We start from the raw sequence: 110,542 nt of genomic DNA on the forward strand, positions 1-110,542 counted from the left end.
GGCCGTGCCCGTGTTCCGCGACGACCGCGGCGCCCTGCTCGACGCCCCCTTCACCGCCGCCTTCCTCACCTCCCCCGCGCCCAACGCGGGCGTGATCCGCTCCAGGACGCCCGAGCGGCTGGGGGAGGTGCCCGGCGCGCTGGTGCGCCGCGCGGGCCGCGTGCTGGAGACGGCGGCCCACCACGGCCACCGGCGGCTGGTGCTCGGCGCCTGGGGCTGCGGCGTGTTCCGCAACGACCCCGCCCAGGTCGCGGAGGCGTTCCGCACGCACCTGGGGCGCGGCGGACGCTTCGAGGGCGCCTTCGACCACGTGGTGTTCGGCATCCTGGACCGCACCCGTGACGGCGCGACCCGCACCGCGTTCGAGCGGACCTTCGCGGACCTGGTGGACGCGCCGGAGGCGGTCATTCCCAGCCGTACCGCTCCCTGAGCCGCTGCCGCACGGAATTGAACCGCATCCGGTCCAGCGCGCACGCCTCCCTGCGCATGCCCTGCTCGTGCAGCCGCAGCACCCGGTCGACGGCCACCCACGAGTCGCGCCCCGACCGGTCCCACGGCCCGCTGCCGATCGGCACCCACTCCCGGTCCCCGGCATGCCCCTTGCTGGACAGCCGCACGGCGAGGAAGGTGCCCGCCGCCTCGCGGGCCACGACCAGCACCGGCCGGTCCTTGCCCCGGCCGTCGTTCTCCTCGAACGGCACCCACGTCCAGACGATCTCCCCGGGGTCCGGGTCGCCGTCGTGCGCGGGCGAGTACTCGGTGCGCACCCGGCCGACCGAGCGTGCCTCGGTCTCGACGGTGGCGTACGGGCCGTAACGGCCCGGGGTGTCTTCAGGGGTGTAGGCGGTCACAGGCCGTACCGTACGTCACCCGTCCGGCGGTACCGCCCAAGGGGGTTGCCCCCCCGGGGCGCTACGAGCCGCCCCCGGTCCCCGTGAGCTCCCGCCCCGTCACCATCCCGCTCTCGATCCGCACGAACACGCCGTCCCGCAGCGGCATCCACGACCGGGGGCCGGTGCGCAGCAGCCGCTCGTGCTCGGCCGGGTCGGTCACCACCGCCGCCCGGCCGGTCACCACCACGCTCCAGCCGGACCGGCGCCCGGCGTGGAAGTCGTCCGCCTCGAACGCCACCACCACCCCGTCGACGGCCCGCACCAGGTCGGAGCCCGCGGAGGTGCACAGCACCACCGACCCGTCCGGGTCCAGGGTGAAGTTCACCGGCAGCACCGCGGGAAGCGCGTGCCGCGTGTACACGACGCGGCCGACCGGCACCTTGCCCAGCAGGCGCAGGCACTCCTGCCGGCCGAGCGCCCGGAAGCCATCGCTGTGGATCATCACCCCATCGTCGGCGGCGCGGCGGGCCCCGACTAGGGCCGGACGGCCCCGGCCGCCGTGCGGATGCCTGATCCCGCACCCCGGTGGAACCCTGGACGCATGGGCAAGACCGCGCTGACCGTCATCGACATGATCAACACCTATGACCACCCGGACGCCGACCAGCTGCTTCCGTCCGCCGATCGGGTGGTCCCGGTGATCTCCCGGCTGCTGGAGCGGGCGCGACGGCGGAACGCGCCGGTGATCTACGTCAACGACAACTTCGGCGAGTGGCGCTCCCACCACGGCGAACTGCTCGACAAGGCGCTGGCGGGGCCGCACGCGCACCTCGTCGAGCCGCTGGTGCCGGACGAGTCGTCGCTCTTCGTGGTCAAGGCCCGGCACTCCATCTTCTTCGAGACCCCGCTCAGCTATCTGCTCACCCAGCAGGGCATCGACCAGCTGGTGCTGTGCGGGCAGGTGACCGAGCAGTGCGTGCTCTACTCCTCGCTCGACGCGCACATCCGGCACTTCGAGGTGACCGTCCCCCGGGACGCCGTGGCGCACATCCACGAGGACCTGGCGGACGCCGCCCTGCGGATGATGGAACGCAACATGGGCGCACGGGTGTGCGCCAGCGACGACCTGTGGGCGTGACCCGGCCCGGATCCACGGGCGGGGCGGGGTGACACTGGGGGCATGAGCCGTCCCTCCCTCCCGCCGCCGGAACTGCGCCCGTACCTGGAGGAGCTGGTCCGCCGCACCTCCGCCGTCTGCGGCGACCGCCTGGTGAGCGTCCTCGCCGTCGGCTCGCTCGCCCTCGGCGACTACCGCCACGGGCGCAGCGACGTCGACGTGACGGTCGTGGTCGACCCCGCGCTGCCGCGCGCGGACCTGTCCGCGCTGGCCGGGACGCTCGCCCACTCCGAGCTGCCCTGCCCCGCCGCCGGCCTGGAACTGGTCGTCTACGCGGCCGACTTCGCCGCCCGCCCGTCCGGTGACGCGGGCTACCTGCTCGACCTCAACACCGGGCCGTCCCTGCCCGAACGCGCCGCGTACGACCCCTTGGAGGGGCCGGCGTTCTGGTACGTCATCGACCGGTCCGTCGCCCACCAGGCGGGCCTGCCGCTGTACGGCGCGCCTGCGCGGGACGTGATCGCCGCCCCGGACCGGCCCACGGTGCTCGCCGCGCTCCGCGCCTCCGTGCGGGAACACGCCGACGGGGAAGGCCATCTGGCCGACAACCGGGTGCTCAACGGCTGCCGCGCCACCGTCCACTGCCGTACCGGGCACTGGTTCGCCAAGCGCAGGGCGGGGGAGATCGTCGCCGCGTCCGAGCCGGCCTTCGCGCCCCTCGTCACCCGGGCGCTGGACAGCTTCGAACGCCCCCGCGCGGAGGCGGCGGTGCTGCCCGCCGACGAGGTGCGGGCGTTTCTGGTGTGGGTGGCCGCTCGCGTGGAGGAGGCGGCCGCGGCGGCCGGGGTCTGAGCGGGCCGGACGGGGTTGGTCCAGGGCGGGCGGGGCCTGGCGAGGGCGGGATGTGGCCGGTAGGAGCCGGACGGGGCTTGGCGAGGGCGCCCGCGGAAGCGGAACCGCCGCCTACAATTCCGGTGGCCGACCGGGGGACGGGGGAGCGGGAGCCACCATGGAAACGATCATCGTGCAGTTACCCGGACCCGAGGGACCCGTGGGTCCCGAGGGGAACGCGGCGGGCAGGCCGCGGCTGCTGCATCTCGCCCCCGGCGACGTGGCCGACTTCGGTCGCGGGCTGCCCGGCGGCGAGGACGTGGCGATCGAGCTGGCCGACCCGGGGATCTCCCGCCGCGCCGGACGGCTGGAGGCGGCCGGGGACTACTGGCGGCTGTCCAACTTCAGCCGCACCGTGTCCTACGCGGTGGAGAACCTGGAGGGCGCGGGCGAGTACCTCACCGTCGCCCCGGGGCGGCTCGGCGCGCCCGTGCCGTTCGAGTTCTCCCGCGTGGTGCTGCCCGCCCTGCACCACCCCGTCACCTTCAAGGTGTTCGCGCCGCAACACGCCTACCTGGGTGAGCGGTCCGCCGACGGTCTCGGCGAACAGACCGTGCACCCGTTCGCCCTGGACCCGACCGCGAAGTACTTCCTCGTCCTGGTCGCCCTGTGCGAACCCCGGCTGCGGGACCCCTCGGACACGGCCCTGCCCGGCGTCGGCGAGATCGTCGACCGGCTGCGCCCGCTGGAGTCCTGCCGGGGCCTGACCCGCTCCGCGGTCAACTACCACATCGACTACCTCGCCCACACCAAGCTGCGCCTGGACCCGGGCGAGGACGGCGCCGCCCCCGACGGCAGCCGCACCGGCGCCAAACGCGCCCGCCTCGCCTCCGTCGCCCTGCGCTTCGGGCTGGTACGCGAGGACCACCTCGCCCTGCTGCCGCGCACGCGCCCCTGACAACTGTCAGGTACCGGCGTCGCCCTGACGGCCCGTACGGTCACGGCGAGTGGCCGGCGCCCCCTGACCGAGGGCGCCGGCCGTGAACGCCGTACGACACCAGGAAACAACGGGAAAGAGGAAGTATGAGCCGCCGATCGCTCACAACTCTGCTGGCCGCGGGGGGCGCAGCCGCGGTGATGGCGCTCCTGCCCATGTCCGCCGTCCACGCCGCGTCGTTCTCGGGCGGCAACTACGGTGCCTACGCCAGAGAGGGGCAGTACCCCACCGTCTCCGGCTGCGCCGGGACCTTCCGCCAGGTCGGAGCCACCAAGACCTTCGAGGGCATGGCGCTGAAGTACTACTACTCCGACGCGTGCGGCTCCTTCGCGCGCATCGAGAACGCGCGCACCAACTGCGCGGCGGTGCTGGAGCGCTCCAACAGCGGGGCGGGCCGCGCCGACGGCTGGGTGTCCGAGACCGTGGACCCCGGCCTCACCTACGCCTTCACGAAGATCGGGAACAACCTCGACGGCCGGGTCTCCCGCGCCATCCTCGCCTGCGACGGGCACGCGCTGGTGAACACGGGCTGGTACTGAGCCGTCGCGGCTCTCGCCGCACACCCCGAGGGGCGGGCCGGATCACCGGCCCGCCCCTTCCCCCGTGACGCGCGGGCGTCAGCAGTCGGGCACGCCCTCGATCTTCTGCCCGCCCCGCAGATACAGGTTGTTCACCCAGGCGAGGTCGCTGCCGGAGAACTCCTGCACGGCGGTCCACCAGTTGTTGGTGCCCACGTCCGGGTCGGTGACCGTGTCGCCCTGCGTCTGGCAGACGGCGTCCAGCCAGTACTGCGAGCGGACGGCCAGGCGCGGGGCGGACACCGACGGCTGCTGGCGGAGGTTGACGTCCGTGGCCCAGATGTAGACGTCGGTGAGCGTCGGGTCCCCGCCGGACGGAGCCGCGGGCGCGGCCTGCGCGGTGGCGGTGAGCCCGCCGAACGCCAGGGCGGCCGCGGCGAGGAGGGTGACGTGACGGCGCGTGAAGTTCTTCATGGTCATTCATCCCCGTGGAGTAGGTGCTGTGCTGCTGTGCCACTGTAGGGAGACGACGGACACGGGTGTCCCTGACAACTGTCAGGGCACGGACCGGACTTCGGCGCCGGCGTCCTCGTGCCGGAAATCCGCTCGACGCGCGCGGCGGTGGTGCCCTAACGTGCCGTCCGCGGCATCGCGTGCCGGTCACCGGCCGGGTGAGGCATGGAGGCGCCGCGGATGCCTGTGGAGGCATTGACCTTGTCCGTCGAGTTCAACCACACGATCGTTCTCACTCCCGACCGGGAGACGTCCGCCCGCTTCGTCGCGGAGATCCTGGGCCTCGAGCCCGGACCGCCCGCCGGGATGTTCCTCCCGGTGACCACCGCCAACGGCGTCACCCTCGACTTCGCCACCGTCGACATCGACATTCCCGTGCAGCACTACGCGTTCCTCGTCTCCGAGGACGAGTTCGACGCGATCCTCGCCCGGCTCGTCGCCGCCCGGGTCCCCCTCCAGGCCGACCCGCACGGCCGGCACCCGCGCCGCATCAACCGCAACGACGGCGGACGCGGCGTGTACTTCCGCGACCCGGCGGGCCACGGCCTCGAGGTCCTCACCCGCCCCTACGGCACCGACCCGGACTCGCCCCTGAACGGCGTGACCGAGGAGATCCCCGGCGCGGTCTGACGCGGCACGACAGCCCCCGTAGCCCACCTGAAGGAGTCACCCGCCCGTGGAACGGAACAGACTCGGCAGGAGCGACGTGCACGTCACGGAACTGGGCTTCGGGGGCGGTCCGCTCGGCGGGCTGTTCGAGCCGGTCGACGACGACACCGCCGCGCGGGCGCTGGAGGCGGCCTGGGACAGCGGTGTCCGTTACTTCGACACCTCGCCCCACTACGGGATCGGGCAGTCCGAACGCCGTGTCGGCGCACTGCTGCGGGGGAAGCCGCGTGACGCGTGGACGCTGTCCACGAAGGTCGGCAGGGTGCTGGTGCCGCAGGATCCCGGCGGCCGGACCGACGAGGCCTTCGAGGTGCCCGCCACCCACCGCCGGGTGTGGGACTTCACCCGGGACGGGGTGCTGCGCAGCGTGGAGGACTCGCTGACGCGCATGGGCGTCGACCGGATCGACGTGCTGTACCTGCACGACGCGGAGCAGCACTTCGAGGACGCGCTCCGCGACGGCTACCCGGCTCTCGCCGAGCTGCGCGCCCAGGGGACGGTGGGAGCCGTCGGCGCGGGGATGTACCACACGGGCAAGCTGACCCGGCTGGTCCAGGAGACCGACGTCGACGCGGTGATGCTGTCCGGCCGCTACACGCTGCTCGACCACAGGGAGCCGTCGATGACCGTCCGCCGTGTCGTGCCGAACCTCCACTCCGAGGCCGTAGGGGAGAACCGGGAGTTCTACGGCCTCCTGGGCTTCGAGGAGGTCATGAACCACGGCTGGATCATGACGCTCGCCTCGCCGTCCAGCCCGACGGCGCAGGTGAGCGTGATGACCGCCGACAGGACGGCGCCGGTCGACCCCGACCTGAGCGTCGAGGTGGACGACGTCGACGCGGTGTACGAGACCGTCCGCGACAGCGGCGCGGAGATCGTCCACCCGCTGCGGGACGAGGAGTGGGGCGTACGCCGCTTCTTCGTCCGCGACCCGGACGGCCGCGTGGTGAACGTCCTCAGCCACCGCTGAGCTGACTTCCGGCCTCCGCCTCCTCTTCCCGGCGCGCCTCGTCGAGGCGGCGGGGAAGCAGCAGCGGGGTGGCCAGGAGCAGGGCGCCCGCGAGGGCGATGGCGGTGCGGGGGCCGGTGAGGCTCGCCAGCAGGCCCCAGAACGCGGTCAGCGCGGCGATCGACGCCTTGCCGGTCGCCGACCACGCCGACAGCGTGCGCACGACCCGGTCCGCCGGGGTCCCCTCCAGCCGGCGCGTCGCGAGGACCGGGTTGAACACGCCGATGCTCGTGATCAGCCCGAACTCGACCCCCATCACCAGAACCAGCCCCGCCACACCCGGTCCCACGAACGCCAGACCGATCGGCCAGCACGCCCGCAGCGTCCCCGCGACCTGCAGCACCCGCCGCGGCCCGAACCGCGCCACCAGCCGCCGCGACAGCCGCGCGCCGACCAGCCCGCCCAGACACGGCACCGCGAAGGCCAGCCCGTACTGCCACGGGGCGAAGCCCAGCGGGCCCACCATCAGCACGATCAGCAGCGGCGACGACGCCATGATCAGGCCGTTGACCAGCACCGTGTTGAGGAACAGCGGACGCAGCTCACGGCTGCGCAGGATGTACCGCCACCCGTCGAGCAGGTCGCCGGCCCGCAGCCGGGGCCGCGGGTCCGGCCGCTCGGGACGCCGGTCGCCACCACCCGCCGCGCCCAGCGCACCGGCCGACAGCAGATAGCTCACGGCGTCGGCGACCACCGTCGTCACCGGCCCGAACACTCCCATCGCCGCCCCGCCCAGCGGCGGACCGAGCATGGTCGCGGTCCAGTTCGTCGACTCCAGCCGCCCGTTCGCGCGCAGCAGCTCCTCGCGCGGCACGACGTCCTTCACGTACGCGCCGACCGCCGCCTGGAACGTGATGTCGGCCGCCGCCACCGTCACGGACACCACCAGCAGCTGCGCCACGGTGAGCGCGTCCACGGCGTAGGCGAGGGGCACGCTGAGCAGCACCGCGCACCGGAGCAGATCCGTCGCGATCATCACCGGGCGTTTGCGGCGGTACTCCACCCAGGGCCCGAGCGGCACCGACAGCACCGCCCCGACCGCGGGACCCACCGCCGCCAGCAGCGACACCTCCGCCGGACCGGCGTCCAGCACCAGCAGGGCGATCAGCGCGAACGCGTCGAACGCGAACCGCGTACCAAAGGTGGACACCCCGTACGCCGCCCACAACCACCCGAACCGCCACCCCGGCGACCGCCGCCCGTCCACCCGCCGCCCCCGCTCACACCCGGCCCCACCCCCGGCGGCCACCGGGGACCGGCCCATCCAAGCGACCGCGACGGCTCCGGGCAAACCGAGCCGGTCGCCGTATGCTGGCCGCGGTTTCTACCGGAGGCGGGGGATATGCGCGATGATTCCGAGCGCGGGAAGCTGCAGATCTATGCGGTGGAGAGCGCAGGGCCTGAGGCAGCCACCTGCGTCGTTCGCTGTACAGGCGGCATCGCGCGCACCGGGCAGCGGTACTCCTCCGGCGAGATAGCTCCTCTCACGCTCGAACACATCACCCGTTATGGCAGGGCGGTTGATTTCGTGGATCCGCCTCACAACGCGAAGGTTCGCTTTTCCGGAGAGGGCGCGCGTGGTCTGGTGCGAAATGTGGTCCTCGTCGAGGAGGAGCATCAGCCGCCGTGCGGGGTATGAGGGTGACGATGTGAAAAGCGGACGGGGTGTCCGTCGGTGGCGCCCCGTGTTCGCGACCTCGCACCGGGAGGTGTCCTCATGACCACCCGCATACGCGACGTGATGTCCGCGCACACCACCTCTGTCGAGCCGATGACCTCCGTGACGCAGGCGGCGCGGCTGATGCGGGAGCAGGACGTCGGGGATGTGCTCGTCGCCTACGACTGCGACCTGTTCGGTGTGCTCACCGACCGCGACATCGTGCTGCGGGGCGTCGCCGAGGGGCACGATCCCGAGGCCACGACCGTCGGGTCGCTGTGCACCCGCCCGCCGCTGGTGACGCTCGACCCGGACGACACCACCGACCACGCCGTCGAGCTGATGCGGGAACACGCCGTGCGGCGGCTCCCCGTGGTGGAGCACGGCGGCTGCCCCGTGGGCGTGGTCAGCCTCGGCGACCTCGCCGCCGAGGAGGACCCGCACTCCGCGCTCGCCGACATCAGCCGCGCGACGCCGACCCACTGAGCGTGGTCACCCGTCGACGGTCACCGCGCACGACCAGCCGTACGGTCCCGGCGACAGCCGCAGATCCTCCCAGCCGACGTCCGTCGGCACCTCCCCGGTGACCCGCACGTCCGCCAGGCCCACGACCGCCAGCCGCACATCCAGCCCGCCCTCGGCCTCGTCGGCCTCCACGTCCACCGGCACCTGGCCGTACGCCTCCAGCCGGTACAGGATCTCGTCGAGCAGCGCGGCCAGCAGGTCGTCGTCGCTCGTCTCGGCGAGCCGGATGCGGTCCACCCCGGTCGGTCTCACACCGGACACGTCGGCGAAGCACTCCACCATCGCCACCACGGCCTCGGCCAGGCAGTGCTCGCGGCTCGCCGCCCAGGCCTCGATGCGTACGTCGTCCTCCTGCGCCACCGAACGGTGCCCGCTGCGGTCCCGTCGCGGCGCCTGCCCGGGGTCACTCGTGTCACCGACCATGCACCACGACTGCCCGAGCGCGCCGCCCCCATGCCCCGCGCCGGTGCTTCGCGCACCCGGGGAAGGGGTACGCGGGTGCCGACCGAGGTCGTGACCGCTCGGAGGGAGGGCACCGTCATGCGGTTCCGTGATCGCCGGCAGGCCGGACGCGAACTGGCCGCGCGGCTGCGGGAGAGGCAGGACGCGGGCGCCCTGCCCGACCCCCTCGTCCTGGCGCTGCCCCGCGGCGGCGTCGCCGTCGCAGCCGAGGTCGCCGAGGCCCTCGGCGCGCCCCTCGACGTCCTCGTCGTCCGCAAGGTCGGCGCCCCCCGCCACGAGGAGTACGGCGTCGGCGCCATGGCCGGCGACGGCGTCCCCGTGTACGACGAGGAGGCCCTGCGCGGTCTCGGCCTGACACAGGCCGACCTCGCGCCCGTCGTCGCACGGGAACGCGCCGAACTGCTCCGGCGCGAACAGCTCTACCGGCAGGGCAGGCCCGCGCCCGACCCGCAGGGCCGCACGGTGGTCGTCGTCGACGACGGCCTGGCCACCGGCTCCACGGCCCGCGCCGCCCTGCGCGCCCTCCGCGCCCGCGGTCCCGCCCGCCTGGTCCTGGCCGTCCCGGTCGCCTCCCCGGAGGGCGCCGCCGCCCTCCGCTCCGAGACCGACGAGCTGATCAGCCTCCACGAACCGGCCGCCTTCATGGCCGTCGGCCAGTGGTACGACGAGTTCGACCAGACGACGGACGAGGAGGTGCTGGAGGCGCTGCGCCGGCATCAGCAGCGGAGTCAGCACCAGCGGCAGCCGTAGCCGGCACCGGCAGCGGCCATGATCGCGGCCCGGACCGGTCAGATCACCTCGTCCGCCCGCAGCGCCGCGATGTCCTCCGGCGTGCGGCCCAGTTCGCGCAGGATCCTCTCCGTGTGCTCGCCCACCGCCGGCACCGGGTCCATGCGGGCGGGGAGGCCCGCGAGGTCGGCGGGCGGGAGCAGCGCCTGAGCCATGCCGCCCGGCACCCCGATCTCGCGCCACCGGCCGCGCGCCGCCAGCACCGGGTGGTCGAGGAACGCAGCGACGTCGTTGACCCCGGTGCAGGCGATGCCCATCTCCTCGAGGCTCTTGAGCAGGTCCGCCGCGTCGTCGCGGGCGCAGCGGTCCGCCACGATCGCGTTCAGTTCGTCCCGGTGCGCCACGCGGAGGGAACCGGTGGCGAACCGCGGGTCGCCGGTGAGTTCCGGCCGGCCGAGGAACTCTCGGCACAGCGCCGCCCACTCGCGTTCGTTCTGGACGGAGAACAGCACCTCGCGCCCGTCCGCCGCCCGGAACGTGCCGTACGGCGCGATCGTCGCGTGCTGCGTGCCCATCCGGGGCGGCTGGGCGCCGCCGTACCGCGTGTAGTACGCGGGCTGCCCCATCCACTCCGCCAGCGCCTCGAACAGGGACACCTCCACCGGGTGCACCTCGCCGGTGGTGGCGCGGGTGTAGAGGGCGGTGAGGACACCGCTGTAGGCGTACATCCCGGCGGCGATGTCGGCGACGGAGATTCCCGTACGGGCGGTCTCCTCTGGGGTGCCGGTGAGCGACACCAGACCCGTCTGGCACTGCACGAGCAGGTCGTACGCCTTGCGGTCGGCCCACGGCCCCGTGGTGCCCCAGCCGGAGACGGCGCAGGGGATCAGGCGCGGATGGCGGCGGGCCAGGTCCTCGGCGCCCAGCCCGAGGCGGCCGGCCGCGCCCGGCGCGAGGTTTTGCACGAACACGTCGGCGTCCGCCAGCAGTTCGTGCAGGATGTCCAGGCCGCGCGGGTCCTTCAGGTCGAGCGTGAGGGACTCCTTCGAGCGGTTGATCCACACGAAGTAGCTGGACGTGCCGTGCACGGTGGTGTCGTAGCGCCGGGCGAAGTCACCCCCGCCCGGCCGCTCCACCTTGACGACCCGGGCGCCGAGGTCGGCCAGCTGCCGGGTGGCGTAGGGCGCGGCCACCGCCTGCTCCACGGTCACCACCGTCACCCCGGACAAGGGGAGTCTCCGCACGTCCACGCCTCCTCGCCCGCACCCGGGTCCCCGGTCACCGGCCGCCTCCGGCCGGTACGCGATCACTACGCCATGAGTACGGCCGGGGCGACCGCCTGTCAACGCCCGCCCCTCCGCGGCGCCTGCCCGTCAACCCGCCCGTCCGTGCCGGTACGTCAGCGTCCGCCCGGCGCCGGTACGTCGGCGGGGCGGCTGCGCGACATGATGCGCATGCCCCGCGCGTCCACCGCGCGGACCTGGAGCGACCCGCAGCCGCAGCGCGTCCACACCGTGCTGCCCGCCGCGGTGGCGTGCCGCGAGACGACCTGGAACGGCTCGGCGTGGTCCGGCCACCCGCAGTAGGGGCAGGCGGTGCCGGTCGTACCCGTGACGCCGGTGGTGCTGGTCATGGCGACTCCTTGGATTCTCACGTGCTGCACGTGACGTGTGTGCCTGCCGCCGTGCGCGGCACCTCAAGGATGAGCCGTCGATTATGTTCACGTCCAGGTTGACTTTGTGCACGCCACCGTGAAGCCTCGACTTCATGATTGACCTGCGCCGGCTTCACGTCCTGCGAGCGGTCGCCCACTACGGCACGGTCACCGCGGCCGCCCGCGCCCTGCACTTCACGCCCTCCGCCGCCTCCCAGCAGATCCGCCAGCTCGCCCGCGACCTCGACGTCGACCTGCTCGAGCCCCAGGGCCGCGGGGTACGGCTCACCCCGGCCGCCGAGAGCCTGCTGGCGCACGCCGACGCCATCCAGGCCCGCTGGGACCTGGCCGAGCTGGACCTGCGCGCCGACCACGGCGACCCGGCCGGGGTGCTGCGGGTGACCGGGTTCCCGGTGGCCGTCTCGGTGCTGCTCGCGCCGATGGCGGCCCGGCTCGGCGAGCGGCACCCACGGTTGTCGGTACGGATCACGGAGGCGGTCGTTCCGGCCATTTTCGACCTGCTCTTCGAGGGCGCCGCCGATCTGGCCGTGGTGGAGTCCACCCCGCACAACCCGCCGATGAGCGACACGCGGTTCGACCAGCAGCCGTTGCTCGACGACCCGTTCGACCTGGTGGTGCCGGACGCCCACGCGCTGGCCGGGCGGGACCGCGCCGACCTGGCCGAGGCGGCGCACGAGCCGTGGATCGCCCCGGTCCCGGAGAGCCCGTGCCGGCTCCAGGTGATGGCCGCGTGCGGCGCGGCCGGCTTCACCCCGGAGGTCGTCCACCACGCCGGCGACTGGAACGCCACGGCGCATCTCGTGGCCCACGGTCTCGGCGTGGCGCTGATCCCGCGCCTGGCCCACGTGACCCCGCACCTGCCGATCACCCGCGTCCGCTGCGCGGGCGACCCCCACCGCAGGCTCCTCACGGCCACCCGCGCCGGCGGCCACGCCCGCCCGGCCGTCGCGGCGGCCCTCCGCGAACTGCGCGAACTCGCCCCGACGGCTCTCGCCTGACCCCCCCGGCCGACAGCGCGCCGTCCGTCAGGCGTCCGGCGTCTTCCGCCCCGGCGCCCCCACCCGCAGCCCGTCCATGACCAGGTCCAGCAGGCGGGCGGCCCGCTCCTGCCAGGCGCTCGCGGGGTCGAGCTGCCAGAGTCCGCCGATCGCGAGGAGCAGGTCGTCGGAGGTCACGCCGGGGCGGATCACCCCGGCCTCCTCGCACGCCCGGAGCAGCCGGTCCGCCGCCTGGAGCAGCGTGTCGGGTCCCGGCTTCGCCGGGCCGTCCGGGGAGCTGGTGGCCTGCCGGATCGCGTCCGCGAGACCCGCCTTGGTCATGCTGAACCGGGCCAGCCGGTCCATCCACTCCCGCAGCGCCCGGTCGGGCTCCCGGCAGCACAGCAGCTGGTCCGCGCTGTCGGCGACCTGCCGCATCTCGTGCCGGTAGATCTCCATCACCAGCGCCTCGCGGCTGGGGAAGTTCCGGTAGAACGTGCCCTGTCCGACGCCCGCCTTCTTGGCGATCACGCTCAGAGGGGTGTCCGCCGACCGCGTCAGCTCGGTGACCGCGACGGCCAGGATGCGCTCGCGGTTGCGCTGAGCGTCCGCCCGCTGGGGTGTCTCCGCGCTCCGGGACGCGTCCTTGTGCTCGCCCACCGGTCCTCCTTCCGGGCCGTGACCGAAACCCGTCCTTGATAAGCGGACAGCTGTCCACTACGTTCTCGGTAACGGACAGCTGTCCGCTTCCGGTCCATCGTATCGGCGGACCCGGGCGGCACGGGACGGCCCCTCGGCATGCCCGCGCCACCGCCGCGCCCGCACGACGTCGCACGTCACACCATCCCGCACACCGCACGTTCCGCACAGCGCCCCGACCCCTCCGCTGCAGATTTTCGTGACTCCTGAGATATCCGTGAAAGAAGGCCGTCCATGACGCCCCCCACGTCGTCCAGCACCGTCACCCTGAACGTCAACGGCGAGAAACACACGCTCACCGTCGACCACCGCACCACCCTGCTCGACGCCCTGCGCGACCGCCTCGACCTGACCGGCACCAAGAAGGGCTGCGACCACGGCCAGTGCGGCGCCTGCACCGTCCTCGTCGACGGCCGGCGCACCGTCTCCTGTCTTCAGCTGGCCGTCGCCTCCGAGGACCGCGAGATCACCACCGTGGAGGGCGTCGCCGAGGGGGACCGGCTGCACCCGGTGCAGCAGGCCTTCCTCGACCTCGACGGCTACCAGTGCGGCTACTGCACCCCCGGACAGATCTGTTCGGCGGTCGCCGTCATCGAGGAGCACGCCGCCGGCTGGCCCAGCGCCGTCACCGCGGACGTGCGGTCCGAGGCCGGCCCGCCGCCCCTGACCACCGAGGAGATCAAGGAACGTATGAGCGGCAACCTCTGCCGTTGCGCCGCCTACGGCCAGATGGCGGAAGCGGTCGCCCGCGCCGCCGCCGAGGCCTCCGCCGACACCGCCGTCACCGAGGAGACCGCCGCATGAGGGAGTTCGACTACCGGCGCGCCGACGACGTCGCCACCGCGGTCGCCCTGCTGGACGCGGACCCGGACGCCCGCTTCCTCGGCGGCGGCACCAACCTCGTCGACCTGATGAAGAACGGCGTCGAAACCCCCGCCCGGCTCGTCGACGTCCGCTCCCTCCCGCTCGACCGGATCGAGACCGACGACGACGGCGCGGTACGCATCGGCGCGACCGTCACCAACAGCGACCTCGCCGCGCACCCGCTGATCCGCGACCGCTACCCGGCGCTCACCCAGGCCGTCCTGGCCGGCGCCTCCGGCCAGCTGCGCAACATGGCCACCGTCGGCGGCAACCTGCTCCAGCGCACCCGCTGCGGCTACTTCACCGACATCACCCGGCCCTGCAACAAGCGCGCACCCGGCAGCGGCTGCTCCGCCCTCGAAGGGGAGCACCACAACCACGCGATCCTCGGCGCCTCCGAGCACTGCGTGGCCGTCCACCCCTCCGACATGGGCGTCGCGCTCACCGCGTTCGACGCCGTCGTCTCCTGGCGGACCGCCGACGGCGCCGGCGAGGCCCCGCTGACCGACTTCTACCTGCCGGTCGGCGACACCCCGCAGCGCGAGACCGTGCTGCCGCCCGGTGCGCTCATCACCCATGTCACCCTGCCGCCCGCGCACGTCGCCGCCCGCTCGCGCTACCGCAAGGTCCGCGAACGCGCCTCGTACGCCTTCGCGATCGGCTCGGTCGCCGCCGCGCTGGACGTGTCCGGCGGCGTCGTCCGCGACGCCCGCCTCGCCCTCGGCGCGGTCGCCTCCCGGCCCTGGCGGGCCCGCCTCGCCGAACGCATCCTCGTCGGCGCGCCCGCCACCGCCGAGTACTTCGCCGCGGCAGCCGACGCCGAACTCGCGGCGGCCCGCCCCCTGCCCCACAACGGCTACAAGGTGACCCTCCAGCGCAACCTCGTCGTGGCCGTGCTGACCGAACTCGCCGAGGAGACCTCCCGATGACCGTCGCCCCCCAACGCCCCGCCGCACCGGGCGTCGTCGGCACCGCGCACACCCGCGTCGAGGGCCGCGACAAGGTCACCGGCGCCGCCCGCTACGGCGGTGACATCCCGTTCGCCGGGCTCGTCCACGGCACGTTCGTGCTGTCCACGGTGGCCCGCGGCCGGATCCGGTCCCTCGACACCGCCCCGGTGCTCGCCATGCCCGGTGTCCTGGCCGTCCTCCACCACGGCAACGCCCCCCGCCTGGCCGGCGACTACGTCGGCATGCTGGGCGTCCGGCCGGACCCGACCGCCCTCGTCTTCCAGCACGACCGCGTCCCGCACGCCGGCTGGCCCGTCGCCCTCGTCGTCGCCGAGACGCCCGAGCAGGCGCGGGCGGCCGCCGACGCCCTCGCCGTCTCGTACGAGGAGGAGCCCCACGACGTCGCCCTCTCCGCGGACCGGCCCGACGCCTACCCCGCCGAGGGGCACATGCCCGGCGTCACCGAGAAGGGCGACCTGGAGGCCGAACTCGCCGCCTCCGCGCATGTGGTGGACGCGGAGTACACCACGCCCGAGGAGCACCACGCCATGATGGAGCCGCACGTGGCGACGGCGTGGTGGGACGGCGGCCGGCTGGACCTCGTCGACTCCGACCAGGGCATCACCTGGGTCGCCGACGAATTCGCCCGGATGTTCTCCCTCGACCCGTCCGCGGTACGGGTCCGCTCCGAGCACGTCGGCGGCGGCTTCGGCAGCAAGGGCGTCCGCGCACCGCAGGTCGCCGCGGCGATGGCCGCGGCCCAACTGGACCGCCCGGTGCGGGTGACGCTGACCCGGCGCCAGATGTTCTCCGTCACCGGCTACCGCAGCCCCACCGTCCAGCGGGTCCGGCTGGGCGCAGGACCCGACGGACGGCTGCGCGCCCTGGAGCACGTCTCGCTCAACCAGACCTCCACGGTCTACGAGTTCGTCGAACCCGGCGCCGGCGTGGCCCGCACCATGTACGACGCCACCGCCCACCGCACGGAGAACCGCGTCGTACGGCTGGACGTGCCGTCCCCGACGTGGGTGCGGGCGCCCGGCGAGGCGCCGGGGTCGTTCGCCCTGGAGTGCGCCCTCGACGAACTGGCCGAGAAGTGCGGCGTCGACCCGATCGACCTGCGGCTGCGCAACGAGCCGGAGACCGGCCCGGTCAGCGGACTGCCGTTCGCGAGCCGCAACGTCGCCGCCTGCTTCCGCGAGGGCGCCCGCCGCTTCGGCTGGGACGCCCGCGACCCGCGCCCCGGCGTGCGCCGCGACGGACGGTGGCTGCTCGGCACCGGCACGGCCGCCGCGTCCTTCCCCGCGGGCGCCCTGCCGTCCACGGCGGCGGTGACCGCGGACGCCGACGGCACCTTCACCGTCCGGATCTCCGCCTCGGACATCGGCACCGGGGCGCGTACGGCGCTCACCCTGATCGCCGCCGACGCCCTGCGTGTACCGGCGGAGCGGGTCCGGGTGCACCTCGGCGACAGCGACTTCGGGCCCTCCGGCATCGCCGCCGGCTCCATGGGCACGCGCTCCTGGGGCTGGGCGGTCGCGGCGGCCGCCGGGGAACTGCGCGAACGCCTCGTGCCGGGCGGTGAACTGCCCCCGGAGGGCATCACCGTGCGGTCCGACACCACGCAGGCGATCGCCGCGCTCGCGGCGAAGGAACGGCACACCTGGGGCGCCCAGTTCGCCGAGGTCGCCGTCGACGTCAGCACGGGCGAGGTCCGGGTGCGGCGGATGCTCGGCGTCTTCGCCGCCGGCCGCATCGTCAACCCGCTGACCGCCCGCAACCAGCTCGTCGGCGGCATGACCTGGGGCATCTCCATGGCCCTGCACGAGGAGGCGGTGCGCGACGCGGCCTCCGGCGCGCTCTACGGCGCCGACCTGGCCGGCTACCACGTCGCCACCCACGCCGACGTGCCCGCGGACGTCGAGGCGGTCTGGGTCGACGACCACGACCCCGACGACCCGGTCGGCATCAAGGGCATCGGCGAGGTCGGCATCGTGGGCGCGGCGGCCGCCGTCGCCAACGCGGTGTGGCACGCCACCGGCGTACGCCACCGCGCCCTGCCGATCCGCCCGGACCGGGTGCTGCGGGCGGGAGGTCCGCATGCTTGACCTCGCCGACGACCTGCGCGGCTGGCTGGCCGAGGGCCGGGAGTTCGCCGTGGCCACGGTGATCTCCGTGGACGGCAGCGCGCCGCGCGGCCCCGGCGCCGCCCTCGCCGTCGACCGTGAGGGCACGGCGATCGGCTCGGTGTCCGGCGGGTGCGTCGAGGGCGCGGTGTACGACCTGTGCGCCGAGGCCCTCGCGGACGGGCGGGCCAGGACCGAGCGGTTCGGGTACAGCGACGAGGACGCCTTCGCGGTCGGCCTGACCTGCGGCGGCGTCATCGAGGTGCTGGTCACGCCGGTCGGCGCGGACAGCCCCGTCCGGCCGGTGCTGGAGTCCGCCCTGCCGGAGCTGTCCCGGGGCGGGCCGGGCGCGCTGGCGTGGGTGACGGACGGTCCGGCGGACCTGCTGGGCCGGGCGCTCCTCGTCCGGCCCGACGGCACGCACGCGGGCGGCCTCGGCGGCGCGGAGGAGCTGGACCGCGCCGCCGCCGGAGCGGCGCGTGACCTGCTGGACGCGGGGCGCACCGGGACGGTCACGGTCGGGCCGGGCGCGGACGCGTACTGCGCCGGGCGCCCGACCCTCTTCGTGCAGTCCTCCGTGCCCCCGCCCCGGATGATCGTCTTCGGCGCGATCGACTTCGCGGCGGCGCTGGTACGGGTGGGGAAGTTCCTCGGCTACCACGTCACCGTGTGCGACGCCCGGCCCGTGTTCACGACCCGGGCCCGCTTCCCGGAGGCGGACGAGGTGGTGGCCGACTGGCCGCACCGCTATCTGCGCGGCACGCCGACCGACGCCCGCACGGTGCTGTGCGTGCTGACGCACGACGCCAAGTTCGACGTGCCGCTGCTGGAGGTGGCGCTGGGGCTGCCGGTGGCGTACGTCGGCGCGATGGGCTCCCGCCGCACCCACACCGACCGCCTGCGCCGGCTGCGGGAGGCGGGCGTGGGGGAGCGGGCGCTGTCCCGCCTGCACTCCCCGATCGGCCTGGACCTCGGCGCCCGCACCCCGGAGGAGACGGCCCTGTCCATCGCGGCGGAGATCGTCGCGGCACGCCACGGCGGCACGGGCGCGCCGCTGACCACGACGACCGCCCCGATCCACCGGGAGGGCCGGCCGGCCCCGGCGGCGGCCTGAGCGGGCGTGCGCGAGCTGCCGCGTACGGCGAAGGGGCCGGAAGCCTGTTCCGGCTTCCGGCCCCTTCGGGCGTGCTCGGGGTGTGCGTCAGGCCGCGGCCTGCTCGCCGTCGACCAGGGCGTGCAGGCGGTTGACGACCTCCGTCAGCTGCTCGGCGACCTCGGTGTCGTCCGCCGGGTGGGTCTCGGCGAAGCGGGTCATGGAGCCGGGGATGGACAGCTTGATGTCCTCGACGACCTTGCCGCCGGCGATGCCCACGGCCTTGCGGGCCTCGTCCTGCGCCCAGACGCCGCCGTACTGGCCGAAGGCGGTGCCGACCACGACGACCGGCTTGCCGCTGATGGCACCGGCGCCGAACGGCCGGGACAGCCAGTCGATGGCGTTCTTCAGCACGGCCGGGATCGTGCCGTTGTACTCGGGGGTGAAGAGCAGCAGCGCGTCGGCGGCCGCGGCGGCCTCGCGCAGCTGGGCGGCGGCGGCCGGCACGCTGCCCTCGACGTCGATGTCCTCGTTGTAGAAGGGGATCTCCGCCAGGCCCTCGTGGAGCGCGATGTCGGCGCCTTCCGGGGTGAGCTTCACGGCGGTCTCGGCCAGCTGACGGTTGTGCGAACCGGCGCGAAGGCTTCCGACAAGGGCGAGGATGCGAACAGACATGGGAAAACTCCAGGGGGGATATGACCTGCGACACAAGACGGACCGTGGTCCGCTTTGCAGTTGTAGCACTCCAACCGGACCACGGTCCAGTTTCATTCCCGATGCTTTACGCTGGCTTCATGTCCGCCGCGCCCCCGTCCGTCCCGACGCCCCCGGAGCCCGTCGAGTCCCCGCAGCTGGTTCAGCTGGGTCTCGACGACGAGCCCTGCCTGCGCGCCGACGCCGCCCGCAACCGGGCCCGGCTGCTGGAGGCGGCCGCCGGACTCGTCGCGGCGCACGGCGCCGACGCCGTCACCATGGAAGAGGTCGCCGCGGCGGCCGGTGTCGGCAAGGGCACCGTCTTCCGCCGCTTCGGCGACCGCACCGGCCTGCTCATGGCCCTCCTCGACCACGGAGAGAAGAAGCTCCAGGCCGCCTTCCTCAGCGGCCCCCCGCCGCTGGGACCGGGTGCGCCCCCCGCCGAGCGGCTGCGCGCCTTCGGCCGCGCCGCCCTGCGCCGCACCGTGGAGGACCTGGAACTCCAGCTCGCGGCCGAACCGGACGCGGGCCGCCGCTTCACCGTCCCGCCCTACCGGGTGCGGCACCACCACGTCGCCCTGCTGCTGCGCCAGGCCGTCCCGGACGCCGACTGCGAGCTGCTCACCCACACGCTGCTGGCCCAGCTCGACCCCGCCCTGGTCCACCACCTGATCCACCAGTGCGGCATGCCGCCGCAGCGCCTGGAGGACGCGTGGACCGACCTCGTCGACCGGGTCACCGGCACCACCGGCTGACCTCCCCGGACGGCTCCTCGCGCACCCCGGCCCGCGCTCTCAACTCCCCCGAATGAAGGGCGCGTTACGGCTTCTGCAAGGATGCCGTACGTCATGGTGCAGATACCGAACCCGCCCGCGCCCCCGCTCCCCGCACCCACGCGCTCCGTGCCGACGAGCGCCGATGTGGCCCGCCTGGCCGGCGTCTCGCGCGCGACCGTCTCCTACGTGCTGAACAACGCCCGCGCCGTCCGGATCAGCGAGCCGACCCGCCGCCGCGTCCGCGAGGCCGCGCGCGAACTCGGGTACGTCCCGCACGCGGCCGCCCGCAGCCTGCGCGCCGGGCACAGCCGTATGGTCCTCATGCCCGCGCCCGCGTTCCCCGTGGGCCCGCTGTACAGCAGGTTCATCAACGAACTCCAGGCCGCGCTGTGCCTGCTCGACTACACGGTCGTCCAGTACGGCACCGTCGGCGCGCACGACGACGAGGCCGCCCGCGCCTGGGCGGAGCTGCGTCCGGTGGCCGTGCTGGTGCCGGGCTCGGGGCTCGGCCCGCAGGGGGTCGAGGTGCTCAAACGGTCCGGGGCGCGGGCGGTCGTCACGCTCGGCCCCGAGACCGTGGAGGGCGCGCACGCGCTGCTCATGGACCACGACGTCGTCGGGTACAGCGCGGGCGCGCACCTGTTCGACACGGGGCGCCGCCGGATCGGCGTGGTCGTGCCGGGGGAGCCGGGGCTGGACACGTTCTCCGCGCCGCGGCTGGCGGGGGTGCGGGCCGCCGTGCGCGGCACGGACGCGACGGTTGTCGAGCTGCCGCTCGCGCACGAGGAGGAGGCCGCGGCCGGGCTCGCCGCGCGTTGGCGGGAGCTGGGGCTCGATGGGGTGTTCACGTACAACGACGAGTACGCGATGCTGCTGATGCGGGCGCTTCAGGACGCGGGGATCCGCATTCCGGAGGAGACGGCCGTGGTCGGCGCGGACGATCTCATGCTGGGGCGGCTGTTGCGGCCGCGGCTGAGTACGGTGCAGCTCGAACTGCCGTCCGGGCAGGAGCTGGCCGATCTTGTCGACCGGGCCGTCCGTGATCCGGGGGCGGCGCCGGAGGCGCACAAGGTGTTGGGGGCGTCGGTGATTCGACGGGAGTCGAGCTGACGCTCACTGTCTTGCCGGGGTTGTCCGACCCGGACCCGGGGCCCGTGGTCTACGGGGGTGTCGGCATGGAACCCCGTGGCCGGTGGCCGGGGGTGGTGCGCGGCCCGGCGTTGGCGGGGTGCCGCCCGCGCCCACCCGTGCCGCCTTTGGCGGCACGAATGCCCGCGGGCTGCGGGCGCCGGTGCCGGCCGTGCCCACCTGTGCCGGCCCTGGCGGCACGAATGCCTGCGGGCTGCGGGCGTCAGGGCCGGCCGCGCCCACCTGTGCCGGTCTTCGCCGCACGATTGGCTGCGGGCTGCGGGCTGCGGGCTGCGGGCTGCGGGCTGCGGGCGCCCGGCGGCCCGCCTCCCGGCCTTGGCGGCAGGATGGCCCGCGGGCTCAGGGCGGTGCTCAGGCGTCCTGAGCGCCGTCCTGCTGGGTCTGCTGTTCCGCGATCTGCCGGCGGACCTGGTCCATGTCCAGCTTGCGGGCCTGGCCGATGACGTCCGTCAGTGCGGCCTGCGGCAGCGCGCCGGGCTGGGCGAACACCGCGACCTGGTCGCGGACGATCATCAGCGTCGGGATCGACTGGATGCCGAAAGCAGCCGCCAGCTCGGGCTGCGCCTCCGTGTCCACCTTGCCGAACACCAGGTCCGGGTTGTCCTCGGCCGCCTTCTCGTACACCGGTGCGAACTGCTTGCAGGGGCCGCACCACTCCGCCCAGAAGTCGATCAGCACGAACTCGTTGTCCGTGACGGTCTGGTCGAAGTTCTCCTTGGTGAGTTCGACGGTGGCGCTCATGGTCTGGTCCCTCTTCCTGCTGTCGGCTCGGGCGTCGGCACAACACGGCCGACCGGTGACGTATTCCGCGCCCCTACCCATGTGGCCACCCGGCACACCACCCACCAGACTGACGCCATGACGGAAACGCAATCGACGCACACGCAAGTGACCGACTACGACGTCGTGGTGATCGGCGCCGGGCCGGTCGGGGAGAACGTCGCCGACCGCACCCGCGCGGCCGGGCTGTCCACCGCGGTGGTGGAGAGCGAACTGGTCGGCGGCGAGTGCTCCTACTGGGCCTGCATGCCCAGCAAGGCGCTGCTGCGCCCGGTCCTCGCCCAGGCCGACGCCCGCCGCCTGCCCGGCCTGAGCGCGTCGGTGCAGGGCCCCCTGGACACCACCGCGGTGCTCGCCCGCCGCGACTCCTTCACCTCCGGCTGGAAGGACGACGGCCAGGTCCAGTGGCTGGAGGGCACCGGCGCCGACCTGTACCGGGGCCAGGGACGCCTCAGCGGCCCGCGCACCGTCACGGTCACCGGCCCCGACGGCCGCCGCAGCGTCCTCACCGCCCGGCACGCCGTCGCCGTCTGCACCGGCAGCCGCGCCCAGCTGCCCGACCTGCCCGGACTCGACGAGGTCCGCCCCTGGACCAGCCGCGAGGCCACCAGCGCCCGCTCCGCGCCCGGCCGGCTCGTCGTGGTGGGCGGCGGAGTCGTCGCCGTCGAGATGGCCTGCGCCTGGCAGGCGCTCGGCTCACGCGTCACCGTCCTGGTGCGCGGTGACGGCCTGCTCGGCCGGATGGAGCCCTTCGCGGGCGAGCTGGTCGCCGAGGCCCTCACCGAGGCCGGCGCCGACGTCCGTACGGGCACCTCAGTGAAGGCCGTGACCAGGGAGAACGGCACCGTCGTCGTCCTCACCGACACCGGCGACCGGATCGAGGCCGACGAGATCCTCTTCGCCACCGGCCGCGCTCCCCGCACCGACGACATCGGCCTGGACACGATCGGCCTGGAGCCCGGCTCCTGGCTGGACGTCGACGACAGCCTCCGGGTGACCGGCCACGACTGGCTGTACGCCGTCGGCGACGTCAACCACCGCGCCCTGCTCACCCATCAGGGCAAGTACCAGGCGCGCATCGCGGGCGCCGCCATCGTCACGCGGGCCGCGGGCGAGCCGGTGCAGGCCGAGCAGTGGGGCGCGCACACCGCCACCGCGGACCACGCCGCCGTCCCGCAGGTCGTCTTCACCGACCCGGAGGCGGCCTCCGTCGGCCTCACCCTCGCCGAGGCCGAACAGGCCGGCCACCGGGTGCGGGCCGTGGACGTCGACCTGTCGTCGGTGGCGGGCGCGAGCCTGTACGGCGACGACTACCGGGGCCGGGCCCGTATGGTGGTCGACCTCGAGGAAGAGATCGTGCGCGGCGTCACCCTCGTCGGTCCCGGCGTCGGCGAGCTGATCCACGCGGCGACCGTCGCGGTGGCCGGCCGCGTCCCGGTCAGCCGGCTGTGGCACGCCGTCCCGTCCTACCCGACGATCAGCGAGGTGTGGCTGCGGCTGCTGGAGGCGTACCGCGACGCCTGATCCCCTTCGGCCCTCGTGGGCCTCCTCCTCGAGCGCCGGACGGGCTGCGAGCGGCCCCTCCGGCGCGCGAGGAGCGGGTGTGCCGCAGCTCACACCCCCCTCCCGGGAACTCGACGGTCCTCCGCCCCGACCCCTGCATCGGCACCACCCGTCGAACCCCGCTCCCCGGGAGACCACCGCCGATGACCACCACCCCCACGCCCACCACGGACGACGCCCCCTCACCCCCCGCCCCCGCTTCCCCGCAGGGCAGAAGCGCCTGGTCCACCCTCCGCCCGCTCGTCCTGCGCCTGCACTTCTACGCGGGCGTCCTGGTGGCGCCGTTCCTTCTCGTCGCCGCCCTCACCGGCCTGCTGTACGCCGCCGGCTTCCAGGCCGAGAAGATCGTCTACGAGCACGAGCTGACCGTCCCCGTCGGCGACCGCGAACTCCCCGTCTCCGAACAGGTCGCCGCCGCCCGCGCCGCCCACCCCGACGGCGAGATCACCGCCGTACGCCCCTCGCCCGAGCCCGGCGCCACCACCAGGGTGCTGCTCTCCGGCGTCCCGGGGGTGGTCCCCGACCACACGCTCGCCGTGTTCGTCGACCCGTACACCGCGAAGGTACGCGGCGAGCTCGAACAGTACGGCTCGACCGGCGCGTTGCCGCTGCGCACCTGGATCGACGAGTTCCACCGCGACCTGCACCTCGGCGAACCGGGGCGGCTCTACAGCGAGTTCGCGGCGAGCTGGCTGTGGGTCATCGCGTGCGGCGGGCTCGTGCTGTGGTTCTCGCGCCGCCGCGCGCAGCGCACCCTGCGCGGCGCCACCGGACGCCGCCGCACCCTCGGTCTGCACGGCGGGGTGGGCGCGTGGGTCGCGCTCGGCTTCGTGTTCCTGTCCGCCACGGGCCTGACCTGGTCCGCGTACGCCGGCGCGCACATCGGCGACCTGCGTACCGCGCTCGGCCAGGAGACCCCGGCGGTGTCCGCGACGGCCGGCGAGCACGCGGGCCACGGCACGGCCGGGGGAGCGGGCGGCGACGCGGCGCACGGCGTCGGCCTTGACCGGGTGCTCGCCGCCGCGCGCGCCGAGGGCCTCGACAACCCCGTGGAGATCGTCCCGCCCGCCGACGAGGGGTCCGCGTACGTCGTCCAGCAGATCCAGCGGAGCTGGCCGACGAAGCAGGACGCCGTGGCCGTCGACCCGGCCACCGGACAGGTCACCGACGTCCTGCGGTTCGCGGACTTCCCGGTCCTGGCCAAGCTCACCCGGTGGGGCATCGACCTGCACACCGGCTCGCTGTTCGGCCTGGTCAACCAGATCGCCCTGATGCTGCTCGCGCTCAGTCTGATTTTGCTGATCCTGTGGGGCTACCGCATGTGGTGGCAGCGGGGCCGCGGCTCCGCCTTCGGCCGGCCGATCCCGCGCGGGGCCTGGCAGCAGGTGCCCCCGCAGGTGCTCGTGCCGCTGCTCGTGCTGGTCGCCGTCCTCGGCTACTTCGTCCCGCTGCTCGGCATCCCGCTGGCGGTCTTCCTCGCCGTCGACATCGTGCTCGGCGAGATCGCCCACCGCCGCGGCCGCCGGACGTACGGCCCCACGTCCCGCTGACGCTGACACGCACGGTGCCCGGCTCCCCTCAGGGGGAGCCGGGCACCGTGCGTGTCTCAGGGGTTCAGGACTCGTCGAACTCCCCGCCCAGCGCGGCCGCGAGTCGCAGATGCGGCTGCGCCTCGGCGTCCCGCCCCTGCCGCTGAAGGGTGCGGCCGAGCATCAGCTGGGCGTAGTGCTCCACCGGGTCGCGGTCCACGATGATCCGCAGCTCGGCCTCCGCGCGACGCAGCTGGGCCGAGTGGTAGTAGGCGCGGGCCAGCAGCAGACGCGGCCCGGTCTGCTCCGGCACCTCCTCGACCAGGCTGCCCAGGACCCGCGCGGCGGCGGTGTAGTCCTTGGCGTCGAAGAACATCCCCGCGCGCTCCCAGCGCTCGGCGTGCGTTCCGTGGTCGTAGTACGTGATGTCCACTTCCGGCCTCCTTCGAGGCCGACAACGGACCGGGACGGTTCCGTATTCCACCCGCCTGGCGCACGGATGAAATGGATTTCTCAAGCCGGGGGAGCATCCGCGCCGCCCGATCCCTCCGCTCACACCCCGGGCGAAGCCGGATTCACCACGTAGCCGCTGTGACCTGCCGAGAAGTAGGAAGAGCGGAATCTCCGAGAGGCCCGTGCCCCGGCGACGGCGCGGCCGGATGATTGGTGCGCATCGGCCAAATCTCGTCGAACTTCCGCTCTGCGCACGCCAGTTGACGCCCCAGCGGCGCGCTAGTACCGTCCGCTGAAATCGATTTCGACGCTGGCCGGCCCGAGTCCCACCGGGAGCACAGTCAATGCGCAGATCCACCCCACCCTCCAGACCGGCAGGGCCCCTGGGCCGTGCCCTGGCCACGGCCCTGCTCGCCCTCGGCACGGTGCTGACGGTCGTGCCGCCGGGCTCGGCCGCGACCGGTCCCTCGCAGGACGCCGTACGGGCCGCGGAGCCCGGGGCGACGGCCGCCGCCGGCTCCCCGCCGGCGAGCGACTTCTTCGCGACCGTCGCCGTGGACCCGGCGGCCACCGTCGGCGCGCCCGCGGCCGGCGACAACCGGGACCACGGCGACCTCTGGCCCAACTGCTGGTCCGACGACGACAACGTGTACGCCGCCTACGGCGACGGAACCGGCTTCGGCGCCGCCTTCAGCGACATCGGGGTCGCGCGGATCTCCGGCATGCCCGGCGCGCTGACCGGATCACAGCTGTCCACCGACATCGGCCGCATCTGGACCGCGGGCCACAACCGCAAGCCCACCGGCATGGCCTGTGTGAACGGCGACCTCTACCTCGCGGTGCAGGACCTGGCGCACGACTTCAACGACGCCCCGGCCGCGACGATCGCCAGGTCCACCGACAAAGGCCGCACCTGGACCTGGGACCCCAACCGGCCGATGTTCGGCGGCGGCGTCTTCACCACGGTGATGTTCCTGGACTACGGCAAGAACTACGCCGACGCCCCCGACGACTACGTCTACGCCTACGGCCTGGACCACAACTGGCGGGACCCCTTCGACAACACCGTCCCCGACCCGGTCGACCTCTACCTGGCGCGCGTCCACAAGAACTCCGTCATGGACGAGAACGCCTGGCAGTACATGTCCGGCACGGACGCCTCCGGCGACCCCGTCTGGTCCACGGAGATCGCGCAGCGCAAGCCCGTCCTCCACGACGACCGGCGTGTCTACCAGAACGTCCTCACCCCCGGCCGGGCACGCGACATGACGGTCCTCGGCCAGGGCGGCATCGTCTACGACAAGCCGCTGAACCGCTACCTCTACACCTCCTGGACCGAGTACACCTTCGAGTTCTACGAGTCCCCGACCCCCTGGGGCCCCTGGAAACACTTCGCGACCAAGGACTTCGGCGGCTACCCCTGGACCCACTCCAAGCACGGCGGCTACGCGACCACGATCCCGTCGAAGTACATCAGCGCCGACGGAAAGTCGATGTGGCTCCAGTCCAACGTCTGCCCCTGCGGCGGCGGTTACCCGCCGGGCGACCACTACGCGTACACCTTCTCCCTGCGGAAGCTGAGCCTGGAGCCGCGCCGCGACACCACTCCGGGGAACACCGCCGACCCGAGCCGCAACCTCGCCCGCGAACCCGGCACCGTGCCCGTCCAGCGCGCCACCCACTTCGGCCGGGACGCCTTCTACGCCGACGGCAACCGCGACCAGAGCGAGGACGACTGGAACGACGAGCGCAAGGACGCCAGTTGGTGGGGCTACACCTGGCCGCGCCAGTACATGATGAACAAAGTCACCTACACCACGGGCGACATGTTCGCGGACGGCGGCTGGTTCGCCGGCGACCTTCGGGTGCAGGTGCGGCGCGACAACCGGTGGGTCGACGTGTCCGGGCAGCGCGTCGGGCCCGAGTACCCGTACAGCGACGCCGCGGGCGCGCACCGGACCTACACCTTCGCCTTCGACCCGACGGCGGGCGACGGCGTACGGATCATCGGCCGGCCCGGCGGGACGAAGACCTTCACCTCCCTGGCGGAGCTCGAGGTCCACTACGGCGACGCGGGCGGCCTGATGCTCGGCGATTCACCGACCGACGTGACCGGTGACGGCAAGGACGACATCGTCACGTTCACCCGCGGCACCGCCGCGGAGGTGTACGCGGTTCCCTCGGACGGCACTGCGTTCACCGGCGGGGGCAAGTGGAACGACCACTTCGCACCCGCCGGGGAGACGCCGCTCACCGGCGACTTCAACGGCGACACCAAGGACGACGCGATCACCTTCACCCAGGGATCGACGGCCGACGTCTACGTCGCGCCCTCCACCGGCACCTCGTTCGCCACCGGCCAGAAGTGGAGCGACCACTTCGCGCCCGCCGGCGAGGTCCCGGCCGTGGGTGACTTCGACGGTGACGGGACCGACGACATCGCCACCTTCACCCAGGGCGACACCTCCGACGTCTACGTCTCCCTCTCCGACGAGAAATCCTTCGCCACCGGCGAGAAGTGGCACGACCACTTCGCACCGCGCGGCGAGTTCCCGGCCGTGGGCGATGTCAACGGCGACAAGAAGGACGACATCATCACCTTCACCAAGGACGCCGAGGCCGCCGTCTACGTCGCCTTCTCCGACGGCGAGTCCTTCGGGCCGGCGCACAAGGTCCTCACCGGCTTCTCGCCCGGCGCCGAACTGCCGCGCGTGGGCGACTTCGACGGGGACGGCCTCGACGACATCGCCTCCTTCACCGCGGACGCGGCCGCCGAGGTCCGCGTCGCCCTGTCCGACGGCGAGGGCTTCGTCACCAAGGGCGTCTGGCACGACGCGTTCTCGGGCCCCGGCGCCTTCCCGTACGTCGGTGACTTCGACGAGGACGGCCGGGACGACGTGGTCTCCTTCGACCACACCCCCGAGGCCGATGTGCACGTGGCGCTCTCGTCCGGCAGCTCCTTCCGGGAGCCGAGCAAGTGGAACGACTTCTTCGGCCTCCCCGGCGAGACCTCCCTCTGAGCTCTCCGCCCCCTCCGTATCGGTGGTTCCCGGGCGCGCGCCCCGATCCGGCGCGCGTCCCGGGCAGCCCTGCGCCCACGACCGACCGATGGCGATTCCCGACCCCCATGGAAGGAAGACCGACGTGCGAAGACGGCACCTCAGCCTGGGCCTGATCGGCACCGTGCTGGCCTCCAGCGCCCTCCTGCTCCCCGCGCAACCGGCCTCGGCCGCCGGCCCCCGCCCCGACTTCCGCGCGCCCTGGCCCTGCGGAGAAGGCCGGGACTACTACCACCACTCCTCCGAGGTCTACAACGCGCTGGACTTCAACATCGCGGGCTCCGCCGACCTCGGCACCCCGGCCCTGGCCTCGGCGTCCGGCACCGTGATCGACGTGGTGCCCATGCCCAACTCCTCGGGGTACGGCAACCATGTCCTCGTCGACCACGGCGGCGGCTGGACCACGCTGGTCGCCCACCTGGACCGCATCACCGTCTCCGAGGGGCAGTACGTCCGCACCGGTGACGAACTGGGCAAGGTCGGCAGCACGGGCAAGTCCTCCGGACCGCACCTGCACTACGAGCAGAAGGCCGACGGCCGCAACCAGCCCATCGTGATCGACGGCGTGGCGCTGCGCTACAGCACCACCGCCGCCCGCCACACCAGCGGCAACTGCGGAACGCCACCGGCCATGATGGCCGGTTCGCCCACGGACTTCACGGGTGACGGTGTGGACGACATCGTGACGTTCACACAGAACGCGGAGGCGGACGTGTATGTCGCCGACTCGACCCGGGACGGGTTCGGTGAGGCGAGGGTGTGGCACGACTTCTTCGCGCCGGGCGGGGAGGCGCCGCTGAGCGGTGACTTCAACGGCGACCAGAAGGACGACGTGGTCACGTTCACCAAGGGTGCCGAGTCGGACGTGTACGTGGCTCTGTCCCAGGGGAACGGGTTCGGTCCGGCGACGGTGTGGCACGATCACTTCGCTCCGGGTGGTGAGGTTCCGGCGGTCGGTGATGTCAACGCGGACGGTTTCGACGACGTCGTGACGTTCACGCATGACGCGGACGCCAGGGTGTATGTGGCGTTGTCGAACGGCCGGGACGGCTTCGGTGTCGCGACGGTTTGGCACGACTTCTTCGCGCCGCCTGGTGAGTTCCCGGCGCTCGGTGACGTCGACGGTGACGGGGACGATGACCTGATCACGTTCACGCAGGGCAGCACGGCGGACGTGTATGTGGCGCTGTCGAACGGTAAGGACGGGTTCGGCGTGGGCCAGTTGGCGCACGAGCACTTCGCGCCGGCTGGTGAGCTGCCGCGGGTCGGTGACGTCGACGGTGACAAGAAGGACGACATCGTCGCCTTCACCCAGGGTGCCGAGTCGGACGTGTACGTGGCCCTGTCCAACGGCGCAACCTTCGGCCCCGGCGCCCGCTGGAACGAGTTTTTCTCCCCGTCCGGCGAGTTCCCGTACGTGGGTGACTACGACGGTGACGGCAAGGACGACATCGTCACCTTCACGCACAACGCCGAGGCGGACGTCTACGTCGCCACCTCCAACGGCACCGACGCCTTCGTCAACGGCCGCAAGTGGCACGACTTCTTCGGCACCCCCGGCGAGACCAGCCTCTAGCAGGAGAGGAACCTGTGATGCATCGCAGAACCGGGAGACTCCTCCCGGCCGCACTGTCGCTGGCCTCCCTGGTCATCGGCTCACTGTTCGCCGGCGCCTCGCCCACCGCCGCGGCCTCGGCGGCCACCGCCGGCGTCCAGGCCGCCGGTGTCGTCCAGGCAGCCGACGTCAAGGCCGCCGGTGTGGTCTCGCGCGCCGAGCGCGTCGCCAAGCTGACCGGACCCGGCTCCATTAGCGCCACCGACGCCCGCTGGCAGCTGAAGGCGACCGACCTCGGCATCATGTGGGACAACGGCAGGGGCGAGATCCTCACCGCCTTCGGCGACTCCTACGGCAACGGCTGGACGGGACCGGGGGCCGCCGTCGGCGACCCGGCCACGCTCGACTGGCGCTGCAACCTGGTGGCCCGCAGCGCCGACCGCAACCTGGCCGACGGCATGTCCATCGACAGCATGGCGACGGACCGTCCGGGCCACGCCAAGCAGGTCCTGCCGTGCAAGCGCGTCGACAACGACGAGCTGACCACCATCCCCACCGCCGGCATCTCGGTCGGTGGTCGGCAGTACATGCACTACATGTCGGTGCGCCGCTGGAGCCCGAAGGGCGGCGAGTGGTTCACCAACTATTCGGGCATCGCCTACTCGGACGACAACGGCGAGAACTGGGTGAAGGACGCCGACGCCCGCTGGCAGAACGACGCGGGCTTCGGCAACAAGTTCCAGATGGCGGCCATGCTCAAGCAGGGCGGCTACGTCTACCTGTACGGAACGAAGAACGGCCGCTTCGGCGACGTGTATCTGTCCCGCGTCCCCGAGGCGCAGCTCCTTGAGCCCGGTGCCTACCGGTACTGGACCGGCGGCGACTGGGTGACCGACTCCTACGCCGCGACGCCGGTCGCCGGCGCCCCGGTCGGCGAACTGTCCGTGCAGTACAGCCGCTATCTCGGCCGGTTCGTGATGATGTACCTGGACGATCCGGGCGGCTCGATCGTGATGCGGACCTCGGCGACGCCGTGGGGGCCGTGGAGCGGCAAGCAGGTGGTCGCGTCCGGTGCCGACTACCCGCAGCTGTACGGGTCGTTTATCCACCCGTGGTCGGCCGACTCCAACAGCCCGTACCTGTACTTCACGATGTCGCAGTGGCAGCCGTACAACGTGTTCCTGATGCGGGTGCGGCTCACCGGCGGCGGCGTGCTGGGCGGTTCCCCGGCCGACTTCGACGGCGACCTCAAGGACGACATCGTCACCTTCACCCAGGACGACCGGGCCGAGGTCTATGCCGCGAGGTCCACGGGCAGCGTGTTCGACGGCCGGGAGCTGAAGTGGAACGACCACTTCGCGCCGGGCGGGGAGACTCCGCTGACCGGTGACTTCAACGGCGACCACAAGGACGACATCGTCACCTTCACCCACGGCACGAACGCGGACGTGTATGTCGCGGCCTCCGACGGCACGTCCTTCGGCACGGGCCAGAAGTGGCACGATCATTTCGCCCCCGGCCGTGAGGTGCCCGCGGTGGGCGACTTCGACGGCGACGGCATCGACGACATCATCACGTTCAGCCGTGAGGACACGGCCGACGTGTACGTCGCCCTGTCGGACGGCGGCACCTTCGGCGAGGGCCGGAAATGGCACGACGACTTCGCGCCCTGGGCCCAGTTCCCGGCCGTCGGTGACGTCGACGGGGACGGCCTGGACGACATCATCGCCTTCACCCAGGACGCGAGCGACGACGTGTACGTGGCCCTGAACGAGGGCGGGAAGTTCGGCGCCCCGTACAAGGCGCACGACCACTTCGCCCCCGAGGGCGAGCGGCCGCGCGTCGGTGACGTGGACGGCGACGCGAAGGACGACGTCATCACCTTCACGGGCGGTGAGGCGAGTGACGTCTACGTCGCCCTGTCCGACGGCGCGGTCTTCGGCGGAGGCCGGAAGTGGGCGGACTTCTTCGCCCCGGACGGCGAGTTCCCGTACGTGGGCGACTACGACGGTGACGGCAGGGACGACATCGTCACCTTCACCCACAACGATCTGGCCGACGTCTACGTGAACGTGTCCAACGGCACGGACGGCTTCGTCGACGGCCGCAAGTGGCACGACTTCTTCGGCCTCGCCGGGGAGACGACCCTCTGACACCACCCGTGCCGAAACACCACCCGTTCTGACACCACCCGTTCCACCCTGACCGGCCCGGTCGGCCGCGACTCCCGTTTCCCCGTATGGGCCCGCGGCCGGCCGGGCCTTTCCCCTTCCCCCGCATTTGGACTGACAGTCCAACGCCTGGACGTGTAGTCTGACGACGCAGGACGGTGACGCCGACAGGAGGTGGGCTCATGGCGGCCGCACAGGACCGGGGTGCCGAACGGGAGGCGATCCTCGCCGCGCTGACGCCGGTCGTCGACGGGATCGCCGCGACGTTCGGTCCGGTGTGCGAGGTGGTGCTGCACGACTACCGGCGCCCGGAGGCGTCCGTGGTCGCCGTGGCCGGCTCCGTGACCGGGCGGACGGCCGGCGGGGCGATGAGCGAGATCGGCATGCGGATGCTCGCCCGCGGCGACGAGGCCGCCGACGAGCTCAACTACCTCACCCGGACCGGGACCGGCACCCTCGTGAAGTCCTCCACGATGCTGCTGCGGGACTCCACGGGAGCGGTGTTCGGCGCGCTGTGCGTCAACGTCGACGTCACCGCCGTGAGCCAGGCGCACACTGTGCTCGGTGCGCTCGCCGGCCTCGTCGGCGGCCCGGCCGAACCGCCGACGACCCCCTTCGGCAACGACATCGACTCCGTGGTCGAGGCCATCGTCGACGACCACCGGCAGCTGCGGCACCGGGGCTGGGCCCAGCTGGACCGCGAGGAACGGCTGCGGCTGTTCCGGGACCTGGACGCGAGGGGTGTCTTCGCCGTACGGCGCGCGGTCGAGCAGGTCGCCGGCCGGCTCGGCATCTCCCGCGCCTCCGCGTACAGCTACCTCTCCCAGTCCCGGACGACGACCGACCCGACCCCTGATGGAGGCACCTCGTGACGACCACCACCCCGCCGGTCACCCTCGACGACGTCCGCTCCGCCGCCGCACGCCTCAAGGGCGTCGCCCACCGCACGCCCGTCCTGCGCTCCCGCACCCTGGACGCGCTCGTCGGCGCCGAGGTGCACCTCAAGTGCGAGAACTTCCAGCGCGTGGGCGCCTTCAAGTTCCGCGGCGCCTACAACGCGGCCTCCCGGCTCACCCCCGACCAGCTGTCCCGGGGCATCGCCGCCTACTCCTCCGGCAACCACGCCCAGGCCGTCGCCCTCGCCGCCCGTGAACTCGGGACCACCGCCGTCATCGTCATGCCCGAGGACGCCCCGCCGTCGAAGCGGGCGGCCACCGAGGGGTACGGCGCCGAGATCGTCACCTACGACCGCTACAACGGCGACCGTGTCGCCGCCGCCGAGGCCCTCGCCGCCGAGCGGGGACTGACCCTCGTCCCGCCCTACGAGCACCCGCACGTCATCGCCGGACAGGGCACAGCCGCACTCGAACTCGTCGAGGAGACTGGGGAGCTGGACGTCCTGCTCACGCCGGTGGGCGGCGGCGGGCTGATCGCCGGCAGCGCCACCGCCGTCAAGGGGCTGCACCCCGCGACCCGGGTGATCGGTGTCGAACCGGAGGCCGGCGACGACACCAAGCGGTCCCTGGAGGCCGGCCGGCGTGTCAGCATCCCGGTCCCGCGCACCATCGCCGACGGGCAGGCGCTGCACACCCCCGGCGAGCTGACCTTCTCCCTCAACCGACGGCTCTTGGACGGGATCGTGCTGGTCGGGGACGACGAGATCAGGGACGCGATGCGGTTCGCCTTCGAGCGGCTGAAAATCGTCCTCGAACCGAGCGGGGCCACCCCGCTGGCCGCGCTGCTCACCGGACGCGCGGGCCCGCTCCCGCCCCGCGTCGGCCTGATCCTCTCCGGCGGCAACGTCGACGCCGAGCGCTTCGCCCGGCTCTGCGCCCCGGGTGACTGAGCCGGACGCCGGCGCAGGGGTGCGGGGCGCGCGCTCTCACCCGAATGGCGTCCCCAGGTGGACGGGCGGACGATGAAGGAGTAGGGCCCGGCCCATGCGGCATCGGGCCGGTCACCGGAAGGGAGCAGGGCCATGCTCGAGGTGAAGACGCTGGACAAGCCCGACGAGCGACGCGACTTCCCGAGGGGCCACCTCGAAGCCGTCCACCTGACGGGGCTGGACTTCGCGGTCGCCACGTTCGAGCCGGGATGGCGGTGGTCCGAGTCGGTCGGCCCGATCGCCGGCACGACGTCGTGCGCCATCCACCACAACGGCTACGTGCTCCAGGGCCGTATGCACATCCGCATGGACGACGGCGCGGAGAGCGAGGTCGGACCCGGCGACGTCTTCGTGTGCCCGCCGGGCCACGACGCGTGGGTCGTCGGCGACGAGCAGGTCGTGGTGTACGACTTCGCGGGCGCCATGGCCAAGGACTACGCGAAGGCGGACTGAGCCGGCCTCTCCATGGACTACCGGTCCGCCGGCCGGTCCAGGTAGTGCGCGCGTCCCTCGTCGTCGAGCTCGAAGGGCCCCGCGGGGATGACGCAGAACTCGTTTCCCTCGGGGTCCACCATCACCAGGAACCCGCCGTCGTCGTACCCCTCCAGCCGCCGCCCGCCGAGCCCTTCGATCCGGCGCTGCTCGGCCGCGGGGTCGGCGGCGGCAATGTCGATGTGCACGCGGTTCTTGCCGGAGCCGGAGCCCGAGCCGGATTTCGGCGCGTCGGTGCGCTGGAAGCCCAGCCCCAGGCCGTTCTCCCTGCGCAGCCACACATAGGGGCCCGTGCGGCCCACCACCGGCCTGCCGAGCACCTCGGACCAGAACGCGGCGAGCCGCTCGGGGTCCGTGGCGTCGACGATGAGGGCGTTGATCTGCGCTGAGGATTCGGCCATGCCCCGATCCTCCCCCGACACGGCGCGCGGAATCTCCCCTGACACGGCGCGCGGAATCTCCCCCGGTACGGCGTGCGGATGCTCCTCGAAGCGGCACGCAGGCGTCATGACGGCGTGCACGCGGTCTTGGCGCGGCCCGCGGACGCGTCTAAGGTCCGTTTACAACGTTGTGTGACGGTCACTGCGCTCTTGTGGAGGATGCCGATGCCGGGTTCGCGCGCGCCACGTCGTTCACAGGCCGGAAGACGGACCGAAGGACGTCCCGGTAGCCGGGCCGGGAGATGGGCGAGGGCGGTGTGTGCCCTGGCGGCGGCCTGGGCCGCGGTCGTCGCCGCCCCGGCCGGGCCGGCCTCCGCGCAGCCGCGCCTCGTGGCGGCCGACGCCGGAACGGACTATGTGGCGATGGGCAGTTCGTTCGCCGCGGGCCCCGGCATCCCGCCCCTCCAGTCGAGCGACGGCGCCTCCGCCTGTGGCCGGTCGGCCGTCAACTACCCCAGCATCGTGGCCCGCGAGATCGGCGCCGACCTGACCGACGTGTCGTGCAGCGGCGCGACGACCGCGCACGTGCTGAGGGACCCGCAGGGCACCCGCCCGCCGCAGATCCAGGCCGTGACCCCGGACACGCGCCTCGTCACGGTCACGATCGGCGGCAACGACGTCAACTACCTCGGCAGCATCAACGCCTACTCCTGCCAGGCGAGCGGCAACACCGGCTGCCCGACGGTGGACCGCGACGCGATCGAGCGGACCTTCCCCGAACTCCCGAGCCGTATCGCCGACATCGTGCGCGCGGTCCACGCCGTGGCGCCCCAGGCGCGGGTCCACCTGGTCACCTACTTCACCCTGCTGCCGGACTCCGGCACGTGCGCCGTCGCACCGCTGACCGACGAGCAGGCCGCGTACGAACGGAGCATCGCCGCGCGGCTGGCCGCCGCCACCGCCGAGGCGGCCGCCGCGACCGGCGCCACCCTGGTCGACCTGGCGGGCGCCAGCCGCGGCCACGACGCGTGCTCGGCGAACCCCTGGGTGGAGTCGTACCGCCCGGCGCAGGGCCGGTCGACGTACCACCCCAACGAGGCGGGCATGCGGGCGGCGGCCGACCTCGTGCAGTCCGCCCTGGCGTCCGGCGGGGTGACGCGGACGGCCGCCTTCCACTCCGGTGTTCCGGGCAAGTGCGTCGACGTCCGCGACGCCGCCACCGCCGACGGCACGCCCGTCCAGCTCTACACCTGCAACGGCACGGCGGCCCAGCGCTGGACCTACGTCCCCGGCGAGGGCGGCACCCTGCGCGCCCTGGGCCGCTGCCTCGACGTCAGCGGCGGCGGAACCGCCAACGGCACCAAGGTCCAGCTCTGGCAGTGCAACGGCACCGGCGCCCAGCGCTGGATCACCGGCCCGGACTCGTCCCTGATCAACCCCCAGTCGGGCCGCTGCCTGGACGACCCCGGCGCCTCCACCGCGGACCGCACGCAACTCCAGATCTACGACTGCAACGCGACCAATGCCCAACGCTGGACGCCGACGGCGGCGGGGCTTCAGGGGTAGATCCAGTATCGCCGCCCGCCACGGCCCCTGTCACCGTTCCGCGGAATGATCTTTACGTCCGGTATGCGCCCTACAGTTGCGGGGACCGGAACAGCACACGCACAGGGGAGTGGGGAGTGGCGCAGAACCGTGCCGCGCTCGCGGCGGAACTCGAGGACATGGCGGCGGCGGACCACCGCCTCGCGGCCAAGGGGTACAGCGACGACCCCGCCGAGCAGTTGGCCTGGCGCCGCCTCACCGCACGCCACGGCGACCGTCTCGGCGCGATCATGGAGGAGCACGGCTGGCCCACGGCGGACCAGGTCGGGGAGGAGGCCGCGCGCGCCGCGTGGCTGATCGCCCAGCACGCCGACCGTCAACTCGACGTCCAGCGGCGCGCCCTGCGCCTGCTGGAGCAGGCGGTCGAGGCGGGCCTCGCCAGCCCGCGCGACCTGGCCTTCCTGCGCGACCGCACCCTTGTCAACGAGGGCCGCAAGCAGATCTACGGCACACAGATCGCCGGCGTGAGGGACGGCTCACCGGTCCCGTGGCCCTGCGAGGACCCCGCGCGCATGGACACGCTCCGCGCCGAGGTGGGCATCGAGCCCTTCGCCGTCCACGTGGCCAGGCACGCCCCGGCCTGACCGCCACCGACCGCGCCCCCGTCCCTCACACCGGCAGCAACCGCCCCACCAGCGCGTCCAGTTGACGTACGTTCCTGCACTCCCGCATGTCCACCAGCTCCGCGTACGCCGGGGCGGCTGAGTCGCCCGTGCCCCAGAGGGTGCGGGGTTCGGGGTTGAGCCAGTGCACGCGGCGGGCGCGGCGGGTGAGGTCGCGGACGGCGGGGAGGTTGGGGTCGGCCATGTTGGTGCGGGCGTCGCCGAGGACGAAGACCGTGGTGCGCGGGCCGACGGCGTCGGCGTACCGGCCGGTGAACTCGCCGAGGGCGGCGCCGTAGTCGCTGCTGTCGTGCCAGGCGGTGAGCCGGGCCTCCGCGTGGATGCGGGCGCCCAGGCCCTCGGGGTCGGCGGCGCCGTGCACCAGCAGGCCGGTCACCTCGTCGATCCGGTTGACGAAGGCGAACACCCGCACCTTGGAGAACTGGTCGCGCAGCGCCTGCACCAGCAGCATCGTGAAGTCGGAGAACCCGGCCACCGAGCCCGACACGTCGCACAGCAGCACCAGTTCGGGACGGGCGGGCCGGCGCCGGCGCAGGACGGGCCTCACCGGCACCCCGCCCGTGGACAGCGAGCCGCGCAGCGTCCGGCGCAGGTCGATGGTGCCGCGCGCGGCACGGCGGCGGCGTGCCGCGAGCCGCGTCGCCAGTTTCCGGGCGAGCGGCCGGACCGTCCGGCGCATCTCGGCCAGCCCGTCCTTGCCGGCGAGCAGGAAGTCGACCCGGTCGGCGGACGGGGCGAGCGCGCGGCGGGCGATCTCGTCGCGGCCCCGGCGCTCCGCCGCCCGCCGCCGCGCCTCCGCCGTGACCAGCCGCCGGAACTCCTCGATACGCCGCCGGATCTCGTCCTCCAGGAGCCGGTCGGCGAAGCTCCCGGACCCGTCCCGCCCGCGCACCTCGTCCCGCACCCGCGCCAGCAGCGTCTGCGGACGCAGCCGGTCCAGCGCCTGGTACGCCGACCAGCCGTCCGAGCCGGGCGAACCCCCGTACCCGCCGAAGCCGTCGACCGCCTCCACCGCCAGCCGGGCCAGCGCCGCGGCGTCGTCCGCGGCCAGCGCCTCGGCCAGCCGGGCGCGCAGCGCCTCCCGGTCCGCGTCGCCGCCGCCCTCCGGCACGCCCACCCCGCGCGGGAAGTACAGGTCGAAGACCGCGTCGAACACCGGGCGTCCGCCGGCCCCGTGCAGCAGGGTGGCCGCCAGGCCCTCCCGGAGCAGGTCCCGGTCGGCGAGACCCAGCGCCTCCACCGCGCGCGCCGCGTCCACGGTCTCCCCGGTGCCGATCCGCAGGCCGTGCGCGCGCAGCGCGTCGACCAGGCCGGTCAGCCGGGTCACCAGGTCCGTGTCGGCGAGGTCCGGGTCCGCGAGGGCCGGGTTCGCCGGGTTCGGGTCCGGGGCGGCGGTCACAGCGCGTCCAGGTCGAGCTTGGCCGCCGCCTTCTGGATGTCGTCCTGGTGCTTGAGGACCACGCCCAGACTGTCCCGTACGACGGTCTCGTCGAGCGTGCTCGCGCCGAGCGCCAGCAGGGTGCGCGCCCAGTCGACGGTCTCGGCCACCGACGGCGCCTTGCGCAGGTCCATCGCGCGCAGCGCCCCCACCACCCGCACCACGGACTCGGCCAGCGCCGCGTCCACGCCCGGCGCCTTCAGCCGGACGATCCGCCGCTCCAGCTCCGCGTCCGGGAACCCGATGTGCAGGAACAGGCAGCGGCGGCGCAGCGCCTCGGACAGCTCCCGGGTGGCGTTGGAGGTGAGGACGGTGAACGGCCGGCGGGTCGCCGTCACCGTGCCCAGTTCGGGCACCGTCACCTGGAAGTCGCCGAGCACCTCCAGCAGCAGCCCCTCGATCTCGACGTCCGCCTTGTCGGTCTCGTCGAGCAGCAGCACCTTGGGGTCGTCGCCGCGGATCGCGGTGAGCAGCGGACGGGGGAGGAGGAACTCCTCGCTGAAGATGTCCGTACGGGCCTCGTCCCAGCTCTCGCCCCGGCCCGCGCTGATCCGCAGCAGCTGCTTGGCGTGGTTCCACTCGTACAGCGCGCGCGACTCGTCCACGCCCTCGTAGCACTGGAGCCGCACCAGCCGGGCGTCGCAGGCGCGGGCGACCGCCTTGGCCAGCTCGGTCTTGCCCACCCCGGCGGGGCCCTCCACCAGCAGCGGCTTGCCGAGCCGGGCGGCGAGGAAGACGGTGGTGGCGACCGCGGGCGACGCCAGATAACCGGTCTCGGCGAGGCGCGCGGAGACGTCGTCGACGGAAGTGAACAACTGCGGCCTCCGGCTGGGCGCGGGAACGACGGTGTCCGGGCACCCCGTGATGCCCGGACACCTATCTAAGCGCTTGCTCATCACTCTGTCACGCGGTCGCGCCCACCGCCCGCACCGCCGGCGTGCGCAGCACCCGCCGCGCCGTGAACAGGCTCGTGCCGACGGTCGCCGCCGCGCCCACCGCGGCGACGGCCACCCACACGCCCACGAGCTGCCCCGGCAGCACCGCGTCGCTGCGGACCACGGTGAACGGCACGATCCCGGCCAGCGCAGCCGCCGTGCCGAACAGCAGCCCGACGACCGTGAGGACCAGCCCCTCGACGCCCACCACGCCCAGCACCTGCCCGGGCGTCGCCCCGGCGAGACGCTGCTGCCCGAACTCCCGGCCCCGGTACGTGGTCGCCGCGTACAGGGAGTTGACCAGCATCACGCAGACGAACACCACGATGATCCCGACCACGGTGTAGTTGAGCGTCTCGAGATTCTTCGCGTCGACGGACTTCACCGTCCCCGACGCCGCGACCTCGTCGCTCTCCACCGCCTGCATGGTGAGCGTGGCCGTGGACACCGCGGTGAACAGGATCAGCGCCATCAGGATCCCGGACAGCTCACCCGCCCGACGCCGCAGGTTCCGCACCGCGAGCCAGCCGCTCGCCCCGCCGAGCGCCAGCCGGCCCAGCACGCCCGTCAGCAGCCGCGGCGCCATCAGCGCGAACCCCACCGACAGCAGGATCGCGCCCTGCGCGGGAAACGCCATCAGCATCTCGTCCGTCGCGGAGAAAGCGAAGGTGGAGGACGCCGCCACCGCGCCGGCCGCCAGCGCCGCCCAGGCGAACACCGGCCGCCTCCGCACCGTGCGCCGCCGCCCCCGCGTGACCCGGCGCACCGCGAGCAGCGCCGCGCCCGCCGACGCGACCAGGGTGACGCCGACGCCCGACGACAGCGCCACCGCCCCGAAGGAATGGTCCACGGACCCGGCGACCTGCCCCGTGTCCTGGAACAGCTCCACCAGCAGCCGCCCGCCCAGCACCCCCGGCAGCACCGCCGCCGCCGTGCCCACCAGGGCCACGGCCACGGCCTCGCCCACCACCATCCGCTTCAGCTGCCCGGGCGTCGCCCCCGAACAGCGCAGCAGCTCCAGCTCGGCCGCCCGCTGCCGCACGTTCACCGTCAGCGCGGACGCGACCGCGAAGAACACCAGCAGCGTGCCGTACCCGCCGACCACCCCGGCCGCCGTCCGCAGCGTCTCCGAGCTGACCGGGTCGACACCCGGCGCGCCGGCGGTGTCGTGCATCGAGTTGAACGCCATGACGATCGCCGCGCCCAGGAACGCGGACAGCAGCGTGGCGAGGAACCGTCCGGGCCGCTGCCGGACCGACCGCAGAGCCAGTACGAGCATCCCTCACACCCCCACCGGAGCGTCGTCGCCCAGGTGCGCCAGCCGCTCCGCCACCGCGTCCGCGGTCGGCGCGTCCATCCGCCCGGCCAGCCTGCCGTCCGCCAGGAACAGCACACTGTCCGCCCAGGAGGCGGCGACCGGGTCGTGCGTCACCATCACCACCGTCCGCCCGTGCACCCGCACCGCCTCCCGCAGCAGCGCCAGCACGTCCCGCGCACTGCGCGTGTCCAGTGCCCCCGTCGGCTCGTCCGCGAAGATCACCCGCGGCTCCGCGACCAGCGCCCGCGCGATCGCCACCCGCTGCCGCTGACCGCCGGACAGCTGGTCGGGCCGGTGCCCGCGCCGGTCGCCCAGACCCACGGCGGTGAGGATCTCCGCCGCCCGCCGCCGGTCCACCCGACGGCCCGCCAGCTTCAGCGGCAGCACCGTGTTCTGCGCCACCGTCAGCGTCTCCAGCAGGTTGTACTGCTGGAACACGAACCCGACCCGCCCGCGCCGGAACTTCGTCAGCTCCGTCTCCCCGGCGCCCGTCAGCTCCGTCCCGTCGACCCGTACGATCCCCGCGTCCGGCCGCTCCAGACCCGCCGCGCACTGAAGCAGCGTCGACTTGCCCGAACCGGACGGCCCCATCACCGCCGTGAACGTGCCCCGCGCCAGCCCCAGCGTCACCCCGTCGAGCGCGGTCACGGCGTTCTCCGCCGAGCCGTACGACTTGGTGACCTTGACCAGGCGCAGCGCCTCGGCGGCCGGTTCCGTGCGCGGATCGTGCCGCGCCCTGTTGCGCACCATCGTCATCTCCTCCGTCCGGCACGCCCTGTGCCCTGCTCACGACGCTACGGAGGAGGGAAGCGCCGCACACGGGGCGCAGTGCCCGTCCCCGGGGTGTACGCAGCGACACCCCAGGGGTGCGGTTCACCGGACCAGGACGACCTCCAGGGTGCGCGGCCCGTGCACGCCCTCGACCCGGTCCAGCTCGATGTCGCTGGTCGCCGACGGGCCGGAGATCCACGTCAACGGGCGGGCGGGGTCCAGGCGTTCGAGGGCCTGCGGGACGGATCCCACCACCTGGTCCGGGACGCGCACCACGCAGATGTGGTGGTCGGGGATCAGGCTGATCCGGCGCCGGCCCTGGTCGGGGGAGCCGTCGAGGACGATCGTGCCGGTCTCGGCGACGGCGACGGCGCAGGCGGTGACGACGCTGTCCACCGCGTCCAGCTCGTGCGGGGTGCTTCCCGCCTCGTCCGGCACCCGGGTCACCTGGGCCGCCGCGACCCAGCCCTCGTCCAGTCCGGGCGGTACGAGCACGGTCGAGGCGCCCCGCGCCGCCAGCAGTTCCGCGACGACATCCGGCAGCGCTCCGGCGTCGGTGCGGTGCACGACCGCCCGGTAGTCCGCCAGGTTCTCCGCCAGCAGCTCCACCGTCTCCTCGACGGTCCGCTCCCCGTGCTCGCGCAGATAGTCACGCTCGACCGGCGCGTCCTCACCCCGCCCCACGTCCGCCAGCGCGCGCCGCACCCGCCCCAGGATCCGATCCCTGCTGCTCACTTGGCACCGCCCTTCCCGCCGCGCGTGCGCTGCCACCAGTCCCGGAACGGCTCCGCCGGCACCGGCGGCAGGTCCCGGGTCCCGCTCCACGCCCTGCCGGGCCCCGGCAGCGTGCGCGGATGCAGCCGGCGGGTCCGCGAGGCGAGCCGCTGCCCGGTGCGCAGGGCGCCGGGCCGGCTCAGCGCCCAGCGGGCCGCGCGCATCGCCGCCCGCTCGGCGGCGTGCCCCTTCGCCGGCCGCAGCCGCACCTTGCTGCCCTCGCGGACGGCCTCGCCGCCCTCCACCACCCGCTCCCGCAGATGCACCAGCACCTCGGGGATGTCGATCGCGACCGGGCACACCTCGTAGCAGGCCCCGCACAGCGACGAGGCATACGGCAGCGACGCGTCGATCTCGCTTGCCGTGCCCCGCAGCTGAGGGCTGAGGATGGCGCCGATCGGGCCGGGGTACACCGAGCCGTACGCGTGCCCGCCGGCCCGCTCGTACACCGGGCAGACGTTCAGACAGGCGGAACAGCGGATGCAGCGCAGCGCCTGCCGGCCCACCTCGTCGGCGAGGGTGTCGGTGCGGCCGTTGTCCAGCAGCACCAGATGGAAGGCGCGCGGCCCGTCCCCGTCCGTGGTGCCGGTCCACATCGACGTGTACGGGTTCATCCGCTCGGCGGTCGAGGAACGGGGGAGGGTCTGCAGGAACACCTCCAGGTCCTGCCAGGTCGGCACGATCTTCTCGATGCCCACCACCGAGATCAGCGTCTCCGGCAGGGTCAGGCACATCCGCCCGTTGCCCTCGGACTCCACCACGACCAGCGTGCCGGTCTCGGCGACCATGAAGTTCGCGCCGGAGATGCCGACCTTCGCGCGCAGGAACTTCTCCCGCAGATGCAGCCGCGCCGCCTCCGCGAGGTCGGCGGGCGTGTCCGTCAGGCCCTCGGGCGCGGGGCGGCCCCACGCGCCCATCTCCCGGGCGAAGATGTCGCGGATCTCCCCGCGGTTGCGGTGGATCGCCGGGACCAGGATGTGCGAGGGCCGGTCCTTGCCCAACTGCACGATCAGCTCGGCGAGATCGGTCTCGTAGGCGTGGATGCCCCGCGCTTCCAGCGCCTCGTTGAGGGCGATCTCCTGCGTGGCCATCGACTTGACCTTGACGACCTCCGTCTCGCCGGTCGCCTTCACCAGCTCCGCGACGATCCGGTTGGCCTCGTCGGCGTCGGCGGCCCAGTGGACGACACCGCCGGCCGCCGTCACCGACTCCTCCAACTGCTCCAGATAGCGGTCGAGATGACGCAGGGTGCGGTCCTTGATCCGCTTCCCGGCCTGGCGCAGCCGCTCCCAGTCGTCCAGCTCCGCCACCGCCCGGGCCCGCTTGGCGCGGATGGTGTGCGTGGCGTGGCGCAGATTGCCGCGCAGGGTGGTGTCGCGCACGGCCCCCCGGGCCGCCGCCGGGAAAGCCGGCATACCGACGAACGTTCCGCTCATACGGCCGGGTCCTCCTCCGTGCTCGCCAGGATCTCCGCGATGTGCACCGGCCGCATGCCGGTCCGCAGCCGAGACATCGTGCCGCCGATGTGCATCAGACAGGAGTTGTCCGCCGCGCACAGCACCTCCGCGCCCGTCGACTCCGCGTTGCGCACCTTGTCCGCGCCCATCGCCGCGGACACGTCGGCGTTCTTCAGCGCGAACGTGCCGCCGAACCCGCAGCACTCGTCCGCGCCGGGCAGCTCCACCAGCTCCAGCCCCTTCACCGCCCGCAGCAGCCGCAGCGGCCGCTCGCCCAGCCCGAGCGACCGCAGCCCGTGACAGGTCGGGTGGTACGTCACCCGGTGCGGGTAGTACGCCCCGACGTCCGTCACCTCCAGCACGTCCACCAGGAATTCGGTGAGTTCGTACGTCTTCGGCACCACCGGCGCCAGCACCGTCGCGAGGCCGTCCCCGCGCCCCTCCGACCGGGCCCGCTCACCCATGCGCGGATACAGCTCCCGCACCATCGCCCCGCACGACCCGGATGGCGTCACGACCGCGTCGTAGCCGCCGAAGACGTCCGCGAAGTGACGGGCCAGCGGCTCCGCCTCGTGCCGGTACCCGGTGTTGTAGTGGGCCTGGCCGCAGCAGGTCTGCGCCGCGGGGAAGTCGACGTCGACACCCAGCCGGGTGAGCAGCTTCACCACGGCACGGCCGGTGTCCGGATAGAGCGTGTCGTTGACGCAGGTCAGGAACAGGGCGACACGCATCGTGGCTCCTCGTCCGGTCGATCATCACGTGTGGGGCAGGGTAGTGCGGGCCGGCGCGTCGGGGGAGACCCGCTCATCGCTCGGCGAGCCGGGCGAGAGCCGCCGCCCACCGCCGGGTGCCGCCGCACGGCTCGTACCGGGTGAGCGGCTGGGTGGCGGCCAGCAGCCGCCGCATGCCGGCCAGGCCGCCGACCCGCCCCTGGGCGCGGGCCTGCACCAGCACGTTCCCGAGCGCCGCCGCCTCGGCCGGTCCGGCCACCACCGGCAGCCCGCACGCGTCGGCGGTGAGCTGGCACAGCAGCGCGTTGCGCGCGCCGCCGCCCACGACGTGCACCACGTCCACCGTCCGTCCGGCGAGCCGCTGCGCGTCCTCCACGGCCGTGCGGTGGGCGAGGGCGAGCGAGTCGAGGACGCAGCGCACGGTCGCGGCGGGGGAGTCCGGCACCGGCTGCCCCGAGACCCGGCACGCCTCGGCGATCCGCTCCGGCATGCGCCCCGGCGCGAGGAACGCGGTGTCGCCCGCGTCCACCACCGACCGCAGCGCCGGCACCCCGGCCGCCTCACGCAGCAGGGCGCCCAGGTCAGGATCGCCCCAGGCGCGCAGACACTCCTGGAGCAGCCACAGGCCCATGATGTTCCGCAGATACCGCACCGTGCCGTCGAGCCCCAGCTCGTTGGTGAAGTTGGCGGCCCGGCTCTCCTCTGTCAGCACGGGCGCGTCCAGCTCAAGACCGGCCAGCGACCAGGTGCCGGTGCAGATGTACGCGAACCGCTCACCGTCCGCCGGCACGGCGGCCACCGCGGACGCCGTGTCGTGCGACGCGACCGCCGTCACCGGCACAGGCCCGCTCAGCCCCGTCTCCTCCAGCACCCCGGGCCGCAGCACCCCCGCCGGGTCGCCCGGCAGCCGCAGCGGCGCGAACAGCCCCAGGTCGATCCCCAGCCGCTCCGCGATGCCGTGCGCCCAGGTGCGGGTGCGCGGGTCGATCAGCTGCGTGGTGGAGGCGTTGGTCAGCTCGGTGCCCTGCTCCCCGGTCAGCCAGTACGCGAGCAGGTCCGGCATCAGCAGCAGCCGCTCCGCCTGCTTGAACTGCCGTGTGTCCCGGGCCGCGATCAGCTGGTACAGCGTGTTGAACGGCGCGTACTGCAGCCCGGTCGCCGCGTACAGCTCCCCGGCCGGCACGGTCGCCCACACCTTCCCGGCGACCGTGCCGGTCCGGCCGTCGCGGTAGTGCACGGGGTTGCCGAGCAGCGCCCCGTCGGCGTCCAGCAGCCCGTAGTCGACGGCCCAGCTGTCGACGCCGACCGAGTCCACGGCCCCGGCCGCGCGCAACCCGTCCAGCACCCCGGCGTACAGCCCCAGCACGTCCCAGCGCAGCCCCTCCGGCACCCGCACCGGACGGTTCCGGAACCGGTGCGCCTCCGTCAGCTCCAGGGTGCCGGGGCCCACCCGGCCGACCATGACGCGCCCGCTGGACGCGCCGAGATCGACCGCCGCGTACGCCCCCGCGCCGCCGCTCACCGCAGGAAGGCGGCGGCGACGCCGGCGTCGACCGGGACGTGCATCCCGGTGGTGTGGCTGAGGTCGCCGCCGGTCAGCGCGAACACCGCGTTCGCCACATGCTCCGGCAGCACCTCCCGCTTCAGCAGTGTCCGCTGCGCGTAGAACTCGCCCAGCTTCTCCTCCGGCACCCCGTACACGGCGGCCCGCCGAGCCCCCCAGCCGCCCGCGAAGATCCCCGAACCGCGCACCACGCCGTCCGGGTTGACGCCGTTGACCCGGATGCCGTGCTCGCCCAGCTCCGCCGCCAGCAGCCGCACCTGGTGCGCCTGGTCGGCCTTGGTCGCCGAGTAGGCGATGTTGTTCGGACCGGCGAACACCGCGTTCTTGCTGGCGATGTACACGATGTCGCCGCCCAGCCGCTGCGCGGTCATCAGCCGCGCCGCCTCCCGCGACACCAGGAAGGAACCGCGGGCCATCACGGCGTGCTGGAGGTCCCAGTCCGCGGCCGTCGTCTCCAGCAGCGGCTTGGACAGGGAGATCCCGGCGTTGTTCACCACCAGGTCCACCCCGCCGAACGCGAGCACGGCCGACCGGAACGCGGCGGCGATCTGCTCCTCGTCCGTCACGTCCACCGTGACCGCGACCGCCGTGTCGGGACCGCCCAGCTCCTCCGCGACCGAGGCCGCGTTCCCCCCGTTCACATCGGCCACGACGACACACGCGCCCTCGGCGGCCAGCCGCCGCGCGACGGCCTTCCCGATCCCGCTGCCCGCCCCGGTCACCAGCGCCACCCGGGTCGCCAGCGGCTTCGGCGGCGGCATCCGCCGCAGCTTGGCCTCCTCCAGCGCCCAGTACTCGATCCGGAACTTCTCCGACTCCTCGATCGGTGCGTACGCCGACACCGCCTCCGCCCCGCGCATCACGTTGATCGCGTTCAGATAGAACTCCCCGGCCACCCGCGCCGTCTGCTTGTCCTTGCCGAAGCTGAACATGCCCACGCCCGGCACCAGCACGATCGCCGGGTCCGCCCCACGCATGGCCGGGGAGTCGGGCTCCGCGTGCCGCTCGTAGTAGGCGGTGTACTCCTCGCGGTAGACGGCGTGCAGCTCCTCCAGCCGGGTCACCGCCTCGTCGAGCGGCGCGGACGGCGGCAGATCCAGCACGAGCGGCCGCACCTTGGTGCGCAGGAAGTGGTCAGGACACGACGTCCCCAGCGCGGCCAGCCGCGGATGCTCGGCCCGCGCGAGGAAGTCCAGTACGGCGTCGGAGTCGTCGAAGTGCCCCACCTGCGGCCGGTCCTGCGAGGCGAGCGCCCGCACGTACGGCGCGAGAGCCGCCGCCCGCTCCCGCCGCTCCGCCTCGGGAAGCGCCTCGTACCCCTCGACCACCGGCCCGAACGGCTCGGGCCGGCCCCGCTCGGCGAGGAACCGCTCGGCGGTCCGGATGATGTGCAGCGAGTTCCGCTCGCACTCCTCGGAGGTGTCACCCCACGCGGTGATCCCGTGCCCGCCGAGCACACATCCGACGGCCCGCGGGTTGGCTTCCTTCACGGCGGCGATGTCCAGCCCCAGCTGGAACCCGGGCCGCCGCCACGGCACCCACACCACGGTGTCGCCGAAACACTCGGCGGTCAGCTTCTCCCCGTCGGCCGCACACGCCAGCGCGATCCCCGAGTCGGGATGCAGATGATCGACGTGGGCGGCATCGACCAGCCCGTGCATCGCGGTGTCGATCGAGGGCGCGGCACCTCCCTTGCCGTGCAGGCAGTAGTCGAACGCGCCGACCATCTCGTCCTCGCGCTCCACCCCCGGATACACGTCGACGAGCGCCCGCAGCCGGTCCAGCCGCAACACGGCCAGCCCCGCCTCGGTCAGGGTCCCGAGATCGCCTCCGGACCCCTTGACCCACATCAACTCGACATCACCGCCGGTGACGGGATCCGTCGCGATGCCTTTGGCGGAGGCGTTCCCACCGGCGTAGTTGGTGTTCCGTGGATCGCCGCCAAGCCGATGCGCCCGAGAGAGCAGAGCGTCAACTTCGGTGTTAACCATGACAACCAGTCCTTGATAGAGGGGGATGAGCGCACTACCTCAGAGGCGCGGGGAACTGCGCGACCAGCCCCCACGAACCCGCAGCCCGCGACGAACAAAAACCAGGCAACCGCTCACGCCCCCCAACCGGCCTGCTCCCCACCCACCCGCTCACCCACGATCTTCTCGGCCCACCCCGACCGCGCATACGCCCCCATCGGATCGGGATCCAACCCCATCTCCTCCCGCACCTCCCGAAGAAGCGGACGCACGTCCGTACTGAACGCGTCCATCAACACGGCGTTGGCGCCCAGCACATCCCCCTCCCGCTGCGCCGCACCCAACGCGTCCCGGTCGACCAACAACGCCTTGGCGGTCGCCTCCTGCACGTTCATCACCGACCGCACAATCGCCGGAATCTTCGATTCCACGTTGTGGCACTGGTCCAGCATGAACGCCACGTCCCCCGACAGCCCGCCCCCGCGGACCACCTCGTACATGATCCGGAACAGCTGGAACGGGTCGGCCGCGCCGACCATCAGGTCGTCGTCGGCGTAGAACCGCGAGTTGAAGTCGAAGCCGCCGAGCTTCCCTTCCCTCAGCAGCGTCGCCACGATGAACTCGATGTTGGTGCCGGGCGCGTGGTGCCCGGTGTCCACCACCACCTGCGCCTTGGGGCCCAGCTTCAGGCAGTGCGCGTACGCCGTCCCCCAGTCGGGGACGTCCGTCGCGTAGAACGCCGGCTCGAACAGCTTGTACTCCAGCAGCATCCGCTGGTCGTCGCCGAGCCGCTCGTACACCTCCGTGAGCGCCTCCGCCAGCCGGTCCTGCCGGGCCCGGATGTCATCCTGGCCGGGGTAGTTGGTCCCGTCCGCGAACCACAGCTTCAGGTCCTTCGACCCGGTCGCGTCCATGATGTCGACGCACTCCAGCAGATGGTCCACGGCCTTCCGGCGCACGGCCGCGTCCGGGTGGCAGACGGAGCCGAGCCGGTAGTCGTCGTCCTGGAAGGTGTTGGAGTTGATCGCGCCGAGCCGCAGCCCGCGGTCCTCGGCGTGCCGTGCCAGCGCCGCGTAGTCGTCGACCCGGTCCCAGGGGATGTGCAGCGCCACGGTCGGCGCCACGCCCGTGAACTCGTGCACCTTCGCCGCGTCGTCCAGCTTCTCCTGCGGAGTGCGCGGGACGCCCTGCTGCGCGAACACCTTGAACCGGGTGCCCGAGTTGCCGTACGCCCACGACGGCGTCTCGACTGCCTGCTTCTTGAGAGCGGCTTTCACCGCGGCGCGCTCGGTCACGTCAGGGCTCCTGTGACATCGGGTCGTGACGACCACTGAGTGAAACGATTCAGGAGGGGAAGCTAGGCGTCCCCCGAAGGGGTGTCAACCCCTCCGGCCCGGATCGCCTCCCGTGACCTGGGCGTGACACGAGCCTGTCGAAGATTTTTCGACCGTGACCCATTGACGTGACATGCGGGACGCGCCTAACGTCCCGGCAACCCAGTTGAAACCTTTCACGACGTCGTCAGGGCCGACCCGCCGACGTCGTCGAGGAGCCCTCATGACCCACCCGTCCGACACGGGTCCGGCCCCGGTCCTCGCGCTCAAGGGCATCTCGAAGTCCTTCGGCGCGGTCCGCGCGCTGCGGGACGTCTCCCTGGAGCTGTTCCCCGGGGAGGTGCACGCCCTGGCCGGAGAGAACGGAGCCGGCAAGTCCACGCTCATCAAGACGCTCGCCGGAGTGCACCGGCCGGACGCCGGCCAGGTGCTGCTCGACGGCGAGCCCGTCGTCTTCCACGGACCCGGCGACGCCCGCGACGCCGGCATCGCCGTGATCTACCAGGAGCCGACGCTCTTCCCCGACCTGTCGATCGCCGAGAACATCTTCATGGGGCGTCAGCCCCGCCGTGCCCTGCGCCGCATCGACCACAGGGCCACCCGCGACGCCACCACCGCCCTGATGCGGCGGCTCGGCGTCGCACTGGACCCGGACCGGCCCGCCCGCGGCCTGTCCATCGCCGACCAGCAGATCGTCGAGATCGCCAAGGCGCTCTCCTTCGACGCCCGCGTCCTGATCATGGACGAGCCCACCGCCGCCCTCACCAACAGCGAGGTCGCCCGCCTCTTCGGCGTCGTCCGCGCCCTGCGCGACCAGGGCGCCGCGGTGCTCTTCATCTCCCACCGCCTGGAGGAGATCTTCGAGATCTGCCGGCGCGTCACCACCCTGCGCGACGGCGCCTGGATCGCCAGCGAGCCGCTCGACGGCATGACCGAGGACGACCTGGTCCGCCGCATGGTCGGCCGCGACCTGGCCGAGCTCTACCCCAAGCAGGACGTGACGCCCGGCGAGGTCGCCCTGAGCGTGCGCCGCCTCACCCGCGAGGGCGTCTTCACCGACGTCTCCTTCGACGTACGGCGCGGCGAGATCGTGGGCCTGGCCGGACTGGTCGGCGCCGGACGCACCGAGGTGGCCCGCGCCGTCTTCGGCATCGACCGCCGGGACGCCGGCGAGGTCGAGGTCGACGGGCGGAAGCTGACCAACGGCGCCCCGTCCACCGCCATGGCCGCCGGGCTCGCCCTGGTCCCCGAGGACCGGCGCGCCCAGGGCCTGGTGATGGACATGTCCATCGAGCGCAACATCGGCCTCACCGGCCTCGGCACCACCGTGCGGGCCGGGCTGATGGACCGCGGCGCCGAACGCAGCCGCTCCCTCGACTGGGCGGTCAAGCTCCGGGTCAAGTACGCCCGGATCGCCGACACGGTGAACACCCTGTCCGGCGGCAACCAGCAGAAGGTCGTCCTCGCCAAATGGCTCGCCACGCGGCCCAAGGTGCTGATCGTGGACGAGCCCACGCGCGGCATCGACGTCGGCACCAAGGCCGAGGTGCACCGGCTGCTGTCCCAGCTCGCCGCCGACGGCGTGGCCGTCCTGATGATCTCCTCCGACCTGCCCGAGATCCTCGGCATGGCCGACCGCGTGCTGGTGATGCACGAGGGCCGGCTCACCGCCGAGATCCCCCGCACCGACGCCACCGAGGAAACCGTGATGGCCGCAGCCACCGGGAGGGCCGCCGCATGACGGTCACCGCCCCCGACGAGGCTCCCGTCGCCGAGGTGCCGAAGGCCGGCGCCACGCGGCTGGTGGACCGCGTCTTCAAGATGCGCGAACTCGCCATCCTGGCCGTGTTCCTGGTGATGATCGCCGTCACTCAGGCCGGCAACAGCGAGTTCCTGTCCGAGCAGGGCATCAAGGACCTGCTGCTGAACGCGACCATCCTGGTCCTGGTCGCCACCGGCCAGACCCTCGTGGTCATCACCCGCAACGTCGACCTGTCCGTCGGCTCGACCCTCGGCATCAGCGCCTTCGCTGCCGGTCTGTACCTCCAGGACGGCGGCAACCCGGTCGTCGCCGTCGCCCTCGCCGTCCTGCTCGGCATCGGCTTCGGCCTGCTCAACGGCCTGCTCGTCTCCCTCGGCCAGGTGCCCGCCCTCGTCGTCACCCTCGGCACGCTCTACATCATCCGCGGCATCGACTCCATCTGGGTCGGCTCCCGCCAGATCACCGCCGCCGACCTCCCCGAAGGGTTCGTCGACTTCGGCTCCGGCGGCATCTCCGCCGTGCCCTACCTGGCGCTCATCGCGCTCGCGGTCCTGGTGGCGACGGCGTACGTCCTCAAGCACTTCGGCGGCGGGCGCGAGCTGTACGCGCTCGGCTCCAACCCCGAGGCCGCCCGGCTCGCCGGCATCCCCGTACGCAAGCGGATCCTGGCCGCCTACACCGTCTGCGGCGCCCTCGCCGGACTCGCCGGCGCGATGTACCTCGCCCGGTTCGGCAACGTCGACTCCGGCACCGGCAGCGGCTACGAACTCACCGTCGTCAGCGCGGTCGTGGTCGGCGGCGTCGTCTTCACCGGCGGCTCCGGCAGCGTCTACGGCGCCGCGCTCGGCGCGCTGCTGCTGACCTCCGTCAACAGCGTGCTGCCCGCCCTCGGCGTCAGCTCCGTGTGGGTGCTCGCCATCAACGGCGTGCTGCTCGTCCTCGCCATCGCGGTCGACCGGATCGTCGCGCTGCGCGTGGCCTCCGCCCTGAAGAAGAGGAACGCCCGCCATGCCTGACTCCCTCACGCGCGCCGTTCGCTGGGACACGGTCGTCGGCGCCCTGCTCGTGGTCGTCCTGCTGCTGTCGTTCACCACCGTCGACGGCTTCGGCAACGCCCTCAACCTGTCGTTCCTCATCGGCAACACCCTGCCGATCGCGCTGATCGCGATGCCCATGACGCTGCTCGTGGTCTCCGGCGAGATCGACCTGTCCGTGGCGTCCACGGCGGGCCTGTCCGGCGCGGTGATGGGCGCCCTGTGGAACCAGGGCATGGCCATCGAGACGATCATCCCGGTCTGTCTCGTCATCGGCGTCGTCTGCGGCCTGGTCAACGGCCTGCTGGTCACCCGCCTCGGGCTGCCCTCGCTCGCCGTCACCATCGGCACCCTCGCCGCCTACCGGGGCATCGCGCAGATCGTGCTCGGCTCCGACGCGGTCACCGACTTCCCCTCCGCCTACCTGGACTTCGCCGCGGGACGCATCGGCGACACCTTCGTCCCGTACGCCTTCCTGCCCTTCCTGGTGCTGCTCGCGATCGCCGTCGTCACCCTGCACGCCACCCCGTTCGGCCGGTCGCTGTTCGCGACCGGGGCCGGCGAGGAGGCCGCGCGGTTCGCCGGCATCCGCGTCAAGCGGCAGAAGCTGATCCTGTTCACCGTGACCGGCCTGATGTCGGCCCTCACCGGCGTCTTCTGGGCGCTGCACTACGCCAGCGCCCGCTACGACAACGCCACCGGCCTCGAACTGTCCGTCGTCGCGGCCGTGCTGCTCGGCGGCATCGACTTCGACGGCGGCAAGGGCACCCTCGGCGGCGCGCTCGCCGGAGTGTTCCTGCTGGGCGCGCTGCAGAACATGATGAGTCTGCGGGACGTCTCCGCCCAGTCCCAGATCGTCGTGACCGGTGTCCTGCTCGTGCTGTCCGTCCTCGGCCCGCGTGTCGCCCGGCAGATCGCCGTCGCCCGCGCCGGACGCATGGCGGCCACCGCGCCCGCTGCGGATCCCAAGGCGCCCGCACCGACCTCCTGACCTCTCCTCGTCCCCTTAAGGAACCCGCCATGCGCACAGCATCCCTCCGCCGCACCTGCGCGGCGCTCGCCGCCGTCACCTCCCTCGCCCTGGCCGCCACCGCCTGCGGCGGCACCACCAAGGAGGACGTCAAGAACGAGGGCGGCGCGGCCGCCTCCGCCGGCAAGGCCGACCCCAACGCCGCCACCAAGAAGGGCCTGACCGTCGGCTTCCTGCCCAAGCAGGTCAACAACCCCTACTTCACCTCCGCCGACAAGGGCGGCGAGAAGGCCGTGCGGGAGCTCGGCTCCACCTTCAAGGAGGTCGGCCCCACCAGCGCCACCGACACCGCCGGCCAGGTCTCCTACGTCAACACCCTCACCCAGCAGCAGGTCGACGCCATGGCCGTCTCCGCGCAGGACCCGGGCGCCCTGTGCACCGCGCTCAAGCAGGCCATGAAGAACGGCATCAAGGTCGTCACCTACGACTCCGACACCAATCCCGAGTGCCGCAACGCCTTCGTCTCGCAGGCGTCCGCCGAGGACCTGGGCCGCACCGAGGTGCAGCTGCTCGCCGAACAGATCGGCTACCAGGGCGAGATCGCGATCCTGTCCGCCGCGCAGACCGCGACCAACCAGAACACCTGGATCGACTTCATGAAGGACGAGCTGAAGGACCCCAAGTACAAGAACATGAAGCTGGTCAAGGTCGCCTACGGCAACGACGACGCCCAGCAGTCCTTCCAGCAGACCCAGGGCCTGCTCCAGGAGCACCCGAACCTCAAGGGGATCATCTCCCCGACCACCGTCGGCATCAAGGCCGCCGCCCAGTACCTGTCCGGCTCCAAGTACAAGGGCAAGGTCAAGCTCACCGGCCTCGGCACCCCCAACGACATGCGCAAGTACGTCAAGAACGGCACCGTCGAGGCGTTCGAGCTGTGGGACCCGGCCAAGCTCGGCGAGCTGGCCGCCCGCACCGCCGTCGCGCTCGCGTCCGGCCAGGTCACCGGCAAGGAGGGCGAGACCTTCACGGCCGGCGCGATGGGCGAGTACACCCTCGGCAAGGACGGCGTGATCAACCTGGGCAGGCCGACGGTGTTCAACGCCGGGAACATCGACAAGTTCGACTTCTGATCCCTTGGGCTGCTCGTGGGAAAGGCGGTACTCCGTGCGACGCGTGTGTTTCCTGCTCAAGGTCCGCCAGGACCGCATCGACGAGTACCGCGCACGCCACGCCGCCGTGTGGCCCGAGATGCGCGAGGCGCTCGCGGCCACCGGCTGGCACAACTACTCCCTCTTCCTGCGCGACGACGGCCTGCTCGTCGGGTACCTGGAGACCGAGGACTTCGAGGCGGCGAAGGCCGCCATGGAGGCCACGGAGGTCAACGCCCGCTGGCAGGCCGAGATGGCGCCGTTCTTCGAGTCCCTCGACGGCGCCCGGCCCGACGAGGCGATGACCCCGCTCACCGAGGTCTTCCACCTCGGCTGACGGCCACGGGTCCACCCGGCCCGTGTCCGAAAAGGGGCGGACGTGCGGGTAGTGTGAGGGCCCGCCGCGCCGCCCCCGTGATTCCGTCGCCCCTCTCCCTGGAGGTCCCTGTCCGATGGCCCAGTCGGTGGGTATCAAGGACGTCGCCCGCGTCGCCGGAGTCTCCGTCGGCACCGTCTCCAACGTGATCAACCGTCCGGACACGGTCGCCGCCGAGACCCGGGCCCGGGTGCTGTCCGCCATCGACCGGCTCGGCTACGTCCGCAGCGAGTCCGCCCGCCAGCTGCGCGCCGGCCGCAGCCGCATCATGGGCCTGCTCGTCCTCGACATGGGCAACCCCTTCTTCGTCGACGTGGCGCGCGGCGCCGAGCGGGCCGCGCGTGAGGCGGGCCTCGGCGTCATGGTCTGCAACAGCGCCCAGAGCCCCAGCGAGGAGGCCGAGTACCTGTCCCTCTTCGCGGAGCAGCGGGTACGGGGCGTGCTGCTCACCCCCGCGGACGCCACCGGCCGCACCATCGAGGGGTTCCGCCGGCACGGCATCCCCTTCGTGCTGGTCGACCGGGTCGCCGAGGGCACCACCGAGTGCTCCGTCTCCGTCGACGACGTCGCCGGCGGCGCCCTGGCCGTCCGCCACCTCGTCGACGCCGGGCACCGCTCCCTCGCGTACGTCAGCGGCCCGCCCGGGCTCAATCAGGTCCGGGACCGCCGCACCGGCGCGCTGAACGCCCTCGCCGAGGCCGGGCTCGGCCCCGACAGCCTGCACGAGCTGCCCACCGAGCGGCTCGACGTCGCCGCCGGACGCGACGCGGGCGCCCGGCTGCTCGGCCTGGCCCGCCGGCCCACCGCCGTGTTCTGCGCCAACGACCTGCTCGCCCTCGGCGTGCTCCAGGCGATGTACGCGGCCGGCGTCAACGTCCCCGACGATCTGGCCATCGTCGGCTACGACGACATCGAGTTCGCCGCCGCCGCGGCCGTGCCGCTCACCTCCGTACGGCAGCCCGCCGTGACCATGGGGGCGCTGGCGGCGGAACTGCTGCTGGAGGAGACCGAGTCCACGGGCGCGGGCCACGAGCACCGCCGGGTCGTGCTCTCCCCGGAGCTGGTGGTGCGGCGCTCCAGCCTGTCGGCGCGTTGACCGATGTTCAGGAACTTTTTCATGATCCCGGGGTCGTTGGCCGAAGGAACATGTGCTGAACTGGGTCGCGGCCCGACAATCCGTTCGTACCGGGAGTCCCGTTGACCGACACCTACCGCCAGCCCGGAGTGGTCCTCACCGACCGCCGGTTCACCGTGCCGCTCGATCACGACAACCCCTCGGGCGAGACGATCGAGCTGTACGCGCGCGAGGTCGTCGCGAGTGACAAGGCGGGCCAGGACCTGCCCTGGCTGCTGTACCTCCAGGGCGGCCCGGGCTTCGGGGCGAACCGTTTCGTCGGCAAGCCGGCCTGGTTGGGGCGTGCCCTGGAGAACTACCGGGTGCTGCTGCTCGACCAGCGCGGCACCGGCGCGTCCACCCCCGCCAACCGGCAGACGCTCCCGCTGCGCGGCGGCCCCGCCGAGCAGGCCGACCACCTCACGCACTTCCGCTCCGACGCGATCGTCCGGGACTGCGAGACCATCCGCCCGCAGGTGACCGGCGGGGCCCGCTGGACCGTGCTCGGCCAGAGCTTCGGCGGCTTCTGCACCGTCGCCTATCTGTCCACGGCCCCCGAGGGACTGGACACCGCCCTGATCACCGGCGGCCTGCCCTCCCTCGACGCGCACGCCGACGACGTCTACCGGGCCGCCTACCCGCGGATCGAGCGCAAGGTCGCCGCCCACTACGCCCGCTACCCGCAGGACGTCGAACGGGCCCGCCGTATCGCCGACCACCTGCTCACCCACGACGTGGTCCTGCCCAACGGCTACCGCTTCACCGTCGAGGCGTTCCAGTCCCTCGGCCTGATGCTCGGCAGCGGCGACGGCAGCCACCGCCTGCACTTCCTCCTCGAACACGCCTTCGTCCCCACCCCGTCCGGCCCCGCGCTCTCCGACGCGTTCCAGGAGGAGGTACAAGGCCTCCTGTCGTTCGCCGGGCACCCCCTCTACGCGCTGCTGCACGAGGCGATCTACGCCCAGGACGCCCGCCCCACCGCCTGGGCCGCCGAGCGGGTACGGGGGGAGTTCCCGCAGTTCGACGCGGCCAAGGCGCTCGCGGGCGACGAGCCCGTGCTGTTCACCGGCGAAACGATCCACCCCTGGATGTTCGACTGCGACCCGGCGCTGCGCCCCCTGCGGGAGACCGCGGAACTCCTCGCCGCGCGCACCGACTGGACCCCGCTGTACGACCCGGCCCGCCTGGCCGCCAACGAGGTCCCGGTCGCGGCGGCCGTCTACCACGACGACATGTACGTGGACACCGCGCACTCCCTGGCCACCGCCCGGGCGGTCCGCGGCCTGCGCACCTGGGTGACCGACGAGTTCGAACACGACGGCGTGCGCACCGGCGGCCCCCGCGTCCTGGACCGCCTGCTGGCGCTGGCCCGCGACGAGGCGTGACCGCGCGCCTTGCCCCGGCGCGCGGGGAGGCGTGACCGCGCGTCTTGTCCTCGCCCGCGACGAGGCCCGACCGCGCGTCTTGTCCTCGCCCGCGACGAGGCCCGACCGCGCGTCTTGCCCTCGCCCGCGAGGAGGCCTGCCGCGCGCCCCCGTGCACTGTCGGTGGCGGGGGCTAGTCTGCGAGGCATGACCGAGTCGACGATCAGTCAGCTCCAGCCCATGCCCGACGACTGGCAGCGCGCGCTGGCCGTGGTCGCCCACCCGGACGACCTGGAGTACGGCTGCGCGGCGGCGATCGCCGCCTGGACCGACGCCGGCCGCGAGGTCTCCTACGTCCTGGCGACCCGCGGCGAGGCGGGCATCGACACCCTGGACCCCGCCCGGTGCGGGCCGCTCCGGGAGCGCGAGCAGCGGGCGAGCGCGGCCGTGGTGGGCGTGTCCGAGGTCGCCTTCCTGGACCACGCGGACGGCGTGATCGAGTACGGCCCCGCCCTGCGCCGGGACATCGCGGCGGCGATCCGGCGCCACCGGCCCGAGCTGGTGATCACGCTGAACCACCGGGACACCTGGGGCGGCACCGCCTGGAACACCCCGGACCACGTGGCCGTCGGCCGCGCCACGCTCGACGCCGCCGGCGACGCGGGCAACCGCTGGATCTTCCCGGAGCTGACCGAGCAGGGGCTTCAGCCCTGGGACGGGGTGCGCTGGGTGGCGGTCGTCGGCTCCGCCTCGCCCACCCACGCGGTGGACGCCACCCCGGGCCTGAAGCGGGCGGTGCGCTCCCTGCTGGAACACCGCACCTACATCGAGGCGCTCACCGACGAGGACCCGGAGACGTACGCGCGCACGCTGCTGACCGGCTTCGCGGAGGAGACGGGGAAGCGGTTCGAGAACCGTCCGGCGGTCGCCTTCGAGGTGTTCCCGAGGTGAGCGCGGTGGGGGAGAACGGGGAGGACAAGGAGGACCTGGCGCGGAGCTTCGAGCAGCACCGCGCCCACCTCAAGGCGGTCGCCTACCGCATGCTCGGCTCGCTCGCCGAGGCGGAGGACGCCGTGCAGGAGGCCTGGCTGCGGCTGGGCCGGGTGGACCCGGGGGAGATCGGCAACCTCGGCGGCTGGCTCACCACCGTGACCGGCAGGATCTGCCTGGACCTGCTGCGCTCGCGCGCCGCCCGCCGGGAGCAGCCGATGGACGACACGTTCGTCCCGGACCCGGTGCTCCGGCCGCTGTCGCGGGTCGACCCGGAGCAGGAGGCGCTGGAGGCCGACTCGGTGGGCATCGCCCTGCTCGTCGTCATGGAGGCCCTCGACCCGGACGAGCGGCTGGCGTTCGTGCTGCACGACATGTTCGCCGTGCCCTTCGACGACATCGCCCCGGTGGTGGAGCGCACCCCGGCCGCGACACGGCAGCTCGCCAGCCGGGCCCGCCGCCGCGTCCGCGACTCCGCCCCGCCGTCCGCCCCCGACGCGGCGCAGCAGCGGCAGGCCCTCGACGCGTTCCGCGCGGCGGCGCGCACCGGCGACTTCGAGGCGCTGCTCGCCGTACTTCACCCGGACGTGGTGCTGCGCGCGGACGCGGGCGCCCTGCTGGAGGGCGTGGCGGGCTCCAAGCGGCTCCAGGGCGCGCAGCGTGTCGCCGAGTCGGCGATGCTGTTCGCCCGCTTCAACGCCACCGCCCGGATGGTCCTGGTCAACGGCACCCCGGGCCTGGTCACCGTGGTCGACGGCCGCGTCGGCTCGGTCCTGTCGGCCACGGTCCACGAGGGCCGCATCACGGCCCTCTACATCCTGGCCGACCCGGAGCGCTTGGAGAGCCTGGCCCTGCCCCCGGAGGGTGAGGGGGCGGGGGACCACTGAGGACGCGCGTCCACCTGACGACCGTGGCCGCGCACCGCTCACCCCGCCCAGCCGCGGACCGTCGGTGCCCCGCTGAAGCTCCTACAGATCGTCAAGCCCGTGGACGGGGTCCCTAGGATGCGTTCGTGGCGCCATTCGACGAGGTCAAGGCGACCCCACCTCGTCGCCCTCGTCCGCGCCGGAGCCTGCTTCGAACGCGGCCGGCTCGTTGAACGGCCACAGGCGACCGCGGCATGAATAGGGTGGCGGACCTGCCGCGAAGTCCGAGATCATCCGATCATGTCGGATGACGCCCCAGGACAGGATCTTCCGTTCGGCTTCGCGTTCCGGCCGTATCGCGGCGACGAAGACCACGGCCCCATGGCGGCAGTGCGGCTGGGGTGTGCCGAACGGGACCGGGTCGATGCCCATTCGGTTGTGGAAGGGCTCCCGACGGCGGCCGAGATCGCCGAAGCCTCTGCCAAGCTGGAGGAGCCGTCCAAGAACCAGATCCTGGTGGTGCGCGACGGGAGCGTCGTCGGCTACGCGACGATCCGGTGGTGGCAAGAGCGGGACGATACGTGGCTGTACCTGCACCGCGGCTACCTCTTGCCCGAGCATCGCCGCCAGGGCATCGGCTCAGCCATGTTGAGCTGGGCCGAAGAGCGGATCCGCCGGCTCGTCGAACAGCATGGAACGGCGCGAACGGCAGTGATCGGCGCGAATGCCATGGCCTCCGAGGAGGACGCCACGGCACTCCTGCTCGCAGCCGGCTACCGACGTGTCTTCAGTCTCGTCGAGCTGGAGCTGGGCGATCTGCAGCAGTTGCCCGAGCGGCGCAGCGAGCTGCCGACAGGGACACGGACGGGGCCGATCGGGACAAGCCACTACCGTGCAGCCTGGAGGACGGTCGTCGATTCGTATGCGGACACCGGTTTCGCTCGGAAATGGCCTTTCCAGGACTTCGTCGACACCGCCGACCCGGCATGCTGGAGGGCTGCATGGAACGGGCAGGACATGGTCGGCGTCGCCCTCTGCTCCATCCGCCGGCACGACCACACCGTGGGCGAGGTCGAAGAGTTGAGTGTCCGGAGAGACCGGCAACGCCTCGGAATCGGCCGGGCCCTGCTGTTGGACGGGCTGCGCAGCCTTCGCGAGCAGGGTGCAACGACCGCCCGGCTGTTCACGGGCACGGCAAATCCGCACCGGTCCTACGATCTTTACGAGAGTGTGGGGTTCCGGCGACAGAACGAGTACGTCCGTTACCGCAAGCCGCTTGCATGACCGACCGGTCATTGGGCTGTCACCTTGCGCCCACTTGGCAGCTCTCTGCATGACCCAGGACAGTCGGCCGACGCAGGCTTGAGTCTCCCGTAGGGGGAGGCACGAAGGTGCAGGCATGGACGGCGACACTCCGACACCGGGATCGTGCCGCCGACGGACCGCAGCCCGGCCGGCTCGACCTCGCTGTCATCCGGCAGGTGCTGAACCGGGAGGTCTCGGTCCCGGAGGTCGCGGCCGCACACGCCGATGCCCTGGAGGTGCAGATCCGTACCCTCCGACTGCGGCGCGCGGTGCTGCGAGCGGTGGCCGAACGGGGCTCCACTCGACGCCAACGCCGAGTTCGTCGACATGATGCGCTCGGCCATGCCCGGAACTGCCGGACGACCCCGACCCCCACCAGGTCGACGCCTGGGTGGAACTCGCCGAACTCACACAGGACCCCGACTTCCGCGCCGCCGTCCGCCGGATGGCGCGGTACCAGGCGGCCGAGCGCGCCCAGGGCGACGTCACCGGCTTGCACCACGACCTCACGGAGACCGTCCGCGACAGCGTGGGTCGCGCACTCGATGCCGGCGTCGCTCCCACCTCGGCGGAGGCCGCACCCGTCATCGACGGCCTCACCGTCCGCTACGCGCAGACCTTCAGCCGAGCCGACGACGCCGACTTGCGCCACTGGCTGCTGACCCGTCTGGACATCGCCGGCGACCCCCGCGCGGAACGCTACTGGCACCTGCTGGCCGTCATCAACGGATGGCCCGCCCCGCCGAGCCTGGCACCGGTCTTCACGTGGTTCACGGAAGCCCTGCGCGCTCACACCCCGCCGCAGCCCCGCGTGCAGTAGCCCCACACCTGACGGTCGCTCCGACCCTCGCGGCGATCACGCGGCGAGGGTCTCGAAGCGCACGACAAGGTGACCGTCCTCGACGCGGTTTCCGGCTCGCCTGTCGGCTCAAGCGCGCGAGCGCCACTCACCACTCACCGCCCGCCGGCCTCCGGCCGCTGACCGCTGTCCGTCCGCTGCCCCGGAATGTCCGCCCGCCGCGCGCTCCGCCGTTCCGGCCGCAGCCGCAGCCCCTCCGGCATCAGCGTCAGACGTTCCGTCACGCGGAGGCGGTACGCCGGGTCCGGGTGCAGGTCGTAGCGGCGCAGGAGCAGGCCCAGGATCAGCGTCGCCTCGTGCAGGGCGAACTGGCGGCCGATGCAGGCGCGGGCGCCCGTGCCGAACGGTTTGTAGGTGTGGGGCGGCCGGGCGCGTACCGCCCGGGGTTCGAAGCGGTCCGGGTCGAAGCGGTCGGCGTCCGCGCCCCACACCTCCGGGTCCCGGTGCAGCATCGGGGTCAGCACCAGCGTCCACGCGCCGCGCCGCATCGGATGCTCGTCCGCGAGCACCGTGTCCTCCGTCGCCTCCCGCGAGTACGCCGGCGCCGTCGGCCACAGCCGCAGCGCCTCGTCGAGGACGCGTCGGACGTGGCGGAGGCGGGCGACCTGGTCGTAGGCGGGCGTGTCCGTGGCGCCCCAGACGCGGTCCACCTCGGCGCGGGCGCGGTCCGCCACGTCCGGGTGGAGGGAGAGGTGATGCAGGGCGAAGGACAGCGCGCCCGACGTGGTCTCGTGGCCCGCGACCAGGAAGGTGATCACCTGGCGGCGCACGTTCTCCGGTGACAGCCGTTCCCCGGTGGCCGGGTGGGCGGTCTCCAGCATCCGGTCCAGCAGGTCGCCGTCGGCGTGCCCGTCCGCGCGCCGGCGGCGGACCACCTCGTCGACGATGTGGCCGAGCCGCGCGATGTCCCGCTCGTTGCGCCCGTTCGCCCGGCGCAGCAGCAGCGGGGCCAGCGGCGGCGGCACGTTGTTCAGCCGCTGCGCGTGGCTGAGGGTGCCGATCATCGCGGTGACGAACGGGTGCGGGCGGGACCGTTCGAAGGAGCCGAAGTCGTGCCCGAAGCCGGTGCGCGCGATCGTCTCCAGCGTCAGCTTGGTCATGTCGCCGGGCACGTCCACCCAGCGCCCGTCCGCCGCCGCGCGGTCCCAGTGCTCGGTCAGGCGCGCGGCCACCGACAGCATCATCGGGTGGTAGCCGGACATCGCCTCGCGGCTGAACCCGGGCGCCAGCACGTCGTGCGCCAGCTGCCAGTTGGGCTCGTGGTTGTACGCGGTGAACAGCCCGTCACCCGCGAGCGGGCGGAGGTTGGCCACGCCCAGCCCCACGTGCTTGGCGAACCGCGACTCGTCGGCCAGGTCGGCCGCCAGTCGGGCGCCCCACGTGAACACGAACTCGTTGCCGAAGACCTTGCGCCGGAAGATCGGCCCGAGCCGCCGGGCGATCCGCACCGAGTCCTGCACGGGCGTGCGTCTGCTCGACCCCATGACGTCGCCGAGCAGCGGCAGCCGGTACGGCGGGTGCGGTATGCGGTCCAGGGCGGGCCAGCCCTGCTCCGCGCTGCGGAACCCCTTCGGCACGGCGGTCCGTGCCGTCGTCTCCGCCATGACGCGGTCTCCTTCGGTCCGGCGAGCGAGTACGACGTGTTGCACATGAGTTCAATAACGCGGATCCAGTCTGGTCCGGCCGCCGGACCGGCGTCAACTACAGTGCGGGAATGGCCGTGGACCAGGGCGGGCGCGCGCGCCGCCGGCTCAGCACCGAGGAGCGCCGGGAGCAACTGCTCGCGGTGGGTGCGCGGTTGTTCTCCGAGAGCCCGTACGACGAGGTGTGGGTCGAGCAGGTCGCCGAGATCGCCGGGGTGTCGCGCGGACTGCTGTACCACTACTTCCCGAACAAACGGGACTTCTTCGCGGCCGTGGTGGAGCGCGAGAGCGAGCGGATGCTCCGGATGACCGCCCCCGTGCCGGGCGTCCCGGTGCGCGAGCAGCTCACCGCCGGGCTCGACGCCTACCTGGAGTACGTCGAGGCCCACGCACACGGCTACCGGGCCTTCCACCGCGCCGACGCGGCGGGGGACCAGGCGGTGCGACGCGTCTACCGGCGGGCGCTGGCCGCGCAGGAGCGGCAGGTCCTCGCCGCGCTCGCCGCCGACCCCGAGTTCGGTCCGGTGCTGGAGTCCCGGCCGGACACCCGGCTCGCCGTGCGCGGCTGGCTGGCGTTCACCACGGCCGTCTGTCTGGAGTGGCTGCGCGGGGCGCACTTGGGGCGTGAGCAGGTACGCGACCTGTGCGCACGCGCCCTGCTGGGCGTCCTCACACCCTGAAGGCACGTAAGAGATCACCTCGGCCGGTTGGCGCGCGCCCCGATCTTCGATAGGTTAGGCAAGGCTTACCTAATAGGAGGTTGGGATGGGTGACCACACGCACGGCTGGGCCGCCGCGCCGGGCGCGGCCGAGCGGGCCCGCTCGGTGCTCGCCGCCGCCTGGTCCTGCACGGTGACCGCGGAGGGCACCCGCGAGGAGCTGGTCGGCGCGCACACCGTCACGGACGACGGGCGGGTCCTGCTGGACGTGCCCGAGGACGGCGCTCTGCACGCCGCCGCGCTCTGCGCGCCGCGCGGGGAGCCGTCCGCCGTGCTGGAGTTCGCCGACGTCGCGCCCGTCCCCGTGCGCGACCGCGTCCGCGCCCGGGTGTGGCTCGCCGGATGGTTCTCCGCCGAGGACGGCCGGCTCGCCCTGCGGCCCACCCGGGTGGTCCTGCGCCGGCCCTCCGGCGCGCTGCTGGTCGGCCCCGACGAGTTCGCCGCCGCGGCCCCCGACCCGCTGGCCGGCGCCGAGGCGCGGCTGCTGACCCACCTCGCGGACTGCCACGCCGACGCCGTGGACCGGCTCACCCGCCTGGTGGACCCGGCGAGCCTCCAGGGCGCGGTCCGGGTACGGCCGCTCGCCGTGGACCGGCACGGACTGACCCTGCGCATTGAACGCGCCCGCACCGACGGCGACGTACGGCTGCCGTTCCACGCGCCCGCCGACGACGTCGCGCAGCTCACCGAGCGCATGCACGTGCTGCTCTCCCAGGCGGCGAACGCCGCCTCCTGCCCCCGCCCGCTACAGCGGCAGCGCGCAGACGGCGACGGGTGACGCGAACGGCTCGCCGGCCGAGCGCAGTTCACCGCTGTCCGCGTCCACGAGGAACACGCTGACGTCGTTCGACTTCTGGTTCGCCGTGAACAGCAGTCCGCCGTCGGGGGAGAGGGCGAGGTGGCGCGGGAAGTCACCGCCGACCGGCACCGTGCCGAGCAGCCGCAGCCGGGCCCCGTCCTCCTCGACGGCGTACCGGGCGACGCTGTTGTGGCCCCGGTTGGCGAGGAACGCGTACCGGCCGTCGGCGGTGACGGCGAACTGCGCCGGGTAGTTGGTGCCGGAGCCCGAGCCCGTCGGCTGCGGCTCCCCGATCGTCAGCCGCCCCGACCCGGGCTCGTAGGCGCACACCGCCACCGTGTCGTCGACCTCGTTGGCGAGATAGGCGTACCGCCCGCCGGGGTGGAAGGTCAGGTGGCGCGGTCCCGCGCCGGCGCGTGCGGCCGCCCGCGACACCTCGGTGAGGGTGCCGGCTTCCTCGTCGAGGCGGTACGTGTACACGGTGTCCGTGCCCAGGTCCACCGCCAGGACGTGACCGCCGTCCGGGGCGGTGACGAACTGATGGGCGTGCGGGCCCTGTTGGCCCGGGCCCGGGGGCGGCGCGGAGTGGGTGACCATCGCCGTGCGCTCGCCGAGCGCGCCCGACGTCTCGATGCGGTGCACCGCGACACTGCCCGAGCCGTAGTCGGCGCTCAGCAGGAAACGCCCGCCGGGATGCACCGACAGATGGCACGGTGAGGAGCCGCCCGTGGCGCTGCTGCCCAGCACCGTGCGGTCGGACAGCCGCACGGCGGTCACCGCGCCGTCCTCCCGCTCGTTCACCGCGTACAGCGTCCGCCCGTCCGGGTGCACCGCCAGGAACGACGGGTCGGCCACCCCGCCGACGACGCCCGCGCCGGTGATCCGCCCCGTCGCCGGGTCGTACGTCGCCAGACCGATGCCCTCGCCGCCGCCGTCGACCGAGGTGTACGTGCCCAGGTGGAGCGGGCGCGGACCCGAGGGCGTCGCGCTCGGCTCGGGCGGGCCGGTCACCGTGGCCGGGGCCCGCGGGGTCGCCGCGTCGGGCGGCGGGCCGCCGCCGTCGCAGGCGGGCACCGACATCCCGGCGGCCGTCCCCGCGAACGCGCCCACGAAACGGCGCCTGCTCAAACCGGCCCTGTCCATCACACGCACCTTCGGTCGTCCCCCGTCCCGCTCGCCTCGGGACACCTTGGCGTCGATCACCCGTCGAACGCAAGGGAACCCCGCTCGCGCGGGCGGGTCGCGGGCCGTCGATCCGGGGCGCGGAGCCACGCGTTCCAGCGCTGCCCTGCCTCAGCGCCGCCCGGCCGGCTCCCAACCCGCCGGCTCCCGCCTCAGCCCCGCCCCGCCGGCTTTCCGTCCCGGTTCCGGCGGAAACGGGCCGGCAGGCCGGACAGCCGGTCCCGCATGCGGGTGAGCCGGGGCAGCCGTTCCCGCTGCTCCCGCGAGTGACGGTCCAGCTCCTCGAAGAGCCGCCGGGTGCGGTGCTCGGTGTCCATCTCGTCGAGGATGCGGTTGACTTCCGTCAGCAGGGCGCCCAGCAGCTGCCACCGCTCAGGGTCGCGCCGGGCCTCCTCGTACAGCAGCTCCGCCAGCCTGTCGCGGGTGCCGGCCGCCTGCCGCAGCTGCGAGGCGAGCCGTTCCTCCGCCGACTCGGCGTTGGCGCTCGCGCTCGTGGTGACCAGCACCGCGAAGCTCACCACGGCGTCGGCGATCTCGGCCAGCTGCTGCTCGAAGACCTCCCCCGTCTCCTTCGTGAAGAGACGTTCCGGCTCCCGTTCCTTCGCCAGGTCGGTCAGCGTGCGGGCCAGCACGCGCAGCACCACCGTGCAGATCTCCAGCGTGTCCAGACCCGTGCGCAGCACGACCCGGTGCAGCAGCCCTTCCCGCACCCGCGGGTTGAGCCGCAGGCTCTCCTCCGCCTGCCGCAGGTCCGCGTCCACCTCGCTGATGTCGTGGTCCAGCCTGCGCGCCTCGTGCAGCCGGGCGGCCGCGCGCGCCGCGGGCGGACGGCCCGCGGCCTCCTCGCCGATCCGCAGCATCAGCTGCCGTACCCGGCGCGCCAGCTCCTCGATGGACTCGCCGGCCTCCTCCACCCACACGGGCGGCGCCAGCAGCAGGTTGAACCCCATCCCCACGAAGGCGCCGATCAGCGTCTCCACGATCCGCGCCCAGGCGGTGTCGCCGTGCGTGGTCACCCCGAGCACCAGCATCGCGCTGATCGCCACCTCGGGCACGAACTCGCCCGCCCGCACCAGATGGCCGGTGACCAGCGCGGCGAGGATGAGCAGACCGAGGCTCCACCAGGTCAGACCCACCAGCAGGCTGAACAGGATCGCCAGCACCACGCCGGTCACCACGGAGTTGACCCGGCGCAGACCCGTGGTCAGGGTCGAGTACAGGGTGACCTGGACGACGAGCAGCGCCGTCAGCGGAGCGGTGAGCGGCGCGGCCTCGGGGCTCAGCCGCACCGCGATCACATAGGCGAGGGTCGCCGCGGCCGCCGACCGCACCGTCTGCACGGTCAGCGGATCACGGTGCTGCTTGAAGAACCGGACGGCAGGCGCGGTCATCTGGCGTACGACGTGCATCCTCGGACGGTTCCCCCTCCGCGCGTGTGACGAACGTGTTCCACCGTGACGGCAGTCACCCGGGGTACGGCAACGGGACCACACCCGTCGCCCGGCGGGGTCACAGCTTGTCGATGAAGGCGAAGAGATTGCCGCGCGTGCGGTCGATCTGCTCCTCCAGGGTGAGGCTCTCCTCGAACCGCGCCCCGGTCTCCGGGACCTTCAGCCCGCGCAGATAGAGGGAGCAGGCCAGATCGGTGCACATGTAGGCGCCGACCGAGTTGCCCTCCCGGCCCGCGGGACCGGACTTGCGCGCGGTCATCAGCGCCACCCCGCCGCGCGGATGGGTCGTCAGACACAGCGAGCACATGCTGCGGTGCAGGAAACCCCGCTGGGCCGGCTGGAAGCGCAGCGCCACCCCGACGAGCCGGTCCTGCCGCTCCACGACCAGATAGCTGCGGTCGGGCGCGCCCGGATCTCCCCAGCCCAGGAAGTCGAGGTCCTGCCACGGACGCCCGTCCAGGTCCCGGGGCACGTTCAGCCGCTTCGCCTCACCCTTCGAGCAGTTGATGAACGAACCGCGGATGTCCTGCTCGGTGAGTGCTCTCATGACGTCGTCTCCTGTGATGTTCCGTCAAACCTAGGGGTCCTAGGTTTCGGCGGCCAGCGTAGGGATCGGCCCCGCGCCGGGGCCAACGGTTTGCCCCCGCGCCCCGCCGCCGCCCCGCCGTGCCGCGCCGCCGCCCCGCCCCGCCGCCGCCCCGCCGTGCCGCCCCGCCGCCCCGGCCCGTCGCGCCGAGGGTCGCCGCCCACCGCCCCGCACCCGCCCCGAGGCGCCCCGTACGCTGTACCGCAGTCGCCGAGGGGGAGGGGAACGCACGATGGGGGACTCCCGGGAACGGGCCCGCCGGGTGCTCGCGGCCGCCGGACTGCCGCCCGACGCCCTGGCCGGGGTGCGCCCGCTGGCCGGGGGCACCTACAACACCGTCGAGGAGATCCTCCTGTCCGACGGTACCCGGTACGTCCTGAAGGTCCCGCCCCCGCCCACCGTGCCCGGACTGCGGCACGAGCGGCGGCTGCTGGTCGCCGAGGCCGGCTTCTGTGCCGGGGCGGAGCGGGCCCGGGTGCCCGCGCCGCGCGCCGTGTCCCTCGCCCCGGACGACCCCGAGCCGTACCTGCTGCTCACCGCCTGCCCGGGCGTGCCCTGGCCCGAGGCGGCCCCCGCCGACGAGGAGCGCGCGGCCCTGCGCACGGAGCTGGGCCGCCAGGTGGCGCGGCTGCACCGGGTCACCGGAACCGCGTTCGGCTACCCGTCCGGCGCCCTCGGCCCGCTCGCCCCCGACTGGCGGACCGCGTTCACCGCGATGACCGACGCCGTGCTCGCCGACGCCCGCGACCACCGCCCCTGGCTGCCCCGCCCCGTCGACGAGGCGGCCGCCCTGTTCCGGGCCGCCGCGCCCGCGCTTGACGCGGTCACCGTGCCGGTGCTGGTCCACTTCGACCTGTGGCCCGGCAACATCCTGGTGGACCGCCCGGCCGGCGGACCCGCGCGGATCGGCGGACTGATCGACGGGGAGCGGATGTTCTGGGGCGACCCGGTCGCCGACTTCGTCTCCCTGGCGCTGCTCGACGACATCCGGCGGGACGACGCCTTCCTCGCCGGTTACGCGGAGGACGACGGCCCCGCGGTCCTCGACGAGGCGGCCCGCCTCCGCCTCGCCCTGTACCGCGCCTACCTCGACCTGATCATGCTCACCGAGACGGTGCCCCGGGCCGTGGGCGCCGAGGACGCGCGCCGGGTCCGGGAGTGGGTCGGCCCGCACCTGGAATCCACGCTGGACGAGATCGCGGAGGCGACCGGATGCGCCCCGAGTAAGTTCACATCGTGAACTAAGGGGAAGGAAAAGTCGCGCCGGGCCGCCGCTCGGCGGTATGTTGCAGGTCGGGCCGGGTGTATGGGAGGAGCCACATGGCGGGCAACGGGCGCACGGTGCGCGACCTCAGGCGGGCCAACCGTACGGCCGTGCTCCAGCGGCTCTACTTCGACGGCCCCCTCAGCCGCTTCGAACTCGGCCCCGCGACCGGCCTCAGCTCCGGGTCCGTCAGCAACGTCGTCGCCGACCTGATCGCCGACGGACTGGTGGAGGAGGCCGGCAGCGTCGACTCCGACGGCGGCCGTCCCCGCACCCTGCTGCGCGTGGCCCCGGCCAGCGGCCACATGATCGGCGTCGACGTCGGCGAGACCCGCGTGCGGGTCGAGCTGTTCGACCTCGCCCTCACCGAGCTGGCCCGCACCGAACGCCCGCTGGAGCAGCAGCGGTACGAGGTCGAGGTCATCGTGGACCACATCCGCTCCGGCATCGACGAGGTGCTCGCCGCCGCGGACCTGCCGCCGGAGCGCCTCCTCGGCGTCGGCATCGGCGTCCCCGGCATCGTCGAGCACACCGCCGACCGGGGCGCGGTGGTGCACGGACAGACCATCGGCTGGGACGCGGTCCCGCTGGAGTCCCTGCTCCGCGACGGCTCCCCGCTGCCCGACGGCGTGCCGTACTTCATCGACAACGGTGCCCGGACGCTGGGGCAGGCCGAGATGTGGTTCGGCGCGGGACGCGGCGCGGGCAACGCCCTCGTCGTCCTCTTCGGTTCCGGCGTCGGCGCCTGTCTCGTCACCCCCGAGGTGCGGCACGGCCGGGCGGTGGAGTGGGGGCACCTGACCGTACGGGTCCGGGGCCGCCGCTGCCGCTGCGGCGCGCTGGGCTGCCTGGAGGCGTACGCGGGCGCGGAGTCGCTGCTCGCCCGCTGGCGCGAGGAGGGCGGCCGGGTACCGCAGGACACGGACGAGGAGACGGCGCTCACCGCGATGCTCGCCGCCGCCTACCCGGTCGACGGCGCCGACGCCGACCCCGTGGCCCTGGCGGTGCTGGAGGAGACCGCCGAGTACCTGGGCGCGGGCCTGTCCGACCTGATCAACCTCTTCCAGCCGGAACGTATCCTCATGGGTGGCTGGGCCGGCCTCCAGCTCGGCTCCCGCTTCCTGCCGGCCGTGCGCCGCCACGCCCTGTCGTACGCGCTGCGCCATCCGGCGGAGCGGGTCACGATCGAGCTGGGCAAGCTGGGGCCGGACGCGGTCACCGTCGGCGCGGCCATCCTGCCGCTCGCCGACTTCTTCGACCGGGGCGGGCGCCGCCCCGAGCCGGACCCGGCCGTTCCCGCGCCCGCCTGGCGCACGGCCCTCAAGGACCGCGTACCACGCTGAGCGCAAGAGGGTCTGCTCCGGGGTCAGCCGGTGGACTCGTCCGGCACCGGGGCCTCCGGGTAGGACGCCGCCGAGTGCGGCGCGCCCTGGCGGCCCGTGCCCGCCTCGTCCGTGTCGGGCACGTCCTCGGCGGACTCGTCCCCGTCCGGCTCCCCGTCCGGCTCCTCGGCCTTCCGCTCGCTCTCCCGCTCGGCGGCGGCCGGCGCGACCTCCCAGGGGTCCTCGTCGGGACCGGCCTGCTGGTCGGGCATGTCCCGTGGGACACCCGCGCCGTTCTCACCGGGACCTTCGAGGCGATGGTCGGTCACGACGCTCTCCCTTCATCCGTACGGCCCACGCGGGTACCCCGCCCGGCCCCGCGCAACCAGCCCTACCCCACCGCGCTGCCGTGCAGCGGAGCCGTGTTCTCCCCGGCGCCCTGCCGCATGCCCAGCAGGAACTCCTCCACCACCTGCGTCGCCGTGCGCGTCGGCCGCCAGCCGAGGTCCACCCGCGCCCGCGTGCAGTCCATCAGCGGCAGCCGCAGCACCGCGTCGAACAGGTGCGGGGAGGCCGGCAGCAGCCGCAGCCCCCACGCCGCCGCGACCGCCGACCGGGCCGCCGCGCGCGGCAGCCGCACCCGGCGCCCGCCGAACATCTCGCCCAGCAGCTCCACGTCCACCGTCGGCTCCGCCGCCAGGTTGTACGGCCCCCGCGCCTGCCCGGACAGCACCGCCAGCCGGTACGCCCGCGCCGCGTCGTCCGTGTGCAGCACCTGCATCCGCAGACCGGGCACGTCCGGCAGGAACGGCAGCAGGTCGGGCCGCGCCAGCTGCCCCGGCAGATGGCGGCCGCCGAAGATACGGCGCTGCTCGCTCGCCGACTCGCGCTTGAAGAGGAACGCGGGCCGCATCCGCACCACCCGGAGACCGGGCCGGTCGCGTTCCACGATGTCCAGGGCCCGCTCCAGATATGCCTTCTCCCGGCAGTACGCGGCGTCCGGCCAGCCGTGCGTCGGCCACGACTCGTCCACCGCGCGGTCCTTCGGGCCGGGGGAGTACGCCCCCACCGACGAGGCGTGCACCAGCGTCGGCACCTCCGCCCGGGCCACCGCGTCGAACACGCGCATGCTGCCGAGCACGTTGCTGCGCCAGGTGGTCGCGGGGTCGTGCGTGGGCTGGAACGCCCAGGCCAGATGGATCACCGCGTCGGCGCCCGCGAACTCCCGCACCAGGTCGAACCGGTCCGAGGCCACGTCCACCGCCGACCACTCCGTCTTCGGCGGCGACCAGTCGGGGATCCGCCGGGTCACGCCCAGAACGGAGCCGACCTCGGGTTCCTCCGCGAGGGCCCGCACCACGCTGGTCCCCACGTTGCCCGTGGCGCCGGTCACGACGACCCTGAGTCCCGCTGCGCTGCTCACCTTCCGCTCCCTCCGACGAGCCGCGGCACCACTGCTCCGCGGAGCCGTCCGGGTACCCCGCACGCGCGCGGGCTCACGCCGGCCGGAACCGGGCGAGGGATACGGGGGATGCGGGGGATACAAAAAGAGCCCCGGCCGCGACGGGGGAATCACGGCCGGGGCGGCTCACAGGTGGGTGCGCATGGCGGTCGCCTCTCGGCGAAAGGCTCCACAGGGCTTCAGCCGAACGATCGTCCCTGTGGGCGAATGGTGAGGCCCGGGGGCACTGTCCCATCCGCACCCACGATCTGTTCAACGGGCAACAGCCTCGCTGTGTTCCGCCCGCGGTCCTGTTCCGCGGTGACGTGTGTCACCACGCAGGGGGAGGTCAGCGGCCCCGCGCGTCCGGGGCGAGGTCCGCCCACAGGTTCTCCGCCTGGAGCACCAGCGTGCCCAGCACCGCCGTCCGGGCCGCGCCCCGCCCAGCCTCCCGGGTCAGCCCCTCCTGGAGCCGGGTGTGCAGGTCCCGCATGGCCGCGTCGGTCCGCTCGTCCAGCAGCGGGTCCGCCGACCCCTCCTCGCCCAGCAGCCGGTCCGCCTCGGCGCGGCAGCTGTCCCCGAGCAGCTCCAGCAGTTTCCCGTAGGAGCACAGCACCTCCGGGTCGGGCGCGGCAGGGGAGCGCTCCTCGTCCGCGGCGACGGCCAGGCTGCGGGTCAGCGCCGTGACATGGCCGGTGATCCGGCCGAGCCGCTCGTCCTCGTCCTCCGACGGCAGGGCCTGGGTCGGCGCCCGGTGCAGCGTGCGCAGCACACCCGACGTCAGCCGCATGCTCTCCCTGCTCCAGCCGCGCGCCGAGCGCAGCGCGTCCAGCCGGTCCTGGAGCCGTTTCGCCGCGTTCAGCCGGCCGACCGCCGTCTGCGCGTCCCACTCGCCCTCGCGCAGGTCGCCCGCGACGGCATGCAGCACCTCGCCCGCCTCCCGGGCCAGCGCCGCCAGGTTCTCCCGCACGTCCCGCAGATGGACCGGCGGCAGCACCAGCGCGTTCACCGCGACGCCGATGACCGCGCCGAGCGCCGCCTGTCCCAGCCGGTGCCCCACGGCCGCCGCGCTCACCGTGCCCGAGGCGATGGTGAACACGGCCGTGGTCGCCGCGTAGATGCCCTGGTCGCCGAAGCGCGGCCAGTTCGACAGCAGCACCAGGACCGGCACCGACAGGGCGATCGCGCCGGTGGTGTCGTCGGTGACCGCCTGCGCCCCCGACGCCACCAGCGCCCCGACGCAGATCGCGGCGAACTGCCGCGCCCCCGTCACCAGCGAGCTGTACACGGTGGCCTGCACCAGCACCAGCGCGACCCACGGCGCCATCAGCGCCATCGGGTCGCCGAGCCACACCTGCGCCACCAGCCAGGCCAGCAAGGCCGCCAGGGCCGCCTTCAGCGACTGCACCAGCAGATCCCGCTCCCGCCCCGGCCCGCGCACGGCGGCCCGCGCCGCCCGGCCCACCGACCGCGTCTCCCAGCGCACCGCGTCCGCCGCCCGGGCCGGCCGCCCGCTCGTGGCCGCGCCGTCCCCGTTGTTCCCGTCGTCGATCACCCGCGTCATGGGCCTGCGGTTTCCCTGACGCGCCGGTCACGAAGCATGCGGAATCTCACGCCAGCGGGGAGTCCGCCAGCGACGCCAGCAGATGCGCCGGGTGGTCGTACACCGCGCCCGCGCCCGCGTCGGTCAGGTCGGCGCGCGGGATGCCGCCGCACAGCAGGCCCACGCAGCGCACCCCGGCCCGGGCGCCCGCCCGCATGTCCCACACCGTGTCGCCCACGAACACCGCCCGCCCGGCGGGCACCCCGGCCAGCTCCAGCGCGTGCTCGACGGGCTCGGGCGCCGGCTTGCCCTGGTCCACGTCGTCGGCGCTCGCCGTCGCGGAGATCGCCCGGTCGGCGTCGATCGCCCGGCGCAGCGCGTCCAGCTCCGCCCCGCCGGCCGAGGTGGCGAGCACCACCGTCCAGCCGTCGTCGTGCAGCCGCTCCAGCAGCCGGCCGGCGTCCGGCAGGGCCGGCAGCCGGTCGAAGTACTGCCCGTACAGCGTCTTGTGCGCGGCGCTCAGCTCCGCGTCGCGGGAGGCGTCCCGGTCCTCTCCGAGCAGATGCGCGATCAGATCGGTGGACGGCAAGCCCACGGCCCGGTGGACGGCGTGCATGGGCACCTGGTGCCCGGCCTGCCGGAACGCCTCCCACCAGGCCGTGACATGCAGATGGTTGGTGTCGGCCAGAGTGCCGTCGACGTCGAAGACCGCCGCCCGTGTCATCAAGACCCTTCCTTTCCTCGCGGACCCGTACGGGTACCACCGCGCCCGCCCGCCACGCCCGCCGGCGTTCTGCGCTCCCGCGCCCAGGCGAGCAACTCCTCCAGCCGCCAGGTGGTGACCACCCGCCCGGGCGGCACCCCGCACTCCTCGGCGCGGGCACACCCGAGGATCTGCCAGTCCAGCTGGCCGGGGGCGTGCGCGTCGGTGTCCACGGAGAACAGCACCCCCGCCTCCACCGCGCGCCGCAGCAGCCGCCGGGGCGGGTCGAGCCGCTCGGGCCGGCTGTTGATCTCCACGGCGGTGCCGGTCTCCGCGCACGCCGCGAACACCTCGTCGGCGTCGAACTCCGACTCCGGCCGGCCCCGCCCGCTCAGCAGCCGCCCGGTGCAGTGCCCGAGCACGTCGGAGTGCGGGTTCCGCACGGCGGCCACCATTCGGCGGGTCATCGACCGGGCGTCCATCCGCAGCTTGGAGTGCACGGACACCACGACCACGTCCAGCCGCTCCAGCAGCTCCGGCTCCTGGTCGAGGGAGCCGTCCTCGAGGATGTCGCACTCGATGCCGGTGAGCAGCCGGAACGGCGCCCACCTCTCGTTGAGCTCCGCGACCACCTCCAGCTGCTCCTTGAGCCGCTCGGTCGACAGCCCGCGCGCCACCGTCAGCCGGGGAGAGTGGTCCGTCAGCACCGCCCACTCGTGTCCCAGCGCGGCGGCGGTGCGGCCCATCTCCTCGATCGGGCTGCCCCCGTCCGACCAGTCGGAGTGCAGATGGCAGTCCCCGCGCAGCAGCGCCCGCAGCTCCCGCCCCGCCCGGTCCTCGGGCTCGCGCTCCGCCTCCTCGCGCAGCTTGCGCAGGTACTCGGGGACCTGCCCGTCCAGCGCCTCCACCGCCACCTGCGCGGTCTTCGGCCCCACGCCCTTGAGCCGCTCCAGCGTCCCGGCGGCGGCCCGCTCCCGCACCTCGTCCGGGCCCAGCTCCGCCAGCGTGCGCGCCGCGGTACGGAAGGCCCGGACGCGGTACGTCGGAGCCAGCGACCGCTCCAGCAGGAACGCGATGTCCTCCAGCGCCTCCACGGGGTCCATGGCCACCTCCTCGCTCCAGGGTTCCCCAGGGCGCGCGGGGCCGCACGCCGCTCGGGGCGGTTGGCCCGCGCCGCCACGGGTACTGCGAGACCCGGCAGCGCGGACACCGACGACGAGGAGGCCCGCATGTCCCTCTCCACCCCCGTGGACGGCAAGGTCGCCGTGATCACCGGCGCGGACTCCGGCATCGGCCGGGCCACCGCCGTACGGCTCGCCGCCGCCGGCATGGACGTCGGCATCACTTGTCTCGGCGACCGCGAGGGCGCGGAGGAGACCGCCGAGGAGGTGCGGTCGCACGGCCGTCGTGCCGAGGTGACCCGCCTGGACCTGACCGAGCTGCCCGGCGCCGCCGGCACGATGGACGAGCTGTGCGACCGGCTGGGACGCGTCGACGTGCTGGTCAACAACGCCGGAACCGGCACCATGACGCCCTTCCTCGACCTGGAGCCCGAGAAGGTGCGCGAGGTCCTCGACGTCGACCTGCTCGGCCCGTTCCTGTGCTCGCAGAGGGCGGCGCGCCACATGATCGGGCAGGGCGACGGCGGCCGGATCGTCAACGTGACGTCCGTGCACGAGCACCAGCCCCGGGTGGGGGCCGCCCCGTACTGCGCGGCCAAGGGCGGCCTCGGACTGCTCACCCAGGTGATGGCGCTGGAACTGGCCGAGTACGGCATCACCGTGAACGCGGTCGCGCCCGGTGAGATCGCCACCCCCATGACCGGCCAGGAGGACACCGACCCGCACACCGAGCCCCGCCCCGGCATCCCTCTGGGGCGCCCCGGCGACGCCCGTGAGGTCGCCGCGGTGATCGCCTTCCTCGCCGGCCCCGACGCCTCGTACGTCACCGGGGCCTCGTGGAGCGTGGACGGCGGCATGCTCCGCATGGGACCGCAGGCCGGTTCGCACCTGACCAGCGACGACTGGCGCCGGCCCTGAGCCGCGGAGGAGGGGACATCGGGTGTTATGGCCGGGAAGCCGTGATCATGCCGTTTGGGGCTACTCTCGATGCATGACCGAAAGCGCGAGCCCGTACATGTCGCAGCCGCGGATCACGGTGCTCGGGGTGCAGCCCGGGGTCCCGCCGTTCCGGATCGTCGAGATCGACGGAGAGGTCGTCGGTGAGGCCAGGTCCGTCACCGACGTGCTGCAGGCAGCCGTCGCGTACGGCATCACGGTGCACGATCTGGACGACCCCGACACGGTCCGCTGGGTGGGCGGGGACAAGTTCACCTGGTCCACGCGTCAGGCCCCCCGCGCCCGCGAGGAGCAGCGGGGCAGGCCCTAGACAGCCGTACGCCCCCGTCCACGGAGAACGGAGGCGTACGACGTGCGGGGGCCGGTGGCTCACTTCTTCGTGCGGCGTGCGTGCACGGCCCTGCTCATCCGCCGGCCCAGGAGCAGGTAACCGATGAGCGCCCCGGCGGTGTTGAGGATGACGTCGTCGATGTCGAAGGCACGGCCGGTGACCAGCGCGCCCTGCGCCACCTCGACCAGCAGCATCACCACGGCCGTCAGGACGAGGATCCGCAGGAAGCCCCGGGTGCGCGGCGCGACGACCGGCGCGAGCACCCCGAAGGGCACGCCCAGCAGGATGTTGCCGCCGATCTGCTTGACCGCGTCCCGCAGGGCCGGCTGGTCCAGGTAGGCCCGCAGGGAGCGGCCCGGGTGCAGGTTGGTGTGCGTCAGGGCCTCCGAGGCTGGGGACGGCTGCAGTGTGAGCCGGGCCAGCACCACCGCGAACACCACCATGAAGGCGAAGGCGCACAGCAGCACCAGCAGCCGCAGGGGCAGCGGGAGCGGTTGGGGGGCGGCGCGGGCCATCGGTCATCCTCCGGTCGTCAAGGTCGTCGAGTGTTACGGCGGTTACCCCCGGTCGGAGCGGACAGTCCGGTCAGCCGGCGAAGGTGACCCGCACCCGCTCGAACCCCAGGGAGCGCAGCAGACCCTGGAGCATCTCCCGGGTGTTGGTCTCCGCCCGCGCGGTCAGCCCGCTCTCCTCGGCCGCCTCCCGGATGTGCCGCACGGCGAGCTTCTGCACGGCCTGTTCGCTGTTGGGGTTGTCCGAGAAGAGGTCACCGAGCCGGTCGAGCAGGCCGCGCTGCTTGGAGACGGCGTAGGAACGGTCCACGTCCAGCGCCGGGGTGCCGAGACGGGCGCGGGGCAGCCTGAGGACGGCGGATGTGCGGTCCTCGTCCACCCGGACGTCGCCCTCCTTCAGCCCGCCGAGGTCCACATAGGCGTCCACGGTGCCCGCGCCCACGTACAGGGTGCGGCTGCCGCGGACCGCGTCCGGCAGGAACTTGGTGTCCTTCTCCAGGTCCACCACCACCTGGAAGTTGCCCGAGGCGGCGTCGTAGCGGCTGATGTCCTGGATGGACTCCAGCAGCGCCGGCCCCGAACGGTCGCGGGTCTCCGTGCCGAACAGGTCCTTCAGGCCCGGCAGCACGCTCAGCCGGATCCCGGCGAACAGCACGGCCAGCACCACCACCGTGGCGGCCAGCGCCTTCACCCAGCCGGGCACGCGCGCGGTCGGTCGCTCCACCGGAGTCGTCATGGCGACGGCCCTCCTTCCTCCCGTCCGCATGCCCGCCATCTCACGGAACAGGCAGGGCAGTTGGGGGACAGCCCCCGGCACCGGGGGCATGGAGGGGGCGCACGGGCGGGGCGGACCCGCGGCGGGCCGGCTACTGCACCGGGCCCGACCGCGACCCTGGTGCGGTCAGCGCCGCCTCCACGGAGGGCCACGGCGGCAGCAGACGGGTCAGGCCGGTGATGCGCAGCATCCGCAGGGTCAGCGGATGGGTGCAGACCAGCTGCAGCCGCCCGTCGGTGAGCCGGTGCCGGGCCCGGTAGAGCAGCCGCAGCCCGGAGAGGTCGAAGAACTCGATGTGGGTGAGGTCGATGACGACCTGGGCGTCCGGCTCGGCGGTCGCCAGGTCGAGGTGCGGCTCGATCTCCGCGGCGGCCGCGATGTCGATCTCACCGTGGAACTCCAGCACGGTGTGGCCCCGGTCCCGCCGCACGCGCAGATGCCGCGTCAGCGGCGGGGGTTCGTACCGCACGACGCCATCGCCTCCAGCCTGCTGGGTGCTCCGGGGGAGGGTCACCGGCCCCAACACCGGCCCCCGGCACGCGAGTTACTTGCCGACGACTGCATTTGAGCATGTTCGGATGACATATGTCTTCGTCTTGCGACCGAGTTTTTCGCCACTTCGATCCATGACTGAAAGCGCGTGAGCGCGGACAGGTGTCACTCAGGCGGGGCCGGAGCGCCCCGCATCCGATGCCGCGGAGGAGACATGGCACTGGTGACCACGGGCGTGGTGGTGCTCGACTGCGCCGAACCCGAGAAACTCGCCGAGTTCTACCGAGAGCTGCTGGAGGCGGAACACGTCGACGCGAGCGCCAACCGGGTGGAGATCCGCGCCGCCGACGGCTTCCGCCTGGCGCTGCGGCGCGACATGAACGCCACCGCACCGAGCTGGCCGCGCCCCGAGAACTCCCTCCAGGCGCACCTGGAGTTCGTGGTGGAGGACCTGGACGGGGTGGAGCGGAAGATCGTGAGCCTGGGCGGCCGCCCGACGGAGAGCGGCGACCCGAACGGACCGACGGAGGAGCGCGGGTACGCCGATCCGGCGGGGCACTCCTTCACCGTGCGCAGAGGCGTGCCGACGGCGCCCAAGCAGGGCTGAGCGTTCCGTCGCTGAGAGGGCCGGACGGGCTGCGCACAGCCCGTCCGGCCCTTCGGGGCACGAGGTCCCAGGCCCCGCGACGACGGCTCGGGTCAGTCCCGGCCGCCCTTGTCCGGGACGGGCCACGTCCCGGTCGAGCGCTCGATCGCCTTCGCCCCCGCCCGGTCCACCGCGCTGCGCACCACGGCGAAGATCGCTCCCTGGATCGCCGCGGCCAGCAGGATCTCGCCCCAGCCGCGGTCGCGGTCCAGCGCGTCCGGCGCGTCGTCCTCCTTCCTGATCACCTTCCAGGTCTTCTGGAAGGCCATGCCCGCCACGGTGCCGCTGGTCCAGCCCAGCGCGAAGCCGATCGGCTTGTACGCCAGGGGCAGCTTCTTCTTCGCCTTCTTGCTCTTCTTCGCCACGTCGCTTCTCCTCGATCGGCTGCGTCGTACGGGTGATGGTCGGGCCGGGTGATGGATCGGGCCGTGCGTCAGGGGCGGCCCCGCGCGGGGACCTCCTCACCGGCAGGCACCGCAGGGGGCGGGGTGCCGTCGCCGAACGGCCGGCCGCCCAGCTCCTCGCGGTGGTGGGGAGTCGTCCAGCCGGCCAGGTCGGGCCCGAGGGGGACGATGCCGGACGGGTTGATACCGGTGTGCACCTGGTAGTAGTGCCGTTTGATGTGGTCGAAGTCGACGGTGTCGCCGAACCCCGGCGTCTGGAACAGGTCGCGGGCGTACCCCCACAGCACCCGGCTCTCCGTCAGCTTCCACCGGTTGCACTTGAAGTGACCGTGGTAGACCGGGTCGAACCGCACCAGCGTGGTGAACAGCCGGATGTCCGCCTCGGTGATCGTGTCCCCGACCAGGTACCGCCGGCGCTCCAGCCGCTCCTCGAGCGACTCCAGCCGCCGGAACAGCCGCGTGCAGGCGGCCTCGTACTCCTCCTGCCCGGTGGCGAAGCCCGCCCGGTACACCCCGTTGTTGACGTCCCGGAAGACGTCGTCCGTCACCGCGTCGATCTCGTCGCGCAGCTTCTCGGGATACAGGTCGGGCGCCCCCGCGCGGTGCAGGGCCGTCCACTCGGTGGCGAAGTCCAGGGTGATCTGCTGGTAGTCGTTGGTGACCAGCTTCCCGCTGGGCACGTCCACCACGGCCGGCACGCTCACCCCGCCCGGGTAGTCCGTCTCCCGCCGGTCGTAGGCCTCGCTGAGGTAGCGGATGCCGAGCACCGGGTCCCGGCCGTCCGGGTCCAGGGTGAAGCGCCAGCTGCGGTCGTCCTGGAGGGGGTCGGTGACGGCCAGGGACACCGCGTCCTCAAGACCCAGCAGCCGCCGCGACACCAGCGCCCGGCTCGCCCAGGGGCAGGCGCGGCTCACCACCAGCCGGTACCGCCCGGCCTCCACCGGCCACCCGTCCCGCCCGTCCGCGGTGATCCGGTCCTGGAAGTGCGCCCGGGACCGCTTGAACGCCTTCCTGCCGTACGCGCTGTTGCCGCCGCCCGCGTCGTCGCGGCCGCCCATGGTGGCCTCCCTCTGTCGTCGGTACCGGGTCGTCCCTGTCACCGCGTTCCCCGTTTTCCCCCGACCGCACGGTATGAGCTGCGCCGACCGGGGCAATCGGCCGTCGTGACCACACGATCGGATCGCAGAACACGGCTCACCGTCCTGGTCGCCCTCGCGGCCAACCTCGTCATCGCGGCCGCCAAGGCCGTCGGCGGCCTGGTCGCGTCGTCCCCCGCGCTGCTGTCGGAGGCGGCGCACTCGGTGGCCGACAGCGTGAACGAGGTCTTCCTGCTCGCCGCCCTGCGCCGCAGCCGCCGCCCGGCCGACCGCCGCCACCCCTTCGGCTACGGCAAGGAACGGTTCTTCTGGTCGCTGCTCGCGGCCGTCGGCATCTTCGTGATGGGCGGCTGCTTCTCCTTCTACCAGGGGATCGACGCCCTGCGGAACGGGGGAGAGGAGCACCTGAGCGGGTACGTCGCCGGGCTCGTCGTGCTCGGCGTGGCCCTCCTCGCCGAGGGCGGCTCGCTGCTGCGTGCCCTGTACCAGGTGCGCCGGCAGGGCGGAGGGCTGAGCGATCCGGCGCTGCGCACGGTCGTCGCCGAGGACGGCACCGCGGTCGTCGGCGTCACCCTCGCCATGGCCGGCATGGCACTGCACATGATCACCGGGCAGGTGGTGTGGGAGGCGTCCGCCTCGCTCGCCATCGGCGTGCTGCTGGGATACGTCGCCTACCGGCTCGGGCGCGAGGCCCGGGACCAGCTCATCGGCGAGGCCGCCGACCCGCGGGCGAGCGAGCGGATCCGGGAACTGCTGCGCGCCCAGCCCGAGATCGACAGCGTGGAGGCGCTGTTCACCATGAAGACCGGGCTCGACACCGCCCTGGTGGCCGCCCGCGTCGACCTGGTGCCGGGACTGGACAGCGAGCGGGTGGAAGAGGTCGCGGTGCGCATCAAGCGGTCCATCGTCCGGGTGGTGCCCGAGGCGGCCCAGGTGTTCCTCGACGTCACCGAGCGCGGCGTGGCGGAGGCATGGGAGGGCCCCGCCGCGACGGGGGAACGCGGCGGGGCCTGACGCTCGTGTGCCCGGCGTCCGGGGCTTCATGCGCGGACCCGTCCGGGATTTTTCCCGGACCGCCGCACCGGACCCGTCGGCCGGCACGTCACCCGGCCCGTCACCCGGTCCGTCAGTCCTGGCCGGACCGCTCCAGCACGAAGACCGGGATCTCCCGGCTGGTCTTCTTCTGGTACTCCTCGTACTGCGGGAAGGCCTCGACCGCGCGCTTCCACCACTCGGCCTTCTCCTCACCGGTGACCTCACGGGCCGTCATGTCCCGCTTCGACGGTCCGTCCTGGAGCTCGACCTCGGGATGAGCCTTCAGGTTGTGGTACCAGACCGGGTGCTTGGGCGCGCCGCCCAGCGAGGCGACCACCGCGTACCGGCCCTCGTGCTCCACCCGCATCACCGGGGTCTTGCGCAGCTTGCCGCTCTTCGCGCCGCGGCTGGTGAGCACCACGACCGGCTTGCCCTGGAGCGTCGTCCCCTTCGTGCCGCCGGACCGCTCGATCAGGTCCACCTGTTCCCGCACCCAGGCCGTCGGGCTGGGCTCGTACTCGCCTTCGAGAGGCATGGCATCCTTCCCATCGTTCTCGCGTCGTACGGCCGAGTCGATCATCGCTCTCGACCCGCCGCACCCGGAAGCCGTCCGGGCCGGGTGTGCCCCGGCCCGGCAGTATCAGTGCCCAGGAAACACCGTCCGACCCATGCGGTGCGCGACGTTCGGCGCGGCTTCACGCGCGGGCGGGCCGTCCTCAGCCCGGCGTCAGCGCCATCCGCAGCGCCAGCGCCGTCATCACCCCGCTCGCCACCAGCGCCGTCACCAGCCGGCCCCGGTGACCGGTCAGCGCCCGGCCCAGCAGGGCGCCGCCGCCGGCCAGGAGGACCTGCCAGCTCGCGGAGGCCGTGAAGGCCGCCGTCACGAACACGGCCTGTTCCGCCGCCCCGGCCCCCGACCCGCCTCGCGAGCCGAGCACCAGCGCCGCGAAGTAGATCACCGTGGTCGGGTTGAGCAGGGTGATCCCGAGCAGCGCCGCATACGCCCGCAGCGGGCCCGGGGGCGGCGACGCGGTGCGGGCGGTGAGCCGCCGGCCGCGGTACTGCCGTAGCGCGCGGGCCGCGCCCCACGCCGCCAGCGCGGTCAGCACCAGCACGCACACCCAGCGCAGCGGGCCCAGGGCGGGGCGCAGCGCCGAGGCGAGGGCGGAGCCGCCGAGGACGGCGGCGAGCGCGTACAGACCGTCGGCCGTGGCGACGCCGAGGGCCGCCGACACCCCGGTGCGCAGGGACGTACGGGCGGCGAGCGAGACGAGGTAGGTGCCGACGGCGCCCACGGGAACCGCGATGCCGTAACCGGCCAGCAGCCCCGCGAGCAGCGCCGCGGTCACGGGCGCGGGGGAGTCGTGCCTTCCCGGGCGCAGGACTGCTGCTGTCGGCCCGCGACGACGGCGAGGGCGGACGACGGCAGCGGGAGCGTGTGCGTGGACATGGGCAGGATCCTGCGGCCAGGCGCCCGGTACCGGCAAACGAATTTGTCCCGCTAGGGTGCCGAGATGACCGACAAGCCCTTCCTCTACGTCGTCGTCTGCGCCGCCGGAGTCGCCGAGGGCGTCAGCAAGCTGATCACCGCCGCGCAGGAGCGGGACTGGGAGGTCGGTGTCATCGCCACCCCGACGGCGATGAACGGCTTCTTCGACGCCGCCGCCGTCGAGACGCAGACGGGCCGCCCCATCCGCTCCGCCTGGCGCCGCCCCGGCGACCCGCGCCCCTTCCCGGACCCCGACGCCGTGGTGGTCGCCCCGGCCACCTTCAACACCGTCAACAAGTGGGCGGCCGGCATCGCCGACACCCTCGCCGTCGGCACCCTGTGCGAGGTGTCCGGGCTCGGCGTGCCGATCGCCGTCCTGCCCTGCGTCTCCGGCGCGCTGGCCGCCCACCCCGCCTACCGGGACGCCGTCGCCCGGCTGAGCGGCATGGGCGTCCGCTTCGGCGACCCGTACGCGGGGGAGGCCGAAGGGGACGGCGGGCGGCGCGAGTTCGGCTGGGAGCGGGCCCTGGACCTCCTGCCCGGCGGCTGAACTCTCCCCGCTTCGAGTGCGCGCGAAGACGTACGCTCGCTCCTGCGACAGCAACCGTTCCCGACGGCAGGAGCAGCAACGATGCAGTACGTGAAGCTCGGTTCGACGGGCCTGGAGGTCTCGCGCGTCTGCCTGGGCTGCATGACCTACGGCGACCCCGGCCGCGGCAACCACGAGTGGACCCTCGACGAGGAGGCGTCCCGGCCGCTGATCCGGCAGGCGCTGGAGGCGGGGATCACCTTCTTCGACACCGCGAACGTGTACTCGGACGGCACCAGCGAGGAGATCGTCGGCCGGGCGCTGCGCGACTTCGCCCGCCGCGACGACGTCGTCCTCGCCACCAAGGTGAACGGGCGGATGCGGCCCGGACCCAACGGCGCGGGGCTCTCCCGCAAGGCGATCATGACCGAGCTGGACCACAGCCTGCGCCGCCTCGGCACCGACTACGTCGACCTCTACCAGATCCACCGCTGGGACCCGCACACGCCGGTCGAGGAGACGATGGAGGCGCTGCACGACGTCGTCAAGGCGGGCAAGGTCCGCTACATCGGGGCCAGTTCGATGTACGCCTGGCAGTTCTCCAAGGCGCAGTACACCGCCGAGCTGCGCGGCTGGACGACGTTCGTGTCGATGCAGAACCACTACAACCTGCTCTACCGCGAGGAGGAGCGGGAGATGCTGCCGCTCTGCGCCGACCAGGGCGTCGGCGTGCTCCCGTGGAGCCCGCTCGCCCGCGGCCGGCTCACCCGCGACTGGAACGTCACCACGGAGCGCAGCGCCACCGACCAGTTCGGCAGCACCCTGTACCAGGAGGGCGACCGCGCGATCGTCGAGGCGGTCGCCCGCGTCGCCGAGACCCGCGGCGTCCCCCGCGCGCGGATCGCCCTCGCCTGGCTCCTCCACCAGGACACGGTCACCGCACCCGTCGTGGGCGCGGCGAAACCGTCACACATCGAGGACGCGGTCGCGGCGGTCGACCTCACCCTGACGGACAAGGAACTGCAACAACTCGCCGAGCCGTACGCCCCGCACCCGATCGCGGGTCACTGACGACGCGGGCGGGGCGGGACACCAGCGGGCGCCGCCCCCCGCGGGAGGGGCCCCGGAGTGACCCCGCCCAGGTCACTCCATGTCCGCCAGCGCCAGCTCCGCCCAGATCGTCTTGCCCTCCGCCGTATGGCGGGTGCCCCAGCGCTGGGTGAGCTGGGCGACCAGCAGCAGGCCCCGGCCGCCCTCGTCCCAGGTCTTGGCGCGGCGCAGGTGCGGGGCCGTGTGGCTGGTGTCGGAGACCTCGCAGATCAGGGTCGCCGCGTCGTGGATCAGGCGGAGCCGGATCGGCGGGGCGCCGTAGCGGATGGCGTTGGTGACCAGCTCGCTCACCACCAGCTCCGCCGTGAAGGACGCGTCGGTGAGCGACCACGCGGCGAGCTGGTCGAGGACCTGCTTGCGGATGGGGGCCACCAGCGCCGGGTCGGCCGGAATGTCCCAGGTGGTGACCTGGGAGGACGGCAGGCCCCGCAGCCGGGCCAGCAGCAGCGCCACGTCGTCCGTCGCGCCGCCCGGCGCCAGCACGCTGTTCAGCACCCGGTCGCACGTCTCGTCCAGCGGACCCGCCGCACCGGACAGCGCCTCGCGCAGCAGCGCCTCGCCCTGGTCGACGTCCCGGCCCCGCGACGTGACCAGCCCGTCGGTGTAGAAGGCCAGCACGCTGTCGTCGGACAGTTCGAACTCCGCCGACTCGAACGGCAGCCCGCCCAGCCCCAGCGGCGGCCCCGACGGCAGCTCGAGGTGCTGCGCCGGCCCGCCCGGCGGGATCACCACCGGCGGCGGATGCCCCGCCCGGGACAGCGTGCAGCGTCGCGACACCGGGTCGTACACCGCGTACAGACAGGTCGCGCCGACCTCCCCGGGACCGGAGTCGCCGCCCGCCTCCTCCGACAGGTGCAGCACCAGGTCGTCGAGGTGGGTGAGCAGCTCGTCGGGCGCGAGGTCGATGTCGGCGAGGGTGCGCACGGCCGTGCGCAGCCGGCCCATCGTCGCCGACGCCTGGATCCCGTGCCCTACGACGTCCCCGACGACCATGGCGACCCGCATCCCGGACAGCGGGATCACGTCGAACCAGTCGCCGCCCACCCCGGAGCGGGCGGCCGGCAGATAGCGGGTGGCGGCCTCCAGGGCGGCCGTGCGCGGCAGGGTCCGGGGCAGCAGACTGCGCTGGAGGGTGAGCGTGGTCTCCCGCTCCCGCGAGTAGCGGCGGGCGTTGTCGATGCAGACGGCGGCGCGCGCGGTGACCTCCTCGGCCAGCAGCACGTCGTCGTGGGTGAACGCCTCCGGATGGCTGAACCGGACGAAGGCGGCCACGCCGAGGGTCGTGCCGCGCGCCTGGAGCGGCACGGACAGCATCGAGTGCACGCCGTACTCCTCGATCCGCCGGGCCCGCGTCTCGTCCACCGCCAGCCAGGGGTCGAGGTCGCCGGCCTGTACGGAGGCGACGATGCTGTGGCCCGCGGCCAGCGAGTCCGCTTGGGGCGAGTTCTCCGGGTAGACGACGACCTCACCCACCTGGGCGACGCTCTCCGGGGCGCCGGCGGTCATGGACTGCTGGGCGACCCGGCGCAGCGACACCGGCGGGGACAGCCTGCCGGACGCCTCACCCGCGCCCTCCTCCGGATCCAGCAGCTCCACGCTGACGAAGTCGGCGAGCGAGGGCACGCAGACGTCCGCCAGCTCCTGCGCCGTCCGGGTGACGTCCAGGGTGGTGCCGATGCGCATGCTGGCCTCGTTGACCAGTTGCAGCCGCTCCCGCGCCCGGAACTGCTCGGTGAAGTCGTGGGCGGTCACGCACACGCCCCGCACCCGCCCGGACCGGTCGGTCAGCGGCGCCAGCCGGGCCAGCCAGGCGTGGGCGTAGCTCTCGGCCCTGGCCTTCATGTGGGTCTGCATGTCGTGCGGCCGCCCGGAGCGCAGCACGTGCCGCAGCTGCCGTTCCAGCTCGCTGTGCTGCGGGCGGCCGCCGATGTCGGTGGGCCGCAGCCCGCGCAGGTGGTCGGCGGGCAGCCCGAGGAGGCGGGCCATCGCGTCGTTCACGCCGCGCAGCCGCAGTTCCTGGTCGAAGACCATCGTGGCGCACGGCGACTGGAAGACGGCCTTCCTGACCAGCGGGTCGTCGGGCAGGTCGTAGTCGGTGGCCTCCAGCGGGGTGACCGCGAGCCATTCGCCCGGGCCGTCGCCGGAGGGCTGCCGGTGGTGGGCGAGCACCCACACGCTCACCGTGCCGCCGTCGCGGTGGCGCAGCACCAGCGTGCCGCTCCAGCGGTCGGCGGGCAGCGGGAGCGGTCCCGCGCTGTCGGCCAGCAGCTCGGCGGCCGGACGCCCCACGACCTCGTCGGGCCGGTGTCCCAGCAGCAGGCGCGCACCCTCGCTCCACCGCGCGAGCGTGCCGTCGGCGGCGATGACGGCCCGGGCCGTCACCGCATCGTCGAACGGGTCGTCCGGCCTCATCGTCGCCACTCCATCGCGCACACTCACCGTGAACCGGTGTATCGCCAGAGTCCCAGCCTAGTGCGTCGGCGCGCGACATGAACGGGAACCGGGGCCACCGCCTCCGTGGCACCCGGAAGAGTCTCGTCGTGTCACGACCGTTGACGCGGTGTCACATCTGCCACAACCATGGGCGGCGCACGGAGTTGGGAGCGCTCCCATTCGCGCTCCCGTACCCCCGTACCTCCGCAGAGGAGCCCAGACGTGAAACGACGCAGAACCGCGCTGCTGACCCTCACCGGTCTGCTGGCGACCGCCCTCACCGCCCTGCCCGCCGCCCCGGCCGGCGCGGACGAGGTCGAGCAGGTCCGCAACGGCACGTTCGACGACGGCACCGAACCCTGGTGGGCCTCCGAGGGCGTCACCGCGGGCGCCTCGGACGGCCGCCTGTGCGCCGACGTGCCCGGCGGCACCGCCAACCGCTGGGACGCGGCCGTGGGGCACAACGACATCACCCTGGTGGAGGGGGAGACGTACCGCTTCTCCTTCAGCGCGACCGGCTCGCCCGCCGGTCATGTGGTCCGGGCGATCGTCGGCCTCCAGGTGGCGCCGTACGACACGTACTACGAGGTGTCGCCGCAGCTCAGCGTGTCCGGCGACACCTACTCGTACACCTTCACCGCGCCCGTCGGCACCGAGCAGGCGCAGGTCGGCTTCCAGCTCGGCGGCAGCCCCGACCCCTGGCGGTTCTGCGTGGACGACGTGTCGCTGCTGGGCGGCGTCGCCCCCGAGCCGCACGTGCCGGACACCGGGCCGCGCGTCCGGGTGAACCAGGTCGGCTACCTGCCCGCCGGGCCGAAGAACGCCACGCTCGTCACGGACGCCACCGAGAAGCTGCCCTGGCAGCTGAAGGACGGCCGCGGCCGGGTGGTCCGCACCGGCTGGACCGTGCCGCGCGGCGTCGACGCCTCCTCCGGGCAGAACGTGCACTCCGTCGACTTCGGCTCCTACCGGGGCCGCGGCACCGGCTTCACCCTGACGGCGGACGGCGAGACCAGTCACCCCTTCGACATCGACGCGGCGGCGTACGAGCGGCTGCGGCTGGACTCGGCGAAGTACTACTACACCCAGCGCAGCGGCGTGGAGATCCGTGAAGACCTGCGCCCCGGCTACGGCCGTCCGGCCGGCCACGTGGGCGTCGCCCCCAACCAGGGTGACGGCGCGGTCCCCTGCCGGCCGGGGGAGTGCGACTACACCCTCGACGTCACCGGCGGCTGGTACGACGCGGGCGACCACGGCAAGTACGTCGTCAACGGCGGCATCAGCACCTGGGAGCTGCTCAGCACCTACGAGCGCGCCAAGCACGCCCGCACCGGCAAGCCGCACAAGCTGGGCGACCGGACGCTGGACATCCCCGAGAGCGGCAACAAGGTGCCCGACCTCCTCGACGAGGCCCGCTGGGAGCTGGAGTTCCTGCTGAAGATGCAGGTGCCCGACGGCGAGCCGCTGGCCGGCATGGCCCACCACAAGATCCACGACGAGCAGTGGACCGGGCTGCCCCTGCTGCCCAGCGCCGACCCGCAGAAGCGCGAACTGCACCCGCCGACCACCGCCGCCACCCTCAACCTCGCCGCCACGGCGGCCCAGGCGGCCCGGCTGTACCGCCCGTACGACCGTGCCTTCGCCGACCGCGCCCTGGCGGCGGCGCGCAAGGCCTGGGCGGCCGCACTGGCCCACCCGGACCGCCTCGCCGACCCGGACGACGGCATCGGCGGCGGCGCCTACCCGGACAGCACCGTGTCCGACGAGTTCTACTGGGCGGCCGCCGAGCTCTACCTCACCACCCGTGAGCGGGAGTTCAAGGACCACGTGCTGAACTCCCCGGTGCACACCGCGGACATCTTCGGACCCACCGGCTTCGACTGGGCGCGCACCGCAGCGGCCGGCCGGCTCGACCTCGCCACCGTGCCGAACCGGCTGCCCGGACTCGACCAGGTCCGCCGCTCCGTGGTCGCGGGCGCCGACCGCTACCTGGCCACCCTGAAGGCGCACCCGTACGGGATGCCGTACGCGCCGGACGGCAACCTCTACGACTGGGGCTCCAGCCACCAGGTGCTCAACAACGCCGTCGTCCTCGCCACCGCCCACGACCTCACCGGCGCGGCGAAGTACCGGGACGGCGCGCTGCAGGCCATGGACTACATCCTCGGCCGGAACGCGCTGAACATCAGCTACGTCACCGGCTACGGCGAGGTCCACGCCAGGAACCAGCACAGCCGGTGGTACGCCCGCCAGCTCGACCCGAACCTGCCCAACCCGCCCGCCGGCACGCTGTCCGGCGGACCCAACTCCAGCATCCAGGACCCGTTCGCCCAGTCGAAACTCCAGGGCTGCGTCGGACAGTTCTGCTACATCGACGACATCCAGTCCTGGTCCACCAACGAGCACACCGTCAACTGGAACGCCGCCCTGACCCGCATGGCCTCCTTCGTGGCCGACCAGGGCTGACCCACCCCTTCCCGCGCGGGCCGGTGACCACCTGGGTCACCGGCCCGCGCCCGTACCCGAGGTACCCCACCGCACCCGCTTTGACCTGCGGATATTTACTGTTCAGTACCCGAGCGGTACCGTAATCCCATGCCAGCTCTCAACGTGGAGTTCAGCGACCGCGAGCTCGAGGACCTGCGGCAGATCGCCAAGGAACGCGGTACGTCCATGAAGGCGCTCGTACGGGAGGCGGCAGCGGCGGACATAGCCCGTCACCGCGCCCTCCAGGAGGGCGCCGAGGCCTTCCGCCGCTTCTTCGCCACGCACGCCGACGAGTTCGCCGCCGCGTTCCCCGACGACGAACCGCCCGCCAAGGGCGCGGGACGGGCCGCCTGACCGATGCCGCCCGCGCTGCACATCGACGTGCCCTGGCTGCTCCAGCGGCACGAGGAGGTCCTCCCGGACCAGCCCACCGTCAACGACTTCTCCGCCCTGGTGGCGGCCGTGGCCCGGCACCGCGTCGACCCGCCCCGGCTCGGCGTGAACTCCGACGCCGCCTGGCGGGCCGCCGCCCTGCTGCACACCCTGGCCGTACTGCGCCCGCTGCCCTCGGCCAACGCCCGCTTCGCCTGCGCCACGGCCGTCGCCTACATGTACGTCAGCGGGGCCGGCATCGACCCGCCCTACGGCGCCCTGGTCGACCTCGCGCGGGACCTGATGTCCGGCGCGACCGACGTGTACGGCGCCGCCGACCGGCTGCGCTCCTGGCAGATCTGACCCCCGCGCCGTCCGCACGGCGTGCGCGCCGCGGAAAAGGCGCACCGGGACGGTGGTGCGCGCGGTGCGCATCACACCTTGGTCACGCCTTCCCGCCGCCCCTTTTCACGCACCCCCCGCGCGTCTTGAAAAAGGGCTCGCGAATGCCGGAACAGGGTGCGCGGAGCGCCTTCTCCTTTTGACTTTCTGTCAACGCCGGGATGTTGCCCGACCGCCTTGTTGGCCGCGTGCGGGTTGTGCGAGAGTGAGCCACCCGTGAGGGGGTAAAGGCCGGGGACGCTCGCGAGTTGATGAACCGGGTCGAAAGCGCCGCCGGTCAATTCCCGCCCCCCGCGCCACACCCAAGAGGTATGCACCAGTCGCGCGTCCCTTTTCGGTGTCGGGAACGCTCGAATGTCACATGCGCTGTGGGAAGGAACCAATCTCAGTGCACACCCCCCACCCCCCTCGTCCTCCCTATCCCCCGCCGGGCGGTGATCCCGGGGAATCCGACGAGGCGCTCGCCGCGCGGCTGCGGGGCCGCCCGGAGGCCGAGGCCGCCCGTTCCGTCGCCCTGCTGACGGCGCGCCACTGGGACGCGATGCACGACTACGCGACCGTGTGCCTCGCCTCCGGCGGGCGGACCGCCGCCCTGGTCACCGGGGCCGCGCTGCACCGTGTGCTCGACCGGGTCGCCCTCGGCGAGTCCGCCGTGGCCCTGCGTCCCGTCCTGCTCGTGGGGGTGCGGGACACGGTCCGCGAGTGGGCCGCCGACGACCAGGTCGCCGAGGTGCTGCCGGGGCTGCTGAAACCGGCGGGCGGACGGGGCATGCGCGCGGCGACGACCATGACGCCGGAGAACCGCACCCTCGCCCAGCGGGCGTTCCGTGCCCTGCCCGCGCTCGCCCGGTGCCTGCTCTGGCACGTCGAGGTGGAGGCCGAGCCGATATCCGTGCCCGCCGGACTGCTCGGCACGGACGCCGACCTCGCGTCGGGCGCGCTCGAGCAGGCGCGCGACAAGTTCCGCCAGGGTCTGGTCCGCGCCCATCAGGAGCTGGCGCCCACTCAGGAGTGCCGCTTCTACAACCGGCTGCTCGACGTGCCCATCCGCCGGGGCGGCGAGCTGCTGCCCGATGTGCGGCAGCACATGGCCGAGTGCCGCTACTGCCGCAACGCGGCCGAGCAGCTCGGCCACGTCGAGTCAGGGCTGGGCACGCTCATCGCGGAGGCGGTGCTGGGGTGGGGGGCCCGGCGCTACCTCGACTCGCGGCCGGGCCGCGCCGCGTCCGGACCGCGCTCAGGACGCACCGGACGCCGCCGTCGCCACGGCGGACAGACCGGCACCCGGCACCGGCTGCTGTCCCGGCTCCCGGTGCCCGACCGGCTCGTGATGGCGCTGCCCGACCCGGTGCGCTCCACCCGCACCTTGCTCACCGGCCTCGGCGCGGTGTCCGCGGGCGTGCTGGTCAGCGTGCTCATCGCCGGCTCGTCCACCCCGGACGGCGGCACCGCCGACCCGACGGGTGCCACCGGCGCGGGCGGCCGGGCCGCCGTGCCGTCCGCCTCCCCGCCGGGCGCGGCCGGCCTGCCCTCGGCCCCGGACCGCACCCGGCTGCGCAACATCTCCTCCGGCCTGTGCCTGGACACCCGCGACGAGCCCCAGGACGGCTCCGGCGCCCGGCTGGCGCAGTGCTCCTCGGCGTGGACCCAGCAGTGGACGTACGAGGAGGACGGGCTGCTGCGCAGCGTGGCCGACCCCGGGCTGTGCCTGGACTCCCACAAGGACGCCGGCGTGGTCGTGCTGGGCGCCTGCGCCGACTCCGGGGACCGGACCGCCGACGACGTGCGCTACGACCTCACGGTGCAGGGCGAGCTGGTGCCGCGCTGGGACGTGCGGATGGCGCTCGCCCCGTCGGCCCCTGACGCGAACGCCGACATCGTCGTCAAGGTGCGCGACCGTACCGTGGAGCAGCGCTGGGCCGCCGAACCGGTCCGCTCGGCCGACGCGTCCAGCGAGTCCCTCTCCGTCACCGGCCCGACGGCCCCCTCCGCCCGGTACGCCGGCGTCGCCGCGCCGGTGAGCTGAGCCGCGCGCGTCCGGGGCGGCCACGGGGCCGCCCCGGACGCGGGTCAGACCGCCGCCTCCGTGAGGTCGCCGGGGCCCACCGTGCCCGGTCCCGCGTGTCCCGACAGGGCGAGGGTGAGGTCGAGTTCGGCGAGCAGACAGCGGATCACGTGCTCCACGCCCGCCTGCCCGTCCAGGCCCAGCCCGTACACGTACGGGCGGCCCACCAGGACCGCGCGGGCGCCCAGCGCGAGCGCCTTGAAGACGTCGTCACCGGTGCGCACCCCGCTGTCGAACAGCACCGTGAGCCGGTCGCCGACGGCCCGCACCACACCGGGCAGCGCGTCGGCCGCGGCGACCGCGCCCGCCACCTGCCGGCCACCGTGGTTGGACACCACCACGCCGTCCATGCCCGCGTCGGCGGCGAGCCGGGCGTCGTCGGGGTGCAGCACGCCCTTCAGGACGATCGGGCCGTCCCAGTTCTCCCGCAGGAACGCCAGATCCGGCCAGGTCTTCGCCGGGTCGGCGAACATGCCCACGAAGTGCATCACCGCCGCGTTCGGGTCCTCGTGCACCGGCCTGGCGAGCCCCGCCCGGAACGCGGGGTCGGTGAAGTAGTTGGCGGTGCCCACGCCGTGCAGGAACGGCAGGTACGCCTGGTCGAGGTCGCGCGGACGCCAGGACAGCAGCGGCGTGTCCAGGGTGACGACCAGCGCCGTGTACCCGGCCGCCTTCGCCCGGCCGAGGAAGGACCGCGCGACCTCCACGTCCTTCGGCCAGTACAGCTGGAACCAGCGCTCCGCGTCCCCCATCGCCTCGGCGACCTGTTCCATCGGCGTGCTGGACGCGGACGACAGCACGAACGGCACGCCCTGCGCGGCCGCGGCGCGCGCCGCGGCCGGCTCGGCGTCCGGATGCATGATGGACAGCACGCCGACCGGCGCGAGGGCGAGCGGCGCGGGCAGCGGGCGGCCCAGCACCTCCACCGACAGGTCGCGCTCGTGGACGTCCCGCAGCATGCGCGGCACGATCCGGCGGCGGTCCAGGGCGGCCCGGTTGGCGCGCGCGGTGCTGCCGTCGCCCGCGCTGCCGGCGACGTACCCGACCGGACCGGGGCCCAGGCGCCGCTCGGTCAGCTCCTCCAGCCGGGTCAGGTCGGTCGGCAGCCGCGGCACGGCGCCCGTCATCCCGTTCAGGTAGATCTCGTACTGGAAGTCGGCCCAGTGCTTCGCCATCCGTCCCGCCCTGTCTCGTGATGCCTCGTCGGTGCCTCGGGGCGCCTCGTGGCCCCGACGCATACTGGCCGGTATGCGCCGGTCGCGTCCAGCGTCCGGTGACGGGGCGTCGCCTCCGCCCCGCGGGACGCGCGGGGTGTTCGGAGATGACCGCGAAGCGTCCCTTTCATGACCGCAAGGGGTTTCTATTCGCCCTGCGCACGACGGAATCGGAATGTTTCAGGCCGATTAACGGGCGGCGGTTATTCGGCCATCTGGCCACTTCGCTTCCGCGCGGGCCGTGTGTTTACCGGGTCGACGCGCGTCCGTTTGGTCACTTCGCGCCACTGATTCAATACGCAATGTTACTGAAATGCATGGGGTCGAGGTGAGTTTCCGCCGGGGACTCGGCAGACTCCGGCACGCCGGTTCGGCACCACCGAGCACGGGCCGGCAACCGGAAGAAACGAAGCGGAAGGATGCACACAATGCGGAACACCGCGCGCTGGGCCATCACCCTCGGTCTCACGGCCACCGCCGTCTGCGCCCCCCTCTCCGGGGCCGCGCTCGCCGCCCCGGGAGATGCCCCGTCCGCGCTCTACGCCCCCTCTGCCCTGGTGCTCACCGTCGGCAAGGGCGTCAGCGCGGCGACCGTCACCCCGGAGCGCGCGGTCACCCTGACCTGTGCCCCGGGGCCCTCGGGCACCCACCCGGCCGCGGACTCCGCCTGCGCGGACCTGACCGCCGTGGGCGGCGACCCCGGCGCGCTGAATAGGAGCGAGGGCGTCATGTGCACGATGATCTACGACCCGGTGCTGCTCACCGTGGACGGCGTCTGGCAGGGCAAGCGGGTCTCCTACGAGCGCGTCTTCTCCAACGAGTGCGAGATGAACGCGCACGGCTCGAGCGTCTTCGCCTTCTAGGACCGGGATCGCACGGTTCCCGTGACCGCGTGGCGGCCCGCGGACTGGGGAGTACGGGGCACCGCGCGGACAGTGCGATCCCATGGGAGGCCGGCGGGCGGAGTGGGGCCGCCCGCCGGCCTCCGAACGTTCACCCACCGCGCCTGACGGTCCGGCCGGACGGTCAGGCGCGGTCGCGGTGACTGGTGTCGCACCAGGGATAGCGCCGGCTGCGCCGGCAGGTGCACAGGGCCACCCGGAAGCGGTCGGAGGACACCACCGTGCCGTCCTCCAGCTCCACCTCCACCGGACCCTCCACGAGCATGGGCCCCTTGCGCCGCAGACTGACCCGGCGCACGTCGCCGGACGCGGCCCCCGGAGCGCCGGACGCGCCGGACGCGGAACGCACGGGATCAGACGGGCCTTTCGGCACGGATCACCACCAGCTCTTCCTCGCTCTCGTCCGGGGACAGCAGCCCGCGCTCCCGCAGCCACTCCACCCGGGTCCTCAGCACCGGCCCGAAGGCGATCCGCCGGCGCTGTGTGACCGCCGCCTTCAGCCCCGCGGACCGCAGACAGTCCACGGTCCGCCCGGGATCGCTGAGCGCCGACTGCACCAGCAGCAGCACCCCGCCGGGCCGCAGCATCCCCGGCGCCTCGTGGCAGATGCGGTCGAGCACGAGCCGCCCGTCACCGCCCGCGTCCCACGCGCGGGCCGCCCCGCGAGGCGGCCGGTGCGCACCGGGGGCGGGCACGTACGGCGGATTGGCGAGGACCAGGTCGAACGACCGTCCCCGCACCGGTTCGAACAGGTTGCCGCGCAGGACCCGGACGGCAAGACCGGCCCGCAGGGCGTTCAGCCGGGCCGCGCACACGGCCCGCCGCGACACGTCGACCGCGGTCACCCGTGCGCCGCGCCGGGCGGCCGCCAGGGCCAGGGCACCGGAACCGGTGCCGACGTCGAGGACGGCGGCGCCCGGCGCCAGCGGCTCGTCTGCCAGGGCCGCGGACAGCAGCGCGGTGTCCTCTTGAGGGGCGTACACGCCCGGAGGTGCCAGACTTTTCACAGGCGGCCGAGTACCCCGTTGGTCAAGAGACATGGGTCGCCTCCCGCGACAGGGGAGTACGCAGCGCGGAGCGCCCCTCGCCCCAGGCGGCGAGCAGCCGGTCGCCGAGCAGGTCCTCCGTGAACACCGTGGCCGCCACACCGAACGCGATGTCCGGCGCCAGAGCCGGCTCGTCCTCCAGCAGACCGCCGATGACGTCCTTGCGGACCACCTGTTCGTGCACCGCGTCCGCCTCCACGTGCTCGTCGTAGAAGTGCTCGGCGGCGGGTCCCGCGCCCGTGCGGCGCATGGCCTCGGCGAGCCGCCGGGACCCCGGCGAGGACGTGATCTCGACCGTCGCGAAATGGCCCACCAGGGCGCCCCGCAGCGTGCGGTGCAGCCCGAACAGCGACATCAGGTTCACCGTGACCAGCATCTCCGCGCAGGCCGCGTCCAGATGGCGGCCGTACGTCGTGTCCAGCCCCAGGTCCGTCATCAGGTCCGCCCACAGCCGGGCGTGCACCCGGTCGGCCCGACCGCCGCCGAACTCGTCGAACTCCACGGCCGCCATCGCCGCCTTGGCCCGGCCGCGCAGCCGCGGCAGCACCCAGGCGTGCGGGTCGGCCTCCTTCAGGTGGTACAGGGAGCGCAGGGCCGCGTACTCGCGCAGCTGCCACAGCTCGCCCCGGTCGCGCAGGAAGTGGCTGACGCCGGTGCCGTCCACCGGCTCGACCAGGATGCCGGCGAGGGCGTCGTCGACGCTGTCGTACCGAGGGGCGTCCTCGCGGAGCGCGGCGAGGAAGCGCCGCTCCATGGCGGCCCGCGTCCGCAGCAGGTCCGGGTCCCACTCCAGGGTGGGCGCCACGTCCGCGAAGCCGCGGTAGTGCAGTTCGTAGCAGAGGTAGAGGGCGAGCTGGAGGTCCTCGCCGTACACCGGGGCGGCGGCGACCTCCGCGTCGGAGGGCAGCGCGCCGGCGCCCCGCAGATACGTCGTCACGGCACGGCTGAGCGGCCCGCGCGACGCGGGCAGCCGGGGTTCGTCTCGGGGGTCGTCCATGGATCCCGGGTACCCGGACGGCGCACGGAAACGCCCGTGGGGCGTGCCGGGGGCGGTGCACGGGGTACCCCATGACCCCATGAAGGCACTGGTGATCAACTGCACGCTCAAGAAGTCCCCGGAACCCTCCAACACTGAGGCGCTGTTCCGGACCGTCAGCGAGCACCTGGAGCGGGAGGGCGTCGAGGCCGACGTCGTCCGCGCCGTGGACCTGGACATCGCCCCCGGCGTGGTCAGCGAGGCCGTGCACGAGGGCGACGACTGGCCCGGGGTGCACGAGAAGCTGGTCGCGTCCGAGATCCTCGTCATCGCCTCGCCGACCTGGCTGGGCCAGCCGTCGTCGGTGGCCAAGCGCGTCCTGGAGCGGATGGAGGGGATGATGTCCGAGACCGACGACGACGGACGCCCGGTCGCGTACAACCGCGTCGCCGGCGTCGTCGTCACCGGCAACGAGGACGGGGCCCACCACGTGATCAGCGAGATCACCGGCGGGCTCCAGGACATCGGCTACACCATCCCCGGCCAGGCGTGGACCTACTGGAACCAGGGCCCGGGACCCGGGCCCAGCTTCCTCGAGGGTGGCAGCGGTCACGACTGGTCGCGCAGCACGGGCCGCGCGATGGCCGCCAACCTGCTGGGCGTCGCCCGCGCCCTCGCCGCCCGGCCCCTCGGGGCGCCGCCGCAGTAGCGGCGGGCGGGCAGCGGGAGTGTGGGGCTACTCGCCCTCCGAATCCTCCTGCGCCCGCGTGTTGGTGGTGGCCGCGTCTCCCGCCTCGCCGTGGTGGCGGCGGTCCTCCTCGGTCTCCTGGGTGCGGCGCTCGGCCTCCTCGACCTCGCGCAGCACCTCCTCGAGGGCCGACTCGGACTGCTTCGGGGTGTCGTCGTTCCGGTCGTGCTCGTCGTGCTCGTCGTGCTCGGACAAGGGGATCTCCTCAGGTCGTGCCGGTCGTGCCGGTCGTGTTCGTGCCGACCGTGGTCGTCCGGTCAGTGCCGGGCGGCGGCGATGTGCAGCGGCACCGGTTCGGCGCCGTCCGACTCCTTCTCGCTGCGCCGGGCGATCTCCGCCCACCAGGCCGGGCCGTCCTCCACATGGCGCAGCAGCACCCCCTCGCGCACCGCCCAGGGACAGATCGTCACCGTCGCCAGGCCGGTCAGCTTCATCGCGGTGTGCGCGACCACGGCGCCGGCCAGGCTCTGTGTCGCGCGGGGCGCGGAGATGCCGGGCAGCCGGGCGCGTTCGGCGGCCGGCAGGGCGGCCAGCCGGCCGATCGCCCCGCGCAGGTCGGCGGCGGACAGCACCCGCTCCTCGAACGGCCCGTGCCGCCCGGGCGCGGCCCCGCACAGCCGCCCGAGCTGCTGGAAGGTACGGGAGGTGGCGACCGCCGTGCGCGGGCCCTCCCAGCGGATCCGGGCCGCGGCGTCACGCAGCTGGTGACGGACCCGCCGGCGCAGCGCACGTACCCGCTCGGGTGCCGGCGGGTCCTCGTCCTCGAAGTACTCGTGGGTCAGCCGGGCCGCGCCCAGGGGGAGCGAGGCGGCGAAGTCGGGCAGCCGGCCGCGCCCGAAGGCGACCTCCAGGGAGCCGCCGCCGATGTCCAGCACGGCCAGCGGACCGCAGCGCCAGCCCATCCAGCGGCGCGCGGCGAGGAACGTCAGCTCCGCCTCGACCTCGCCGGGCAGGGTGCACAGCTCGACGCCGGTCCGCTCCCGGACCGTGCGCAGCACCTCCTGCCGGTTCGGCGCCCCGCGCACCACGGCCGTGGCGAAGGCCAGGGGACCGGCGGCGCCCCACCGCGCGGCGGCCCGGTCCGCCGCCGCGACGGCGTCCACCAGGTCCTCCACGGCGCGCTCCGGCACCGGCCCGCCGGGGGTGACCTGCTCGGACAGGCGCAGCCGCCACTTGGCGGTGTGCACGGGCAGGGGGGCGCCGCCCTCCGTGTCCGACACGACGAGCCTGACGGTCTTCGACCCGACATCCACCACGCTGGTCCGCATGGCCCGTGGGTACCCACTTCCCGCCCCGCCCAACGGGCGGCCCACACGGAGGGGGCGGATACACGCCACGGCCGTGCCCCTCCAGGGGCGCGGGGAACTGTGCGACCGGCCCCGTGCGGCCTGCACTCGGCGTGCGACAGTCCCCGGCACCCCGGTGGCCGTTGGGGGGTGTGGCGCGGGCCCGCTGGTGGGCGCAGGCGGCGGCGCGCCCCTCCAGGGGCGCGGGGAACTGCGCGACCGGCCCCGTACGGCCTGCACTCGGCGTGCAACAGTGCCCGGCACCCCGGTGGCCGTACGGGGGTGTGGCGCGGGCCCGCTGGAGGGGTGCCGCCTGCGCCCACCCGTGCCGCCCCTAGCGGCACGACTGCCCGCAGTCGGCAGGCGCCTCAAGGGGCGCGGGGAACTGCGCGACCGGCCCCGTGCGGCCCGCACTCGGCGTGCAACAGTGCCCGGCATCCCGGTGGCCGTACGGGGGTGTGGCGCAGGCCTGCTGGGGGGTGCCGCCTGCGCCCACCCGTGCCGCCCCAAGCGGCACGACTGCCCGCAGGCGGCAGGCGCCTCAGGGGCGCGGGGAACTGCGCGATCAGGCCCGTGCGGGCCGCACCTGGCATGCGACAGCCCCCCGCACCGCCGGGGCGGGGCGCGCCCCGCATGAGCCCTTCTTCATTCCTTGACGGGCATATAATCGCAGAGGCATATTAGAGCCATGCCCGACCCCGCCCTCTGGGCCGCCCTCGCCGACCCGCACCGGCGGGCCGTCCTCGCGCTGCTGCGCACCGGCCCCCGCACCGTGGGGGAGATAGCACGGGCGTGCGAGCTGAGCCAGCCCAGCGCCTCCAAGCACCTCAAGGTGCTGCGCGAGGCCGGCCTGGTCCGGGTCCGTCAGGAGGCGCAGCGCCGCATGCACACCCTCGACCCCGCCCCGCTCGCCGCCCTCGACGACTGGCTGGCGCCGTACCGGAAGCTGTGGGGCGAGAGCCTCGACGCGCTGGGCCGCCGCCTGGACGCCCGTCCGGACGCCCGTCCGGACACCACCGAACCGACGACCCCGAAGGACTGATCGCCATGGCCGCCGAGCCCACCGGCACCTTCCTCACCCTGGACGACGGCCGCCGCGCCGTCCGCTTCGTCCGTGACTACGACCACCCCGTCGACCGGGTCTGGAGGTTCGTCACCGACGCCGACGAACTCGTCCACTGGTTCCCCTCGCGCGCGGAGATCGACCTGCGTCCCGGCGGCGCCGTCGTCTTCAGCGGCGACCCCGCCCTGGAGGACTCCACCGGCCGGGTCGTCGCCGTCGACCCGCCCCGCCATCTGTCCTTCACCTGGGAGGAGGACGAGATCCACTTCGACCTGGAGGAGCTGGGGGAGAAGCGCACCCGCTTCACCCTCACCAACGTGCTGGGCGCCGAGAACACCGCCGCCCGCAACAGCGCCGGCTGGGACGTGTGCCTCTCCGCGCTGGACGCGTGGGCGCGCGGCGAGCGCTTCGAGGGACCGCACGCCGGCCCGGACGCGCCCGCCCGGGCGCTGTACGAGGCCTACGTGGCGGCCGGAGTGCCCTCGGGCGCGCCGTACCCGGGCGCGGACGACTGACAGCCGGCGGCCGGCCGTTCAGGCGAGCTGCCGCCGCACCAGCTCGTGCAGCCGCCCCCGCGTGTCGGCGAGCAGCTCGGCGGGGGTGCCCTGCTGGACCACCTTGCCGGCCTCCATCACCACCACCCGGTCCGCGTCCAGCACCGTCGACAGGCGGTGCGCGATGACGATGCGGGTCGCCCGCAGCGCCTTGGTGCTCTCGATGACCGTGCGCTGCGTCTCGTTGTCCAGGGCGCTGGTCGCCTCGTCGAAGAAGAGGATCCGGGGCCGGCGGATCAGCGCCTGGGCGATCATCAGCCGCTGCCGCTGACCGCCAGAGACCGCGCCGCTGCCGGAGACGATGGTGTGCAGCCCCATCGGCATCCGGCGGATGTCCTCCGCCAGACCCGCCATCTCCGCCGCCGCCATCGCCTCCTCCGGTGTGTACGGCTCGCTGCCGCAGATCACGTCCATGATCGATCCGGTGAACGGCTGCGCGTGCTGGAGCACCACACCGCACTGGCGGCGTACCGCGGACGGGTCGAGCGCCGCGAGGTCCTGACCGTCGTACAGCACACTGCCGGACACCGGGCGGTCGAAGCCGATCAGCAGCCGCAGCAGCGTCGACTTGCCGCAGCCGCTCGGGCCGACGACCGCGACGAACTCGCCCGGCCGCGCCTCGAACGACACGTCGTCCAGCACCAGCGGACCGTCGTCGGCATAGCGGAACGACACCCGCCGCGCCTCGATCGCGCCGGTCAGCGGCCCCGGACGGGTGCTCGCCACGCGCACCTCGGGCGTCGCGTCCAGCACCGGCTTGATCTGTTCGAACAGCGGCAGCGCGGCGACCGCCGAGACGAACGAGCCGGTCAGCTGGGTCACCGAGGTCAGCACCATCGTCACCGAGGTGTTGAAGGTGAGGAACTCCGCCGCCGTCATCGACCCGCGCGCCGGGCCCGCCAGCAGCATGAACATCCCCAGTGTGCACAGCGGCAGATAGACCGCGCCCAGCACCGCCGTCAGGTTCTTGATCCGCCCGGCCTTCTGCTGGAGCTCACGGCTGCGCGCGAACTGCGACGCCCACGCCGCGTACGCGTAGTTCTCCGCCGCCGCCACCCGCAGCTTGGGCAGTCCGCGCAGCGTCTGGAACGCCTGGTTGTTCAGCTTGTTGCTCAGCACCACCAGCCGCCGCTGCCAGCGCACCTGCCACAGCCCCAGCCCCAGGAACACGCCCGCGATCACCACCAGCATGCCCAGCGCGGCCAGCGCCATCGGCACGCTGAACCACAGCAGCAGCGCCAGGTTCACCGCGCCCACCGTCACCGACTGGGTCACCGTGGGACCCACCCCGGCCAGCATCCGGCGGATCGCGCTGATGCCCATCGCCGCGCTCGCCAGCTCACCCGTGGACCGCTCCGTGAAGAACCGGGTCGGCAGCCTGAGCAGCCTGTCCCACACCGCCGGCTGAAGCGTGGCCTCCACCCGGCCCTCGAGCCGCAGCAGCGTGAGGTTCTGCAACAGCATGAACGCCGCCGCGACCACACTGCTCAGGATCACCGCGAGACACACCTGCACGATCAGGTCCGTCTGCGCCTTCGGCACGTACTCGCCGAGCACCCGCCCCGTCGCCAGCGGCACCAGCGCCCCGAGCACCACCGTCACCAGACCGCTCAGCACCAGCCCCGTCAGATCACCCCGGGTGCCGCCCATGCAGAACCGCACCAGCCGCAGCGGGCTCAGCCGCCGCTCGGGCAGCGGACGGTAGAACATCACCGCGCGCGGCTCGAACTCCTCGGCGTTCGCCTTCTCCACCGGGGTCTCCCGGCCGGTCGACGGATGCACGGCCACATAGCCGCCGCGCCGCCACAGCAGCGCCACCGGCGCCCCCGACAGCGCGCGACGGCCCACCAGCGGCCCCACGTCGTCGCGCCACCACCGGCCCTCCAGCCGCACCACCCGGGTACGCAGCCGCGAGGCCAGCGCCACCTGCTCCACCGGGTCAAGCCGGTCGGCGCCGGTCCCGGACTGCGCGGGCGAGGCCAGGGTGATCCCGGCCGCCCGCGCCACCAGCTCGCAGGCCGCGTACGTGGCGTCCGCGTCCGCGGCCGTCGTGCGCCGGTCCGACCGCTTGCCGATCGACGCGAGCAGCGTCCGGTCCGCCTGCGCCCGCACCGCCTCACCGGCCGCGATGCCCTGCGCGGTGCGCGTCTCGTGCGTCTCCTCCAGCTGCTCGATCCACCGGTCGAGCGTGGTCATCAGCCGGTACTGCTGGTCGACCATGGTCTGCCACAGGGCCGGGTCCATCAGCAGGTCGGCCGCGGCCTCCGCGCCGTACAGGGAGCCGTACTGCACGCTGCCCGGCGGCACCTGCATCCAGAACACGTCGTCGTCGGTGGGCGCCGCCGCCCGCTCCGTCGCCATTGGCGCCTGGAACAGCACCGCCAGGCTCCGGCCCACGCCCAGCGCGAGCGCGTACTCCAGCGGACTCGTCGTCGGCGGCACGTACTGAGGATTGCCGTACTCGTCGTACGACCAGGTCTGGGTGTGGGCCTCCTGGTACAGCTCGCGCAGCGCGATGCGGTGCACCACGCAGTCCCGCAGCGGCCGCGCCACCAGCGTGTGCGCCGGACCCGCCACCGGGCCGAGCACCAGCGAACCCGCCTCCAGACGGCCCAGGTGGTGCCAGTGCCCCTGCTGCTCCGCGTCCACCGCGAACAGGTCCACGGCGCCGGACGCGATCAGCCACAGCACCTGCGGCCCGTCCAGGTTCAGCTTCCCGAACCCGGAGCAGTCGATCGGGGTGCCCAGCGCGCCGAGCGCGCCCAGGACGACGTCGCCGCCCTGCCCCTCGTGCACGGCAGTCATCTCATCGCTCCCTGACCAGCGCCGCGTACGCGCCGCCGCGCGCCACCAGCTCCTCGTGCCGTCCGCGCTCCACGACCGTGCCCTGGTCCAGGACCACGATCTCGTCGCTGTCGCGGACCGTGGACAGCCGGTGCGCGATCACCACGCACGCGCAGCCGCGGCGGCGCAGGTTGTCCATCACCACCAGCTCCGTCTCGGCGTCCAGCGCGCTGGTCACCTCGTCGAGCACCAGGATGCTCGGCCGGCGCACCAGCGCCCGCGCGATCTCCAGACGCTGGCGCTGACCGCCGGAGAAGTTCCGGCCGTCCTGCTCGACCGGGCTGTGGATGCCGCCCGGACGGCGCACGATCACGTCGTACAGCGCCGCGTCCTTCAGCGCCTCGACCACGGCCTCGTCCGGGATCGACGGGTCCCACAGCGCCACGTTGTCCCGCACCGTCCCCTCGAACAGGAACACGTCCTGGTCGACGAACGACACGGACGCGGCCAGCGCCCCGCGCGGGATGTCCTCGATGCGCTGCCCGTCGATCCGGATCACGCCCTCCCACGGGGTGTAGAGCCCGGAGATCAGCCGTGACACGGTCGACTTGCCGCTGCCCGAGCCGCCCACCAGCGCCACCTGCCGGCCCGGACCCACCGTCAGGTCGAACCCGGTCAGCAGCGGCTTGTCCAGCGGGTTGTAGCCGAAGGTGAGGTTCTGCAGCTCCACATGGCCGTGCAGCCGCCGGGTCGACTCACCGGCGCCCGGACGCCCGTACAGCGGGTCCGCCCGGAAGTTCTCGACGTCCTTCAGCCGGGCCACGTCGGCGGCGAAGTCCTGGATGCGGCCCGCCACCCCGTTCAGCCGGGTCAGCGGCGCGGTGAACCGGGCGACCAGCGCCTGGAAGGCGACCAGCAGACCGACCGAGATGTGCCCCTCGACCGCGCGCATGCCGCCGATCCACAGGATCAGCGCGCTGTTCAGCGTGGCGAGCGTCGGCGCGACGACGCCGAGCCACGCGCTCGGCACCCCGAGCCGCTGCTGCTCCTCCAGCGTGGTGGCGTGCTGCCCGGCCCACTTCCGGAAGTAGCCGTCCTCCCCGCCGGTCGCCTTCAGCGTCTCGATCAGCTGGAGCCCCGTGTACGCGGTGTTGGTGAGCCGCGCCGTGTCCGCGCGCAGCTTCGCCGTGCGGGTGGCGCGCAGCCGGATCACGATCCGCATCGCCAGGATGTTCAGCAGCGCCACCCCGATCCCGACGAACGTGAGCTGCGGGTCGTACGTGTAGAGCAGCACCGCGTACAGCACCACCACCACCGCGTCGACGCCCGCCGCCGACAGGTCGCGGGCCAGCGTCTCGGCCACCGCGTCGTTGGACTGGAGGCGCTGCACCAGGTCGGCCGGGCTGCGCTGGGAGAAGAACGTCACCGGCAGCCGCAGCAGATGGCGCAGGAAACGCGCGCTGGACAGCGTCGACGAGATCAGCCGGCCGCGCAGCAGATTGGCCTGCTGGAGCCAGGTCAACAGCAGGGTCAGCAGCACACAGGCGCCCATCGACGTGAACAGCACGTCCAGCATCGACGTCTGCTGCCCGATCAGGAACTCGTCGATGAAGGTGCGGCTGAGCCCCGGCACCGCCGCGCCCACCGCCACCAGCAGCAGACTGGTCAGCACCACGGCGGGCATGGTGCCCGCGGTGCCGCGCAGCCGGGCCGGCATCGCGCCGAGCACGCCCGGCCTGCGCCCGCCCCGCGTGAAGTCCTCGCCGGGCTCCATCACCAGCACCACGCCGGTGAAGCTGCCGTCGAACTCCTCCAGCGGCACGAACCGGCGCCCCTTGGCGGGGTCGTTGACGTACACCCCGCGGCGGCCGAAGCGGCGGCCCATGCCGTCGTAGACGACGTAGTGGTTGAACTCCCAGAACAGAATCGCCGGCGCCGTCACCTCGGCGAGGGCGGCCAGGTCCATCTGCATGCCCTTGGCGGTCAGCCCGTAACTGCGGGCCGCCTTCAGCAGGTTGCTGGCGCGCGAGCCGTCCCGCGAGACGCCGCACGCGATGCGCAGCTCCTCCAGCGGCACATGGCGGCCGTGGTGGCCCAGCACCATCGCGAGCGAGGCGGCGCCGCACTCCACGGCCTCCATCTGAAGCACGGTGGGCGTGCGGACCGTCTTCGCGCGGGACCTGGGCACCTTGCGGCGGGGCGGGGCGGCACGGCGTCTGCCGCGGGTCTCCTGTGCGGTGCTCACGGCAGCAGCCAATCCACGGGACGCCGGCTGGCCAGCCGGATGGAACCGCTGGCCAGCGTCATCGACGTCAGCTCGAACGGCGGGCCCTGGGCCGACGACCACACGTAGCCGCTCTCCGTGCTGTCGGAGCGCTTGAGCTTCACGGTGACCGCCACGGGCCTGCCGTCCCGGGTGAACTCCTCGCCGAGCTGGGTGTCGCCGAGGAACGCGGCGATCTGCCGCGGGGACTGGGCGGAGCGGTCCACCTCCGTCACCTCGCCGCGCAGCACGCCGTACTCCTGGCTCGGCACCGACTGCACCGTCAGGTCGACGGAGGCGTGCGCGGGGATGCCGGCGGCCTTCTGCGCGGGGACGTACACGGTCGCGTACAGGGGGGAGCCGGCGCCGCGCACCTTTTCCACCGCGGCGACGTCCGCGCCGGTCGAGATGATCTGCCCGGCGCTCGCGGCGAGCGCGGTGACCCGGCCCGCCTGAAGGGTGCGCACGGTCCGGTCGCCGTCCGGTGTACGGACCTTGAGCACGGGGGAGTTCGCCGGCAGCCGCTCGCCCTCGCGCGCGAGCACGGCGACGACCTGACCGGCGACAGGACTCTGCAGGATGTAACTGCCCTGCCCGTAGGTGAGGACGGCGGGCGCCTGGACCGTGGAGGTGACCGAGCCGGTCAGCGCCCACACGGACGCGGCGGCCATCGCGATCACGGTGACGGACAGCACCAGCCAGCCCTGCGGGCGGGCGAAACGCACCGGCAGGTCGAGTTCCTCCGGCGACTGGAGCTTGGCGAGGGCCTGTTGGCGGAATTGCACGGGTCTTCCCTCACCTGGGTGAACTGTGCGACGTGACGGAAGGGGCGCCTCGGTCCGCGGGGCCCGCGGACCGGGTGGGGCTGTGGACGCACCACAGAGTCCCGGAGCCGGGGAACGGCTCCGGGACTCGGCGGAACAAGGGCGCGATCAGAGACCGGCGACCAGGTTGGTGACCGGGGCCGTGTTCAGGCCGGTGACACCCTCGACGGTGCCGACGGCCGTGTCGACCAGGCCGGAAACCGGGGCGATGCCGTCCAGGGCGCCGGTGAGGGTGTTCACGGCGTTCACGGACAGACCGCCGGAGACGGCGTCGAGCTCGGTGTCGGAGATCTCGACGGTCTCGACCTGGGGGGTGGAGTTCATGATGGAACTTCCCTTCGTATGGACTTTCACAAGGGGGGAGCGGCCCCCCTCTGGGGACAGATGAAGGCCGCGACCGCGGGCGCTCCGAGCGCCCGTCGCCGGGAGCCCGGAACGGCCTTGCGGTGCGATGGATCAAAGCACGCGGCCACCGGCCGCTTCCAATCCCTCACCCGCCTCACCAGGCAACTTGCGCCCACCAGGCCCCCAAGCGTGCAGACGAGGGCACGGCTCGGCGGCGAGTTCTTCACATGGGCCACCGCATCGACGCATCCGGCCACTTGCGCCCCCCTGGCCGGAATGCGACACACCGGCCCCAAAGGCGTGTCCCGGATAGGCGTCCTGTGAACGGACGACGGGTCAGGTGACCGGGTTGGGCATTCGCTGTGCAGATTCGCCGAAGCCGGGATTCGAGCCGGCACCGTACACCGAGTGTGTGCGTCCTGTGGCACACGGTGAGCGTTCTGGCTGCGCTGAACACTCCTCAACTCCCTTGCGTACCAACGACCGTCCAGGCGCCCCGAACAGCCGCCGGACGGCGGCACGACTCCGGTCCCCCACAGGAGGTCGAGAAGTTTGAGTCACAAGCGAATCCCGAAGCGCAAGGCCGCGATAGCGGTGGGCGGTGTGGTGGCCCTCGGCGCCGCCGCGATCCTGCTCCCCAGCGCCAACGCGTCACAGGACGGCGCGCCGGACGACGTCGCGGCAGCGCCCAGGACCCTGAAGGCGGGCGACGCCTCGGACCTCGCCACCCGGCTCGCCGGCACGCTCGGCGACGCCTACGCGGGCGCCTGGTACGACGGCGAGGAGAAGCGGCTCGTCGTCAACGTGGTGCGCGGCGAGGGCGACATGGCCCTGAAGGTCCGCAGCGCGGGCGCGGAGGTCCGCGAGGTCGACAACAGCATGGCCGAACTCGAGGCCGGCGCGGGCACGTTGAAGTCGGAGGCGACCATCCCGGGCACGTCCTGGGCGGTCGACCCGCGCACCAACAAGATCCTCGTCACCGCGGACAGCACGGTCACCGGCGGCAAGTGGGACCAGCTGGAGTCCACCGTCGAGAGCCTCGGCTCCGGCATGGCCACCCTGAAGAAGTCCGAGGGCACCTTCCGTACCTTCGTGTCCGGCGGCGACGCCATCTTCGCGGGTGGCGCCCGCTGTTCGCTCGGCTTCAACGTCACCGCGGGCGACGGCAGCCCGGCGTTCCTCACCGCCGGACACTGCGCCGCCGCCGGCGACGCGTGGTCCGACCAGCAGGGCGGCCAGCCGATCGCCACGGTCGACCAAGCGCTGTTCCCCGGTGACGGCGACTTCGCGCTCGTCAGGTACGACGACCCGGCCACCGAGGCGCCGAGCGAGGTGAACGTCGGCGGCCAGACCGTCCCGATCGTCCAGGCCGCGGAGGCCACGGTCGGCCAGCAGGTGTTCCGCATGGGCAGCACCACCGGCCTCGCCGACGGCCAGGTGCTCGGCCTCGACGCCACGGTGAACTACCCCGAGGGCACGGTCACCGGACTCATCCAGACCAATGTGTGCGCGGAGCCCGGCGACAGCGGCGGCTCGCTGTTCACGCAGGACGGCTTGGCCATCGGCCTGACCTCTGGCGGCAGTGGCGACTGCACGGTGGGCGGCGAGACGTTCTTCCAGCCTGTCACCACGGCGCTGGAGGCGGTGGGCGCGACGCTCGGCGACGGCGGAGCGGGCGCGGGTGACGGTGGCGCGGGCGCCGGTGAGGAGGCGGGCGCCGGTGCTGATGACCAGGCCGTCGGCCAGGACGCCGGTGCGGAGCAGGACGGCGGGGATGGCGACCAGGGCGTCCAGGAACAGTCGGGCATGGGCTCGGGCCGCCACTCGGGGCTGACCCGGACGCACTGACCCCGTGCGCGTGAGGCGCCTGAAGGGGCGCGGGGAACTGCGCGACCGGCCCCGTGCGGCCCGCACCCGGCGTACAACAGCTCCCGGCACCCCGGTGGCCGTTGGGGGGTGCGGCGCGGGCCCGCTGGAGGGGTGCCGCCTGCGCCCACCCGTGCCGCCCCAGCGGCACGACTGCCCGCAGCCGGCAGGGGCGCGGGGAACTGCGCGATCAGCCCCGTGCGGCCCGCACCCGGCGTGCAACAGTGCCCGGCACCCCGGTGGCCGTTGGGGGGTGCGGCGCGGGCCCGCTGGAGGGGTGCCGCCTGCGCCCACCCGTGCCGCCCCAGCGGCACGACTGCCCGCAGGCGGCAGGCGCCTCAGGGCCGGCACCCCGGTGGCCGTACGGGGGTGCGGCGCGGGCCTGCGGCAGGCGCCTCAAGGGGCGCGGGGAACTGCGCGACCGGCCCCGTGCGGCCCGCACCCGGCGTGCAAGAGTGCCCGGCACCCCGGTGGCCGTACGGGGGTCAGCGCGAGGTGGACCGCAGCAACAGCACCGCCGTGTCGTCCAGCCGGTCCGCCGCATGCGGACCGTGCCGGACCAGCGCGTCCGCGAGGTCGTCCAGCGGCAGATCGCCCAGCTCGCCCAGCCGCCGGCACAGCTCGGCGAGGGCGTCCTCGAAGTCGACGCCCGGCGACTCCACCAGGCCGTCGGTGTACAGCACCAGCAGCGAACCGGGCGGCAGCTCCACCTCCGTCGACGGGTACGCCGCCGCACCGTCGATGCCCAGCAGCGGGCCGCCGGCCAGGTCCAGCACCCGCACCCGGCCGTCGGGGCGGCGCAGCAGCGGGGGCGGATGCCCGGCCCGGGACATCACGGCCCGCCCCCGCGAAGGGTCGAGCCGCAGGTACAGACAGCTCGCGAACAGCTCGGCGCCCAGGTCCAGCAGCAGCCGGTTGGTGCTGCGCATCACCTCGTCCGGCGTCTGCCCCACGGCCGTGTACGCGCGTACCGCCGTGCGGACCTGGCCCATCAGCCCGGCCGCCGTCACGTTGTGCCCCTGCACGTCCCCGATCACGGCCGCCGCCACCCCCTGCGTCGGCACCAGGTCGTAGAAGTCGCCGCCGATCTCCATGCCCCGGGTGGCGGGCAGGTACCGGGCGGCGGCCTCGATGCCGTCCAGCGCGGGCAGGGTGTGCGGCAGCAGCGCCTCCTGGAGCCCGTGCGCGAGCCGGTGCTTGACGTCGTAGAGCATCGCCCGCTCCAGCGCCTGGGCGATCAGCCCCGCCAGACTGGTCAGCACCGCCCGCTCCTCCGTCGCGAACCGGTGCGGCGCCCCGTACGACAGCACGCACGTCCCCACCGGGCGGCCCGAGGCGATCAGCGGCAGGTACGCCCACGCCGAGAACTCCGAGGGGTGCGTCTGCAACGCCGGGTACAGCCGCTCCAGCTCCTCCCGCGACTCGAAGAAGGCGGGCACCCCGGTGCGCAGCACCTGACCGCCCGGTGTCGGCTCGGACAGCGGCAGCCCGTCGAACCGCTCCACGACCAGCGGGTCCGCGTACCCGCGGTGCCCGAGGACGCGCAGCCGGCCCGCGCGGGAGCCGAGGACCACCAGCCCCTGGCCGCCCACCGCCGGCACGATCTCGTCCGCGACCAGCTGCACCACGTCCTGCACCCCGACCGCCTCGGTCAGCGCCCCGGCCAGGCCGAGCACCTGGGTGATGGTGACCAGCCGCTCCCGGGCGGCGCCCGGCGGGGGAGCCGCACGGTTCATCTCCGTCACCGCGCGCGCCCTGCTGATCCGCATGCTGAGGCCGGTGGTGCTCGGGTACAGCCGGAAGGACAGCCAGGCGTCGGGCGGCCGCAGCGCGACGAACGACGTGACGTGCTGACTGAACAGCGCCGCCCGGTACCGGTCCTCGTACACCGGGTCGTTCAGCCACGGCACCGCCGCCCACAGGTGCCTGCCCAGCAGCCCGTCGGACGCGACGCCGAGCAGCTCGGACGCGGCGGCGTTGGCGAACGCGACCCGCCCGTGCAGATCGAGCGAGCACAGCCCGTACGGCAGCCGGGCCACCATCCGGGCCGCCTCCACCGAGCCCAGCGACCCGGCCACCCCGCCCACCACCGGCGCAGCCAGCAGGTCCGGCTCGGGCGCGAGCGGCAGGCTGTGCTCGGCGGCCCGCTCCAGCCGCACCGCGAGCCGGTCGCAGGCCGCGGTCAGGTGCTCGCGCTCCCAGTCGGACAGCTCCGGCGGGTGCGAGCCCGGCCAGGTCACGAAGACCGCCCCGTACGTCTTCGCCGCCGTCGCCACCGGCAGCGCGGCCAGGGCGAAGGGATAGGGGAGGACCATGGCGATCCGGGGGTAGCGAAGCGCCATCTCCTCCTCGCCGGACACCCACACCAGACGCCGCTCGCGCACCGCGGTGGAGACGGGGATCGGCGCGCTCACCCCGATGCGCTCCCACGGCGCGGCGAAGGCCCGGGGCAGCCCCGCCATCACCGCCATCTCCAGCACGGCCTGGTCGGGGGAGAGGAGGTACACGGCGCCGGAGTGGGCGTGGACCTCGTCCATCAGCGCCGCCAGCGTCAGCGACAGCAGCGGACGGCCGACGGGGGCGCGCGTGCGCGCGGACGCCTGTCCCTCGGACACGCCGACCACCTCCTCGTTCGGGCCGCACCCTGCACGTACCCCGATCCGCGGCCGTGAGGCTCGCCCGTCCCCGGCGGACCCCGTGACGCCCGGCCGGCCCCGGTCA

107 protein-coding genes (1 of these 107 only partly in view) are annotated in these 110,542 nt (G+C 73.5%); 57 read left to right on the forward strand and 50 right to left on the reverse strand.

Annotated features, from left to right (window positions below):
* On the forward strand, window positions 1-430 hold the end of the coding sequence (locus ACFOSY_RS13090; protein ID WP_394306942.1) for a TIGR02452 family protein. It extends 440 nt beyond the left edge of the window; 430 of the gene's 870 nt are visible here — the last part of the coding sequence; the start codon falls outside the window, past its left edge; its stop codon occupies window positions 428-430.
* Here ACFOSY_RS13090 and ACFOSY_RS13095 read toward each other — a convergent pair.
* Window positions 405-851, reverse strand: coding sequence for a type II toxin-antitoxin system PemK/MazF family toxin (locus ACFOSY_RS13095; RefSeq protein WP_394306943.1), 447 nt, complete (start codon window positions 849-851; stop codon window positions 405-407). The two genes, ACFOSY_RS13090 and ACFOSY_RS13095, sit on opposite strands and share 26 nt — an antisense overlap.
* A 61-nt stretch (window positions 852-912) precedes the next feature.
* Window positions 913-1,335 (reverse strand): pyridoxamine 5'-phosphate oxidase family protein, encoded by a 423-nt coding sequence (locus ACFOSY_RS13100; protein ID WP_394306944.1) that lies wholly within the window; start codon window positions 1,333-1,335, stop codon window positions 913-915.
* Window positions 1,336-1,434: 99 nt separating this feature from the next.
* Here ACFOSY_RS13100 and ACFOSY_RS13105 point away from each other — a divergent pair, with 99 nt between their 5' ends.
* The 4 genes from ACFOSY_RS13105 (at window position 1,435) to ACFOSY_RS13120 (ending at window position 4,317) form a co-directional block, all read left to right on the forward strand.
* The gene (locus ACFOSY_RS13105; protein WP_394306945.1) at window positions 1,435-1,971 is read left to right on the forward strand and encodes an isochorismatase family cysteine hydrolase; all 537 of its coding nucleotides are present in this window, start codon (window positions 1,435-1,437) and stop codon (window positions 1,969-1,971) included.
* 42 nt (window positions 1,972-2,013) lie between these two features.
* Window positions 2,014-2,802 carry an aminoglycoside adenylyltransferase domain-containing protein gene (locus ACFOSY_RS13110; protein WP_394306946.1) on the forward strand — a complete coding sequence of 263 codons (789 nt, stop codon included), beginning with the start codon at window positions 2,014-2,016 and terminating at the stop codon, window positions 2,800-2,802.
* A gap of 157 nt (window positions 2,803-2,959) precedes the next feature.
* The gene (locus ACFOSY_RS13115; RefSeq protein WP_394306947.1) at window positions 2,960-3,739 is read left to right on the forward strand and encodes a serine/threonine protein kinase; all 780 of its coding nucleotides are present in this window, start codon (window positions 2,960-2,962) and stop codon (window positions 3,737-3,739) included.
* Between the two features lie 125 nt (window positions 3,740-3,864).
* The gene (locus tag ACFOSY_RS13120; protein ID WP_394306948.1) at window positions 3,865-4,317 is read left to right on the forward strand and encodes a hypothetical protein; all 453 of its coding nucleotides are present in this window, start codon (window positions 3,865-3,867) and stop codon (window positions 4,315-4,317) included.
* A gap of 78 nt (window positions 4,318-4,395) precedes the next feature.
* On the opposite strand, the gene ACFOSY_RS13125 is transcribed toward ACFOSY_RS13120, so the two are convergent.
* The gene (locus ACFOSY_RS13125) at window positions 4,396-4,770 is read right to left on the reverse strand and encodes a peptidase M23 (RefSeq protein ID WP_394306949.1); all 375 of its coding nucleotides are present in this window, start codon (window positions 4,768-4,770) and stop codon (window positions 4,396-4,398) included.
* A gap of 240 nt (window positions 4,771-5,010) precedes the next feature.
* Here ACFOSY_RS13125 and ACFOSY_RS13130 point away from each other — a divergent pair, with 240 nt between their 5' ends.
* The gene (locus ACFOSY_RS13130) at window positions 5,011-5,439 is read left to right on the forward strand and encodes a VOC family protein (RefSeq protein WP_006131698.1); all 429 of its coding nucleotides are present in this window, start codon (window positions 5,011-5,013) and stop codon (window positions 5,437-5,439) included.
* Window positions 5,440-5,485: 46 nt separating this feature from the next.
* The gene (locus ACFOSY_RS13135) at window positions 5,486-6,448 is read left to right on the forward strand and encodes an aldo/keto reductase (protein ID WP_394306950.1); all 963 of its coding nucleotides are present in this window, start codon (window positions 5,486-5,488) and stop codon (window positions 6,446-6,448) included.
* Here the strand turns inward: ACFOSY_RS13135 and ACFOSY_RS13140 are convergent.
* The gene (locus ACFOSY_RS13140; protein WP_394306951.1) at window positions 6,435-7,694 is read right to left on the reverse strand and encodes an MFS transporter; all 1,260 of its coding nucleotides are present in this window, start codon (window positions 7,692-7,694) and stop codon (window positions 6,435-6,437) included. The two genes, ACFOSY_RS13135 and ACFOSY_RS13140, sit on opposite strands and share 14 nt — an antisense overlap.
* A 135-nt stretch (window positions 7,695-7,829) precedes the next feature.
* On the opposite strand from ACFOSY_RS13140, the gene ACFOSY_RS13145 reads away from it, so the two are divergent.
* Both ACFOSY_RS13145 and ACFOSY_RS13150 read left to right on the forward strand, forming a co-directional pair.
* A complete protein-coding gene (locus tag ACFOSY_RS13145) occupies window positions 7,830-8,126 on the forward strand; it encodes a hypothetical protein (protein ID WP_394306952.1) in 297 nt (98 codons plus the stop codon).
* Between the two features lie 78 nt (window positions 8,127-8,204).
* A complete protein-coding gene (locus tag ACFOSY_RS13150; protein ID WP_394306953.1) occupies window positions 8,205-8,630 on the forward strand; it encodes a CBS domain-containing protein in 426 nt (141 codons plus the stop codon).
* Between the two features lie 6 nt (window positions 8,631-8,636).
* On the opposite strand, the gene ACFOSY_RS13155 is transcribed toward ACFOSY_RS13150, so the two are convergent.
* Entirely contained in the window at window positions 8,637-9,092 is a 456-nt protein-coding gene (locus ACFOSY_RS13155) for an archease (RefSeq protein ID WP_394306954.1), read from the reverse strand.
* Window positions 9,093-9,209: 117 nt separating this feature from the next.
* Between ACFOSY_RS13155 and ACFOSY_RS13160 the strand changes: the two genes are divergently transcribed.
* On the forward strand, window positions 9,210-9,881 hold the full coding sequence (locus ACFOSY_RS13160; protein WP_394306955.1) for a phosphoribosyltransferase: 672 nt from the start codon (window positions 9,210-9,212) through the stop codon (window positions 9,879-9,881).
* A 38-nt stretch (window positions 9,882-9,919) separates the two neighbouring features.
* On the opposite strand, the gene ACFOSY_RS13165 is transcribed toward ACFOSY_RS13160, so the two are convergent.
* Window positions 9,920-11,110, reverse strand: coding sequence for a CaiB/BaiF CoA transferase family protein (locus ACFOSY_RS13165; protein WP_394306956.1), 1,191 nt, complete (start codon window positions 11,108-11,110; stop codon window positions 9,920-9,922).
* Window positions 11,111-11,259: 149 nt separating this feature from the next.
* A complete protein-coding gene (locus tag ACFOSY_RS13170) occupies window positions 11,260-11,493 on the reverse strand; it encodes a hypothetical protein (RefSeq protein WP_394306957.1) in 234 nt (77 codons plus the stop codon).
* A gap of 134 nt (window positions 11,494-11,627) precedes the next feature.
* Here ACFOSY_RS13170 and ACFOSY_RS13175 point away from each other — a divergent pair, with 134 nt between their 5' ends.
* On the forward strand, window positions 11,628-12,533 hold the full coding sequence (locus tag ACFOSY_RS13175; protein WP_394306958.1) for a LysR family transcriptional regulator: 906 nt from the start codon (window positions 11,628-11,630) through the stop codon (window positions 12,531-12,533).
* A gap of 27 nt (window positions 12,534-12,560) precedes the next feature.
* On the opposite strand, the gene ACFOSY_RS13180 is transcribed toward ACFOSY_RS13175, so the two are convergent.
* The gene (locus ACFOSY_RS13180; RefSeq protein ID WP_394306959.1) at window positions 12,561-13,172 is read right to left on the reverse strand and encodes a TetR/AcrR family transcriptional regulator; all 612 of its coding nucleotides are present in this window, start codon (window positions 13,170-13,172) and stop codon (window positions 12,561-12,563) included.
* A 273-nt stretch (window positions 13,173-13,445) separates the two neighbouring features.
* Between ACFOSY_RS13180 and ACFOSY_RS13185 the strand changes: the two genes are divergently transcribed.
* From ACFOSY_RS13185 to ACFOSY_RS13200, 4 genes are read left to right on the forward strand one after another with little or no spacing between them, the layout of a single operon-like run.
* Complete coding sequence (locus ACFOSY_RS13185; RefSeq protein WP_394306960.1) at window positions 13,446-14,015, forward strand: 2Fe-2S iron-sulfur cluster-binding protein; 570 nt, start codon at window positions 13,446-13,448, stop codon at window positions 14,013-14,015.
* Window positions 14,012-15,004, forward strand: coding sequence for an FAD binding domain-containing protein (locus ACFOSY_RS13190; protein WP_394306961.1), 993 nt, complete (start codon window positions 14,012-14,014; stop codon window positions 15,002-15,004). Before ACFOSY_RS13185 ends, ACFOSY_RS13190 begins: the two co-directional genes overlap by 4 nt.
* On the forward strand, window positions 15,001-17,133 hold the full coding sequence (locus ACFOSY_RS13195; RefSeq protein ID WP_394306962.1) for a xanthine dehydrogenase family protein molybdopterin-binding subunit: 2,133 nt from the start codon (window positions 15,001-15,003) through the stop codon (window positions 17,131-17,133). Before ACFOSY_RS13190 ends, ACFOSY_RS13195 begins: the two co-directional genes overlap by 4 nt.
* On the forward strand, window positions 17,126-18,265 hold the full coding sequence (locus tag ACFOSY_RS13200) for an XdhC family protein (protein ID WP_394306963.1): 1,140 nt from the start codon (window positions 17,126-17,128) through the stop codon (window positions 18,263-18,265). Before ACFOSY_RS13195 ends, ACFOSY_RS13200 begins: the two co-directional genes overlap by 8 nt.
* A gap of 87 nt (window positions 18,266-18,352) precedes the next feature.
* Here ACFOSY_RS13200 and ACFOSY_RS13205 read toward each other — a convergent pair whose 3' ends face one another.
* Window positions 18,353-18,919: an NAD(P)H-dependent oxidoreductase gene (locus tag ACFOSY_RS13205; RefSeq protein ID WP_394306964.1), complete on the reverse strand. Its 567-nt coding sequence runs from the start codon at window positions 18,917-18,919 to the stop codon at window positions 18,353-18,355.
* A gap of 119 nt (window positions 18,920-19,038) precedes the next feature.
* Between ACFOSY_RS13205 and ACFOSY_RS13210 the strand changes: the two genes are divergently transcribed.
* Both ACFOSY_RS13210 and ACFOSY_RS13215 read left to right on the forward strand, forming a co-directional pair.
* Window positions 19,039-19,692 carry a TetR/AcrR family transcriptional regulator gene (locus ACFOSY_RS13210; RefSeq protein WP_394306965.1) on the forward strand — a complete coding sequence of 218 codons (654 nt, stop codon included), beginning with the start codon at window positions 19,039-19,041 and terminating at the stop codon, window positions 19,690-19,692.
* A gap of 93 nt (window positions 19,693-19,785) precedes the next feature.
* On the forward strand, window positions 19,786-20,823 hold the full coding sequence (locus tag ACFOSY_RS13215) for a LacI family DNA-binding transcriptional regulator (RefSeq protein ID WP_394306966.1): 1,038 nt from the start codon (window positions 19,786-19,788) through the stop codon (window positions 20,821-20,823).
* A gap of 390 nt (window positions 20,824-21,213) precedes the next feature.
* On the opposite strand, the gene trxA is transcribed toward ACFOSY_RS13215, so the two are convergent.
* Window positions 21,214-21,684, reverse strand: coding sequence for a thioredoxin (gene trxA, locus ACFOSY_RS13220; protein ID WP_394306967.1), 471 nt, complete (start codon window positions 21,682-21,684; stop codon window positions 21,214-21,216).
* A 36-nt stretch (window positions 21,685-21,720) separates the two neighbouring features.
* On the opposite strand from trxA, the gene ACFOSY_RS13225 reads away from it, so the two are divergent.
* Window positions 21,721-23,166, forward strand: a complete 1,446-nt coding sequence (locus tag ACFOSY_RS13225) for a dihydrolipoyl dehydrogenase family protein (protein ID WP_394306968.1) — start codon at window positions 21,721-21,723, stop codon at window positions 23,164-23,166.
* 182 nt (window positions 23,167-23,348) lie between these two features.
* The gene (locus ACFOSY_RS13230; protein WP_394306969.1) at window positions 23,349-24,755 is read left to right on the forward strand and encodes a PepSY-associated TM helix domain-containing protein; all 1,407 of its coding nucleotides are present in this window, start codon (window positions 23,349-23,351) and stop codon (window positions 24,753-24,755) included.
* Between the two features lie 64 nt (window positions 24,756-24,819).
* Here the strand turns inward: ACFOSY_RS13230 and ACFOSY_RS13235 are convergent, their stop codons facing one another.
* Entirely contained in the window at window positions 24,820-25,167 is a 348-nt protein-coding gene (locus tag ACFOSY_RS13235) for a tetratricopeptide repeat protein (RefSeq protein ID WP_394306970.1), read from the reverse strand.
* A gap of 364 nt (window positions 25,168-25,531) precedes the next feature.
* On the opposite strand from ACFOSY_RS13235, the gene ACFOSY_RS13240 reads away from it, so the two are divergent.
* From ACFOSY_RS13240 to ACFOSY_RS13265, 6 genes are all read left to right on the forward strand, one after another.
* Window positions 25,532-28,207, forward strand: coding sequence for an FG-GAP-like repeat-containing protein (locus tag ACFOSY_RS13240; RefSeq protein WP_394306971.1), 2,676 nt, complete (start codon window positions 25,532-25,534; stop codon window positions 28,205-28,207).
* Window positions 28,208-28,331: 124 nt separating this feature from the next.
* Window positions 28,332-29,822: a peptidoglycan DD-metalloendopeptidase family protein gene (locus tag ACFOSY_RS13245; RefSeq protein WP_394306972.1), complete on the forward strand. Its 1,491-nt coding sequence runs from the start codon at window positions 28,332-28,334 to the stop codon at window positions 29,820-29,822.
* A gap of 17 nt (window positions 29,823-29,839) precedes the next feature.
* Complete coding sequence (locus ACFOSY_RS13250; RefSeq protein WP_394306973.1) at window positions 29,840-31,954, forward strand: DUF4185 domain-containing protein; 2,115 nt, start codon at window positions 29,840-29,842, stop codon at window positions 31,952-31,954.
* Between the two features lie 200 nt (window positions 31,955-32,154).
* Complete coding sequence (locus ACFOSY_RS13255; RefSeq protein ID WP_394306974.1) at window positions 32,155-32,844, forward strand: helix-turn-helix transcriptional regulator; 690 nt, start codon at window positions 32,155-32,157, stop codon at window positions 32,842-32,844.
* A complete protein-coding gene (locus tag ACFOSY_RS13260; RefSeq protein ID WP_394306975.1) occupies window positions 32,841-33,818 on the forward strand; it encodes a pyridoxal-phosphate dependent enzyme in 978 nt (325 codons plus the stop codon). The genes ACFOSY_RS13255 and ACFOSY_RS13260 overlap by 4 nt, the downstream gene beginning before the upstream one ends.
* A gap of 132 nt (window positions 33,819-33,950) precedes the next feature.
* Window positions 33,951-34,310 carry a cupin domain-containing protein gene (locus tag ACFOSY_RS13265; RefSeq protein ID WP_394306976.1) on the forward strand — a complete coding sequence of 120 codons (360 nt, stop codon included), beginning with the start codon at window positions 33,951-33,953 and terminating at the stop codon, window positions 34,308-34,310.
* 17 nt (window positions 34,311-34,327) lie between these two features.
* Here the strand turns inward: ACFOSY_RS13265 and ACFOSY_RS13270 are convergent, their stop codons facing one another.
* Complete coding sequence (locus ACFOSY_RS13270) at window positions 34,328-34,750, reverse strand: VOC family protein (RefSeq protein ID WP_394306977.1); 423 nt, start codon at window positions 34,748-34,750, stop codon at window positions 34,328-34,330.
* 402 nt (window positions 34,751-35,152) lie between these two features.
* Between ACFOSY_RS13270 and ACFOSY_RS13275 the strand changes: the two genes are divergently transcribed.
* The gene (locus ACFOSY_RS13275) at window positions 35,153-36,295 is read left to right on the forward strand and encodes a ricin-type beta-trefoil lectin domain protein (protein ID WP_394306978.1); all 1,143 of its coding nucleotides are present in this window, start codon (window positions 35,153-35,155) and stop codon (window positions 36,293-36,295) included.
* Between the two features lie 116 nt (window positions 36,296-36,411).
* Window positions 36,412-36,918 carry a DUF6624 domain-containing protein gene (locus ACFOSY_RS13280; RefSeq protein ID WP_394306979.1) on the forward strand — a complete coding sequence of 169 codons (507 nt, stop codon included), beginning with the start codon at window positions 36,412-36,414 and terminating at the stop codon, window positions 36,916-36,918.
* A gap of 25 nt (window positions 36,919-36,943) precedes the next feature.
* Here ACFOSY_RS13280 and ACFOSY_RS13285 read toward each other — a convergent pair whose 3' ends face one another.
* The 10 genes from ACFOSY_RS13285 to rhaI all read right to left on the reverse strand — a co-directional run bounded on the left by ACFOSY_RS13285 (window position 36,944) and on the right by rhaI (window position 49,210).
* Window positions 36,944-38,287 carry a VWA domain-containing protein gene (locus ACFOSY_RS13285; RefSeq protein ID WP_394307359.1) on the reverse strand — a complete coding sequence of 448 codons (1,344 nt, stop codon included), beginning with the start codon at window positions 38,285-38,287 and terminating at the stop codon, window positions 36,944-36,946.
* Between the two features lie 65 nt (window positions 38,288-38,352).
* A complete protein-coding gene (locus tag ACFOSY_RS13290) occupies window positions 38,353-39,210 on the reverse strand; it encodes an AAA family ATPase (protein WP_394306980.1) in 858 nt (285 codons plus the stop codon).
* Between the two features lie 88 nt (window positions 39,211-39,298).
* A complete protein-coding gene (locus ACFOSY_RS13295; RefSeq protein ID WP_394306981.1) occupies window positions 39,299-40,609 on the reverse strand; it encodes an FtsX-like permease family protein in 1,311 nt (436 codons plus the stop codon).
* A gap of 3 nt (window positions 40,610-40,612) precedes the next feature.
* Window positions 40,613-41,404, reverse strand: coding sequence for an ABC transporter ATP-binding protein (locus tag ACFOSY_RS13300; protein ID WP_394306982.1), 792 nt, complete (start codon window positions 41,402-41,404; stop codon window positions 40,613-40,615).
* A 117-nt stretch (window positions 41,405-41,521) separates the two neighbouring features.
* The gene (locus ACFOSY_RS13305; protein ID WP_394306983.1) at window positions 41,522-42,154 is read right to left on the reverse strand and encodes a LutC/YkgG family protein; all 633 of its coding nucleotides are present in this window, start codon (window positions 42,152-42,154) and stop codon (window positions 41,522-41,524) included.
* Complete coding sequence (locus tag ACFOSY_RS13310; protein ID WP_394306984.1) at window positions 42,151-43,629, reverse strand: LutB/LldF family L-lactate oxidation iron-sulfur protein; 1,479 nt, start codon at window positions 43,627-43,629, stop codon at window positions 42,151-42,153. The genes ACFOSY_RS13305 and ACFOSY_RS13310 overlap by 4 nt, the downstream gene beginning before the upstream one ends.
* Window positions 43,626-44,381, reverse strand: a complete 756-nt coding sequence (locus ACFOSY_RS13315) for a (Fe-S)-binding protein (protein ID WP_394306985.1) — start codon at window positions 44,379-44,381, stop codon at window positions 43,626-43,628. Before ACFOSY_RS13315 ends, ACFOSY_RS13310 begins: the two co-directional genes overlap by 4 nt.
* A gap of 73 nt (window positions 44,382-44,454) precedes the next feature.
* The gene (locus tag ACFOSY_RS13320; protein WP_394307360.1) at window positions 44,455-45,843 is read right to left on the reverse strand and encodes a rhamnulokinase; all 1,389 of its coding nucleotides are present in this window, start codon (window positions 45,841-45,843) and stop codon (window positions 44,455-44,457) included.
* Between the two features lie 56 nt (window positions 45,844-45,899).
* Window positions 45,900-47,936 carry a bifunctional aldolase/short-chain dehydrogenase gene (locus ACFOSY_RS13325; protein ID WP_394306986.1) on the reverse strand — a complete coding sequence of 679 codons (2,037 nt, stop codon included), beginning with the start codon at window positions 47,934-47,936 and terminating at the stop codon, window positions 45,900-45,902.
* Between the two features lie 113 nt (window positions 47,937-48,049).
* On the reverse strand, window positions 48,050-49,210 hold the full coding sequence (gene rhaI, locus ACFOSY_RS13330) for an L-rhamnose isomerase (protein ID WP_394306987.1): 1,161 nt from the start codon (window positions 49,208-49,210) through the stop codon (window positions 48,050-48,052).
* A gap of 262 nt (window positions 49,211-49,472) precedes the next feature.
* Between rhaI and ACFOSY_RS13335 the strand changes: the two genes are divergently transcribed.
* The 11 genes from ACFOSY_RS13335 (at window position 49,473) to ACFOSY_RS13385 (ending at window position 61,001) form a co-directional block, all read left to right on the forward strand.
* A complete protein-coding gene (locus tag ACFOSY_RS13335) occupies window positions 49,473-50,990 on the forward strand; it encodes a sugar ABC transporter ATP-binding protein (protein ID WP_394306988.1) in 1,518 nt (505 codons plus the stop codon).
* Window positions 50,987-52,027 carry an ABC transporter permease gene (locus ACFOSY_RS13340; protein ID WP_394306989.1) on the forward strand — a complete coding sequence of 347 codons (1,041 nt, stop codon included), beginning with the start codon at window positions 50,987-50,989 and terminating at the stop codon, window positions 52,025-52,027. Before ACFOSY_RS13335 ends, ACFOSY_RS13340 begins: the two co-directional genes overlap by 4 nt.
* Window positions 52,020-53,036 carry an ABC transporter permease gene (locus tag ACFOSY_RS13345; RefSeq protein WP_394306990.1) on the forward strand — a complete coding sequence of 339 codons (1,017 nt, stop codon included), beginning with the start codon at window positions 52,020-52,022 and terminating at the stop codon, window positions 53,034-53,036. Before ACFOSY_RS13340 ends, ACFOSY_RS13345 begins: the two co-directional genes overlap by 8 nt.
* A gap of 29 nt (window positions 53,037-53,065) precedes the next feature.
* On the forward strand, window positions 53,066-54,148 hold the full coding sequence (gene rhaS / locus ACFOSY_RS13350) for a rhamnose ABC transporter substrate-binding protein (protein ID WP_394306991.1): 1,083 nt from the start codon (window positions 53,066-53,068) through the stop codon (window positions 54,146-54,148).
* A 34-nt stretch (window positions 54,149-54,182) separates the two neighbouring features.
* Entirely contained in the window at window positions 54,183-54,503 is a 321-nt protein-coding gene (locus ACFOSY_RS13355) for an L-rhamnose mutarotase (RefSeq protein WP_394306992.1), read from the forward strand.
* 115 nt (window positions 54,504-54,618) lie between these two features.
* Window positions 54,619-55,638: a LacI family DNA-binding transcriptional regulator gene (locus ACFOSY_RS13360; RefSeq protein ID WP_006132840.1), complete on the forward strand. Its 1,020-nt coding sequence runs from the start codon at window positions 54,619-54,621 to the stop codon at window positions 55,636-55,638.
* Window positions 55,639-55,739: 101 nt separating this feature from the next.
* Window positions 55,740-57,041, forward strand: a complete 1,302-nt coding sequence (locus ACFOSY_RS13365) for an alpha/beta fold hydrolase (protein ID WP_394306993.1) — start codon at window positions 55,740-55,742, stop codon at window positions 57,039-57,041.
* 186 nt (window positions 57,042-57,227) lie between these two features.
* A complete protein-coding gene (locus ACFOSY_RS13370) occupies window positions 57,228-57,971 on the forward strand; it encodes a PIG-L deacetylase family protein (RefSeq protein ID WP_394306994.1) in 744 nt (247 codons plus the stop codon).
* Window positions 57,968-58,897, forward strand: coding sequence for an RNA polymerase sigma factor SigJ (gene sigJ / locus ACFOSY_RS13375; RefSeq protein WP_394306995.1), 930 nt, complete (start codon window positions 57,968-57,970; stop codon window positions 58,895-58,897). The genes ACFOSY_RS13370 and sigJ overlap by 4 nt, the downstream gene beginning before the upstream one ends.
* A 279-nt stretch (window positions 58,898-59,176) precedes the next feature.
* Complete coding sequence (locus ACFOSY_RS13380) at window positions 59,177-60,160, forward strand: GNAT family N-acetyltransferase (RefSeq protein ID WP_394306996.1); 984 nt, start codon at window positions 59,177-59,179, stop codon at window positions 60,158-60,160.
* A gap of 412 nt (window positions 60,161-60,572) precedes the next feature.
* On the forward strand, window positions 60,573-61,001 hold the full coding sequence (locus ACFOSY_RS13385; protein ID WP_394306997.1) for a hypothetical protein: 429 nt from the start codon (window positions 60,573-60,575) through the stop codon (window positions 60,999-61,001).
* 134 nt (window positions 61,002-61,135) lie between these two features.
* On the opposite strand, the gene ACFOSY_RS13390 is transcribed toward ACFOSY_RS13385, so the two are convergent.
* Window positions 61,136-62,644, reverse strand: a complete 1,509-nt coding sequence (locus tag ACFOSY_RS13390) for a cytochrome P450 (RefSeq protein ID WP_394306998.1) — start codon at window positions 62,642-62,644, stop codon at window positions 61,136-61,138.
* 110 nt (window positions 62,645-62,754) lie between these two features.
* Between ACFOSY_RS13390 and ACFOSY_RS13395 the strand changes: the two genes are divergently transcribed.
* Complete coding sequence (locus ACFOSY_RS13395) at window positions 62,755-63,363, forward strand: TetR/AcrR family transcriptional regulator (RefSeq protein WP_394306999.1); 609 nt, start codon at window positions 62,755-62,757, stop codon at window positions 63,361-63,363.
* Window positions 63,364-63,448: 85 nt separating this feature from the next.
* Window positions 63,449-64,180 (forward strand): DUF2470 domain-containing protein, encoded by a 732-nt coding sequence (locus ACFOSY_RS13400; protein WP_394307000.1) that lies wholly within the window; start codon window positions 63,449-63,451, stop codon window positions 64,178-64,180.
* Here ACFOSY_RS13400 and ACFOSY_RS13405 read toward each other — a convergent pair.
* From ACFOSY_RS13405 to ACFOSY_RS13415, 3 genes are all read right to left on the reverse strand, one after another.
* Window positions 64,148-65,344, reverse strand: coding sequence for a lactonase family protein (locus tag ACFOSY_RS13405; RefSeq protein WP_394307001.1), 1,197 nt, complete (start codon window positions 65,342-65,344; stop codon window positions 64,148-64,150). The genes ACFOSY_RS13400 and ACFOSY_RS13405 overlap by 33 nt on opposite strands.
* Window positions 65,345-65,535: 191 nt before the next feature.
* The gene (locus ACFOSY_RS13410) at window positions 65,536-66,792 is read right to left on the reverse strand and encodes an FUSC family protein (RefSeq protein WP_394307002.1); all 1,257 of its coding nucleotides are present in this window, start codon (window positions 66,790-66,792) and stop codon (window positions 65,536-65,538) included.
* Between the two features lie 100 nt (window positions 66,793-66,892).
* A complete protein-coding gene (locus tag ACFOSY_RS13415; protein WP_394307003.1) occupies window positions 66,893-67,381 on the reverse strand; it encodes an FBP domain-containing protein in 489 nt (162 codons plus the stop codon).
* A gap of 271 nt (window positions 67,382-67,652) precedes the next feature.
* Between ACFOSY_RS13415 and ACFOSY_RS13420 the strand changes: the two genes are divergently transcribed.
* Complete coding sequence (locus ACFOSY_RS13420; protein WP_394307004.1) at window positions 67,653-68,660, forward strand: phosphotransferase family protein; 1,008 nt, start codon at window positions 67,653-67,655, stop codon at window positions 68,658-68,660.
* An 80-nt stretch (window positions 68,661-68,740) separates the two neighbouring features.
* Window positions 68,741-70,027: an ROK family transcriptional regulator gene (locus tag ACFOSY_RS13425; protein ID WP_394307005.1), complete on the forward strand. Its 1,287-nt coding sequence runs from the start codon at window positions 68,741-68,743 to the stop codon at window positions 70,025-70,027.
* A 23-nt stretch (window positions 70,028-70,050) separates the two neighbouring features.
* Here the strand turns inward: ACFOSY_RS13425 and ACFOSY_RS13430 are convergent, their stop codons facing one another.
* The 5 genes from ACFOSY_RS13430 to ACFOSY_RS13450 form a co-directional block, all read right to left on the reverse strand.
* Window positions 70,051-70,335, reverse strand: a complete 285-nt coding sequence (locus ACFOSY_RS13430; RefSeq protein ID WP_394307006.1) for a hypothetical protein — start codon at window positions 70,333-70,335, stop codon at window positions 70,051-70,053.
* Between the two features lie 62 nt (window positions 70,336-70,397).
* The gene (locus ACFOSY_RS13435) at window positions 70,398-71,429 is read right to left on the reverse strand and encodes an SDR family oxidoreductase (protein WP_394307007.1); all 1,032 of its coding nucleotides are present in this window, start codon (window positions 71,427-71,429) and stop codon (window positions 70,398-70,400) included.
* A gap of 367 nt (window positions 71,430-71,796) precedes the next feature.
* A complete protein-coding gene (locus tag ACFOSY_RS13440) occupies window positions 71,797-73,011 on the reverse strand; it encodes an FUSC family protein (RefSeq protein WP_394307008.1) in 1,215 nt (404 codons plus the stop codon).
* 46 nt (window positions 73,012-73,057) lie between these two features.
* On the reverse strand, window positions 73,058-73,714 hold the full coding sequence (locus ACFOSY_RS13445; RefSeq protein WP_394307009.1) for an HAD family hydrolase: 657 nt from the start codon (window positions 73,712-73,714) through the stop codon (window positions 73,058-73,060).
* Window positions 73,714-74,796 carry a PHP domain-containing protein gene (locus ACFOSY_RS13450; protein ID WP_394307010.1) on the reverse strand — a complete coding sequence of 361 codons (1,083 nt, stop codon included), beginning with the start codon at window positions 74,794-74,796 and terminating at the stop codon, window positions 73,714-73,716. Before ACFOSY_RS13450 ends, ACFOSY_RS13445 begins: the two co-directional genes overlap by 1 nt.
* Window positions 74,797-74,922: 126 nt before the next feature.
* Here ACFOSY_RS13450 and ACFOSY_RS13455 point away from each other — a divergent pair, with 126 nt between their 5' ends.
* Both ACFOSY_RS13455 and ACFOSY_RS13460 read left to right on the forward strand, forming a co-directional pair.
* Window positions 74,923-75,732: an SDR family oxidoreductase gene (locus tag ACFOSY_RS13455; RefSeq protein WP_394307011.1), complete on the forward strand. Its 810-nt coding sequence runs from the start codon at window positions 74,923-74,925 to the stop codon at window positions 75,730-75,732.
* Between the two features lie 73 nt (window positions 75,733-75,805).
* Complete coding sequence (locus ACFOSY_RS13460; protein ID WP_031020740.1) at window positions 75,806-76,081, forward strand: hypothetical protein; 276 nt, start codon at window positions 75,806-75,808, stop codon at window positions 76,079-76,081.
* A 59-nt stretch (window positions 76,082-76,140) separates the two neighbouring features.
* On the opposite strand, the gene ACFOSY_RS13465 is transcribed toward ACFOSY_RS13460, so the two are convergent.
* From ACFOSY_RS13465 to ACFOSY_RS13475, 3 genes are all read right to left on the reverse strand, one after another.
* Window positions 76,141-76,617, reverse strand: coding sequence for a VanZ family protein (locus ACFOSY_RS13465; RefSeq protein WP_394307012.1), 477 nt, complete (start codon window positions 76,615-76,617; stop codon window positions 76,141-76,143).
* Window positions 76,618-76,687: 70 nt separating this feature from the next.
* The gene (locus tag ACFOSY_RS13470; protein ID WP_394307013.1) at window positions 76,688-77,350 is read right to left on the reverse strand and encodes a DUF4230 domain-containing protein; all 663 of its coding nucleotides are present in this window, start codon (window positions 77,348-77,350) and stop codon (window positions 76,688-76,690) included.
* Between the two features lie 130 nt (window positions 77,351-77,480).
* Window positions 77,481-77,858: an anti-sigma factor antagonist gene (locus ACFOSY_RS13475; RefSeq protein WP_394307014.1), complete on the reverse strand. Its 378-nt coding sequence runs from the start codon at window positions 77,856-77,858 to the stop codon at window positions 77,481-77,483.
* Between the two features lie 237 nt (window positions 77,859-78,095).
* On the opposite strand from ACFOSY_RS13475, the gene ACFOSY_RS13480 reads away from it, so the two are divergent.
* Window positions 78,096-78,488, forward strand: coding sequence for a VOC family protein (locus ACFOSY_RS13480; RefSeq protein WP_225652731.1), 393 nt, complete (start codon window positions 78,096-78,098; stop codon window positions 78,486-78,488).
* A 92-nt stretch (window positions 78,489-78,580) separates the two neighbouring features.
* On the opposite strand, the gene ACFOSY_RS13485 is transcribed toward ACFOSY_RS13480, so the two are convergent.
* Window positions 78,581-78,892, reverse strand: a complete 312-nt coding sequence (locus ACFOSY_RS13485) for a DUF4235 domain-containing protein (RefSeq protein ID WP_394307015.1) — start codon at window positions 78,890-78,892, stop codon at window positions 78,581-78,583.
* A gap of 68 nt (window positions 78,893-78,960) precedes the next feature.
* On the reverse strand, window positions 78,961-79,989 hold the full coding sequence (locus ACFOSY_RS13490; RefSeq protein ID WP_394307016.1) for a glutathione S-transferase family protein: 1,029 nt from the start codon (window positions 79,987-79,989) through the stop codon (window positions 78,961-78,963).
* A gap of 105 nt (window positions 79,990-80,094) precedes the next feature.
* Here ACFOSY_RS13490 and ACFOSY_RS13495 point away from each other — a divergent pair, with 105 nt between their 5' ends.
* Window positions 80,095-81,042, forward strand: a complete 948-nt coding sequence (locus tag ACFOSY_RS13495) for a cation diffusion facilitator family transporter (RefSeq protein ID WP_394307017.1) — start codon at window positions 80,095-80,097, stop codon at window positions 81,040-81,042.
* 112 nt (window positions 81,043-81,154) lie between these two features.
* On the opposite strand, the gene ACFOSY_RS13500 is transcribed toward ACFOSY_RS13495, so the two are convergent.
* Together ACFOSY_RS13500 and ACFOSY_RS13505 are read right to left on the reverse strand one after the other, a co-directional pair.
* Complete coding sequence (locus ACFOSY_RS13500; protein WP_394307018.1) at window positions 81,155-81,598, reverse strand: nitroreductase family deazaflavin-dependent oxidoreductase; 444 nt, start codon at window positions 81,596-81,598, stop codon at window positions 81,155-81,157.
* Between the two features lie 181 nt (window positions 81,599-81,779).
* Window positions 81,780-82,412, reverse strand: coding sequence for a LysE family transporter (locus ACFOSY_RS13505; protein ID WP_394307019.1), 633 nt, complete (start codon window positions 82,410-82,412; stop codon window positions 81,780-81,782).
* A 165-nt stretch (window positions 82,413-82,577) separates the two neighbouring features.
* Between ACFOSY_RS13505 and ACFOSY_RS13510 the strand changes: the two genes are divergently transcribed.
* Window positions 82,578-83,102, forward strand: coding sequence for a flavoprotein (locus ACFOSY_RS13510; RefSeq protein WP_394307020.1), 525 nt, complete (start codon window positions 82,578-82,580; stop codon window positions 83,100-83,102).
* Window positions 83,103-83,183: 81 nt separating this feature from the next.
* Entirely contained in the window at window positions 83,184-84,152 is a 969-nt protein-coding gene (locus ACFOSY_RS13515; RefSeq protein ID WP_394307021.1) for an aldo/keto reductase, read from the forward strand.
* A gap of 72 nt (window positions 84,153-84,224) precedes the next feature.
* Here the strand turns inward: ACFOSY_RS13515 and ACFOSY_RS13520 are convergent, their stop codons facing one another.
* Window positions 84,225-86,603 carry a SpoIIE family protein phosphatase gene (locus tag ACFOSY_RS13520; protein WP_394307022.1) on the reverse strand — a complete coding sequence of 793 codons (2,379 nt, stop codon included), beginning with the start codon at window positions 86,601-86,603 and terminating at the stop codon, window positions 84,225-84,227.
* 243 nt (window positions 86,604-86,846) lie between these two features.
* On the opposite strand from ACFOSY_RS13520, the gene ACFOSY_RS13525 reads away from it, so the two are divergent.
* The 4 genes from ACFOSY_RS13525 (at window position 86,847) to ACFOSY_RS13540 (ending at window position 91,911) form a co-directional block, all read left to right on the forward strand.
* Window positions 86,847-89,090, forward strand: a complete 2,244-nt coding sequence (locus ACFOSY_RS13525; RefSeq protein ID WP_394307023.1) for a glycoside hydrolase family 9 protein — start codon at window positions 86,847-86,849, stop codon at window positions 89,088-89,090.
* Between the two features lie 129 nt (window positions 89,091-89,219).
* Window positions 89,220-89,465 carry a hypothetical protein gene (locus ACFOSY_RS13530; RefSeq protein WP_026243285.1) on the forward strand — a complete coding sequence of 82 codons (246 nt, stop codon included), beginning with the start codon at window positions 89,220-89,222 and terminating at the stop codon, window positions 89,463-89,465.
* Window positions 89,466-89,468: 3 nt separating this feature from the next.
* Window positions 89,469-89,846, forward strand: coding sequence for a hypothetical protein (locus tag ACFOSY_RS13535; RefSeq protein ID WP_006132891.1), 378 nt, complete (start codon window positions 89,469-89,471; stop codon window positions 89,844-89,846).
* Window positions 89,847-90,273: 427 nt separating this feature from the next.
* Window positions 90,274-91,911, forward strand: coding sequence for an RICIN domain-containing protein (locus ACFOSY_RS13540; protein WP_394307024.1), 1,638 nt, complete (start codon window positions 90,274-90,276; stop codon window positions 91,909-91,911).
* Window positions 91,912-91,955: 44 nt separating this feature from the next.
* Here ACFOSY_RS13540 and ACFOSY_RS13545 read toward each other — a convergent pair whose 3' ends face one another.
* Window positions 91,956-93,125 (reverse strand): lactate 2-monooxygenase, encoded by a 1,170-nt coding sequence (locus tag ACFOSY_RS13545; protein ID WP_394307025.1) that lies wholly within the window; start codon window positions 93,123-93,125, stop codon window positions 91,956-91,958.
* 467 nt (window positions 93,126-93,592) lie between these two features.
* On the opposite strand from ACFOSY_RS13545, the gene ACFOSY_RS13550 reads away from it, so the two are divergent.
* On the forward strand, window positions 93,593-94,027 hold the full coding sequence (locus ACFOSY_RS13550) for a subtilase-type protease inhibitor (protein WP_394307026.1): 435 nt from the start codon (window positions 93,593-93,595) through the stop codon (window positions 94,025-94,027).
* A gap of 163 nt (window positions 94,028-94,190) precedes the next feature.
* Here the strand turns inward: ACFOSY_RS13550 and ACFOSY_RS13555 are convergent, their stop codons facing one another.
* Genes ACFOSY_RS13555 through ACFOSY_RS13565 form a run of 3 tightly spaced genes read right to left on the reverse strand, consistent with a single transcriptional unit; the run spans window position 94,191 to window position 96,109 of the window.
* On the reverse strand, window positions 94,191-94,415 hold the full coding sequence (locus tag ACFOSY_RS13555; protein ID WP_394307027.1) for a CDGSH iron-sulfur domain-containing protein: 225 nt from the start codon (window positions 94,413-94,415) through the stop codon (window positions 94,191-94,193).
* A gap of 4 nt (window positions 94,416-94,419) precedes the next feature.
* A complete protein-coding gene (locus tag ACFOSY_RS13560) occupies window positions 94,420-95,106 on the reverse strand; it encodes a HemK2/MTQ2 family protein methyltransferase (protein ID WP_394307028.1) in 687 nt (228 codons plus the stop codon).
* Window positions 95,096-96,109, reverse strand: a complete 1,014-nt coding sequence (locus tag ACFOSY_RS13565) for an iron-containing redox enzyme family protein (protein WP_394307029.1) — start codon at window positions 96,107-96,109, stop codon at window positions 95,096-95,098. The genes ACFOSY_RS13560 and ACFOSY_RS13565 overlap by 11 nt, the downstream gene beginning before the upstream one ends.
* A gap of 79 nt (window positions 96,110-96,188) precedes the next feature.
* On the opposite strand from ACFOSY_RS13565, the gene ACFOSY_RS13570 reads away from it, so the two are divergent.
* The gene (locus tag ACFOSY_RS13570) at window positions 96,189-96,797 is read left to right on the forward strand and encodes a flavodoxin family protein (RefSeq protein WP_394307030.1); all 609 of its coding nucleotides are present in this window, start codon (window positions 96,189-96,191) and stop codon (window positions 96,795-96,797) included.
* A gap of 27 nt (window positions 96,798-96,824) precedes the next feature.
* Here ACFOSY_RS13570 and ACFOSY_RS13575 read toward each other — a convergent pair whose 3' ends face one another.
* Both ACFOSY_RS13575 and ACFOSY_RS13580 read right to left on the reverse strand, forming a co-directional pair.
* On the reverse strand, window positions 96,825-97,031 hold the full coding sequence (locus ACFOSY_RS13575; RefSeq protein ID WP_394307031.1) for a hypothetical protein: 207 nt from the start codon (window positions 97,029-97,031) through the stop codon (window positions 96,825-96,827).
* A gap of 62 nt (window positions 97,032-97,093) precedes the next feature.
* On the reverse strand, window positions 97,094-98,104 hold the full coding sequence (locus ACFOSY_RS13580) for a Ppx/GppA phosphatase family protein (RefSeq protein ID WP_394307032.1): 1,011 nt from the start codon (window positions 98,102-98,104) through the stop codon (window positions 97,094-97,096).
* Window positions 98,105-98,810: 706 nt separating this feature from the next.
* On the opposite strand from ACFOSY_RS13580, the gene ACFOSY_RS13585 reads away from it, so the two are divergent.
* Complete coding sequence (locus tag ACFOSY_RS13585; protein ID WP_394307033.1) at window positions 98,811-99,164, forward strand: ArsR/SmtB family transcription factor; 354 nt, start codon at window positions 98,811-98,813, stop codon at window positions 99,162-99,164.
* Between the two features lie 5 nt (window positions 99,165-99,169).
* Window positions 99,170-99,700 (forward strand): SRPBCC family protein, encoded by a 531-nt coding sequence (locus tag ACFOSY_RS13590; protein WP_394307034.1) that lies wholly within the window; start codon window positions 99,170-99,172, stop codon window positions 99,698-99,700.
* Window positions 99,701-99,718: 18 nt separating this feature from the next.
* On the opposite strand, the gene ACFOSY_RS13595 is transcribed toward ACFOSY_RS13590, so the two are convergent.
* The 4 genes from ACFOSY_RS13595 to ACFOSY_RS13610 form a co-directional block, all read right to left on the reverse strand.
* Window positions 99,719-102,544 carry an NHLP bacteriocin export ABC transporter permease/ATPase subunit gene (locus tag ACFOSY_RS13595; protein WP_394307035.1) on the reverse strand — a complete coding sequence of 942 codons (2,826 nt, stop codon included), beginning with the start codon at window positions 102,542-102,544 and terminating at the stop codon, window positions 99,719-99,721.
* Between the two features lies 1 nt (window position 102,545).
* Entirely contained in the window at window positions 102,546-104,768 is a 2,223-nt protein-coding gene (locus ACFOSY_RS13600; protein WP_394307036.1) for an NHLP family bacteriocin export ABC transporter peptidase/permease/ATPase subunit, read from the reverse strand.
* Window positions 104,765-105,571 (reverse strand): HlyD family efflux transporter periplasmic adaptor subunit, encoded by an 807-nt coding sequence (locus ACFOSY_RS13605; RefSeq protein ID WP_394307037.1) that lies wholly within the window; start codon window positions 105,569-105,571, stop codon window positions 104,765-104,767. Before ACFOSY_RS13605 ends, ACFOSY_RS13600 begins: the two co-directional genes overlap by 4 nt.
* A gap of 147 nt (window positions 105,572-105,718) precedes the next feature.
* Entirely contained in the window at window positions 105,719-105,934 is a 216-nt protein-coding gene (locus ACFOSY_RS13610) for a type A2 lantipeptide (protein WP_093769112.1), read from the reverse strand.
* Window positions 105,935-106,507: 573 nt separating this feature from the next.
* Here ACFOSY_RS13610 and ACFOSY_RS13615 point away from each other — a divergent pair.
* Window positions 106,508-107,803, forward strand: a complete 1,296-nt coding sequence (locus ACFOSY_RS13615; protein WP_394307038.1) for a S1 family peptidase — start codon at window positions 106,508-106,510, stop codon at window positions 107,801-107,803.
* 503 nt (window positions 107,804-108,306) lie between these two features.
* Here ACFOSY_RS13615 and ACFOSY_RS13620 read toward each other — a convergent pair.
* Window positions 108,307-110,445 carry a SpoIIE family protein phosphatase gene (locus tag ACFOSY_RS13620; RefSeq protein ID WP_449343580.1) on the reverse strand — a complete coding sequence of 713 codons (2,139 nt, stop codon included), beginning with the start codon at window positions 110,443-110,445 and terminating at the stop codon, window positions 108,307-108,309.
* Window positions 110,446-110,542 lie beyond the last annotated feature (97 nt).

The organism is Streptomyces lusitanus, assembly GCF_042647945.1.
Classification (GTDB): domain Bacteria; phylum Actinomycetota; class Actinomycetes; order Streptomycetales; family Streptomycetaceae; genus Streptomyces; species Streptomyces pseudogriseolus.

What these genes read in the sequence shown, in the direction of transcription:
- ACFOSY_RS13190 (WP_394306961.1), top strand. Translation starts at nt 14,012, where the DNA reads ATGAGGGAGTTCGACTACCGGCGCGCCGACGACGTCGCCACCGCGGTC.
- ACFOSY_RS13335 (WP_394306988.1), top strand. Translation starts at nt 49,473, where the DNA reads ATGACCCACCCGTCCGACACGGGTCCGGCCCCGGTCCTCGCGCTCAAG.
- ACFOSY_RS13105 (WP_394306945.1), top strand. Translation starts at nt 1,435, where the DNA reads ATGGGCAAGACCGCGCTGACCGTCATCGACATGATCAACACCTATGAC.
- ACFOSY_RS13450 (WP_394307010.1), bottom strand. Translation starts at nt 74,796, where the DNA reads ATGGACCCCGTGGAGGCGCTGGAGGACATCGCGTTCCTGCTGGAGCGG.
- ACFOSY_RS13340 (WP_394306989.1), top strand. Translation starts at nt 50,987, where the DNA reads ATGACGGTCACCGCCCCCGACGAGGCTCCCGTCGCCGAGGTGCCGAAG.
- ACFOSY_RS13395 (WP_394306999.1), top strand. Translation starts at nt 62,755, where the DNA reads ATGGCCGTGGACCAGGGCGGGCGCGCGCGCCGCCGGCTCAGCACCGAG.
- ACFOSY_RS13585 (WP_394307033.1), top strand. Translation starts at nt 98,811, where the DNA reads ATGCCCGACCCCGCCCTCTGGGCCGCCCTCGCCGACCCGCACCGGCGG.
- ACFOSY_RS13100 (WP_394306944.1), bottom strand. Translation starts at nt 1,335, where the DNA reads ATGATCCACAGCGATGGCTTCCGGGCGCTCGGCCGGCAGGAGTGCCTG.
- ACFOSY_RS13215 (WP_394306966.1), top strand. Translation starts at nt 19,786, where the DNA reads ATGGTGCAGATACCGAACCCGCCCGCGCCCCCGCTCCCCGCACCCACG.
- ACFOSY_RS13315 (WP_394306985.1), bottom strand. Translation starts at nt 44,381, where the DNA reads ATGCGTGTCGCCCTGTTCCTGACCTGCGTCAACGACACGCTCTATCCG.
- ACFOSY_RS13500 (WP_394307018.1), bottom strand. Translation starts at nt 81,598, where the DNA reads ATGCCTCTCGAAGGCGAGTACGAGCCCAGCCCGACGGCCTGGGTGCGG.
- ACFOSY_RS13595 (WP_394307035.1), bottom strand. Translation starts at nt 102,544, where the DNA reads ATGACTGCCGTGCACGAGGGGCAGGGCGGCGACGTCGTCCTGGGCGCG.
- ACFOSY_RS13480 (WP_225652731.1), top strand. Translation starts at nt 78,096, where the DNA reads ATGGCACTGGTGACCACGGGCGTGGTGGTGCTCGACTGCGCCGAACCC.
- ACFOSY_RS13465 (WP_394307012.1), bottom strand. Translation starts at nt 76,617, where the DNA reads ATGGCCCGCGCCGCCCCCCAACCGCTCCCGCTGCCCCTGCGGCTGCTG.
- ACFOSY_RS13160 (WP_394306955.1), top strand. Translation starts at nt 9,210, where the DNA reads ATGCGGTTCCGTGATCGCCGGCAGGCCGGACGCGAACTGGCCGCGCGG.
- ACFOSY_RS13310 (WP_394306984.1), bottom strand. Translation starts at nt 43,629, where the DNA reads ATGAGCGGAACGTTCGTCGGTATGCCGGCTTTCCCGGCGGCGGCCCGG.
- ACFOSY_RS13155 (WP_394306954.1), bottom strand. Translation starts at nt 9,092, where the DNA reads ATGGTCGGTGACACGAGTGACCCCGGGCAGGCGCCGCGACGGGACCGC.
- ACFOSY_RS13520 (WP_394307022.1), bottom strand. Translation starts at nt 86,603, where the DNA reads ATGAGGCCGGACGACCCGTTCGACGATGCGGTGACGGCCCGGGCCGTC.
- ACFOSY_RS13250 (WP_394306973.1), top strand. Translation starts at nt 29,840, where the DNA reads ATGCATCGCAGAACCGGGAGACTCCTCCCGGCCGCACTGTCGCTGGCC.
- ACFOSY_RS13210 (WP_394306965.1), top strand. Translation starts at nt 19,039, where the DNA reads ATGTCCGCCGCGCCCCCGTCCGTCCCGACGCCCCCGGAGCCCGTCGAG.
- ACFOSY_RS13345 (WP_394306990.1), top strand. Translation starts at nt 52,020, where the DNA reads ATGCCTGACTCCCTCACGCGCGCCGTTCGCTGGGACACGGTCGTCGGC.
- ACFOSY_RS13490 (WP_394307016.1), bottom strand. Translation starts at nt 79,989, where the DNA reads ATGGGCGGCCGCGACGACGCGGGCGGCGGCAACAGCGCGTACGGCAGG.
- ACFOSY_RS13370 (WP_394306994.1), top strand. Translation starts at nt 57,228, where the DNA reads ATGACCGAGTCGACGATCAGTCAGCTCCAGCCCATGCCCGACGACTGG.
- ACFOSY_RS13240 (WP_394306971.1), top strand. Translation starts at nt 25,532, where the DNA reads ATGCGCAGATCCACCCCACCCTCCAGACCGGCAGGGCCCCTGGGCCGT.
- ACFOSY_RS13550 (WP_394307026.1), top strand. Translation starts at nt 93,593, where the DNA reads ATGCGGAACACCGCGCGCTGGGCCATCACCCTCGGTCTCACGGCCACC.
- ACFOSY_RS13145 (WP_394306952.1), top strand. Translation starts at nt 7,830, where the DNA reads ATGCGCGATGATTCCGAGCGCGGGAAGCTGCAGATCTATGCGGTGGAG.
- ACFOSY_RS13470 (WP_394307013.1), bottom strand. Translation starts at nt 77,350, where the DNA reads ATGACGACTCCGGTGGAGCGACCGACCGCGCGCGTGCCCGGCTGGGTG.
- ACFOSY_RS13110 (WP_394306946.1), top strand. Translation starts at nt 2,014, where the DNA reads ATGAGCCGTCCCTCCCTCCCGCCGCCGGAACTGCGCCCGTACCTGGAG.
- ACFOSY_RS13420 (WP_394307004.1), top strand. Translation starts at nt 67,653, where the DNA reads ATGGGGGACTCCCGGGAACGGGCCCGCCGGGTGCTCGCGGCCGCCGGA.
- ACFOSY_RS13515 (WP_394307021.1), top strand. Translation starts at nt 83,184, where the DNA reads ATGCAGTACGTGAAGCTCGGTTCGACGGGCCTGGAGGTCTCGCGCGTC.
- ACFOSY_RS13195 (WP_394306962.1), top strand. Translation starts at nt 15,001, where the DNA reads ATGACCGTCGCCCCCCAACGCCCCGCCGCACCGGGCGTCGTCGGCACC.
- ACFOSY_RS13400 (WP_394307000.1), top strand. Translation starts at nt 63,449, where the DNA reads ATGGGTGACCACACGCACGGCTGGGCCGCCGCGCCGGGCGCGGCCGAG.
- ACFOSY_RS13580 (WP_394307032.1), bottom strand. Translation starts at nt 98,104, where the DNA reads ATGCGGACCAGCGTGGTGGATGTCGGGTCGAAGACCGTCAGGCTCGTC.
- ACFOSY_RS13230 (WP_394306969.1), top strand. Translation starts at nt 23,349, where the DNA reads ATGACCACCACCCCCACGCCCACCACGGACGACGCCCCCTCACCCCCC.
- ACFOSY_RS13200 (WP_394306963.1), top strand. Translation starts at nt 17,126, where the DNA reads ATGCTTGACCTCGCCGACGACCTGCGCGGCTGGCTGGCCGAGGGCCGG.
- ACFOSY_RS13570 (WP_394307030.1), top strand. Translation starts at nt 96,189, where the DNA reads ATGAAGGCACTGGTGATCAACTGCACGCTCAAGAAGTCCCCGGAACCC.
- ACFOSY_RS13275 (WP_394306978.1), top strand. Translation starts at nt 35,153, where the DNA reads ATGGGCAGTTCGTTCGCCGCGGGCCCCGGCATCCCGCCCCTCCAGTCG.
- ACFOSY_RS13455 (WP_394307011.1), top strand. Translation starts at nt 74,923, where the DNA reads ATGTCCCTCTCCACCCCCGTGGACGGCAAGGTCGCCGTGATCACCGGC.
- ACFOSY_RS13460 (WP_031020740.1), top strand. Translation starts at nt 75,806, where the DNA reads ATGACCGAAAGCGCGAGCCCGTACATGTCGCAGCCGCGGATCACGGTG.
- ACFOSY_RS13320 (WP_394307360.1), bottom strand. Translation starts at nt 45,843, where the DNA reads ATGGTCGGCCGGGTGGGCCCCGGCACCCTGGAGCTGACGGAGGCGCAC.
- ACFOSY_RS13270 (WP_394306977.1), bottom strand. Translation starts at nt 34,750, where the DNA reads ATGGCCGAATCCTCAGCGCAGATCAACGCCCTCATCGTCGACGCCACG.
- ACFOSY_RS13150 (WP_394306953.1), top strand. Translation starts at nt 8,205, where the DNA reads ATGACCACCCGCATACGCGACGTGATGTCCGCGCACACCACCTCTGTC.
- ACFOSY_RS13390 (WP_394306998.1), bottom strand. Translation starts at nt 62,644, where the DNA reads ATGGCGGAGACGACGGCACGGACCGCCGTGCCGAAGGGGTTCCGCAGC.
- ACFOSY_RS13300 (WP_394306982.1), bottom strand. Translation starts at nt 41,404, where the DNA reads ATGACGATGGTGCGCAACAGGGCGCGGCACGATCCGCGCACGGAACCG.
- ACFOSY_RS13255 (WP_394306974.1), top strand. Translation starts at nt 32,155, where the DNA reads ATGGCGGCCGCACAGGACCGGGGTGCCGAACGGGAGGCGATCCTCGCC.
- ACFOSY_RS13205 (WP_394306964.1), bottom strand. Translation starts at nt 18,919, where the DNA reads ATGTCTGTTCGCATCCTCGCCCTTGTCGGAAGCCTTCGCGCCGGTTCG.
- rhaS (WP_394306991.1), top strand. Translation starts at nt 53,066, where the DNA reads ATGCGCACAGCATCCCTCCGCCGCACCTGCGCGGCGCTCGCCGCCGTC.
- ACFOSY_RS13560 (WP_394307028.1), bottom strand. Translation starts at nt 95,106, where the DNA reads ATGTCTCTTGACCAACGGGGTACTCGGCCGCCTGTGAAAAGTCTGGCA.
- ACFOSY_RS13425 (WP_394307005.1), top strand. Translation starts at nt 68,741, where the DNA reads ATGGCGGGCAACGGGCGCACGGTGCGCGACCTCAGGCGGGCCAACCGT.
- ACFOSY_RS13440 (WP_394307008.1), bottom strand. Translation starts at nt 73,011, where the DNA reads ATGACGCGGGTGATCGACGACGGGAACAACGGGGACGGCGCGGCCACG.
- ACFOSY_RS13295 (WP_394306981.1), bottom strand. Translation starts at nt 40,609, where the DNA reads ATGCTCGTACTGGCTCTGCGGTCGGTCCGGCAGCGGCCCGGACGGTTC.
- ACFOSY_RS13405 (WP_394307001.1), bottom strand. Translation starts at nt 65,344, where the DNA reads ATGGACAGGGCCGGTTTGAGCAGGCGCCGTTTCGTGGGCGCGTTCGCG.
- ACFOSY_RS13360 (WP_006132840.1), top strand. Translation starts at nt 54,619, where the DNA reads ATGGCCCAGTCGGTGGGTATCAAGGACGTCGCCCGCGTCGCCGGAGTC.
- ACFOSY_RS13265 (WP_394306976.1), top strand. Translation starts at nt 33,951, where the DNA reads ATGCTCGAGGTGAAGACGCTGGACAAGCCCGACGAGCGACGCGACTTC.
- ACFOSY_RS13225 (WP_394306968.1), top strand. Translation starts at nt 21,721, where the DNA reads ATGACGGAAACGCAATCGACGCACACGCAAGTGACCGACTACGACGTC.
- ACFOSY_RS13170 (WP_394306957.1), bottom strand. Translation starts at nt 11,493, where the DNA reads ATGACCAGCACCACCGGCGTCACGGGTACGACCGGCACCGCCTGCCCC.
- ACFOSY_RS13545 (WP_394307025.1), bottom strand. Translation starts at nt 93,125, where the DNA reads ATGGCGAAGCACTGGGCCGACTTCCAGTACGAGATCTACCTGAACGGG.
- ACFOSY_RS13530 (WP_026243285.1), top strand. Translation starts at nt 89,220, where the DNA reads ATGCCAGCTCTCAACGTGGAGTTCAGCGACCGCGAGCTCGAGGACCTG.
- ACFOSY_RS13445 (WP_394307009.1), bottom strand. Translation starts at nt 73,714, where the DNA reads ATGACACGGGCGGCGGTCTTCGACGTCGACGGCACTCTGGCCGACACC.
- ACFOSY_RS13380 (WP_394306996.1), top strand. Translation starts at nt 59,177, where the DNA reads ATGTCGGATGACGCCCCAGGACAGGATCTTCCGTTCGGCTTCGCGTTC.
- ACFOSY_RS13325 (WP_394306986.1), bottom strand. Translation starts at nt 47,936, where the DNA reads ATGGTTAACACCGAAGTTGACGCTCTGCTCTCTCGGGCGCATCGGCTT.
- ACFOSY_RS13590 (WP_394307034.1), top strand. Translation starts at nt 99,170, where the DNA reads ATGGCCGCCGAGCCCACCGGCACCTTCCTCACCCTGGACGACGGCCGC.
- ACFOSY_RS13120 (WP_394306948.1), top strand. Translation starts at nt 3,865, where the DNA reads ATGAGCCGCCGATCGCTCACAACTCTGCTGGCCGCGGGGGGCGCAGCC.
- ACFOSY_RS13410 (WP_394307002.1), bottom strand. Translation starts at nt 66,792, where the DNA reads ATGCACGTCGTACGCCAGATGACCGCGCCTGCCGTCCGGTTCTTCAAG.
- ACFOSY_RS13115 (WP_394306947.1), top strand. Translation starts at nt 2,960, where the DNA reads ATGGAAACGATCATCGTGCAGTTACCCGGACCCGAGGGACCCGTGGGT.
- ACFOSY_RS13610 (WP_093769112.1), bottom strand. Translation starts at nt 105,934, where the DNA reads ATGAACTCCACCCCCCAGGTCGAGACCGTCGAGATCTCCGACACCGAG.
- ACFOSY_RS13175 (WP_394306958.1), top strand. Translation starts at nt 11,628, where the DNA reads ATGATTGACCTGCGCCGGCTTCACGTCCTGCGAGCGGTCGCCCACTAC.
- trxA (WP_394306967.1), bottom strand. Translation starts at nt 21,684, where the DNA reads ATGGGTAGGGGCGCGGAATACGTCACCGGTCGGCCGTGTTGTGCCGAC.
- ACFOSY_RS13535 (WP_006132891.1), top strand. Translation starts at nt 89,469, where the DNA reads ATGCCGCCCGCGCTGCACATCGACGTGCCCTGGCTGCTCCAGCGGCAC.
- ACFOSY_RS13565 (WP_394307029.1), bottom strand. Translation starts at nt 96,109, where the DNA reads ATGGACGACCCCCGAGACGAACCCCGGCTGCCCGCGTCGCGCGGGCCG.
- ACFOSY_RS13415 (WP_394307003.1), bottom strand. Translation starts at nt 67,381, where the DNA reads ATGAGAGCACTCACCGAGCAGGACATCCGCGGTTCGTTCATCAACTGC.
- ACFOSY_RS13185 (WP_394306960.1), top strand. Translation starts at nt 13,446, where the DNA reads ATGACGCCCCCCACGTCGTCCAGCACCGTCACCCTGAACGTCAACGGC.
- ACFOSY_RS13125 (WP_394306949.1), bottom strand. Translation starts at nt 4,770, where the DNA reads ATGAAGAACTTCACGCGCCGTCACGTCACCCTCCTCGCCGCGGCCGCC.
- ACFOSY_RS13510 (WP_394307020.1), top strand. Translation starts at nt 82,578, where the DNA reads ATGACCGACAAGCCCTTCCTCTACGTCGTCGTCTGCGCCGCCGGAGTC.